This window comes from Streptomyces sp. NPDC002788, from assembly GCF_053592115.1.
In genome coordinates this window covers 478,429-591,362 of record NZ_JBSFVB010000002.1, presented here as the reverse complement: position 1 = coordinate 591,362, position 112,934 = coordinate 478,429, and the positions used below count along the sequence as shown (strand labels likewise).

At 71.0% G+C, this 112,934-nt stretch carries 102 protein-coding genes, 3 tRNA genes and 3 pseudogenes (2 of these 108 only partly in view); 58 read left to right on the top strand and 50 right to left on the bottom strand.

The genetic code is table 11. The features are described 5' to 3' along the window. From ACWD1U_RS05930 to ACWD1U_RS05905, 6 genes are all read right to left on the bottom strand, one after another. On the bottom strand, positions 1-670 hold the 5' portion of the coding sequence (locus ACWD1U_RS05930) for a TerD family protein (RefSeq protein ID WP_451104789.1). It extends 68 nt beyond the left edge of the window; 670 of the gene's 738 nt are visible here — the first part of the coding sequence; its start codon is at positions 668-670; the stop codon falls past the left edge of the window. 129 nt (positions 671-799) lie between these two features. After that, entirely contained in the window at positions 800-1,945 is a 1,146-nt protein-coding gene (locus tag ACWD1U_RS05925; RefSeq protein WP_451104787.1) for a DUF475 domain-containing protein, read from the bottom strand. 125 nt (positions 1,946-2,070) lie between these two features. Beyond that, on the bottom strand, positions 2,071-2,646 hold the full coding sequence (locus tag ACWD1U_RS05920) for a TerD family protein (RefSeq protein WP_451104786.1): 576 nt from the start codon (positions 2,644-2,646) through the stop codon (positions 2,071-2,073). Between the two features lie 136 nt (positions 2,647-2,782). After that, complete coding sequence (locus ACWD1U_RS05915) at positions 2,783-3,358, bottom strand: TerD family protein (protein WP_451104784.1); 576 nt, start codon at positions 3,356-3,358, stop codon at positions 2,783-2,785. 147 nt (positions 3,359-3,505) lie between these two features. Then, positions 3,506-3,964 (bottom strand): peroxiredoxin, encoded by a 459-nt coding sequence (locus ACWD1U_RS05910; RefSeq protein ID WP_451104782.1) that lies wholly within the window; start codon positions 3,962-3,964, stop codon positions 3,506-3,508. A 106-nt stretch (positions 3,965-4,070) separates the two neighbouring features. Next, complete coding sequence (locus tag ACWD1U_RS05905; protein ID WP_451104780.1) at positions 4,071-4,508, bottom strand: DUF3052 domain-containing protein; 438 nt, start codon at positions 4,506-4,508, stop codon at positions 4,071-4,073. Positions 4,509-4,925: 417 nt separating this feature from the next. Between ACWD1U_RS05905 and aceE the strand changes: the two genes are divergently transcribed. Further along, the gene (aceE, locus tag ACWD1U_RS05900; RefSeq protein WP_451104779.1) at positions 4,926-7,673 is read left to right on the top strand and encodes a pyruvate dehydrogenase (acetyl-transferring), homodimeric type; all 2,748 of its coding nucleotides are present in this window, start codon (positions 4,926-4,928) and stop codon (positions 7,671-7,673) included. A 140-nt stretch (positions 7,674-7,813) separates the two neighbouring features. Next, positions 7,814-8,548 (top strand): potassium channel family protein, encoded by a 735-nt coding sequence (locus tag ACWD1U_RS05895; protein WP_451104777.1) that lies wholly within the window; start codon positions 7,814-7,816, stop codon positions 8,546-8,548. A gap of 97 nt (positions 8,549-8,645) precedes the next feature. Here the strand turns inward: ACWD1U_RS05895 and ACWD1U_RS05890 are convergent, their stop codons facing one another. After that, positions 8,646-8,954 carry a small hydrophobic protein gene (locus ACWD1U_RS05890; RefSeq protein WP_451104775.1) on the bottom strand — a complete coding sequence of 103 codons (309 nt, stop codon included), beginning with the start codon at positions 8,952-8,954 and terminating at the stop codon, positions 8,646-8,648. Between the two features lie 253 nt (positions 8,955-9,207). Further along, positions 9,208-10,830, bottom strand: coding sequence for an MFS transporter (locus ACWD1U_RS05885; protein WP_451104773.1), 1,623 nt, complete (start codon positions 10,828-10,830; stop codon positions 9,208-9,210). Between the two features lie 114 nt (positions 10,831-10,944). Between ACWD1U_RS05885 and ACWD1U_RS05880 the strand changes: the two genes are divergently transcribed. The 3 genes from ACWD1U_RS05880 (at position 10,945) to ACWD1U_RS05870 (ending at position 13,837) form a co-directional block, all read left to right on the top strand. Beyond that, positions 10,945-11,631 (top strand): TetR family transcriptional regulator, encoded by a 687-nt coding sequence (locus ACWD1U_RS05880; protein WP_451104771.1) that lies wholly within the window; start codon positions 10,945-10,947, stop codon positions 11,629-11,631. Between the two features lie 73 nt (positions 11,632-11,704). Then, on the top strand, positions 11,705-12,913 hold the full coding sequence (locus ACWD1U_RS05875; protein ID WP_451104769.1) for an alpha/beta hydrolase: 1,209 nt from the start codon (positions 11,705-11,707) through the stop codon (positions 12,911-12,913). 66 nt (positions 12,914-12,979) lie between these two features. After that, positions 12,980-13,837, top strand: coding sequence for a DUF4429 domain-containing protein (locus tag ACWD1U_RS05870; RefSeq protein ID WP_451105033.1), 858 nt, complete (start codon positions 12,980-12,982; stop codon positions 13,835-13,837). A 106-nt stretch (positions 13,838-13,943) separates the two neighbouring features. Here the strand turns inward: ACWD1U_RS05870 and ACWD1U_RS05865 are convergent, their stop codons facing one another. Together ACWD1U_RS05865 and ACWD1U_RS05860 are read right to left on the bottom strand one after the other, a co-directional pair. After that, a complete protein-coding gene (locus tag ACWD1U_RS05865; RefSeq protein WP_451104767.1) occupies positions 13,944-14,960 on the bottom strand; it encodes an aldo/keto reductase in 1,017 nt (338 codons plus the stop codon). Further along, positions 14,957-15,421: a MerR family transcriptional regulator gene (locus tag ACWD1U_RS05860; protein ID WP_451104765.1), complete on the bottom strand. Its 465-nt coding sequence runs from the start codon at positions 15,419-15,421 to the stop codon at positions 14,957-14,959. The genes ACWD1U_RS05865 and ACWD1U_RS05860 overlap by 4 nt, the downstream gene beginning before the upstream one ends. 98 nt (positions 15,422-15,519) lie before the next feature. Here ACWD1U_RS05860 and ACWD1U_RS05855 point away from each other — a divergent pair, with 98 nt between their 5' ends. Beyond that, positions 15,520-15,990: a GNAT family N-acetyltransferase gene (locus ACWD1U_RS05855; protein WP_451104763.1), complete on the top strand. Its 471-nt coding sequence runs from the start codon at positions 15,520-15,522 to the stop codon at positions 15,988-15,990. Positions 15,991-16,008: 18 nt separating this feature from the next. Next, on the top strand, positions 16,009-16,824 hold the full coding sequence (locus ACWD1U_RS05850) for a serine hydrolase domain-containing protein (protein ID WP_451104761.1): 816 nt from the start codon (positions 16,009-16,011) through the stop codon (positions 16,822-16,824). Positions 16,825-16,857: 33 nt separating this feature from the next. On the opposite strand, the gene ACWD1U_RS05845 is transcribed toward ACWD1U_RS05850, so the two are convergent. Then, positions 16,858-17,508 (bottom strand): pirin family protein, encoded by a 651-nt coding sequence (locus ACWD1U_RS05845; RefSeq protein ID WP_451105031.1) that lies wholly within the window; start codon positions 17,506-17,508, stop codon positions 16,858-16,860. Positions 17,509-17,569: 61 nt separating this feature from the next. On the opposite strand from ACWD1U_RS05845, the gene fasR reads away from it, so the two are divergent. From fasR to fabF, 5 genes are all read left to right on the top strand, one after another. Next, positions 17,570-18,775, top strand: a complete 1,206-nt coding sequence (fasR, locus tag ACWD1U_RS05840; RefSeq protein ID WP_451104759.1) for a fatty acid biosynthesis transcriptional regulator FasR — start codon at positions 17,570-17,572, stop codon at positions 18,773-18,775. A gap of 89 nt (positions 18,776-18,864) precedes the next feature. Further along, positions 18,865-19,821 carry an ACP S-malonyltransferase gene (locus tag ACWD1U_RS05835; protein WP_451104757.1) on the top strand — a complete coding sequence of 319 codons (957 nt, stop codon included), beginning with the start codon at positions 18,865-18,867 and terminating at the stop codon, positions 19,819-19,821. A 16-nt stretch (positions 19,822-19,837) separates the two neighbouring features. After that, entirely contained in the window at positions 19,838-20,839 is a 1,002-nt protein-coding gene (locus tag ACWD1U_RS05830; protein ID WP_451104755.1) for a beta-ketoacyl-ACP synthase 3, read from the top strand. Between the two features lie 81 nt (positions 20,840-20,920). Continuing rightward, positions 20,921-21,169, top strand: coding sequence for an acyl carrier protein (locus ACWD1U_RS05825; RefSeq protein WP_003989952.1), 249 nt, complete (start codon positions 20,921-20,923; stop codon positions 21,167-21,169). 87 nt (positions 21,170-21,256) lie between these two features. Next, positions 21,257-22,528, top strand: a complete 1,272-nt coding sequence (gene fabF, locus ACWD1U_RS05820; protein ID WP_451104753.1) for a beta-ketoacyl-ACP synthase II — start codon at positions 21,257-21,259, stop codon at positions 22,526-22,528. A gap of 79 nt (positions 22,529-22,607) precedes the next feature. Here fabF and ACWD1U_RS05815 read toward each other — a convergent pair whose 3' ends face one another. Next, complete coding sequence (locus ACWD1U_RS05815; protein WP_451104752.1) at positions 22,608-23,102, bottom strand: DUF3145 domain-containing protein; 495 nt, start codon at positions 23,100-23,102, stop codon at positions 22,608-22,610. Between the two features lie 259 nt (positions 23,103-23,361). Here ACWD1U_RS05815 and ACWD1U_RS05810 point away from each other — a divergent pair, with 259 nt between their 5' ends. Next, the gene (locus ACWD1U_RS05810; RefSeq protein WP_451104750.1) at positions 23,362-24,249 is read left to right on the top strand and encodes an SGNH/GDSL hydrolase family protein; all 888 of its coding nucleotides are present in this window, start codon (positions 23,362-23,364) and stop codon (positions 24,247-24,249) included. A gap of 14 nt (positions 24,250-24,263) precedes the next feature. Next, positions 24,264-25,271 carry an aldose epimerase family protein gene (locus ACWD1U_RS05805; protein WP_451104748.1) on the top strand — a complete coding sequence of 336 codons (1,008 nt, stop codon included), beginning with the start codon at positions 24,264-24,266 and terminating at the stop codon, positions 25,269-25,271. Positions 25,272-25,366: 95 nt separating this feature from the next. On the opposite strand, the pseudogene ACWD1U_RS05800 reads toward ACWD1U_RS05805, so the two are convergent. Both ACWD1U_RS05800 and ACWD1U_RS05795 read right to left on the bottom strand, forming a co-directional pair. Then, a pseudogene (locus ACWD1U_RS05800) lies at positions 25,367-26,655 on the bottom strand (glycoside hydrolase family 3 C-terminal domain-containing protein). 61 nt (positions 26,656-26,716) lie between these two features. Continuing rightward, positions 26,717-27,541 carry an EI24 domain-containing protein gene (locus ACWD1U_RS05795; protein ID WP_451104746.1) on the bottom strand — a complete coding sequence of 275 codons (825 nt, stop codon included), beginning with the start codon at positions 27,539-27,541 and terminating at the stop codon, positions 26,717-26,719. 209 nt (positions 27,542-27,750) lie between these two features. Here ACWD1U_RS05795 and ACWD1U_RS05790 point away from each other — a divergent pair, with 209 nt between their 5' ends. Beyond that, the gene (locus ACWD1U_RS05790; RefSeq protein WP_451104744.1) at positions 27,751-30,318 is read left to right on the top strand and encodes a M14 family zinc carboxypeptidase; all 2,568 of its coding nucleotides are present in this window, start codon (positions 27,751-27,753) and stop codon (positions 30,316-30,318) included. After that, a complete protein-coding gene (locus tag ACWD1U_RS05785) occupies positions 30,315-31,460 on the top strand; it encodes a serine hydrolase domain-containing protein (RefSeq protein ID WP_451104742.1) in 1,146 nt (381 codons plus the stop codon). Before ACWD1U_RS05790 ends, ACWD1U_RS05785 begins: the two co-directional genes overlap by 4 nt. 67 nt (positions 31,461-31,527) lie before the next feature. Here ACWD1U_RS05785 and ACWD1U_RS05780 read toward each other — a convergent pair whose 3' ends face one another. Both ACWD1U_RS05780 and ACWD1U_RS05775 read right to left on the bottom strand, forming a co-directional pair. Then, the gene (locus tag ACWD1U_RS05780) at positions 31,528-31,947 is read right to left on the bottom strand and encodes an organic hydroperoxide resistance protein (protein ID WP_451104741.1); all 420 of its coding nucleotides are present in this window, start codon (positions 31,945-31,947) and stop codon (positions 31,528-31,530) included. 94 nt (positions 31,948-32,041) lie between these two features. Beyond that, entirely contained in the window at positions 32,042-33,064 is a 1,023-nt protein-coding gene (locus ACWD1U_RS05775; protein WP_451104739.1) for an NADP-dependent oxidoreductase, read from the bottom strand. A gap of 102 nt (positions 33,065-33,166) precedes the next feature. Between ACWD1U_RS05775 and ACWD1U_RS05770 the strand changes: the two genes are divergently transcribed. Continuing rightward, the gene (locus ACWD1U_RS05770; RefSeq protein ID WP_451104738.1) at positions 33,167-33,616 is read left to right on the top strand and encodes a MarR family winged helix-turn-helix transcriptional regulator; all 450 of its coding nucleotides are present in this window, start codon (positions 33,167-33,169) and stop codon (positions 33,614-33,616) included. A 70-nt stretch (positions 33,617-33,686) separates the two neighbouring features. Here the strand turns inward: ACWD1U_RS05770 and ACWD1U_RS05765 are convergent, their stop codons facing one another. The 4 genes from ACWD1U_RS05765 to ACWD1U_RS05750 all read right to left on the bottom strand — a co-directional run bounded on the left by ACWD1U_RS05765 (position 33,687) and on the right by ACWD1U_RS05750 (position 39,768). Next, positions 33,687-36,440 (bottom strand): bifunctional YncE family protein/alkaline phosphatase family protein, encoded by a 2,754-nt coding sequence (locus ACWD1U_RS05765; protein ID WP_451104736.1) that lies wholly within the window; start codon positions 36,438-36,440, stop codon positions 33,687-33,689. A gap of 4 nt (positions 36,441-36,444) precedes the next feature. Then, positions 36,445-37,803, bottom strand: a complete 1,359-nt coding sequence (locus tag ACWD1U_RS05760; protein WP_451104734.1) for an ABC transporter permease — start codon at positions 37,801-37,803, stop codon at positions 36,445-36,447. Continuing rightward, entirely contained in the window at positions 37,800-38,741 is a 942-nt protein-coding gene (locus tag ACWD1U_RS05755) for an ABC transporter ATP-binding protein (RefSeq protein WP_451104732.1), read from the bottom strand. The genes ACWD1U_RS05760 and ACWD1U_RS05755 overlap by 4 nt, the downstream gene beginning before the upstream one ends. A gap of 142 nt (positions 38,742-38,883) precedes the next feature. After that, positions 38,884-39,768, bottom strand: coding sequence for an SCO2400 family protein (locus ACWD1U_RS05750; protein WP_451104731.1), 885 nt, complete (start codon positions 39,766-39,768; stop codon positions 38,884-38,886). A gap of 251 nt (positions 39,769-40,019) precedes the next feature. Here ACWD1U_RS05750 and ACWD1U_RS05745 point away from each other — a divergent pair, with 251 nt between their 5' ends. From ACWD1U_RS05745 to ACWD1U_RS05710, 8 genes are all read left to right on the top strand, one after another. After that, positions 40,020-41,183: a mandelate racemase/muconate lactonizing enzyme family protein gene (locus ACWD1U_RS05745; protein ID WP_030836856.1), complete on the top strand. Its 1,164-nt coding sequence runs from the start codon at positions 40,020-40,022 to the stop codon at positions 41,181-41,183. Between the two features lie 61 nt (positions 41,184-41,244). After that, positions 41,245-42,249 carry a zinc-dependent alcohol dehydrogenase gene (locus tag ACWD1U_RS05740; RefSeq protein ID WP_451104729.1) on the top strand — a complete coding sequence of 335 codons (1,005 nt, stop codon included), beginning with the start codon at positions 41,245-41,247 and terminating at the stop codon, positions 42,247-42,249. Between the two features lie 110 nt (positions 42,250-42,359). After that, positions 42,360-43,328, top strand: a complete 969-nt coding sequence (locus ACWD1U_RS05735; protein ID WP_451104727.1) for a hypothetical protein — start codon at positions 42,360-42,362, stop codon at positions 43,326-43,328. 142 nt (positions 43,329-43,470) lie between these two features. After that, positions 43,471-44,583, top strand: a complete 1,113-nt coding sequence (chvE, locus tag ACWD1U_RS05730; protein ID WP_451104725.1) for a multiple monosaccharide ABC transporter substrate-binding protein — start codon at positions 43,471-43,473, stop codon at positions 44,581-44,583. Between the two features lie 46 nt (positions 44,584-44,629). After that, positions 44,630-46,180 carry a multiple monosaccharide ABC transporter ATP-binding protein gene (gene mmsA, locus ACWD1U_RS05725; protein WP_451104723.1) on the top strand — a complete coding sequence of 517 codons (1,551 nt, stop codon included), beginning with the start codon at positions 44,630-44,632 and terminating at the stop codon, positions 46,178-46,180. Further along, a complete protein-coding gene (gene mmsB, locus ACWD1U_RS05720; protein WP_451104722.1) occupies positions 46,177-47,421 on the top strand; it encodes a multiple monosaccharide ABC transporter permease in 1,245 nt (414 codons plus the stop codon). The genes mmsA and mmsB overlap by 4 nt, the downstream gene beginning before the upstream one ends. 55 nt (positions 47,422-47,476) lie before the next feature. Next, positions 47,477-48,625 (top strand): aldose epimerase family protein, encoded by a 1,149-nt coding sequence (locus tag ACWD1U_RS05715; protein ID WP_451104721.1) that lies wholly within the window; start codon positions 47,477-47,479, stop codon positions 48,623-48,625. 171 nt (positions 48,626-48,796) lie between these two features. After that, entirely contained in the window at positions 48,797-50,626 is a 1,830-nt protein-coding gene (locus ACWD1U_RS05710; protein WP_451104719.1) for a pyridoxal phosphate-dependent aminotransferase, read from the top strand. A 271-nt stretch (positions 50,627-50,897) separates the two neighbouring features. Here the strand turns inward: ACWD1U_RS05710 and ACWD1U_RS05705 are convergent, their stop codons facing one another. The 4 genes from ACWD1U_RS05705 to ACWD1U_RS05690 all read right to left on the bottom strand — a co-directional run bounded on the left by ACWD1U_RS05705 (position 50,898) and on the right by ACWD1U_RS05690 (position 54,682). Continuing rightward, complete coding sequence (locus ACWD1U_RS05705; protein ID WP_451104717.1) at positions 50,898-52,334, bottom strand: family 43 glycosylhydrolase; 1,437 nt, start codon at positions 52,332-52,334, stop codon at positions 50,898-50,900. After that, entirely contained in the window at positions 52,316-53,296 is a 981-nt protein-coding gene (locus ACWD1U_RS05700; protein WP_451104715.1) for an arabinan endo-1,5-alpha-L-arabinosidase, read from the bottom strand. The genes ACWD1U_RS05705 and ACWD1U_RS05700 overlap by 19 nt, the downstream gene beginning before the upstream one ends. 186 nt (positions 53,297-53,482) lie before the next feature. Continuing rightward, positions 53,483-54,124 (bottom strand): maleylpyruvate isomerase N-terminal domain-containing protein, encoded by a 642-nt coding sequence (locus ACWD1U_RS05695; RefSeq protein ID WP_451104713.1) that lies wholly within the window; start codon positions 54,122-54,124, stop codon positions 53,483-53,485. A 75-nt stretch (positions 54,125-54,199) separates the two neighbouring features. After that, complete coding sequence (locus ACWD1U_RS05690) at positions 54,200-54,682, bottom strand: ATP-binding protein (RefSeq protein WP_451104711.1); 483 nt, start codon at positions 54,680-54,682, stop codon at positions 54,200-54,202. Between the two features lie 131 nt (positions 54,683-54,813). On the opposite strand from ACWD1U_RS05690, the gene ACWD1U_RS05685 reads away from it, so the two are divergent. Together ACWD1U_RS05685 and ACWD1U_RS05680 are read left to right on the top strand one after the other, a co-directional pair. Next, positions 54,814-55,656: a helix-turn-helix domain-containing protein gene (locus ACWD1U_RS05685; RefSeq protein WP_451104709.1), complete on the top strand. Its 843-nt coding sequence runs from the start codon at positions 54,814-54,816 to the stop codon at positions 55,654-55,656. Further along, a complete protein-coding gene (locus ACWD1U_RS05680; RefSeq protein ID WP_451104708.1) occupies positions 55,653-55,835 on the top strand; it encodes a DUF397 domain-containing protein in 183 nt (60 codons plus the stop codon). The genes ACWD1U_RS05685 and ACWD1U_RS05680 overlap by 4 nt, the downstream gene beginning before the upstream one ends. 17 nt (positions 55,836-55,852) lie before the next feature. Here ACWD1U_RS05680 and ACWD1U_RS05675 read toward each other — a convergent pair whose 3' ends face one another. The 3 genes and pseudogenes from ACWD1U_RS05675 to ACWD1U_RS05665 form a co-directional block, all read right to left on the bottom strand. Next, complete coding sequence (locus tag ACWD1U_RS05675; RefSeq protein WP_451105030.1) at positions 55,853-56,401, bottom strand: YciI family protein; 549 nt, start codon at positions 56,399-56,401, stop codon at positions 55,853-55,855. A 246-nt stretch (positions 56,402-56,647) separates the two neighbouring features. Further along, a complete protein-coding gene (locus ACWD1U_RS05670) occupies positions 56,648-57,301 on the bottom strand; it encodes a DUF4360 domain-containing protein (protein WP_451104706.1) in 654 nt (217 codons plus the stop codon). 336 nt (positions 57,302-57,637) lie between these two features. Beyond that, positions 57,638-57,820, bottom strand: a pseudogene (locus ACWD1U_RS05665) (transcriptional regulator); the annotation flags it as partial. Between the two features lie 124 nt (positions 57,821-57,944). On the opposite strand from ACWD1U_RS05665, the gene ACWD1U_RS05660 reads away from it, so the two are divergent. Continuing rightward, positions 57,945-60,926: a glycoside hydrolase family 35 protein gene (locus ACWD1U_RS05660; RefSeq protein ID WP_451104705.1), complete on the top strand. Its 2,982-nt coding sequence runs from the start codon at positions 57,945-57,947 to the stop codon at positions 60,924-60,926. Positions 60,927-61,019: 93 nt separating this feature from the next. On the opposite strand, the gene arfA is transcribed toward ACWD1U_RS05660, so the two are convergent. The 4 genes from arfA to ACWD1U_RS05640 form a co-directional block, all read right to left on the bottom strand. Next, positions 61,020-62,534 carry an arabinosylfuranosidase ArfA gene (gene arfA, locus ACWD1U_RS05655; protein ID WP_451104703.1) on the bottom strand — a complete coding sequence of 505 codons (1,515 nt, stop codon included), beginning with the start codon at positions 62,532-62,534 and terminating at the stop codon, positions 61,020-61,022. A 92-nt stretch (positions 62,535-62,626) separates the two neighbouring features. Beyond that, on the bottom strand, positions 62,627-63,481 hold the full coding sequence (locus ACWD1U_RS05650; RefSeq protein ID WP_451104701.1) for a carbohydrate ABC transporter permease: 855 nt from the start codon (positions 63,479-63,481) through the stop codon (positions 62,627-62,629). Then, complete coding sequence (locus ACWD1U_RS05645; protein ID WP_451104699.1) at positions 63,478-64,419, bottom strand: carbohydrate ABC transporter permease; 942 nt, start codon at positions 64,417-64,419, stop codon at positions 63,478-63,480. Before ACWD1U_RS05645 ends, ACWD1U_RS05650 begins: the two co-directional genes overlap by 4 nt. After that, the gene (locus ACWD1U_RS05640; protein WP_451104697.1) at positions 64,416-65,774 is read right to left on the bottom strand and encodes an extracellular solute-binding protein; all 1,359 of its coding nucleotides are present in this window, start codon (positions 65,772-65,774) and stop codon (positions 64,416-64,418) included. Before ACWD1U_RS05640 ends, ACWD1U_RS05645 begins: the two co-directional genes overlap by 4 nt. Positions 65,775-66,026: 252 nt before the next feature. Here ACWD1U_RS05640 and ACWD1U_RS05635 point away from each other — a divergent pair, with 252 nt between their 5' ends. From ACWD1U_RS05635 to ACWD1U_RS05625, 3 genes are read left to right on the top strand one after another with little or no spacing between them, the layout of a single operon-like run. After that, on the top strand, positions 66,027-66,641 hold the full coding sequence (locus tag ACWD1U_RS05635; protein ID WP_451104696.1) for a toxin-antitoxin system, toxin component family protein: 615 nt from the start codon (positions 66,027-66,029) through the stop codon (positions 66,639-66,641). Continuing rightward, positions 66,638-67,858, top strand: coding sequence for an MAB_1171c family putative transporter (locus tag ACWD1U_RS05630; RefSeq protein WP_451104694.1), 1,221 nt, complete (start codon positions 66,638-66,640; stop codon positions 67,856-67,858). The genes ACWD1U_RS05635 and ACWD1U_RS05630 overlap by 4 nt, the downstream gene beginning before the upstream one ends. Continuing rightward, positions 67,855-69,258 (top strand): NAD(P)/FAD-dependent oxidoreductase, encoded by a 1,404-nt coding sequence (locus ACWD1U_RS05625; protein ID WP_451104692.1) that lies wholly within the window; start codon positions 67,855-67,857, stop codon positions 69,256-69,258. Before ACWD1U_RS05630 ends, ACWD1U_RS05625 begins: the two co-directional genes overlap by 4 nt. 161 nt (positions 69,259-69,419) lie before the next feature. Here the strand turns inward: ACWD1U_RS05625 and ACWD1U_RS05620 are convergent, their stop codons facing one another. The 4 genes from ACWD1U_RS05620 to ACWD1U_RS05605 all read right to left on the bottom strand — a co-directional run bounded on the left by ACWD1U_RS05620 (position 69,420) and on the right by ACWD1U_RS05605 (position 72,698). Further along, positions 69,420-70,268 carry an SMP-30/gluconolactonase/LRE family protein gene (locus ACWD1U_RS05620; protein WP_451104690.1) on the bottom strand — a complete coding sequence of 283 codons (849 nt, stop codon included), beginning with the start codon at positions 70,266-70,268 and terminating at the stop codon, positions 69,420-69,422. Further along, positions 70,265-71,038, bottom strand: coding sequence for an IclR family transcriptional regulator (locus ACWD1U_RS05615; protein ID WP_451104688.1), 774 nt, complete (start codon positions 71,036-71,038; stop codon positions 70,265-70,267). Before ACWD1U_RS05615 ends, ACWD1U_RS05620 begins: the two co-directional genes overlap by 4 nt. Before the next feature lie 260 nt (positions 71,039-71,298). Continuing rightward, on the bottom strand, positions 71,299-72,543 hold the full coding sequence (locus ACWD1U_RS05610; protein WP_451104686.1) for a PucR family transcriptional regulator: 1,245 nt from the start codon (positions 72,541-72,543) through the stop codon (positions 71,299-71,301). Positions 72,544-72,545: 2 nt separating this feature from the next. Beyond that, entirely contained in the window at positions 72,546-72,698 is a 153-nt protein-coding gene (locus ACWD1U_RS05605; RefSeq protein WP_451104684.1) for a hypothetical protein, read from the bottom strand. Positions 72,699-72,913: 215 nt separating this feature from the next. Here ACWD1U_RS05605 and ACWD1U_RS05600 point away from each other — a divergent pair, with 215 nt between their 5' ends. From ACWD1U_RS05600 to ACWD1U_RS05555, 10 genes are all read left to right on the top strand, one after another. Further along, positions 72,914-73,909, top strand: a complete 996-nt coding sequence (locus tag ACWD1U_RS05600) for a DUF3068 domain-containing protein (protein WP_451104682.1) — start codon at positions 72,914-72,916, stop codon at positions 73,907-73,909. 213 nt (positions 73,910-74,122) lie between these two features. After that, positions 74,123-75,274 carry a glycosyltransferase family 4 protein gene (locus ACWD1U_RS05595; protein WP_451104680.1) on the top strand — a complete coding sequence of 384 codons (1,152 nt, stop codon included), beginning with the start codon at positions 74,123-74,125 and terminating at the stop codon, positions 75,272-75,274. After that, positions 75,271-76,026: a class I SAM-dependent methyltransferase gene (locus ACWD1U_RS05590; protein WP_451104678.1), complete on the top strand. Its 756-nt coding sequence runs from the start codon at positions 75,271-75,273 to the stop codon at positions 76,024-76,026. The genes ACWD1U_RS05595 and ACWD1U_RS05590 overlap by 4 nt, the downstream gene beginning before the upstream one ends. Beyond that, the gene (locus tag ACWD1U_RS05585) at positions 76,023-80,195 is read left to right on the top strand and encodes an alpha-(1->3)-arabinofuranosyltransferase domain-containing protein (RefSeq protein WP_451105028.1); all 4,173 of its coding nucleotides are present in this window, start codon (positions 76,023-76,025) and stop codon (positions 80,193-80,195) included. The genes ACWD1U_RS05590 and ACWD1U_RS05585 overlap by 4 nt, the downstream gene beginning before the upstream one ends. Beyond that, entirely contained in the window at positions 80,192-81,439 is a 1,248-nt protein-coding gene (locus ACWD1U_RS05580) for a condensation protein (protein ID WP_451104676.1), read from the top strand. Before ACWD1U_RS05585 ends, ACWD1U_RS05580 begins: the two co-directional genes overlap by 4 nt. Next, the gene (locus ACWD1U_RS05575) at positions 81,436-82,179 is read left to right on the top strand and encodes a class I SAM-dependent methyltransferase (protein WP_451104675.1); all 744 of its coding nucleotides are present in this window, start codon (positions 81,436-81,438) and stop codon (positions 82,177-82,179) included. Before ACWD1U_RS05580 ends, ACWD1U_RS05575 begins: the two co-directional genes overlap by 4 nt. 15 nt (positions 82,180-82,194) lie before the next feature. Continuing rightward, positions 82,195-83,100 carry a hypothetical protein gene (locus tag ACWD1U_RS05570; protein WP_451105026.1) on the top strand — a complete coding sequence of 302 codons (906 nt, stop codon included), beginning with the start codon at positions 82,195-82,197 and terminating at the stop codon, positions 83,098-83,100. Then, on the top strand, positions 83,097-83,318 hold the full coding sequence (locus ACWD1U_RS05565) for a Trm112 family protein (protein ID WP_451104673.1): 222 nt from the start codon (positions 83,097-83,099) through the stop codon (positions 83,316-83,318). Before ACWD1U_RS05570 ends, ACWD1U_RS05565 begins: the two co-directional genes overlap by 4 nt. Continuing rightward, on the top strand, positions 83,315-84,142 hold the full coding sequence (locus ACWD1U_RS05560; RefSeq protein ID WP_451104671.1) for an FkbM family methyltransferase: 828 nt from the start codon (positions 83,315-83,317) through the stop codon (positions 84,140-84,142). Before ACWD1U_RS05565 ends, ACWD1U_RS05560 begins: the two co-directional genes overlap by 4 nt. Next, positions 84,108-84,716: a hypothetical protein gene (locus tag ACWD1U_RS05555; protein WP_451104669.1), complete on the top strand. Its 609-nt coding sequence runs from the start codon at positions 84,108-84,110 to the stop codon at positions 84,714-84,716. Before ACWD1U_RS05560 ends, ACWD1U_RS05555 begins: the two co-directional genes overlap by 35 nt. A 48-nt stretch (positions 84,717-84,764) precedes the next feature. On the opposite strand, the gene ACWD1U_RS05550 is transcribed toward ACWD1U_RS05555, so the two are convergent. The 3 genes from ACWD1U_RS05550 to ACWD1U_RS05540 all read right to left on the bottom strand — a co-directional run bounded on the left by ACWD1U_RS05550 (position 84,765) and on the right by ACWD1U_RS05540 (position 87,437). Next, positions 84,765-85,502: a hypothetical protein gene (locus ACWD1U_RS05550; protein WP_451104667.1), complete on the bottom strand. Its 738-nt coding sequence runs from the start codon at positions 85,500-85,502 to the stop codon at positions 84,765-84,767. 20 nt (positions 85,503-85,522) lie between these two features. Next, positions 85,523-86,359 (bottom strand): hypothetical protein, encoded by an 837-nt coding sequence (locus tag ACWD1U_RS05545; RefSeq protein ID WP_451104666.1) that lies wholly within the window; start codon positions 86,357-86,359, stop codon positions 85,523-85,525. 187 nt (positions 86,360-86,546) lie between these two features. Beyond that, positions 86,547-87,437 carry an ATP-grasp domain-containing protein gene (locus tag ACWD1U_RS05540; protein ID WP_451104664.1) on the bottom strand — a complete coding sequence of 297 codons (891 nt, stop codon included), beginning with the start codon at positions 87,435-87,437 and terminating at the stop codon, positions 86,547-86,549. A 149-nt stretch (positions 87,438-87,586) separates the two neighbouring features. Here ACWD1U_RS05540 and ACWD1U_RS05535 point away from each other — a divergent pair, with 149 nt between their 5' ends. The 4 genes from ACWD1U_RS05535 (at position 87,587) to ACWD1U_RS05520 (ending at position 93,006) form a co-directional block, all read left to right on the top strand. Beyond that, on the top strand, positions 87,587-88,681 hold the full coding sequence (locus tag ACWD1U_RS05535) for a MerR family transcriptional regulator (RefSeq protein ID WP_451104662.1): 1,095 nt from the start codon (positions 87,587-87,589) through the stop codon (positions 88,679-88,681). A 259-nt stretch (positions 88,682-88,940) separates the two neighbouring features. Continuing rightward, the gene (locus tag ACWD1U_RS05530) at positions 88,941-90,386 is read left to right on the top strand and encodes an acyl-CoA synthetase (protein WP_451104660.1); all 1,446 of its coding nucleotides are present in this window, start codon (positions 88,941-88,943) and stop codon (positions 90,384-90,386) included. Beyond that, positions 90,379-91,719, top strand: a complete 1,341-nt coding sequence (locus ACWD1U_RS05525) for a carboxyl transferase domain-containing protein (RefSeq protein WP_451104658.1) — start codon at positions 90,379-90,381, stop codon at positions 91,717-91,719. The genes ACWD1U_RS05530 and ACWD1U_RS05525 overlap by 8 nt, the downstream gene beginning before the upstream one ends. A 249-nt stretch (positions 91,720-91,968) precedes the next feature. Then, the gene (locus ACWD1U_RS05520; protein ID WP_451104656.1) at positions 91,969-93,006 is read left to right on the top strand and encodes a rod shape-determining protein; all 1,038 of its coding nucleotides are present in this window, start codon (positions 91,969-91,971) and stop codon (positions 93,004-93,006) included. Between the two features lie 33 nt (positions 93,007-93,039). On the opposite strand, the gene ACWD1U_RS05515 is transcribed toward ACWD1U_RS05520, so the two are convergent. Both ACWD1U_RS05515 and ACWD1U_RS05510 read right to left on the bottom strand, forming a co-directional pair. Beyond that, positions 93,040-93,975 (bottom strand): anti-sigma factor RsbA family regulatory protein, encoded by a 936-nt coding sequence (locus tag ACWD1U_RS05515; RefSeq protein WP_451104654.1) that lies wholly within the window; start codon positions 93,973-93,975, stop codon positions 93,040-93,042. Further along, entirely contained in the window at positions 93,972-94,325 is a 354-nt protein-coding gene (locus ACWD1U_RS05510) for an STAS domain-containing protein (protein WP_451104652.1), read from the bottom strand. Before ACWD1U_RS05510 ends, ACWD1U_RS05515 begins: the two co-directional genes overlap by 4 nt. Positions 94,326-94,511: 186 nt before the next feature. Between ACWD1U_RS05510 and ACWD1U_RS05505 the strand changes: the two genes are divergently transcribed. The 4 genes from ACWD1U_RS05505 (at position 94,512) to ACWD1U_RS05490 (ending at position 97,946) form a co-directional block, all read left to right on the top strand. Next, positions 94,512-95,201, top strand: coding sequence for an ANTAR domain-containing protein (locus ACWD1U_RS05505; protein WP_451104650.1), 690 nt, complete (start codon positions 94,512-94,514; stop codon positions 95,199-95,201). A 218-nt stretch (positions 95,202-95,419) separates the two neighbouring features. Further along, a complete protein-coding gene (locus ACWD1U_RS05500) occupies positions 95,420-95,554 on the top strand; it encodes a hypothetical protein (RefSeq protein WP_451104649.1) in 135 nt (44 codons plus the stop codon). A gap of 161 nt (positions 95,555-95,715) precedes the next feature. Beyond that, the gene (uppS, locus tag ACWD1U_RS05495) at positions 95,716-97,464 is read left to right on the top strand and encodes a polyprenyl diphosphate synthase (protein ID WP_451104647.1); all 1,749 of its coding nucleotides are present in this window, start codon (positions 95,716-95,718) and stop codon (positions 97,462-97,464) included. Positions 97,465-97,658: 194 nt separating this feature from the next. Further along, positions 97,659-97,946, top strand: coding sequence for a MarR family winged helix-turn-helix transcriptional regulator (locus tag ACWD1U_RS05490; RefSeq protein WP_451104646.1), 288 nt, complete (start codon positions 97,659-97,661; stop codon positions 97,944-97,946). A gap of 101 nt (positions 97,947-98,047) precedes the next feature. Here the strand turns inward: ACWD1U_RS05490 and ACWD1U_RS05485 are convergent, their stop codons facing one another. The 4 genes from ACWD1U_RS05485 to ACWD1U_RS05470 are packed head-to-tail and all read right to left on the bottom strand — an operon-like array spanning position 98,048 to position 102,946. Continuing rightward, positions 98,048-99,595: an ABC transporter ATP-binding protein gene (locus tag ACWD1U_RS05485; protein WP_451104644.1), complete on the bottom strand. Its 1,548-nt coding sequence runs from the start codon at positions 99,593-99,595 to the stop codon at positions 98,048-98,050. Then, positions 99,592-100,407: an ABC transporter permease gene (locus ACWD1U_RS05480; RefSeq protein WP_451104642.1), complete on the bottom strand. Its 816-nt coding sequence runs from the start codon at positions 100,405-100,407 to the stop codon at positions 99,592-99,594. The genes ACWD1U_RS05485 and ACWD1U_RS05480 overlap by 4 nt, the downstream gene beginning before the upstream one ends. Continuing rightward, positions 100,404-101,429 (bottom strand): ABC transporter permease, encoded by a 1,026-nt coding sequence (locus ACWD1U_RS05475; protein ID WP_451104640.1) that lies wholly within the window; start codon positions 101,427-101,429, stop codon positions 100,404-100,406. The genes ACWD1U_RS05480 and ACWD1U_RS05475 overlap by 4 nt, the downstream gene beginning before the upstream one ends. Continuing rightward, the gene (locus ACWD1U_RS05470; RefSeq protein ID WP_451105024.1) at positions 101,414-102,946 is read right to left on the bottom strand and encodes an ABC transporter substrate-binding protein; all 1,533 of its coding nucleotides are present in this window, start codon (positions 102,944-102,946) and stop codon (positions 101,414-101,416) included. Before ACWD1U_RS05470 ends, ACWD1U_RS05475 begins: the two co-directional genes overlap by 16 nt. Before the next feature lie 283 nt (positions 102,947-103,229). Here ACWD1U_RS05470 and ACWD1U_RS05465 point away from each other — a divergent pair, with 283 nt between their 5' ends. Genes ACWD1U_RS05465 through ACWD1U_RS05445 form a run of 5 tightly spaced genes read left to right on the top strand, consistent with a single transcriptional unit; the run spans position 103,230 to position 109,119 of the window. Continuing rightward, the gene (locus ACWD1U_RS05465; RefSeq protein WP_451104638.1) at positions 103,230-104,219 is read left to right on the top strand and encodes a TauD/TfdA family dioxygenase; all 990 of its coding nucleotides are present in this window, start codon (positions 103,230-103,232) and stop codon (positions 104,217-104,219) included. Further along, a complete protein-coding gene (locus tag ACWD1U_RS05460) occupies positions 104,216-105,238 on the top strand; it encodes an ornithine cyclodeaminase family protein (protein ID WP_451104636.1) in 1,023 nt (340 codons plus the stop codon). The genes ACWD1U_RS05465 and ACWD1U_RS05460 overlap by 4 nt, the downstream gene beginning before the upstream one ends. Next, complete coding sequence (locus ACWD1U_RS05455; protein ID WP_451105022.1) at positions 105,235-106,602, top strand: alanine racemase; 1,368 nt, start codon at positions 105,235-105,237, stop codon at positions 106,600-106,602. The genes ACWD1U_RS05460 and ACWD1U_RS05455 overlap by 4 nt, the downstream gene beginning before the upstream one ends. A gap of 13 nt (positions 106,603-106,615) precedes the next feature. Beyond that, entirely contained in the window at positions 106,616-107,674 is a 1,059-nt protein-coding gene (locus ACWD1U_RS05450; protein ID WP_451104634.1) for a cysteine synthase family protein, read from the top strand. Between the two features lie 44 nt (positions 107,675-107,718). Beyond that, positions 107,719-109,119, top strand: a complete 1,401-nt coding sequence (locus ACWD1U_RS05445; RefSeq protein WP_451104632.1) for an MATE family efflux transporter — start codon at positions 107,719-107,721, stop codon at positions 109,117-109,119. Between the two features lie 6 nt (positions 109,120-109,125). Here the strand turns inward: ACWD1U_RS05445 and ACWD1U_RS05440 are convergent, their stop codons facing one another. After that, positions 109,126-109,380 carry a DUF2397 family protein gene (locus ACWD1U_RS05440; protein ID WP_451104630.1) on the bottom strand — a complete coding sequence of 85 codons (255 nt, stop codon included), beginning with the start codon at positions 109,378-109,380 and terminating at the stop codon, positions 109,126-109,128. An 81-nt stretch (positions 109,381-109,461) separates the two neighbouring features. Here ACWD1U_RS05440 and ACWD1U_RS05435 point away from each other — a divergent pair. After that, a pseudogene (locus ACWD1U_RS05435) lies at positions 109,462-109,791 on the top strand (PIN domain-containing protein); the annotation flags it as partial. A gap of 194 nt (positions 109,792-109,985) precedes the next feature. Then, positions 109,986-110,222 carry a type II toxin-antitoxin system Phd/YefM family antitoxin gene (locus ACWD1U_RS05430; protein ID WP_451105020.1) on the top strand — a complete coding sequence of 79 codons (237 nt, stop codon included), beginning with the start codon at positions 109,986-109,988 and terminating at the stop codon, positions 110,220-110,222. On the opposite strand, the gene ACWD1U_RS05425 is transcribed toward ACWD1U_RS05430, so the two are convergent. From ACWD1U_RS05425 to ACWD1U_RS05405, 5 genes are all read right to left on the bottom strand, one after another. Continuing rightward, positions 110,161-110,559 (bottom strand): PIN domain-containing protein, encoded by a 399-nt coding sequence (locus ACWD1U_RS05425; protein WP_451104628.1) that lies wholly within the window; start codon positions 110,557-110,559, stop codon positions 110,161-110,163. The genes ACWD1U_RS05430 and ACWD1U_RS05425 overlap by 62 nt on opposite strands. Next, entirely contained in the window at positions 110,547-110,798 is a 252-nt protein-coding gene (locus ACWD1U_RS05420) for a type II toxin-antitoxin system Phd/YefM family antitoxin (protein ID WP_451104626.1), read from the bottom strand. Before ACWD1U_RS05420 ends, ACWD1U_RS05425 begins: the two co-directional genes overlap by 13 nt. 417 nt (positions 110,799-111,215) lie before the next feature. Beyond that, positions 111,216-111,292, bottom strand: a tRNA-Ile gene (locus ACWD1U_RS05415). Positions 111,293-111,483: 191 nt separating this feature from the next. Next, positions 111,484-111,556: transfer RNA gene (locus tag ACWD1U_RS05410), tRNA-Asn, on the bottom strand. Between the two features lie 5 nt (positions 111,557-111,561). Beyond that, positions 111,562-111,634: transfer RNA gene (locus tag ACWD1U_RS05405), tRNA-Asn, on the bottom strand. A 159-nt stretch (positions 111,635-111,793) separates the two neighbouring features. Here ACWD1U_RS05405 and ACWD1U_RS05400 point away from each other — a divergent pair. Continuing rightward, the gene (locus ACWD1U_RS05400; RefSeq protein WP_451104624.1) at positions 111,794-112,099 is read left to right on the top strand and encodes a YtxH domain-containing protein; all 306 of its coding nucleotides are present in this window, start codon (positions 111,794-111,796) and stop codon (positions 112,097-112,099) included. Between the two features lie 147 nt (positions 112,100-112,246). Next, positions 112,247-112,934, top strand: partial view of a xylulokinase gene (locus ACWD1U_RS05395; RefSeq protein ID WP_451104622.1) — the 5' end (the start) only. Its footprint extends 761 nt past the window's final position; 688 of the gene's 1,449 nt are visible here — the first part of the coding sequence; it begins with the start codon at positions 112,247-112,249; its stop codon lies off the right edge, out of view.

The following is a 112,934-nucleotide window of genomic DNA, read 5'->3' as shown; positions in this document are numbered from 1 at the left end:
CGGCCTGGAAGCCGTAGACGAACTTCGCCTCGCGGCGGACGACGATCTCGTCCTTGACCTTCTCGATCATGACGACGGCGCAGGACCGGGCCTGCGGCTGGCGTTCGTCGAGGTGGATCTCGATACGGGGGCCGTTGCTCGGATAGAGCGTGACGATGGCGTGGGCCCGGTCGAAGGCGGGGGTCTGGTCGTAGATGTACACGAAGACCAGGAGCCGCTTGATGTTGTCGCGGTGGTCCAGGTTGATGTACATCGTCTCGCCGGACCCGGAGCCGAACCGGTCGTCGCCGCTGAGCTTGACGTAGGGCGGGGCGTTGACGTCGCCGAAGTAGCCGCCGAGGGGCTGGACGACGCCCTTGGTGCCGTCCTGGAGTTCGTAGAGGCAGCCCAGGTCGAGGTCGACGTTGACCATGCTCTGGCTGTGGCCGATGATCTCCGGTGGTTTCAGGGCCCGGAAGGGGTGCCGCAGCAGGCTCTCGCGCTGAGAGCCGCCGATGTCGGAGGTGCGCATCCGCCAGCTCAGGTTGACGCGCAGATGGCCGGTGGCCGCGTCCTGTTTGGTGAGTGATATCTGCGCGCGCCGCTTGGTCAGCTCGATCGCGTTGGTAGTCGCGCTGCCCGAGTCGAACTGTGCCTCGCGCCCACGCCGAAGTCCGTCGAACAAGCCCATTCCGCCCCCACGTTCACTTGGAGACCGCAGGTCATCGCATTGCCCACGGCCTTGACGACCGAACGGGGCGGCCACCGAGGGTCACCTCGGTGGCCGCCCCGCACAGAGCGTTCCTCACCCGGAGGGGTGTCACACCCCGGACGAGACCTGAGTCTTCTCGTCCGAGCCGGACCCGCCCTCGGCCGCGGCGATGGCGCGGTTGCGGCGCACGGAGGACCAGAAGGAGGCGCCGATCAGGACGACGCCGATGAGGCCGGTGATGAACTCGTTGATCTCGTACTGGATGGTCACCAGGAGGACGACGGCGAGGGCGCCGATGGCGTAGTGAGCGCCGTGCTCCAGGTAGACGTAGTCGTCGAGGGTGCCCTCGCGGACCAGGTACACGGTCAGGGACCGGACGTACATGGCGCCGATGCCGAGGCCGAGGGCCATCAGCACGATGTCGTTGGTGATGGCGAAGGCGCCGATCACTCCGTCGAAGGAGAAGGACGCGTCCAGGACCTCCAGGTAGAGGAACATGAAGAACGCGGCCTTGCCGGCCAGTTGGATCGCCGACTTGGGCTTGCCTTCGCGCTCGGCCTTCTCCTCGGCCTCGTGCTCGCGCTCCTCCTCCTCTTCGAGCTTGTCCTCGAAGTAGCCGGAGAGGCCGCCGACGATCATGTAGGTGATCAGACCGGCGACGCCGGAGAGCAGGACGGTCTCCGCCTTGTCGGCGTGTGCGCCGCCGTGCTGGTGGGCGTGGGCGCCGAAGGTCATCGAGGAGATCAGCAGGACGATCAGGGCGATGCAGACCGACAGCATGTCGACCTTGCCGAGCTTGGCCAGCGGGCGCTCCAGCCAGCCGAGCCACTTGATGTCCCGGTCCTCGAAGACGAAGTCCAGGAAGATCATCAGCAGGAACATGCCACCGAAGGCGGCGATCGACGGGTGGGCGTCGGTGACGTACTGCTGGTACTGGTCCTTGTCGGTGAGCGCGAGGTCGACGGCCTCGATCGGCCCGAGCTGGGCGCTGATCGCGACGATCACGACGGGGAAGACCAGTCGCATACCGAAGACGGCGATCAGAATGCCGATGGTGAGGAAGATCTTCTGCCAGAAGGCATTCATCTTCTTCAGGATGCCGGCGTTGACCACCGCGTTGTCGAAGGACAACGAGATCTCGAGGACGGAAAGGATCGCAACGACGCCGAACGCGGTCCACCCTCCGTACAAGATCGCTGCGACCAGGCCGAGCGCGGTGACCGCGAACGACCACCCGAAGGTTTTCAGAACCACTGGCTACCCAATCGTGTGTGTACGGGGCTCCCCCGCGCCGTACCCGGCTTTACGAACTTTTGAAGCCGAAGTCTAGTCGGCCGCTCTCAGCCGCCCACGAGGCCCCGGATTTTGCTCATATAGCGTCAGGAGACGCTCACTCCGAAGTCCATCGCGATACCGCGCAGACCGGACGCGTACCCCTGCCCGACCGCCCTGAACTTCCACTCGCCCTGGTGGCGATAGACCTCACCGAAGATCATCGCGGTTTCCGCCGAGGCGTCCTCGCTGAGGTCGTAGCGGGCGAGTTCCTGGCCGTCGGCCTGGTTCACGACGCGGATGAAGGCGTTGCTGACCTGGCCGAAGGTCTGGCCGCGCTCGTCGGCCAGGTGGATGGAGACCGGGAACACGATCTTGTCGCACCGGGGCGGCACCTTGGACAGGTCGATCAGGAGCGACTCGTCGTCGCCGTCGCCCTCTCCGGTGAGGTTGTCACCCGTGTGCTCGACCGAACCGTCCGGGCTCTTGAGCTGGTTGTAGAAGACGAACCACTCGTCCCCGAGCACCCGGCCGCCGCTGCACATCAGGGCGCTGGCATCGAGGTCGAAGGGCGCTCCGGTGGTGGAGCGCGCGTCCCAGCCGAGCCCGATCATCACCTGGGTGAGGTTCGGTGCGGCCTTGGACAGGGAGACATTTCCCCCTTTGGCGAGCGTGACGCCCATGCTGCTGTCCCTCCCCTTAGGGCCTGTCTTGCCCAGTGGTGTACTGAGGTGGTCTTGCGCGTCCGGCGCCGCACGTAAACCGTGCGGCGCCGGACAGGAAGACCTTGGGCCCTGTGCGCGGGGCCCTTCTGGTGGCTCAGACGTTCACACCGAAGTCCTGCGCGATGCCGCGCAGGCCCGAGGCGTAGCCCTGGCCGATGGCGCGGAACTTCCACTCCGCGCCGTGCCGGTAGAGCTCACCGAAGACCATGGCGGTCTCGGTGGAGGCGTCCTCGCTCAGGTCGTACCGGGCGATCTCGGCGCCGCCGGCCTGGTTCACGACGCGGATGAACGCGTTGCGTACCTGGCCGAAGGACTGCTGGCGGGTCTCCGCGTCGTAGATCGAGACGGGGAAGACGATCTTCTCCACCTCGGCCGGGACGCCCGCGAGGTCGACCTTGATCTGCTCGTCGTCGCCCTCGCCCTCACCGGTGAGGTTGTCACCGGTGTGCTCGACGGAGCCGTCCGGGGTCTTGAGGTTGTTGAAGAAGATGAAGTGCTGGTCGTTGGCGACCTTGCCGGAGTTGTTCAGCAGCAGCGCGCTGGCGTCCAGGTCGAAGTCGGTGCCGGTCGTGGTGCGGACGTCCCACCCCAGACCGATGATGACCGCGGTCAGGCCCGGCGCCTCCTTGGTCAGCGATACGTTGCCGCCCTTGCTGAGGCTGACTCCCACGAGTCCTCCATTGGTGTCCAGGGGCGGGATGCCCCGTTGTGCTCGGATGTCGGATCAACGAGTCGATCCTAGTGACGGGTTCCCGCCCCACGCAGGCCATGAAGCCGACAAATCAGCGGGTGTCGAGCGCATGACGCCCGACCGGCGTCACAGGGAGTCGAGCGCCTTCACGTAGTCGTTCAGGTCGCGCGCGTCCGGCAGGCCGTTGACGACGGTCCACCGCACGACGCCCTCCTTGTCGATGACGAAGGTGCCGCGCACGGCGCAGCCCTTGTCCTCGTCGAAGACGCCGTAGGCCCGCGAGACGTTGCCGTGCGGCCAGAAGTCGGACAGCAGCGGGTACTCCAGGCCCTCCTGTTCGGCGAAGACGCGCAGCGTGTGGATGGAGTCGTTGGAGACGGCCAGCAGCTGGGTGTCGCGGTCGGAGAACTGCGGCAGGTTGTCGCGCAGCTCGCACAGCTCGCCGGTGCACACGCCGGTGAAGGCGAAGGGGTAGAAGAGCAGAACGACGTTCTTGGAACCACGGAAGTCGGACAGCTTCACCGGCGCGCCGTGGTTGTCCTTGAGCTCGAAGTCGGGGGCCTTCTCGCCGACCTGGATCGCCATCGTTACGGGTGTCCCTTCATGGGGCTTCTGGGGTGGGACCACCCTACGCAGGCGTCGGCGCATGCCGGTGGGCGGGCCGACGGTGTCGGCCCGCCCCGTCGTACGACTACCGCTTGGACTTGGCGGCCTTGGGCGTCGCCAGCCGGCTGCCACTCCAGTCCTTGCCGACACTGACGCTCTTGGACGCCGTCAGACCCGCCGTGGTGGCGGCTTCCGAGATGTCGCTCGGCTCCACGTACCCCGAACGGCCGGTCTTCGGCGTCAGGAGCAGGATGGCGCCGCCTTCTTCGATGTACGTGGTGGCATCCACCAGCGCATCCGTCAGGTCGCCGTCGTCGTCACGGAACCACAGCACAACGGCGTCGGCCACGTCGTCGTAGTCCTCGTCCACCAGGTCGCCCTCGATGACTTCCTCGATGGTCTTGCGGAGCTCCTGGTCCACGTCGTCGTCGTAGCCGATCTCCTGGACCACCTGCCCGGGCTGGAACCCCAGCCTGGCGGCAGGGTTCGTCCGCTCCTCCGCGTGGTCCGCGGTCGCGCTCACGGGTTGCCTCCTGATCATGTCTTGGGAATAACTCAGCCACGCGCGTGCGCGAAGCATTGGCCGTAGTCCACACGGGCGGGACGGATCGCGCAAGTACCCGGCCGTTCAGACCGCCGAAACGGTGACGATCCTGGCGGTGTCACCGCAACTCCAGGCACACCATCATGGCCCGAGGTGGCGCACACCACACCTTTCTGCCCTGTTTGGGCGTTTAGGAATCGTCCGTGGGTACGAGACTCGAAAGTATTCGCCCCGGACGTCACGGAGCCGATCTCCCGCTCGGGTTACCGATCGGTAGAGATGACGTTTCACGGCACCTGGGTGGACCATGGGGAGCGGCGCAGCCCCAGCGCCGACGCCCAGCGACGACAGCGAAACAGCGGCCCTCGCACGGCCCTCCGACAGGTAAGGAACAGCGTGGCTTCCGCATCCGATCGCAACCCGATCATCATTGGCGGCCTTCCGAGTCAGGTTCCTGACTTCGATCCCGAAGAGACCCAGGAGTGGCTCGACTCCCTCGACGCCGCCGTCGACGAGCGCGGCCGGGAGCGTGCCCGCTACCTGATGCTGCGGCTGATCGAGCGGGCCCGCGAGAAGCGCGTGGCCGTGCCGGAGATGCGCAGCACGGATTACGTCAACACCATCCCCACCAAGAGCGAGCCGTTCTTCCCGGGCAACGAGGAGATCGAGCGCAAGGTCCTCAACGCCACCCGCTGGAACGCGGCGGTGATGGTCTCCCGGGCCCAGCGTCCGGGCATCGGCGTCGGCGGCCACATCGCCACCTTCGCGTCCTCCGCCTCCCTCTACGACGTCGGCTTCAACCACTTCTTCCGCGGCAAGGACGAGGGCGACGGCGGCGACCAGGTCTTCTTCCAGGGCCACGCCTCCCCGGGCATCTACGCCCGCGCCTTCCTGCTGGACCGGCTGAGCGAGCGGCACCTGGACGGCTTCCGCCAGGAGAAGTCGAAGGCCCCTTACGCGCTGTCGTCGTACCCGCACCCGCGGTCGATGCCGGACTTCTGGGAGTTCCCGACGGTGTCGATGGGCCTCGGCCCGATCGGCGCGATCTACCAGGCGCGCATGAACCGCTACATGGAGGCGCGCGGGATCGCCGACACCTCCAAGTCGCACGTGTGGGCGTTCCTCGGCGACGGCGAGATGGACGAGCCGGAGTCGTTGGGCCAGCTGTCCATCGCCGCCCGCGAGGGCCTGGACAACCTCACGTTCGTGGTCAACTGCAACCTGCAGCGCCTCGACGGCCCGGTGCGCGGCAACGGCAAGATCATCCAGGAGCTGGAGTCGATCTTCCGCGGCGCCGGCTGGAACGTGATCAAGCTGGTCTGGGACCGCACCTGGGACCCGCTGCTCGCCCAGGACCGCGACGGCGTGCTGGTCAACAAGATGAACACCACGCCCGACGGGCAGTTCCAGACGTACGCCACGGAGACCGGCGCGTACATCCGCGACCACTTCTTCGGCGACGACCACCGGCTGCGGGCCATGGTCGAGGGCATGACCGACGACCAGATCCTGCACCTGGGGCGCGGCGGTCACGACCACAAGAAGATCTTCGCGGCGTACAAGGCGGCCGTGGAGCACAAGGGCCAGCCGACGGTGATCCTCGCCAAGACGATCAAGGGCTGGACGCTGGGGCCGAACTTCGAGGGCCGCAACGCCACGCACCAGATGAAGAAGCTCACGGTCGACGACCTCAAGCGCTTCCGCGACCGTCTCCACCTGCCGATCCCGGACAAGGAGCTGGAGTCCGGCGTCCCGCCGTACTACCACCCGGGCCGGGACTCGGAGGAGATCCAGTACATGCACGACCGCCGCAAGTCGCTCGGCGGTTACGTGCCCACGCGTGTCGTCCGCTCCGAGCCGCTGCCGCTGCCCGAGGACAAGACGTACGCGACCGTGAAGAAGGGCTCGGGCCAGCAGTCGATCGCCACGACGATGGCGTTCGTGCGCCTGCTCAAGGACCTCATGCGGGACAAGGAGATCGGCAAGCGGTTCGTGCTGATCGCGCCGGACGAGTACCGCACGTTCGGCATGGACTCGTTCTTCCCGAGCGCGAAGATCTACAATCCGCTCGGCCAGCAGTACGAGTCGGTCGACCGCGACCTGCTGCTCGCCTACAAGGAGTCGCCGAACGGCCAGATGCTGCACGACGGCATCTCGGAGGCGGGCTGCACGGCGTCGCTCATCGCGGCCGGCTCTGCCTACGCGACCCACGGCGAGCCGCTGATCCCGGTCTACGTCTTCTACTCGATGTTCGGTTTCCAGCGCACCGGCGACCAGTTCTGGCAGATGGCCGACCAGCTGGCCCGCGGCTTCGTCCTGGGCGCGACCGCCGGCCGCACGACCCTGACCGGTGAGGGCCTCCAGCACGCCGACGGGCACTCGCAGCTGCTGGCCTCCACGAACCCCGGCTGCGTGGCGTACGACCCGGCCTTCGGCTTCGAGATCGCGCACATCGTGAAGGACGGCCTGCGCCGGATGTACGGCGGCTCCGAGGAGCACCCGCACGGCGAGGACGTCTTCTACTACCTGACCGTCTACAACGAGCCGATCCAGCACCCCGCCGAGCCCGAGAACGTGGACGTCGAGGGCATCCTCAAGGGCGTCTACCGCTTCAGCGAGGGCACGGGCGGCTCGATCCCGGCCCAGATCATGGCGTCGGGTGTCGCCGTGCCGTGGGCGGTCGAGGCGCAGAAGATCCTGGCCGAGGAGTGGAACGTCAAGGCCGACGTCTGGTCGGCGACCTCCTGGAACGAGCTGCGGCGCGAGGCCGTGGACTGCGAGGAGCACAACCTGCTGCACCCCGAGGAGGAGCAGCGGGTGCCGTACGTGACGCGGAAGCTGGCCGACGCGCAGGGCCCGGTCGTGGCCGTGTCCGACTGGATGCGGTCGGTTCCGGACCAGATCGCGCGCTGGGTGCCGCAGACGTACCAGTCGCTCGGCGCGGACGGCTTCGGCTTCGCGGACACGCGGGGCGCCGCCCGCCGGTTCTTCCACATCGACGCGCAGTCGATCGTGGTGGCCGTGCTGACCGAGCTGGCCCGCGAGGGCAAGGTCGACCGCTCGGTGCTCAAGCAGGCCATCGACCGGTACCAGCTGCTCGACGTGTCGGCGGCGGACCCGGGGGCAGCGGGCGGCGACGCATAACGGGTCCTCGCACGATGGGCGTCCGACCCGGGCGGGCACTGTGCAAGGACCCCTGAGCCTCCCGGCCCTGTCAAGGGGTGGTGAGCCTCACGGGTAGGCCGTGGGTCCACCACCCCTTCACCTTTCCTACGATGCGGCCCATGCAGCAGCAGTCGGCCCAGCTCCGTTGGGAACAGCACACGCAGCGCCCGCTCTTCACTCTGGCGCTGGCCTTCGCCGTCGCCTACGCCGTGCCGATCGTCCGGCCGGACGCGGGCCCGGCCGTGGTGGAGGCGTGCACGGCGGTCGAGTGGCTGGTGTGGGCGGCCTTCGCCCTCGACTACGCCATACGTCTGGCGCTCGCTCCGCATCGGCCCGCCTTCGTCCGGACGCACTGGCTCGACCTGGCCGCGGTGGTGCTGCCGCTTATTCAGCCGCTGCGACTGTTGCGGCTGGTGTCGACGCTGCTGCTCGTCGGGCAGCGGGCGCGGATGGCCTCGCAGATCAGGCTGACGACGTATGTCGGCGGGGCCGTGGTCGGGTTGCTGATGTTCGGCTCACTGGCCGTGCTGTCCGTGGAGCGGGACTCCCCCGACGGGAACATCCGGACGCTGGGTGACGCGGTGTGGTGGTCGTTCACGACGATGACGACCGTCGGGTACGGGGATCATGCGCCGACGACCGGGCTGGGGCGGATGCTCGCGGTCGGCCTGATGCTCTCCGGGATCGCCCTGCTGGGTGTGGTGACGGCGAACATCGCGGCCTGGTTCATCGCGCGGTTCGAGAAGGACGACGTGGAGGAGCGGCGGCAGACGGAGGCGATACGGGAGCTCACGGAGGAGGTGCGCGCGCTGCGCGGGGAGCTGGCGGCGCTGAAAGGGACGGCGGCCGAGTAGTAGGGCGGAGCACGGGGGAGCGCCGGCCGAGTAGTGCGGAGCACGAAGGCGGGCCCCCGGCCGAACCGCCGGAGGCCCTGCCCTCATGTGACCCGGATCAGAACATGCCCATGCCCGGTGCGGCCGCTCCGGACAGCCGGAGGACGGCCAGGAGCGTGTCGATGGCGCCCAGGACCAGGGCGACCACGGCCGCGGTGGGGCGGGAGCCCGACCAGGTGCGGCCCATGGCGAGCCAGCCGCAGACGATCGCGGCCGGGCCGAGGATGATCCCCAGCACGAAGAAGCCTGCGACTGCGCAGATGACTCCGATGAGTCCGAGCGTCGCGCGATCCGTCCCGGTCCGTGACCACGTCCGGCCACGTGAGCGGGGGTGCCTGCGCGTACCGTGTCCGAAGCTCGCCATCATCAACTCCCGTAAACCCTCGGTCGGTTGGGGTTCTGTTCGGGTATGACTTGGCGAGTACCCCGTGAACGGCCTTCAATCCCCGCTGCCTGCGCGCTGCCCCCCTCCAGCAGCGCGCCGCAGCGTCCGCCTCCCACGCCCTGCGGAGGACTTGACCCACTGTGACCTGCGAGGCACGCGGGAGGGGAGGGTTCGGCGGTGCGGTTCACCCTGATAGGCGAACGCCCCCGGGAGCAGGGCGTCTTACGACAGGCCGTCAGATGTGCGCGGCACCCGCGCCCGCACCCGCGTTCTCACCGCGCTTCGTCAGGAACGCCACCAGCACCGCCACCACGGCGACACCCGCGGCGACGAGCGACGCCGCGCTCATGCCGGAGATGAACGTGTCGTGCGCGACGCCCGTGATCTTCGCGGCGATCGCGTCGGGTGTGCCCGGCGCCAGCGGCGGGACACCGACCTGGACCGCCTCGGACGCCTGGTGCTCCTGCTCTCCGGTCAGCGGCGGGAGCCCCGCCTTCTCCCAGTTGCCCGCCAGGTCGCTGTTGACCTTGGAGGCCATGACGGCACCCAGCACAGCCGTACCGAGGCTGCCGCCGATCTGCATGGCGGCCTGCTGCAGACCACCCGCGACACCCGAGAGCTCCATCGGGGCGTTGCCGACGATGACCTCGGTCGCGCCGACCATGACCGGCGCGAGACCGAGGCCGAGCAGGGCGAACCAGAGCGACATGATGCCGCTGCCGGTGTCCGTCTGCAGCGTCGACATCCCGTACATGGCGATCGCGGTGCACGCCATACCGCCCGCGAGCGGGACACGGGGACCGAACTTGGTGATCATCGCCCCGGCCAGCGGCGAGCCGACGATCATCATGCCGGTGAGCGGCAGCAGGTGCAGACCGGCGTCGATCGGGCTCATGCCGTGCACGTTCTGCAGGTAGAACGTCACGAAGAACAGGCCGCCCATGAAGGCGATGGCCATCAGGACCATCAGCACGACACCCGCGGACAGCGCCACGGACCGGAACAGCGCCAGCGGGATCAGCGGCTCCTTCACCTTCGTCTCCCAGAAGGCGAAGAGCGCGAAGCACAGCACGGAGGCACCGAGGAACGCCAGCGTCTTGGCGTCGCCCCAGCCCCACTCGGACGGCGGGGCCTTGATGAGCGCCCACACCAGGCAGAACACGGCGGTCGACAGCAGGGCGATGCCCAGGACGTCGAAGGAGCGCGGGGCGTTCTCGGCGCGGTGGTCCAGCAGGATCAGCACGCCGAGGACCACGGCGAGGACGCCGACCGGCACGTTGATGAAGAACACCGACTGCCAGTTGACGTGCTCGACGAGCACGCCGCCGAGGATCGGGCCGCCGGCGGTGGACGCGCCGATGACCATGCCCCAGATGCCGATCGCCATGTTCAGCTTCTCGGCCGGGAAGGTGGCCCGCAGCAGGCCGAGCGCGGCCGGCATCAGCAGCGCGCCGAACAGACCCTGCAGGACGCGGAAGGTGACGACGAACGCGATGCTGTCGGACAGGCCGATGGCCCCCGAGGCTGCGGCGAAGCCGACGACGCCGATGAGGAAGGTCTGCCGGTGCCCGAAGCGGTCGCCGAGCTTGCCCGCGGTGATCAGGGAGACGGCGAGGGCGAGGAAGTATCCGTTGGTGATCCACTGGACCTCGGCGAAGGTTGCGCCGAGGTCCTTCTGGATGGCCGGGTTGGCTATGGCCACGATGGTGCCGTCGAGGGCCACCATCATGACCCCCACAGCGACGGTGATGAGGGTGAGCCAAGGGTGCCCTCGCAGCCCCTTGCCCGGCGTCGCGTCCGACGGCACCGGTGCCTTGTCCCCCGACGCCGTCGTGTCGATGGTGGTCTGACTAGTCATACGTTCGAGGCTAATGACAGCCACTGACAGTTGACAAACCAATTCACTAGTCGGTGGCTGACGCGATATCCCCCGTATAGCCTGAACTGGGATAACAGTTCGGAGGAGAGGCCCTTGAAGACTGCGCACACGGCGGACACGGCGGCAGCCGCACCTCCGGCACCCCGTCCGGGCCTGCGCGAGCGCAAGAAGCGGCGCACCCGGGACGCGCTGCTGCGGGCCGCCCTGGAGCTGTTCGTCACGCGCGGGTACGAGGAGACGACCGTCGACGACATCGCCGCCGCCGTCGACGTCTCGCAGCGCACCTTCTTCCGCTACTTCGCCGGCAAGGAGGAGACGGCGTTCTTCGTGCCGCGTCTCGCGGAGGCCCTCGTCGTCGACGCCGTGCGGACCCGCCCGCCGGCCGAGGTGCCGCTGGAGGCGCTGCGCCGGGCCGTGCTGGAGAGCTGGGACGCGATCCACGAGGCGGTCGAGGAGATCGTGCCGATCGACCTCCACATGCGCGTCTACCGGGTGATCGAGTCCACGCCCGCGCTGCTCGCCGCCCATCTGCGGCGGGCGGCGGAACTGGAGGAGCAGCTCGCCGGCATCATCGCCGAGCGCGAGGGGCTCGACGTGGACGCGGATCCCCGGCCGAGGATCGTCGTCGCCCTCTTCGGCGGGGTGATTCGTGTCACCGAGCGGCTGTGGTCCACGGGGGACGACCTCACCCTCGAGGGACTGCGGGAACTCACCGCCGCCTACCTGGACCAAGTGGGGCCCGCGCTGGCCGGGAACTGGCGTGCGGAGCGGTCCCCTTAGCGCATATACCGAAACGTGATCCCGGTCACTTGGTTAACGCGAGACCCTCTCGTTCTCCTAGTGTGTCCTTTCAGTGACTTCCTTCGACACCTCCCCGCAAGTGAACGTCTGGCGCGCACTGCTCGCTCTGGCCGTCGTGTTCGTGATGCTGGCGACCACCGGCTGGACCGCCCTGCGCCACCAGCGGGGCGTCACGCCGCTGCAGGCCTCGGTCTCGGCCTGGGAGCACGGCAGCATCGCCGGTCACCGGCTGCCCGACCCGCAGTCCGAGCCGACGAAGCTGGCCCGCTTCTTCGCCTCGCTCGGCGAGGGGGAGCGCGCGAGCCTGGCCCGCAAGTACTCGCTGGCGGTCGGCAACATGAACGGCGCCCCCGTCGAGCTGCGCTACCGCGCCAACCGCATCGCGCTTGCCGAGGCGCGCGAGGTCGAGCGGGAACGCATGCACGACCAGCGCCTCACCCCGGGCGGCCGGCACGAGGCCGGGCGCCTGATGCACCGCCTCGACGACCTCATGGAGAAGGGCCGCCGCATCCTGGCCTTCGACCCCGAGGGCTCGGGCCGGGTGGCGGAGGTCTTCGGCGACCTGCGCACGGCGGACCGGGTCTCGGTCGTGGTGCCCGGCGTGGACACCGACCTGCTCACCTTCCAGCGCTCGCACCGCAAGTACTCGGCGCCGGTCGGCATGGCCCAGTCCCTGTACGAGGCCGAGCAGAAGGCGAGCCCCTCGACCCGTACGGCCGTCATCGCCTGGGCCGACTACACGGCGCCCAGCGGCCTCGGCATCGACTCGGCCACGGCGATGCGCGCCGATGAGGGTGCCGTACGGCTGAACGCGCTGGTGCGGGCGCTGCCGGGCAGTGCGCCGGTCTCGCTGTTCTGTCACAGCTACGGCTCCGTGGTGTGCGGGGTCGCCGCGCACTCCCTGCCGGGCCGGGTGTCCGACATCGCGGTCGCCGGCAGCCCCGGCATGCGCGTGGAGAAGGCCGCCCAACTGCACACCACCGCCCGGGTGTGGGCGATGCGGGACGCCGACGACTGGATCCAGGACGTGCCCTATCTGGAGCTGGGCGGACTGGGTCACGGTGCCGATCCGGTGTCCGTCTCCTTCGGGGCACGGGTGCTGTCCGCGGCGGGCGCGAGGGGTCACGCCGGCTACTTCGAGCCGGGAACGGCAAGTCTGTTCAATTTCGCAGAGATCGGCGTTGGCGCATACCGCTCGGTGCACTGCGCGCACGAAGACGGCGTCTGCCGTACCGGTTTGTCCGGCGCGGCGGCGGCCTGACGCGCGTAGCGGCGCAGGAATTGCGGTCTGCTCGGGAGGGGGACGGAGGAGCGCGTGCCGCATACGATGAGCCGCATGGGTGACGTACTGGCCGGATTTCATGCCGCCTGGGAGTTCGAGTCCGACTCCGTGCTCATCCGCTACGAACGGGGGATTCGAACACCTAAGCTCTTCCAGGCGCTCGGGGAACGTCGTGTGCCGCTGGAGGCGATCGCCGGGGTGACGCTGACGCGCGGGAAGCGCGGCACGGTCGTGCTGCGTGTCGAACCGCGGCCCGGGGCGGACCCGTTGATGGAGGCTGCCGCCGGGCAGCTGAAGGAGAGCAGCGACCCCTACCGGCTGGTGTTGCCGGCCGAGCGGGAGGTGCTCGCGGAGTACTACGCCGATGAACTCCGGGCGCTGCTGACGGAGTCCGGGCCGGCGGAGCGGTACCTGGTGGAGCCGCCGCAGGGGCCGCTGTCGTTCAAGGCGTACGACGGAAAGGCGTCCTTCGACGGGCGGACCGTGAACTTCCGGTGGTTCTGGACCGGGGCGTCGTCGGCGAAGTGGAAGGCCGGGGACCAGAGCTTCTCCGTCGGGGAGCTGAACGGGGTGGAGTGGCGGTCGCCGGAGGTGTTCGAGGGGCATCTGCGGTTGCTGCGGCGGGACGCGGGCGCGTCTGCCGAGCAGGCCGATCAGGATCCCGCCGCGGTGGTGTTCGGGCTGGGGTACGGGCCGGTGCACGAGTCACTGCCGTTCGCCGCGGCGGTGCTTGCGGCGGTGCGGACGTCCAGTCCGGTGGCGGCTGTGGCTGCGGCCGGGCCGCGGCGTGATCCCGCGGATATCGCCGAGCGGATTCGTCACCTGGGTGAACTGCATCAGGCCGGGTTGGTGACGGATGAGGAGTTCTCAGTCAAGAAGGCCGAGTTGTTGGCACAGCTCTAGCGTCCGAGGGATCCCGCACGTGGGCGGGCGCGGGGTGTGCGTGGCTGGTCGCGCTCACGCGGCGGAGCCGCACATCGACACAGCCCCGCGTCCCTGGCGTACTCCCCTACTCCCTGCCCGCGGAGGTGAAGGCCATGTCCGCATAGCGGGTACCCGCCACCTGGGCCGCGATTCCGTTCAGCAGGTCCAGTTGTTCGTCCGTCAGGACGATCCTCGTCGCCGCCGCGTTCTCCTCGACCCTCGTCGGCTTGCGGGTGCCCGGGATCGGGATGACCGGCAGGTCGTGGATCGTCGCCTGCTGCTGGGCCCACGCCAGGGCGATCTGGCCGAGGGAGGCGTCGTGGGCCTTGGCCACCGAGCGGATGAGTTCCAGGAGGGCCGCGTTGGCCGTCGCGTTGTCGCCCGTGAAGCGGGGCTGCTGGCGGCGGAAGTCGTCCGGGGTCAGGTCCTGGTCGGCGTTGGTGAACGAGCCGGTGAGGAAACCGCGGCCGAGGGGCGAGTACGCGACGAGCGCCACGCCCAGTTCGCGGGCCGCGGGGACGACATGCGTCTCGATGTCGCGGCTGAACAGGGACCACTCCGACTGCACGGCGGCGATGGGGTGGACGGCGTGGGCGGCCCGGAGTTCGGCGGCTGTGACCTCGCTCAGGCCGAGGTGCTTGACCTTGCCCTCGCGGACCAGGTCGGCCATGGTGCCGACGCTCTCCTCGATCGGCACGTTCACATCGCGCCGGTGCATGTAGTAGAGGTCGATGACGTCGACGTCCAGGCGCTTCAGGCTCGCCTCGACGGCCTGGCGGATGTAGGGCGGGTCGTTGCGGACGATACGCCGGGTCGGGTCGTCCGGGGGGATCGACAGGGCGAACTTGGTCGCGATGACGACCTCGTCGCGGTGTGCCTTGAAGAACGGCGCCAGGAACCGCTCGTTCTCGCCGGCGCCGTAGGCGTCGGCCGTGTCGTAGAGGGTGACACCCAGTTCGAGTGCGCGTTCCAGCGTCGCCCGGGACGCGTCCGCGTCCGCGGGGCCGTAGCCGAAGCTCATGCCCATGCAGCCGAGGCCCTGGACACCCACCTCCGGGCCGTTGCCGCCGAGCTTCGCCGTCGTGATCCTGCCGTCCGTCATCGGGACCTCTCCGACGCCGGGGCACGCCCGGCGTCCGCGTAGAAACTGATCTTCCGGTCGAGCACGGCGAGCGTGCCCCGGAGCTCGTCGATCCTTGCCAGGACGTCCTCGCGGGTCGTCTTCAGCAACTCGAAGCGCTCGCCGTAGGTGTGGTCGCCCTCGCGCACCAGTTCCGCGTACCGGACCATGTCGGCGACCGGCATGCCCGTCAGGCGGAGCTTGCCGACGAGGTCGAGCCAGTCGAGGTCGCGGTTGGTGTAGCGGCGCTGGCCGGTGTGGGACCGGTCGATGTGCGGCATCAGGCCGATGCGCTCGTACCAGCGCAGGGTGTGTGCCGTCAGGCCGGTCAGGGCGACGACCTCGCTGATCGTGTAGCGGTCCTCGCCGTCCGGACGCCGGTTCTGCTGCGGCGGGCCGGCGCAGGTGTCGGCCCTGGCCCCCGTGGTCTCCATCACCGTCATGACCCCCACGCTAGGACCTTGGAGTGCACTCCAAGCAAGCGCCGACGGTAAGAAATCGGCAGGACGCCTCTTGATCCGGCTGGTTAGCGTACGGAGCCATGAGTCTCGTACGCCGTGCCCTGCCCGAGGACGTCGAGGAAGTCCTGCGTCTGCGTCAGATCATGATCGACTCGATGTTCGCGTCCGATTCGTCCACCCACTGGCACGGGGAGTCCCTGCCCACCCTGAAGGCCGAACTGGGCGAGCCGGACGGCGACTTCGTGGCGTTCGTCGTGGACCACCCGGAGCGGCCGGGCGCACTCGCCTCGCTGGTCGCCGGGACGACCGACTACCGGATCGGCAAGTCGGGCGATCCGCAGGGCATGGTGGGGTTCGTGTTCAGCGTGGCCACCGACCCCGACGCCCGGCGCCGCGGGTACGCCCGCGCGTGCATGCGGACCCTGCTGGAATGGTTCCGCGAGCGCGGCGCCCGGCGCGTGCAGCTCACCGCCTCGCCGGAGGCCGAGCCGCTGTACGTCTCCCTCGGTTTCCGGCCCAAGCCCAACCCCTTGCTGGAACTCACGCTGTGAGCGCATAGGCTCGAACGCATGTCGCTGAAGAGCCTCGCGCTGATCGAGAACTGGCCGGTTTCCACCGCTGCGGCGGGTGTCGTACGGGCGGACGGCACCGTCCTCGGTACCCACGGCCCGGCCGGGCAGCGGTTCCCGCTCGCGTCGGTGACCAAGCCGCTGGCCGCCTACGCGGTGCTCGTGGCGTACGAGGAGGGCGCGATCGAGTTCGACGAGCCCGCGGGCCCCACCGGGTCGACGGTCCGGCACCTGCTCGCGCACACCTCGGGCCTCGCCTTCGACGAGCACAAGATCACGGCCGCGCCGGGTGAGCGGCGGTTGTACTCCAACGCCGGCTTCGAGCAGTTGGGCGATCATGTCGCGAAGGCGACCGACATCCCGTTCGCCGAGTACCTGCGGCAGGCCGTGCTGGAGCCGCTGGGCATGACCTCGACGACCCTGGAGGGCTCTCCGGCCAAGGACGGTGTGTCCACGGTGGAGGATCTGCTGCGGTTCGCCGCCGAGGTACATGCGCCGCGGCTGCTGGATCCGCGCACGGTCGCCGAGGCGATGACGGTGCACTACCCGGGCACGAAGGGCGTCCTGCCGGGCTACGGCCACCAGAACCCCAACGACTGGGGACTCGGCTTCGAGATCCGCGACTCCAAGTCGCCGCACTGGACGGGCGCTTCGTCCTCCCCGCGCACGGCCGGGCATTTCGGTCAGTCCGGTACGTTCCTGTGGGTCGATCCCGACGCACGGGCCGCGTGCGTGGCGCTGACGGACCGCGCGTTCGGGCCGTGGGCGATCGAGGCGTGGCCGGCGTTCACGGACGCGGTGCTGGCGGAACTCTAGGAGGCCCCCCGCCGCCGGCGGAGGGCCCGGCTCTCAGGTCATCTCCCAGACCAGCAGCTCCGCCTCGGTGACGCCCTCGGCCTCCAGTCCCTCGGCGTCGGTGATGCGGGCCGCGTCGCCGGCGTGCAGTTCCTCGCCGTCCAGGCGCACCTCACCGCGTACGACGTGCACGTAGACGTACGCCCCGTCCGGCACCGCCGTCCGCTCCCCCGCCGCCAGCCGCCGCACGTGCAGCATCGCGCCGGCCTCGGGGACGGCGTAGGGGGTGGAGTCGGCGATGCCGTGGACGACCTCGTAGAACGGGTCGCCGCCGGGTCGGCGCGGGGCCAGCCACATCTGGATGAAGGTCAGGGGCCCCGGGCCGTCGTTGCGCTCCACATGGCGCACCCCGCCCGCCGAGCTGAGCCGCTGGACGTCCCCGTGGCGTACGACGGACTCGTGCCCGGTGGAGTCCCGGTGCGTCAGCTCGCCCGCCACCACCCACGTCACGATCTCGGTGTGGCTGTGCGGGTGCTCGTCGAAGCCGGCACCGGGCGCCAGCCGCTCCTCGTTGCAGGCGAGCACCGCGCCGAAACGGAGGTTGTCCGGGTCGTAGTGGGACCCGAAGGAGAAGGCGTGCCGGCTGTCGATGCCTGCGGCCGGATCCCCTCCTGGGTAGCGCTCGTCCGCGCGCCTCACGTCCATCACGGAGTCCACCGTAGACCCGGCGGCGCACCTTCCCGTCCGGATAAGGCAGTCTTGTCCCGTGCCCGAACCCGAAACCAGCAAGAGCGCAGCCGCAGCGCACGACGTCCACCCCCATGCCGCCACGCTGAAGCGGCTGGAGAAGTCGTCCGGATCGCTCGCCGCGCAGGCCATCGCGCGGATGGACGAGACGCTGCCCTGGTACCGGGCCATGCCCCCGGAGAACCGTTCCTGGATCGGTCTGGTCGCGCAGGCGGGCATCGCCGCGTTCACCGAGTGGTTCCGGCGCCCGGACGCCCCGCAGGCCATCTCCACCGACGTGTTCGGTACCGCCCCGCGCGAGCTGACCCGGGCGATCACGCTGCGGCAGACGGTGGAGATGGTGCGCACCACCATCGAGGTCATGGAGTCCGCGATCGACGAGGTCGCGGCCCCGGGCGACGAGAGCGTGCTGCGCGAGGCGCTGCTCGTCTACGCCCGGGAGATCGCCTTCGCCACCGCCCAGGTGTACGCGCAGGCCGCCGAGGCACGCGGCGCCTGGGACGCCCGGCTGGAGTCCCTGGTCGTGAACGCCGTGCTCAGCGGCGAGGCCGACGAGGGCGCCGTGTCCCGGGCCGCCGCCCTCGGGTGGAACTCGCCCGAGCACGTGTGCGTGGTGCTCGGGACGGCGCCCGACGGGGACAGCGAGCTGACCGTCGAGGCGATACGGCGCGCCGCCCGGCACGCCAAGCTCCAGGTGCTGACCGGGGTCCTCGGGGACCGGCTGGTCGTCATCGCGGGCGGCAGCGACAACCCGCTGGCCGTGGCCAAGTCGCTCATCGGCCCGTTCGCCGCCGGACCGGTCGTCGCGGGCCCCGTCGTACCCGACCTGCTGACCGCGACCCGGTCCGCGCAGGCCGCCGCCGCGGGCCTCAAGGCGTGTTCCGCCTGGCAGGACGCTCCGCGCCCGGTCCTCGCCGACGATCTGCTCCCGGAGCGGGCGATGGCCGGCGACCCCACGGCCCGTGAGCAGCTGGTGGAGGAGATCTACAGACCGCTGGAGGAGGCCGGGGCGGCGCTCCTGGAAACCCTCAGCGTCTATCTGGAACAGGCCAGCAGCCTCGAGGGGGCCGCGCGGATGCTGTTCGTGCATCCCAACACCGTCCGCTACCGGCTTCGACGTGTGACTGACGTCACCGGCTGGTCACCCTCCGATGTACGCTCTGCGTTCACGCTGCGGATCGCGCTGATCCTGGGGCGTCTGGTCGATGGAGATCTCCAGCCCTAAGGTTTTGTCGAAGCTCGACAAAACCCCCTCGTGTTCTTCGTCCCTGTCCCCACGGGCGGCCGTGCCCGTACCCAAGAGAGAGTGTGAGAGTGCTCGTACTCGTCGCTCCCGGCCAGGGCGCCCAGACGCCCGGCTTCCTGACTGAATGGCTCGACCTCCCCGGTGTTCGCGGTGCCCTCGAGGCCTGGTCCGACGCCGCGGGACTCGACCTGATCCGTTACGGCACCGAGGCAGACGCGGAGGAGATCCGCGACACCGCGGTGGCGCAGCCGCTGCTGGTCGCGGCCGGACTGGCGTCCGCGTCCCTGCTGTTCGAGGACCCGGCGGACCTGCCCCACAAGGTCGGTGCCATCGCCGGGCACAGCGTCGGCGAGATCACCGCGGCCTCGCTCGCCGGGGTCCTCCCGCACGACGAGGCGCTCCGCCTGGTCCGCACGCGTGGCCTGGCCATGGCCGAGGCGGCCGCCGTCACCGAGACCGGCATGGCCGCGCTGCTCGGCGGGGACCCGGACGTGACGCTCCCGCACCTGGAGAAGCTGGGCCTGACCCCGGCGAACATCAACGGCGCGGGCCAGATCGTCGCGGCCGGCACCAAGGAGCAGCTCGCCGCGCTGGAGGCGGACAAGCCCGAGGGCGTGCGCAAGGTCGTGGCGCTGAAGGTCGCCGGCGCGTTCCACACCCACCACATGGCCCCCGCGGTCGACGCGCTGGCGAAGGCCGCCGAGGCCCTGACGCCGGCCGACCCCGCGCTCGCCTACGTCTCCAACAAGGACGGGCGGACCGTCGCCGCCGGCGCCGAGGTGCTGGAGCGTCTGGTCGGCCAGGTCGCCAACCCGGTCCGCTGGGACCTGTGCATGGAGACCTTCAAGGAACTCGGTGTCACGGCCCTGATCGAGGTGTGCCCGGGCGGCACCCTCACCGGGCTCGCCAAGCGGGCCCTGCCCGGGGTGAGGACGCTGGCGCTGAAGTCCCCCGCCGACCTCGACGCGGCTCGCGAGCTCATCGCCGAGACGCCAACACCTGCCGCTGACGCGGCGGGTGCCTGACAAGGAGCCGGAGAGCATGGCGAAGATCAAGCCCAGCAAGGGCGCCCCGTACGCGCGCATCCTCGGCGTCGGCGGCTACCGCCCGACCCGGGTCGTGCCGAACGAGGTGATCCTGGAGACGATCGAGTCGTCCGACGAGTGGATCCGCTCGCGCTCCGGCATCGAGACGCGGCACTGGGCCTCCGACGAGGAGACCGTCGCCGCGATGTCGATCGAGGCGTCCGGCAAGGCCGTCGCGGACGCGGGCATCTCCGTCGAGCAGATCGGCGGCGTGATCGTCTCGACCGTCTCGCACTTCAAGCAGACCCCGGCCGTCGCCACCGAGATCGCCGACAAGCTGGGCACCGACAAGGCCGCCGCCTTCGACATCTCGGCGGGCTGCGCGGGCTTCGGCTACGGCCTCACCCTCGCCAAGGGCATGGTCGTCGAGGGCTCGGCGGAGTACGTCCTGGTGATCGGTGTCGAGCGGCTGAGCGACCTGACCGACCTGGAGGACCGGGCGACGGCCTTCCTGTTCGGCGACGGCGCCGGCGCGGTCGTGGTCGGCCCGTCCGAGGAGCCCGCGATCGGCCCGACCGTGTGGGGCTCCGAGGGCGACAAGTCCGAGACCATCAAGCAGACCGTGCCGTGGACGGACTACCGCGACGGTACGGTCGAGAAGTTCCCCGCGATCACCCAGGAAGGCCAGGCGGTGTTCCGCTGGGCCGTGTTCGAGATGGCGAAGGTCGCCCAGCAGGCGCTGGACGCGGCCGGGATCACCGTGGACGATCTGGATGTCTTCATCCCGCACCAGGCCAACGTGCGGATCATCGACTCGATGGTGAAGACGCTGAAACTGCCGGAACACGTCACGGTCGCGCGTGACATCCGCACCACCGGCAACACCTCGGCCGCCTCGATTCCGCTCGCGATGGAGCGGCTCCTGGCGACCGGCGAGGCGAAGAGCGGCGACACCGCGCTCGTCATCGGCTTCGGGGCGGGTCTCGTCTACGCCGCGACTGTCGTTACCCTCCCCTAGGCACTCCGTGCCGGATCATGCGGTCCGGGACGGGAAGAACCACCTGCCACACCCTCTGGATATCTACGAAGGAGCGCCAACATGGCCGCCACTCAGGAAGAGATCGTCGCCGGTCTCGCCGAGATCGTGAACGAGATCGCCGGCATCCCGGTTGAGGACGTCCAGCTGGACAAGTCCTTCACCGACGACCTGGACGTCGACTCGCTGTCCATGGTCGAGGTCGTCGTCGCCGCCGAAGAGCGCTTCGACGTCAAGATCCCCGACGAGGACGTCAAGAACCTCAAGACCGTCGGTGACGCGACCGACTACATCCTCAAGCACCAGGGCTGATCGACCGATCAGGCCTACGGGCTGACTGCCCCGCCACCCGGCGGTGGCGCCGCTTAATCCCTCGGATCCGTTGGAGAAAGAATTCCCGTGAGCTCGACCAATCGCACCGTGGTCGTCACCGGTATCGGCGCAACCACACCGCTGGGTGGCGACGCAGCCTCTACCTGGGAGGGCCTGATCGCCGGACGTTCCGGCGTCAAGCCCCTGGAGCAGGAGTGGGCGGCCGACCAGGCCGTCAAGATCGCGGCCCCGGTCGCCGTGGAGCCGACCGAGGTCATCCCGCGACCGCAGGCCCGCCGACTGGACCGCTCGGCGCAGTTCGCGCTGGTCGCGGCCAAGGAGGCCTGGGCCGACGCCGGTTTCGAAGCCAAGGCCGGCGAGGACCAGAACATCGACCCCGACCGGCTGGGCGCGGTCATCGCCTCCGGTATCGGCGGGGTGACTACCCTGCTCGACCAGTACGACGTGCTGAAGGAGAAGGGCGTCCGCCGCGTCTCCCCGCACACCGTGCCCATGCTGATGCCCAACAGTCCTTCGGCCAACGTGGGACTGGCCGTGGGGGCCCGGGCGGGCGTGCACACGCCGGTCTCCGCCTGCGCCTCGGGCGCCGAGGCCATCGGCTACGCCATCGAGATGATCCGCACCGGCCGCGCCGACGTCGTCGTCGCGGGTGGCACGGAGGCGGCGATCCACCCGCTGCCCATCGCCGCGTTCGGCAACATGATGGCGATGTCCAAGAACAACGACGACCCGCAGGGCGCGTCGCGCCCCTACGACGTCGCCCGTGACGGCTTCGTCCTCGGTGAGGGCGCCGGCGTCGTCGTCCTGGAGTCCGCCGAGCACGCCGCCAGGCGTGGTGCCCGGGTGTACGCCGAGGCGGTCGGGCAGGGCATCTCCGCCGACAGCCACGACATCGTGCAGCCGGAGCCGGAGGGGCGGGGCATCTCGTACGCCCTGCAGAACCTGATGGAGCGGACCGACCTCGATCCGGCGGAGATCGTGCACGTCAACGCGCACGCGACGTCGACGCCGGCCGGTGACATCGCCGAGCTGAAGGCGCTGCGCAAGGTGTTCGGTGACGACACCGACCACATCGCGGTGTCCGCGACGAAGTCGATGACCGGGCATCTGCTGGGTGGTGCCGGTGGTGTGGAGACCGTGGCGACGGTGCTCGCGCTGTACCACCGGGTGGCTCCGCCGACGATCAACGTGGAGAACCTCGACCCGGAGGCCGAGGCGAACGCGGACGTGGTCCGCGGTGAGGCGCGGAAGCTGCCGGTCGAGGGCCGTATCGCCGCGCTGAACGACTCGTTCGGGTTCGGTGGGCACAACGTGGTGCTGGCGTTCCGGACCGTCTGAGAGGACTGGCTCCCCGCACGTACGACGTGAAGGGCCCCCACCTTTCGGTGGGGGCCCTTTCGTACGCGCGAAGCGAAGATCACACCACCTGGTGGAGCCAGCGGACCGGGGCGCCTTCGCCTGCGTGGCGGAACGGCTCCAGCTCGTCGTCCCAGGGCTTGCCCAGGAGTTTGTTCAGCTCGGCTTCCAGGTCGGTCTCGCCCCGCTGGGAACGCTTCAGCGCCGCGCGCAGGCGGTCCTCGGGGATGAGGATGTCGCCGTGGATGCCGGTGACGGCGTGGAAGATGCCCAGGTCGGGGGTGCAGCTGTAGCGTTCGCCCTCGGCGGTGGAGCAGGGTTCCGCGGTGACCTCGAAGCGGAGCAGGTGCCAGCCGCGCAGCGCGGAGGCGAGTTTGGAGGCCGTGCCCGCCTGCCCCTGCCAGGAGAACTCCGAGCGCCAGGTGCCCGGCGCGGCGGGCTGACGGATCCAGTCCAGGCTGACGCGTGTGCCGAGCACCCCGGCGACGGCCCACTCGACGTGCGGGCACAGCGCGCGCGGCGCGGAGTGCACGTACAGAACTCCACGTGTCGTCACCGGAACCTCCGGGCAGAGCGGGACATCTTGGAAACGGGCGGAACGGCTGTGACCGGGCGGGTCACGTTGATGGCGAGGCTACCGTGCGGTGACGCAAGGAGTGTGACGTACGGTCGGTCCCGGTGCCGGGAAACGCCCGCCATTCACCCAGGGGGACGCTTGTACGGGTGTGAGCCGTTGCACCTGATCGGCCGGGAACCCTCGTGCGTTGTCATGGGTTGGGGAGACAGGCACGGCGCGCAGAGGGGACGGACCAGGGATGCCGAAGCGAGGCCACCGCTCACGGGGCGTTGTCGCCGCGGTCGCGGCTGCCGTGGTGGGTGTGGCCGGGTGTGATGCCGTGGGGGGCGACTCCCCCGCCCCGTCCGATGCCGCCAGGCCGTCCCCGAAGCCGACGCCTCTCTGGGACCGCAGCCCCGCCTCCGTCGCGGCCGTGGGTGACTCCATCACGCGCGGGTTCGACGCCTGTGACGTGCTGTCGGACTGTCCGGAGGCGTCCTGGGCGACCGGTGCCAGCCCCGAGGTCGACTCGCTCGCCGTACGGCTGCTGGGGCGGACCGGGGCCGCCGAGCGGAGCTGGAACCACGCCGTGACCGGGGCGCGGATGGCCGATCTGCCCGGGCAGGTGGCCCAGGCGGTGCGGCGGAAACCGCAGCTGGTGACGGTGATGGTCGGGGCGAACGACGCCTGCAGGGCCACGCCCTCGGCGATGACCCCGGTCTCCGCCTTCCGTGCCGACTTCGAGGACGCCCTGCGCAGCCTGCGCAAGGCCCTGCCGAAGGCGCAGGTGTTCGTGGCCAGCGTGCCGAACCTGAAGCGGCTGTGGTCCGAGGGCCGTACCAGCCCGATGGGCCGGCAGGTGTGGAAGCTGGGCATCTGCCCGTCGATGCTGGCAGACGCGGACCGCCTGGACGCGACGGCGAACCTGCGGCGGAACACGGTGCAAAAGCGCGTGGAGGACTACAACAAGGTCCTGAGGGAGGTCTGCGCCGAGGACGAGCGGTGCCGGTACGACGGGGGCGCGGTGTACGACTACCGTTTCGGCACCGCCCAGTTGAGCCGCTGGGACTACTTCCATCCCAGTGTGAACGGACAGGCCCGGTTGGCGGAGATCGCCTACCGCACCGTCACCGCGAAAAACCCCTGACTAGAGTTCCGCACATGAACGAACTCTTCGGCACACTTCCCGACGGGACCCCGGTGCACCGCTGGACCCTGGAGCGGGCGGGCGTACGGGTGCGGGTCCTGACGTACGGCGGAATCGTGCAGTCCGTGGAAGTGCCGGACCGATGGGGCTCCGCCCGCTCGAGCGCAGCCGAGAGTGGGGGAGGGCCGGCCGGGAGCGTGGTGCTGGGGTTCCCGGACCTCGACGGGTATCTCGCGCACCCGGAGCCGTACCTCGGCGCCCTGGTCGGGCGGTACGCCAACCGGATCGCCGGTGGGCGCTTCGCGCTGGACGGGCGGATGTACACGCTGGAACCGAACAACGGGCCGAACTCGCTGCACGGCGGGGGATGCGGCTTCGACAAGCGGGTGTGGGACGCCGCGCCGGTCGAGCACGGGGTGCGGCTCTCGCGGCTCAGTCCGCACGGCGAGGAGGGTTTCCCGGGACGGCTGGAGGTCTCGGCGACGTACACGCTCCAGGAGAGCGGCGCCCTGCGGATCGCGTACGAGGCCGTGGCGGACGCGCCGACCGTGGTGAACCTGACGAACCACAGCTACTTCAACCTGGCCGGTTCCGGTGAGGCGGGCGGCCATGAGCTGCGGCTGGCCGCCTCCCGGTACACACCGGTCGACGCGGACCTGATCCCCACCGGGAGCCTGGACGAGGTGGCCGGCACCCGCTTCGACTTCCGCGAGGCCCGCAAGATCGGCTCCGGCTACGACCACAACTTCGTGTTCGACAAGGGCGTGACGGCGACCGCGGTGGAGGTCGCCGAACTGCGCGACCCGGCGTCCGGACGGGTGATGACGGTGGCGACGACCGAGCCGGGTCTCCAGCTGTACACCGCCGAACATCTGGGCGAGCCCTTCGCGCCCGGTGACGGCATCGCTCTGGAGACCCAGCACTTCCCCGACTCACCGAACCGGCCGGAGTTCCCGACGACCGTGCTGCGGCCGGGCGAGGTGTACCGCTCGGAGACGGTGTACGGGTTCGGCACGCGCTGAGCGCGCCCGGGCCACCCTGTGACCGGAGGACCGCGAGCCCCGGTCCGGAGGTCAGGTCCCGGGCCGGGGCTGCTGGGTGGGGAACTTGTCCCGGATCAGACGCTAATCGTCGCGGTGATCCTGCGGTCCGTGATCGAGCGCCCGGCCTGGATCTCGTACGAACCCTTCACAAACGACCACGACATGGTCGTCTCGTCCCAGATCTCGAAGGCACGGCGCGGCAGTTCGACGGTCGCCTCGGTGCTCTCGCCGGGTCGGGCCTCGACACCCGCGAAGCCGGCCAGCCAGCGGGCCGGGCGGGTGGGGTCGGGCTCGCCGGGGGCGAGGTAGAGCTGGACGACCTCGCGGCCGGGCCGGTCGCCGGTGTTGCGGAGGCGGACCGTGACGGTGGTCATTTCGGCGGTCCCGTCCACCTCGACCGCGTCGTAGGTCCAGTCGGTGTGGCCCAGGCCGTGGCCGAAGGGGTAGGCGGGGGTGCGGCCGTGCTTCTCCCAGGCGCGGTAGCCGATGAAGACGCCCTCGTCGTAGTGGAGTTCACCGTTCTCCGGGACGACCTGGGTGACCGGGGCGTCAGCCAGGGAGCCCCATGTGGTGGGCAGGCGGCCGCCGGGCTCGTGCGCGCCGGTGAGGACGTCCGCGAGGGCCGCGCCGCCCTCCTGGCCGGGGAACCAGGACAAGAGCACGGCGGCGACGTCGTCGCGCCACGGCAGTTCCACCGGGGAGCCGGAGTCGACGACCACGACCGTGTTCGGGTTGGCGGCGGCGACGGCGCACGACGATCGCCTCGAAGGGGGCCAGACAGCTCGCGCAGGGCGCGTTCGCCGACGAGGTTGTTGACGGTCGGGCGGTCGGTCTCGGCGTCGTTGGCGACGAAGTGCTTGACGGTGGTGCCGACGCCGCCGGACTGGACGCCGCGGACGTACTCGGTGCCGATCCTGCCGGTCAGGTACGGGTCCTCGCTGTAGGCCTCGAAGTGGCGGCCGCCCAGCGGGGAGCGGTGCAGGTTGACCGTGGGGGCGAGCAGGACGTGGACGCCCTTGCGGCGGCCCTCCTGGGCGAGCAGCACCCCGGCCCGGTGGGCGAGGGCGGGGTCCCAGGTGGCGGCGAGGGCGGTGGGCGACGGGAGGGCGACGGGAGGGTCGTCGGCGCTCCAGTGCACCCCGCGGACGCCGATCGGGCCGTCGGACATGACCAGCGACGTGAGGCCCGCCTCCGGCAGCGCGGGCAGGCTCCACGCGTCCTGGCCGGCCAGCAGCCGTGCCTTGGCGTCCAGGTCGAGCGTGCCGAGGGCCGCCTCGACGGCCGCCTCGCGCGCCGCGTCCTGCGTCGCCCGTGCTGTATCCGCCACGTCGGCCTCCTGGTTGAAGTCGATGTACGTCCTCATCCTGCCTCGGCGGCACGCGAAGAACTCGGGATCGCGGCCTTTCGGAACCGGCCGGAGACCATCACGCAGGTGAGGACGATCCTGAAGGTGGCTGCGGAAGGGTCGTGACGGGCTGGTCGCCCTCCTCGCCGCCTTCTCGGATCTCCTCGCCCAGCAGGTCACGCGCCATGAGCGTGGCGCCCGCGACCGCGCCCGGCATCAGGAACACCGCGACGAACGGCACCAGGAAGGCCACGGCGAGGGGCGTTCCGAAGCCCCAGACCAGGGTCTTGCGGGAGCGCAGCAGGCTGAGCCGGGTGCGCAGTTCGACACTGCGGCGCTGGAGGGCGACGGCGGTCAGTTCCTCGGTGAGGAAGAACCCGGTGACGAAGAACCCGATCACCGGGACGACCGTCTGGCCGACCACCGGGACGAAGCCGCACGCGAACAGCAGCACACCCCACAGGGCGGCCCGCAGCACGATGCGGAGGCTGTCGCGGGCGGAGATCCACAGCTCCCGCCAGAGCGGCAGGCCCGACTCGGGGGCATGGCCGTCCGGGGACACGTCCCGGTCGACCTTCTCGGAGAGGTTCTCGTAGAAGGGCTGCCCGATCAGCAGCGTCACCGCGGTGAACGTCACGACGGCGAGGAGCAGGGCGAGGGCGAACAGCACGGCGGTCAGGAAGCCGCGGAAGAGGCCGGGCCACGGGCTCGACCAGTCGTCGGCGAACGGTGTCGCCCAGGCGACGGTGTCCTCGCCCCACAGCGCCAGCGCGACGAGCGCCGCCGCGTACAGGACGAGGGTGATCAGGCCGGGGAGCAGCCCGAAGCCGTAACTCTTGCCGTGCCGGGCCACCCATCGCTGGCCCTTCATGAGGTACCGGAAACCAACCCCGAGATCGCGCATGGGAAGACCCTACCGGGGGCAGGGGTCGCGCTCTGACGCGCTCCGGTCACACCGGCGGCACAGCCGCGACCCCCGTCCGGACCGGTGGGTCGCGGCTGTGCCGGAGGGGCCGTCCGGGTCACCGGCGACACCAACGCGCCCTTGTTGCCGTTGAGTCGAACCGGTACACCTCGCCGTACCGATCTCAGGAAGCCCCTCAGGAGGTACGCGTGCGCACCACGAGAACCGTTCCTGCGAGACCTGCAGTGATCGTCACCCTCAGCCTCGCCACGGCGGGCTCACTCCTGCTCGCCCCCGGAACCGCCGGCGCGGATCCCAAGCCGGTCACCCGCGAGGGTGCCGCCGTCGACCACCACGCGGCCCGGACACCCGAGAGCACGGCCCAACGAGCCCTGACCGCAGAGATCTCCGCCGGCAGCGCGACCCGCGGCTACCCCCGCCGCCAGACCCTCTCCCCCGACCCGGAGAACCCCGGCGACAAGTCCCTGAAGCTGGGACTGACCCCCTACCACGCGATCGCGCCGAAGCTGAACGCCCTGCAACGCCTGGGCGACCGGGTGAGCGTGGAGGTGACGGGCCGCTCGGCCGGCGGCCACCGGCTCTACCTCGTCACCGTCACCGCCCCGGAGACCACCCGCCAGGCCCGCGCCCAGGAGAGGATGCGCGACCTGATCGAGAACGCGCCCGCGACCGCGGCCAAGTCCCGTGAGATCAAGCGCCATTACAAGACTCCGGTCTTCGTCAACAGCAACATCCACGGCAACGAGTGGGAGGGCACGGACGCCTCCCTGAAGATCGTCGAGCGGCTCGCGACCGCCGAGGACGCCAGGACCAGGGACCTCCTCGCGCACAGCCGCCTGTACTTCAACATCACGGCCAACCCGGACGGCCGTATCGCCGGCACCCGCGCCAACGCGAACGGCTTCGACCTGAACCGCGACTTCGTGACCGCCTCCCAGCCCGAGACCCGCGCGATGCGGCAGATCGAGCTCGACAAGCAGCCGGCCGTCCTGCTCGACCTGCACGGCTACGTCAACGGCACCCTCATCGAGCCCACCACTCCCCCGCACGGCGAGAACTACGAGTACGACCTCTTCCTGAAGAACAGCTACGCCAACGCCCTCGGCATGGAGTCCGCCGTCAACGCCCTCGGCCACACGCCCGCGAAGGACGGGGTGGAACCGGCCCAGATCCCCTTCCGCGACCAGGAGGAGGGCTGGGACGACTGGCCGCCGATCTTCACCCCGCAGTACGCGGCCTTCCACGGCACGGTGGCCGCCCACACGGTGGAGATCCCGCTGGCGGTGAACAACGAGGAGTACGACGAACTGCCCGTCCCGGAGCTGCGCCGCCGCTCGGCGATCAACACCGCCGTGGCGGGCGCGGCGATCCGCGCGACCCTGGACCACGTCCGGGAGCACCGCGGCACCCTCGTCGCCGACCAGATCGAGGTCTTCCGGCGGGGCGCGACGGGCGCCCCACAGGTGCCGGTGTCGCCGGCAACGGTCCCCGGTGTCCCCGGTATCGGTCCGGAGGACGTCTACACGACCACGTTCCCGCGCGCCTACGTCATCCCGACCGGCGACTCCCGCACCCAGCGCTCGGCGCCGGCCGCGGCGCGACTGGTCGACCACCTCCTCGCCAACGACGTCCGCGTCACCCGCGCCACCCGCTCCTTCCGCCTCGCCGGGCGGACCTACCCCGGGGGCTCCTACGTCGTCGACCTGCACCAGCCCAAGCGCGGCATGGCGAACGTGCTGCTGGCCGACGGCCGGGACATCAGCGACAAGGTCTCGGTGATGTACGACATCTCCGGCTGGAGCCTGGGCCGGTTGTGGGGCGCCACGGTCGAGCCGGTGCCGTCGGGCAGTCTGAAGGGCGCGCCGCTGCGCTCGGTCGGGGAGGCCGCCCCGGTCGCCCACGTGCCCGCCCGCGGCGACCTCCGCCTGCGGCTGACCGACCCGCGTGAGATCGCGGCCCTCAACTCCCTGCTGCGGAACGGCGTCCGGGTACGGCAGGCACCGGACGGCAGCGCGATCGTCCCGGCGTCGGCCCGCCGGCAGGCGCTCGCGGCCGCCCGCGCCCACGACGTCTCCTTCACGGCCACGCGGCTCACCGGCGGCGCGCCCCTGCACCGCCTCCGCGTCGCGGCGGCCGTCACACCGGGTGAGCTGTTCGCGCTGCGGGAGATGGACTTCGACGTCACACCGGTCTCGACGGCCGTGCTGAACGCGGGCTTCGACTGGTCCGGCACGGACGTGCTGTTCGTGTCCGCGGGCCTGGACCACGCCCGGCTGACCGCCCCCGCCCGCGCGGCCCTGGACAGCTTCCTCGACGACCACGGACTGGTCGGCCGGGGCGGGACCGGGGCCGCCCTGAACGCGGCTGCGGACCTGCTGGCCGTCAAGCCGGTGGCGGGCAACCCGGACGCGAACGGCGTCGTGAGGGTGACGAACTCGGGCGGCGTCACGCGCGGCGCACCGGACCACGGCTTCGTCTACGCCCCGCTCTGGTTCACCGACCTGGGCCCGGGCGTCCGCGCGGAACAGTCGTACGCGACCGGGAATTTGCTGCTCTCCGGACACTGGCGCCCGCTCCGGGACGGCACCGGCGGCCCGGCCGGAGCTTCGGGGCAGGCCTCGGTGGTCAGCGGAGGTCACACGGTCCTGTTCGGCACCGAGCCACTCTTCCGGGGCCACCCCAAGGGGGAATTCGCTCAGGTGGCGAGGGCATTGTTCACAGTGGCACACAGCAGTTCAGTTGAGGAGAGCGGATGACGCAGGAGATCCACGGCACGGTGGCCGACGGCTTCGAGGGGGTGCGCGAGGAGTTCGCCGCGTTCGTGGCCGGGGAACGGGCCGACTACGAGGGCCAGCTGTGCGCCTACGTCCACGGCCGGAAGGTCGTCGACCTGTGGGCGGGGACCGACGCGGACGCCCTCTACGGTGTGTTCTCGTCCACGAAGGGCGCCGCCTACCTGGTCGTGGCCCTCCTGGTCCAGGACGGCACCCTGGAACTGGACCGCAAGGTGACGTACTACTGGCCGGAGTTCGCGGCCGAGGGCAAGGGCGCGCTGACCCTGCGCGACCTGCTGGCGCACCGGGCGGGCGTGGTCGGCACGGACAGCGGCTTCACCCTCGGGGAACTGGCCGACGACCGCCAGCTCGCCGAACGCCTCGCCGACCAACGGCCGTTCTGGCGTCCGGGCACGGCGTTCGGCTATCACGCGCTGGTCAGCGGCGCCCTGGTCGGCGAGGTCGTCCGGCGCGCCACGGGCCGCACACTCCAGGAGGTCTACCAGGAGCGGATCCGGACCCCGTACGCCCTGGACTTCCACCTGGGCCTGCCCGCACCCCAGGAGCCCCGCTTCCGCACCACCCAGCCGATGGCGCCGACTGCGGACGAGCAGGCCCTCCTCGACGCCGCGCCCACGGGCCCGCACTCGCTCACCTCGATCGCCTTCAACCGCAACGCCACGGAACCGACCGACCTGGCCGCGCTCCCGAACATGCCGCTGATCCGCGCCAAGGGCCCGGCCTCGGTGGGCGGGGTGGCGTCCGCGCGGGGCCTGGCCGGGATGTACGCGGCGGCGATCAGTGAGGTGGGCGAGCAGGCGCCGCTGCTGAAGCCGGACACGGTGGCGGAGTTCGGCCAGTTCCACTCGGTCGGCTACGACGTGGTGGCACGTGCCCACAAGTCGTTCGGGCTCGGCTTCCAGACCACGGCTGACACGTGGCACCCGTTCCTCGGTGCCGGGACGATCGGGCACAGCGGCGCGAGCGGTTGCCAGGCCTTCGCTGACCCGTGGAGCGGCCTGGCGTACGGCTACACGCGCCGCCGGTTCGCCTTCCCCGGTGGAGCGGCCCCGGAGAACAACCGCCTGGCGCGGGCGATCCACACGGCGGCGCTCGCCGCCTGACCCCGGCACGGACGGAGGCCGCACCCCACGTCCAGGGGTGCGGCCTCCGCCTGTGCAACGGCTGTCGTCAGACCAGCGTCACGGTGATGTTCCCGCGGGTCGCCTTCGAGTAGGGGCACACCTCGTGGGCCTTCTCGATCAGCGACCGGGCGGTGGCCCGGTCGACCTCGGGGATGTCGGCCGAGATCTCGACGATGATCCCGAACCCGTCCCCGTTCTTGCCGAGGCCGACCTTCGCGGTCACGGTCGAACCGGTGAGGTCGGCCCCCTCCTGACGGGCGACGACACCGAGCGCGCCCTGGAAGCAGGCGCTGTACCCGGCGGCGAACAGCTGCTCCGGGTTGGTTCCGGCGCCACTGCCGCCCATCTCCTCCGGCGGGTTGACGACGACGTCGAGCCTGCCGTCATCGGTGGCCACGCGGCCGTCGCGCCCGTTCTCCGCGGTGGCGACGGCGGTGTACAGGACGTCGGACTGCTGGATCGGCATGCGGTTGTTCCTTCGCTCGTCCGCCGCGGCTCGCGCCCGGGCCGGGACGGATTCGGAAAGAAGCTACCGCATGCCGGAAATCCAGCACAGGGCGTCAGAGCTTGACGATCATCTTCCCGGTGTTGTCGCCGCGCAGAACGCCCAGGAACGCCTCCAGGTTGTTCTCGATGCCCTCGACGACGGTCTCCCGGTACTTCAGCTCGCCGGAGGCGACCCACGGGGCGACTTCCCGCACGAACTGCTGCTGCAGGTCGTAGTGGTCCCCGACCAGGAAGCCCTCGATGCGGCCGCGGGTCTGGATCAGCCGGGCGAGGTTCCTCGGGCCCGGGGCGGGCTCGGTGTTGTTGTAGACGGAGATCATGCCGCAGACGGCGATCCGGCCGCCCTCGTTGAGCGAGCCGATGGCGGCCTCCAGGTGGTCACCGCCGACGTTGTCGAAGTAGACGTCGATCCCGTCGGGAGCGGCGGCGCGCAGCTGCTCGCTCACGGGCCCGTCCTTGTAGTTGAAGGCGGCGTCGAAGCCGTACTCCTCGACGAGGAGCTTCACCTTCTCCGCCGACCCGGCGGACCCTATGACCCGCGAGGCGCCCTTCAGCTTGGCGATCTGCCCGACCTGGCCGCCCACGGCGCCGGCGGCACCGGACACGAAGACGGTGTCGCCCTCCTTGAACGCGGCGGTACGCAGCAGCCCCGCGTAGGCGGTGAGGCCGGTCATGCCCAGCACGCCGAGGTACGTCGACAGCGGCGCGGCGTCCGGGTCCACCTTCACGGCGTTCTTCCCGGCCACGACGGCGTACTCGCGCCACCCGAGGAAGTGCAGCACGTGGTCCCCGACGGACAGCCCCTCGGCGTTCGAGGCCACGACCTCGCCGACGGCACCGCCCTGCATGACCTTGCCCAGCTCGAACGGGGCCACGTAGGACTTCGCGGCACTCATCCGGCCGCGCATGTACGGGTCCACGGAGAGGTACTTGTTCCGGACGAGGACCTGCCCCTCACCGGGCTGCGGGACCTCCGCCTCGACCAGGGCGAAGTCCTCGGGCTTCGGCCAGCCGACCGGGCGGCTGAGCAGGTGCCACTCGCGGCTGGCGGCGGGGAGGGCGGGGGTGTCGGTCATGATGCGCCTTACCTCACTTGCTCGATGCAGATGTTTCAGTACCTGAAACAACCATGCTCCTAAAAATTTCATGCTGTCAAATAAACGGGTACCCTCGATCGCATGGCCCCCACCACACCGACTTCCCGGAGCATGACGAACCGCCCCGATCCGCTGACCCTCGAGGTCGTCGAGCTCATCGGGGAGGTCGTGGCGCGGTTCCACGAGGACTACGAGTCGGCGGCGGCGGAGCACGCCCTGACGGGCGCTCAGGCGCGGCTGCTCAGCCTGCTGTGCCTCGAACCGCTGCCCATGCGGCGGCTGGCGCAGCGGCTGAAGTGCGAGCCGTCCAATGTCACGGGGATCGTGGACCGGCTGGAGGCGCGGGGGCTGGTGGAGCGGCAGCCGGACCCCACGGACCGCCGTGTGAAGGTCGCGGCCGCGACGGCGGAGGGGCGACGGGTCGCCCGGAGTCTGCGGGAGTCCCTTCGGTTCGCCCGGGAGCCGCTGGCCGGGCTGTCGGAGGGGGAGCGGGTGGCGTTGCGGGACGCGCTGCGGCGGATGCTGGGGTGATCCCGGCCGGGGACAGGAGCCCCTGGCCGGCGCAGGCGCCGGCCAGGGGCTCCGTCGTGACGGGCCTGCGTCAGCCGTCGGACTCCGACGGCGGGAGGTAGGCGCCCGGCACGTTCTGCGGCGCGTAGATCGTGGACTCGCCGGGGTACGGCTTCGCCCAGTTGTGCGTCTGGTACCAGGTGTAGTGGTTCATCTGCGCGGGGTTCGCGTAGTCGGGCACGGCGTTCGGCCCGGTCAGCCGCTGCTTCGACTTCCAGGCGTTCCACTGTGCCGCGAGCGACCGCTTGGCCGCCGGCACCTTCGCCGCCGGCACCGGTGCGGCGGCGGGGTCCTGCGGAGCCGGGGTGTCCACGCCGCAGGAGGGCGGGGTGCTCAGACCGTCGGTCAGCGAGGTCCGGTTGGGCAGCGCCTTGAACGGCGTGTCGTCGGGGTGCGGGGTGAACGCCCCCCGCATCGGGGCGGCCGCGCTGTCCTTCTGGTTCATCGGGTGGATCCCGAGGATCTGCTCGATGGTCCGGATCACCGTGATCTGCGTGTAGTAGCGGCTGTCCACGGTGCCGTGCTGGGCCCAGGGGCTGATGATCTGGATCGGGGCGCGGTGGCCGTCGACGTGGTCGAGACCGGCCTGGGAGTCGTCCTCGACGACGAAGACCGCCGAGTCCTTCCAGTACTTGCTGTGCGAGATCTCGTCGACGATCTTGCCGGTGGCGAGGTCGTTGTCGGCGACCTGGGCGGCGGCGCTCGCCGGACCACCGGTGTGGTCGCTGGAGAGCCAGAACATGTTGAGGTTCGCCGGCCCGTTCTTCTCGAAGTCCTTCTTCCAGATCTCGTACCGGTACAGGTCCGGGACGCTGGTGTCGAACTTCGGAAAGCCGTGCACCGACACGTCGTTGAGCGACGGGATCGGCGAGGACGAGTCGAGAGTGTAGGCGGTGTCCTGCCCGGTCGCGTCCATGTTCCTGGCGTCGCAGTACAGGTTCTGCCAGCTCGCGCCCGAGGGCTTGGTCAGGAACTGCTGGAACTCGCCGAAGTCCCGCACGGACTTCCCGGCCGCCTGCGCACCGGTCCACAGGAAGCCGGTCCGCTGGTGGCCGAGGGCGTCGTCCTCGGTGTCGTAGCTGCGCGCGTACTCACCGGCCGAGGACTCGGTGTACTCCGGGTCGTCGGCCTGCATCAGCCAGTTGTGGCCCTCGGCGGAGTTCGTGCCGATGTCGTACGTGTTGTCGTACAGCCCGAACTGCTTGGCCAGGGCGTGCTGGTTCGGCGTCACGTTCTCGCCGAACTCCGTCAGCGCCGGATCGCCGTTGCCCTGCGGCATGTCACCGAGGACCTGGTCGTAGGTCCGGTTCTCCTTGACGATCAGGAAGACGTGCTTGATCGTCGAGGGGTCGCCGAGCCGCTGCGGGACCGGCACCGGCCTCGCGTGGCTCGTGCCCTGGCTCGAGGCGACCGAGCCGCTGGTCCAGCCGTTCTGCTTGAAGACCTTGGCCGTCTCGGACCTGATGACGCTGTCGTCCGGCAGGGTGAAGCGCTGGAGGCTCGACGTCGTGTCGTGGGTGCCGTGCCCGGCGCTGGTGGTGGGGCGGCGGGCGTCGATGCCACGGGTGTTGGAGACCACGACCTGGTTGCCGACGGTGGTGATCTCCGCGGGGAAGTAGTCCGTCGGCAGCAGGCCGACGTAGCTGACCGGCTCCTGCGGGGACGTGTACCGGTAGACGGCGACCGCGTCGGCGCGGCCCAGCGTCACCAGCAGGTGACCGTCGTCGGTGAGCGTCACCGCGTCGGGCTCGTAGCCCACCGACGCCTGAGGCCACGGCTGGGTGGCGATGGTCTGCACGACCTTGTCGTCGGCGGTGTCGATGACCGACACGTCGTTGGAGGCCGTGTTGGTGACGAACAGCGCGCCCTTCTTGGCGTACAGCGCCGTCGGGTGCAGGCCGACGTCGATGCTGCGGACGGCGGCGGACGGGTTCGCCAGGTCGATGACGCTGACCGTGCCGGTGGTGGTGGCGGCGGTCACCGGGCTGGCCGACACCTGGGTGCCGTACGAGTTGAGGGTGGTGTCGCCGGGCTTCGCCGGGCGCCCGCCCTCGTTGCTGACGTAGAGCTTGTCGCCGACCTCGGCCATGTCGCGCGGCGCGTTGCCCACGGCCCAGCTCCGCTCGACGGTCCCGGTCGCCGCGTCGATGGCGACCACCCGGTTCTGGCCGTTGACCGCCGAGTAGACGGTGGAGCCGTCGGGCGAGAACACCGCCCCGCCGACCAGCGCGTGCTGAGCCCCGTCCGCCGGGATCCTGATGAACGTCGGATCGGCGACGCTGCCGTCCGCCTGCACGGTGAACTTGGTGTAGCCGTCGGTCTGGCCCAGCCACAACTGCCTGCCGTCGGGCGAGTACGTGGGGCCTTCCTGACCCACGTCGTTGCCGCTGATGCGCGGGTTCGACGACGCGGTGGCGCCGACGAGTTGCTGCACCTTCCAGTTCGTCAGGTCCACGACGGCCAGGGCGCTCCCACCGTCGGTGACCGAGGCCGCGAGGTGGGTACCGTCCGGGCTGACCGAGGACGACATGATCTTGCCGTTGTTCACGACGAGGCGGTCGCCGTAGGGGGCGATGTACTGGTCGCTGGGGAGGACCTGGCCCTGATCGGTGACCTGGCCGACCTGGTCGGTGCCGAACCGGACGGTCTGGGCGAAAGCGGTGCCCGCGGCCGCCATGGCGACGGCGGCGATGCCGGCCGTGACCATGGTCCGGCGCCCTGTCAGTCTGCCGAGAAGGCCGGAACGCCCCTTCTCGGCACGCCGACGACGGCGTGTTACCTGCATTGCGTTATCCCTTCGAGGTGGCGAGCAGTTCGACGTTGCCGTCGAACTGCCACAGCGGGTTAGGTGCGTCCCCGGCCGGGGTGCGGACCAGGAAGTAGCCGTTCACTTCCTTCGGTCCGTCGCCATCGGCCACGAAACGACCGTCCGGGGTGACGTCGAGCTGGTACACGGCCGTCCCCGCGGCCTCGACGCCAGGGAGATGCCAGGAGACGACGCAACGCCAGTCGTTGCCCGGCCCTTCGGCGGCGACCTTGTCGCTGCCCTTGTCGCACGTCGCCGTGGCCTTCAACTGCGCTTCGGTGACCGCGGGACGGTTGAGCTGCTCGGTCTGCACGCGGTAGAGATGGGCGAACGCCGTGGCGAGTGAGCGCTGCACCTTGTCCTGCTCGATCCCCGAGCCCGTGGCCGAGGTCGTCGCGGTGACGACCGAGATCGTCGCGGCCACCAGCCCGACGAGCGGCAGGACTCCGGCGGTGACCGCGCGGCGCGCCGAGCCGTCGTCGGTCGCGTTCGTGAAGTCGCGCCGCAGGAAGAGCAGATACGCCAGCGCTGTCGCGGTCACCGCCCACACCAGGCTGACAACGATGCCGATCAGCAACGGGGCGAGCTGCGCCGGGCCGGTGAACAGACCGTTCCAGGAGATGAAGGCGTAGCCGGGCAGGGACAGACGCACAGCGACGGGCAGCGGCATCATCTGGGCGAGCTGCATCGCGAGCGCGACGAGCGCGGGCAGCAGCAGCCCCATCGGCGACCGCCCGAGCGCCACCGACCCGAGCAGTCCGACACCCCCGAGGGCCAGGGTCGGGGCGAGGACGCACACCCAGGCGAGCAGGACCTTCTCCGCGGCGTCCGCCGGTGTCAGCAGGTGGCCGTCGAGGCCGACCAGCGGCTGGTCGCCGACCGCCAACACCCCGCCGACCGTGCTGGAACAGGCCAGCCCGGCCACGAGCAGCAGCAGGACGGTGAGACCGGCCAGCGCCTTCGCCGCGAAGATCCGGCGCGGCGACCGGACCGCCACGAGCAGGTGGCGCCAGGTGCCGAGCCGGTCCTCGGAGGCGAACATGTCACCGGCGATCACCGAGGTCAGCAGCGGCAGCGCCCAGGTGCCCGCGAAACCGAGCGTCACCAGCGGCCCGGCCCACCCCGTGGCGTGCATCCAGCGGCCGAAGAGGGTGTCGGACGGGAGCGTCATCTGCCGGCTCACGGCGGCGACGAAGAGCGCCGGCGCGATCCAGCAGGCCAGGACCAGCAGGCGGATCCTCCAGTGCGAGACCAGCTTGACGACTTCGAAGCGGTAGCCGCGCGTCAGCGAGACGCGGGTCCCGGGGACCGGGGCATGCGCCCGGGTGACGGTCGCGGTCATCGGCCGGACTCCTGCTGTTCGGTGAGGGCGAGGAACGCGGCTTCGAGCGGCGACACCACGGGGGCGAGCTCGCGCACCGCGATGCCCGCGCGCACGAGCCGCGCCACCAGTTCGTCGAGGGTCACCACCAGCGCGCGCACGACGAGCACCTCGGCGGGGTGCCGGGCCCCGGCGTGGTCGGCGACCCGGATCCCGTCCGTGTCGAGGGCCAGTCGCCGGGCGGCCCGCGGGTCGGAGGTGAGCAGCCGGTAGTCCAGTTCATCGTTCTCGGCGGCCAGTTTGTCCAACGGGCCCGAGAAGACGACCCGTCCGGCGGCGATGATGGTGACGTCCGAGCACAGTGCCTCGAGGTCGTCCATGCGGTGGCTCGAGAGCACGACGCTGGTCCCGTCCGCCGCGAGCCGGTCGAGGACACCGTGCACGTGCTTCTTGCCGGCCGGGTCGAGCCCGTTGGAGGGTTCGTCGAGCACGAGCAACCGGGGCTTGGTGAGCAAGGCGGCGGCGAGCCCGAGCCGTTGACGCATGCCGAGGGAGAAACCGCGGGTCCGGTCGTCGGCGACGTCCGTGAGCCCCACCTGGTCGAGCACGTCGTCGATGCCCGCCGTCCACGCGTCACGGCCGCGCAGAGCGGCCAGCGCCGCGAGGTTCTGCCGCGCGGTGAGCGAGGGATAGAGACCGGGCCCGTCGACGAAACCGGCGACACCGTCGGGAGCGGCGAGCGCCCGTCCGACCGGTGTGCCGAGAATCTCGAGGGTGCCGCTGTCGGCGACGGCGAGGCCCAGCAGGAGGCCGAGCAATGTCGTCTTGCCGGCGCCGTTCGGTCCGGCCAGGCCGTGGATCCGGCCCGGCGCCACGTCCAGATCGATGCCGTCGAGTGCGACGACGTCGCCGAAGCACTTGGTGATCCCACGAGCCCGAACCGCGAGGAATGTGTCCATAGTCCCTGTCTCCCAAAACCCACGGGAAACCTAGGGATTGCACACAGATCAGACAGGGACAGCCGGCTGAACGCACAGGGAACGGATCGTCAAGTCATCGGCAAGTTCCTGTGAACGCAAGCCGGCGTACGCGCCGTACGTGCTAAGCACACCACCACAGGAAGCGGTCGCAGGTCTCCGACGGGGACGGTTTTGGGGACGGGGGCGGAGTCGTCGGGTCGCTGGTCCGGCTGGGGGCCGGGGCCGGAGGCGCTCCCGTGGGGGCGGATGCCGGGCGGCTCGGGGAGGTGACTTGCGTGGACGACCCGGGACCCTTCGTGGCCTCGGCGTCCTGCGCGTCCTTCGACTTCTCGTCCTCCGGGGACGCGGAAGCAGACGGCGAGTCGGAAGCCTCCGGGGAAGGAGACGCCGACCCGTCGTCACCACGGGCCTCCCCGCCCGGCCGGCGGCCCGTACCGCCCGCCTCCGTCGACGCGTCCCCGTCCGGTGACTCGCCGCCGGCAGCCGCCGGCTTCGGCGTCGGCTTCGGCGCGTCCATGCCCAGTTCGGCGAGGCTCAGTCCACCCGCCGCCAGCACGAATCCCGTGGCGATGAACAGGGTCCGGCGCCGCCGCCGACGGTGCGCCGCGGCCTTCCGGTCCCGCCGGCTCGACCCACTCGAACCACGCGACCCGCCCGGACCGTCCGCGGCCGGGCCGCGCCCGCGCCCACGACGCCGCGCCGCGCGCCCCAGCGGCTCACCGGCACCGTCGTCCTCGTCGTCCTGGTCATGATCACGGCCATGGTCATCGCCGTCGGCGTATGCGCCGTGGAAACCGTCCGACCCGTGAGACATATCCGACCCGTCCGGCCCGTCGGAACCGCCTGCCCCGTCCACCCCCGCGTGAACACCGTCGCGCCCCTCGAACGGGGTGTCATACCCGCCGTACCCCCGCTCGAGCGAGCGCAGCGTATCGGCTGAGGTGCCGCACCCCGGGCAGGCGAGGGCGCCGTTGAGGTGCCGTCGGCACGGGTCGCAGTAGTCCATGACGCGGGAAGATTAAGTTCCGCGCCGGTAACGTTCCTAGATCCAGCCGTGAAGGTTCTGTAGGGACACGCCCCGCCCCTGGTTTCGAAACTGTCGAAACCGTTATGCGCGCGACCCATTGACACTCCCACCACCCCGTCTTTACTGTCACGCCAGCATTTCGAACGCGTGCCGAAATCTCGAACACAGCTTGCGGCACACGGGCGGAACACTGACAGGATCGAGCCGACGAAGCAGCGAGGAAAACCGCCGTGCGCATCACCGGAATCAGCACACACGTGGTCGGGACGCCGTGGCGCAACCTGACGTACGTCCAGGTGCACACCGACGAGGGGATCACCGGAGTCGGCGAGACCCGGATGCTGGGACACACCGACGCCCTTCTCGGATACCTGAGGGAGGCCGAGACCAACCACATTCTTGGCTCCGACCCGTTCGCTGTCGAGGACCTCGTCAAGCGGATGAAGTACGGAGACTACGGCCGTGCCGGCGAGATCGTGATGTCCGGCATCGCCGTGATCGAGATGGCCTGCTGGGACATCAAGGGCAAGGCCCTCGGCGTCCCCGTCTGGCAGCTGCTGGGCGGCAAGGTCACCGACAAGGTCAAGGCGTACGCCAACGGCTGGTACACCACCGAGCGGACCCCGGAGGCCTACCACAAGGCCGCCCAGGGCGTGATGGAGCGCGGCTACCGGGCACTCAAGATCGACCCCTTCGGCACCGGCCACTTCGAGCTCGACCACCAGCAGACCCTGTACGCCGTCTCCCTGATCGAGGCGGTCCGGGACGCCATCGGCCCCGAGGCCGAGCTGATGCTGGAGATGCACGGCCGCTTCTCCCCCGCCACGGCCGTGCGCCTGGCCAAGGAGCTGGCGCCGTTCAAGCCCGCGTGGCTGGAGGAGCCGGTCCCGCCGGAGAATCTCAAGGCGCTGGAGAAGGTCGCCGCCAAGGTCGACATGCCGGTTGCCACCGGCGAGCGCATCCACGACCGGATCGAGTTCCGGGAGCTGTTCGAGAGCCAGGCCGTCGACATCATCCAGCCGGACGTCGGCCATATCGGTGGAATCTGGGAGACCCGGAAGCTCGCCGCGACCGCCGAGACCCACTACATGCTGGTCGCCCCCCACAACGTGGGTGGCTCGGTCCTGACCGCCGCGTCACTGCAGGTCGGCTTCACCTCCCCGAACTTCAAGATCCTTGAGCACTTCAACGACTTCGCCGACGCGGAGATCAAGAAGGTGGTCAAGGGCGCGCCGCAGGTGAACCCGGAGGACGGCTGCTTCCACCTCTCCGACGCCCCGGGCCTCGGTGTGGAGCTGGACGTCGACGCCGCCGCCGAGTTCCCGCAGCAGCAGGCGCGTTTCGACCTCTGGGCGGAGGGCTGGGAACAGCGCAAGCCGAAGGGCACCCAGTGACCGTCCGGCCGGCGGAAACCCAGAACCGGCAACCGAAACCTTCGAAACCCGGAGGCGCCACGTGAGCACGGCGGTAGTGATCGACGCCCCGGGCGAGCACCGTCTCGTCCCGCACGAGCCCCGCCGGCCCGAGGCCGGCGAGGCGCTGGTGCGGGTCCACGCCTCCGGGATCTGCGGCAGCGACCGCGAGGTCTACCAGGGCAACCGCCCCGAGGGTTATGTGCGCTACCCGCTCACCCCGGGCCACGAGTGGTCCGGGACGGTGGAAGCCGTGGGCGCCGGCGTCCCCGAGTCCCTCGTCGGACGCAAGGTCGTCGGTGAGGGCTTCCGCAACTGCCAGGTCTGCGACCGCTGCCACGCGGGCGACACGACGCTGTGCACGGCCGGGTACGAGGAGACCGGGTTCACGCAGCCCGGCGCGATGGCGGCCACGCTGACCCTCCCGGCGCGCCTGCTGCACGCCCTCCCGGACGACTGCGACCTCACGGCCGCGGCCCTCCTGGAGCCCGCGGCGTGCATCGCGGCCGCCGCGCTGAAGGGGAACGCGCAGCCAGGCGAGCGCGTCGCCGTGGTCGGCACCGGCACGCTCGGCATGTTCGCCGTGCAGTTCCTGAAGGCGAGCTCGCCCGGCGAGTTGCTGGTCGTCGGCACCCGCCGGGACCGGGAGGCGCTGTCGCGGCAGTACGGCGCGACGGACTTCCGGACGAAGGACCAGGAGCTCCCGGACGACTTCGACGTGGTGATCGAGACGGCCGGGTCCGCAGACGCCGCCCGGCTCTCCGCCGGCCTCCTCCGGCGCGGCGGCCGGCTGGTCCTGACCGGCATCCCGGCGCCGGGCGCCGACGGCCTCGACCCGACCGACCTCGTCGTGCGGCAGCTGGAGGTGCACACGGTCTTCGGTGCTCCGCCGGACGCCTGGGCGCACACGGTGCGGGTGTTCGCCGCCGGGCTGCTCGACCCGCTGCCGCTGGTGACGCACGAGCTGCCGCTCGCCGAGTTCTCGCAGGCCATCGAGCTGGTGGGAGCCGGCGACCCGAAGGTGGGCAAGGTGCTGCTCCACCCCTAGACGTACGCCGGTACGGGGGGAACCTGACGGCCCTCGTACCGGCGTACACCAGCCTTGCCCTACCCAGGACCGCGAACCTCGTCCGAAATATCGAACCGAAGGACATTCCTGTGACCGACGCTTCCGCCCCGGCCTCCCGCAGGCCCGGTGAGCAGGCGCTCACCGCGCTGGGCCTGAACGCGCCCGCCCTCGACCCCGCCGACGCCTCTGCGCACTCCTTCCCCGGCGGCGGCCGCTGGCGCACCGAGATCCCCTCGTGCGAGGGTCCCGAGGCGCTGGCGGTGGTGCTGAAGGAAGCCTCGCGGCTGGACGTGCCGATCCACCGGATCAGCCAGGGCAGCGGCGTGTGGATGCTGACCGACGCCGAGATCACCGAGATGGTCGAGGCGACGGCCGAACGCGACATCGAGCTCTGCCTGTTCACCGGCCCGCGCGGCACGTGGGACATCGGCGGCTCCACGCGCACCGACTCGCGAGGGGCCGGGCTGCGCGCCCGCGGTCATGACGCCGTCGCCGGCTGCGTCGAAGACGCCGTCAGGGCAACGGAGTTGGGCGTCAAGTGCCTGCTCGTCGCCGACGAGGGCGTGCTGTGGACCCTGCACCGGGCGAGAGCCGCCGGGATCATCCCGGCCGACACCACGCTGAAGGTCTCCGCGCTCATCGGCCCCGTCAACCCGGCCGCCTATGCGGTCTACGAGCGCCTCGGCGCCGACTCGGTCAACGTGCCCAGCGACCTGACGCTCGATCACCTCACCGAGATACGGCGGGTTTCCGGCGCGCCGATGGACATGTACATCGAGGCCCCCGACGACCTCGGCGGCTACGTCCGGATGTACGAGGTGGCCGAGCTGATCCGGCGCGGCGCACCGCTCTACCTGAAGTTCGGCCTGTCGAAGGCGCCCGGGATCTACCCCTACGGGCACCACATGCGGGAGCTGACCCTGGCCACCGCCAAGGAGCGCGTGCGACGCGGCCGGCTCGCCCTGGACCTCCTGGCCCGCCACGGAGCCGACGGCGACATGGCGCCGCTCGGGTCCCGGATGCCTGGCGATCTGCAACGGTTCGAGATCTCGGCATAACGTTCCGGAAACTCGGCTTCACAAAAGAAGACACAGCCGACCACAATCCCCCACATCTCTTCTCGGTCTTTCCGGCACGACCACCCGGAGCGACTTCGCGCCTCCCAGACCGAGCCCTGCACACAGATCAAGGATGATCATCATGCGTAACCGCAGAGCCGCTCTCGCCGCCATAGCCGGAGCCGCGTCCCTCGCCCTCACCCTGTCCGCCTGCGGCCAGAACAGCGAGGGCGGCAGCAAGGAGAGCGAAGGGGGCGCCAAGGGCGCCACCATCGGCATCGCGATGCCGACCAAGTCCTCCGAGCGCTGGATCGCCGACGGCAAGAACGTCGTCGCGGACCTCGAGTCCAAGGGGTACAAGACCAAGCTGGTCTACGGCGAGGACGACCCGGACCAGCAGGTCTCGCAGGTCGAGAACCTGATCACGCAGGGCGTCAAGGCGCTGATCATCGCGGCCATCGACAACAAGTCGATGAACAACGTGCTCCAGCAGGCCAAGGACGCGAACATCCCGGTCATCTCCTACGACCGCCTGATCCTCGGCACGAAGAACGTCGACTACTACGCGTCGTTCGACAACGAGAAGGTCGGCGAGCTCCAGGGCACCTACATCGTCGAGAAGCTCGGCCTGAAGGACGGCTCCAAGAAGGGCCCGTTCAACATCGAGCTGTTCGCCGGCTCCAACGACGACAACAACACCCGCTACTTCTTCCAGGGCGCGATGAACATCCTGCAGCCCTACATCGACAAGAAGCAGCTCGTCGTCCGCTCCGGCCAGACCAAGCTCAACCAGGTCACCACACTGCGCTGGGACGGCGGCACGGCCCAGAAGCGCATGGACGACATCCTGACCTCGGCCTACAAGAGCGAGCGCGTCGACGCCGTCCTCTCGCCCTACGACGGCATCTCCATCGGCATCCTGTCGGCCCTGAAGTCGGACGACTACGGCTCCAAGAGCAAGCCGCTGCCCGTCGTCACCGGCCAGGACGCCGAGGTCGCCTCGGTGAAGTCGATCATCGCGGACCAGCAGTCGATGACCGTCTACAAGGACACCCGCCAGCTCGCGAAGGTGTCCTCGAACATGGTCGACGCGCTGCTCAAGGACAAGAAGCCCGAGGTCAACGACACCAAGACCTACGACAACGGCGCGAAGGTCGTCCCGGCCTACCTGCTGGAGCCGGTGGCCGTGGACAAGAGCAACTACCAGAAGGAGGTCGTCGACTCCGGCTACATCAAGGAAAGCGACCTCAAGTAGTCCCCGCCACCGACCGACGATTCACCACTGATTGGAAGGCACGACCATGGCGGGACCCGTCCTGGAAATGCGCTCGATCGTCAAGACCTTTCCCGGCGTCAAGGCGCTTTCGGACGTCACACTGACCGTCCGGCAGGGCGAGGTCCACGCCATCTGCGGGGAGAACGGCGCCGGCAAGTCGACCTTGATGAAGGTCCTGTCCGGCGTCTACCCGCACGGCACCTACGAGGGCGACATCCTCTTCGAGGGAGAGGTCTGCCAGTTCAAGGACATCCGGGCCAGCGAAGAGCGCGGCATCGTGATCATCCACCAGGAGCTGGCCCTGGTGCCCTACCTCTCCCTCGCGGAGAACATCTTCCTGGGCAACGAGCACGCCACCCGGGGGATCATCAGCTGGACCGAGACCCTGCGGCACGCCACCGAACTGCTGCGCCGGGTCGGGCTCTCCGACCACCCGGACACCCGCGTCGCCGACATCGGGGTGGGCAAGCAGCAGCTCGTGGAGATCGCCAAGGCCCTGTCGAAGAAGGTGAAGCTGCTCATCCTGGATGAGCCGACCGCCGCGCTGAACGACGAGGACAGCGGCAAACTCCTGGATCTCATCCTGGAGCTGAAGAAGCAGGGCATCACCTCGATCATCATCTCCCACAAGCTCAACGAGATCCGCAAGGTCGCCGACTCGGTGACGATCCTCCGCGACGGCCAGACCATCGAGACGCTCGACGTGAAGGCGCCGGAGACCACCGAGGACCGGATCATCAGCGGCATGGTCGGCCGCGACCTGGAGAACCGCTTCCCGGAGCGGTCGCCGCACGAGCCCGAGGAGGGGGCGGCGCCCGCCCTGGAGATCCGCAACTGGACGGTGCACCACCCCATCGACCAGCAGCGCAAGGTGTGCGACGAGGTGTCGCTCCACGTACGGCGTGGCGAGATCGTCGGCATCGCGGGCCTGATGGGCGCCGGCCGCACCGAACTCGCGATGAGCGTCTTCGGACGCGCCTACGGCCGGTACGCGGGCGGCACGGTCCTGAAGGACGGCAAGGAGATCCGTACGAAGTCCGTCCCGGAGGCGGTCAAGCAGGGCATCGCGTACGTCACCGAGGACCGCAAGCACTACGGCCTGAACCTCATCGACACCATCAACCGGAACATTTCGCTGACCGCCCTGGGCAAGGTCGCCAAGCGCGGTGTGGTCGACGAGCACGAGGAGCGGCAGGTCGCCGAGGGCTTCCGCAAGTCCATGAACATCAAGGCGCCGACCGTCTTCGAGCCGGTGGGCAAGCTGTCCGGCGGCAACCAGCAGAAGGTCGTCCTCAGCAAGTGGATCTTCTCGGGTCCGGACGTGCTGATCCTGGACGAGCCGACGCGCGGCATCGACGTCGGCGCCAAGTACGAGATCTACACGGTCATCGACCAGCTGGCCGCACAGGGGAAGGCGGTCGTCTTCATCTCCTCCGAGCTGCCCGAGCTGCTCGGCATGTGCGACCGCATCTACACGATGGCCGCGGGGCGGCTGACAGGTGAGTTCTCGCGGGCCGAGGCCTCCCAGGAATCGCTGATGCGTCACATGACCAAGGACAAAGAGGTAACCCGATGAGCACGGACGTGACCGCCAAGAGCCCGGCCCCCGCGCCGCCCGGCAAGGGAGGGGCGGCCACCGGCGACGGACTTCTGCAACTGGTGCTGGAGGGCATGCGCCGCAACATGCGGCAGTACGGCATGCTCATCGCGCTCGGCCTGATCGTGGTGCTGTTCGCCGTGTGGACCGATGGCGACCTGCTGCTGCCGCGCAACGTCTCCAACCTGGTGCTGCAGAACAGCTACATCCTGATCCTCGCGATCGGCATGATGCTGGTCATCATCGCGGGCCACATCGACCTGTCGGTCGGCTCACTGACGGCGTTCGTCGGCTCGATGGCCGCCGTGTTCATGGTCAAACACGACATACCGTGGGTGCTCGCGGTGGTGCTGTGCCTGGCCGTGGGCGCGATCGCCGGTGCCGTCCAAGGGTTCTTCATCGCGTACGGCGGCATACCGTCGTTCATCGTGACCCTGGCGGGCATGCTGATCTTCCGCGGCCTGACGGAGATCTTCCTCGAGGGCCAGACCCTCGGCCCGTTCCCGGAGGGCCTGCAGAAGGTCGCCAACGGCTTCCTGCCCGAGGTCGGCCCGAAGACGAACTACCACAACCTCACGCTGCTGCTGGGCTTCGCGATGATCGCCTTCGTGATCTTCCAGGAGGTCCGTGACCGCAGGCGGCAGCAGGAGTTCTCGCTCGACGTCCCGCCCACCAAGCTGTTCCTGCTGAAGCTGGTCGCGATCGGCGCCGCCGTGCTGACGCTCACCATGCTGCTGGCCAGCTACAAGGGCGCCCCGATCGTGCTGCTCATCCTGGGCGTGCTGCTCGTCGGCTTCGGCTACGTGATGCGCAACGCGATCATCGGCCGCCACATCTACGCGATCGGCGGCAACCTCCCGGCGGCCAAGCTGTCGGGTGTGAAGGACAAGAAGGTCACCTTCCTGGTCTTCCTGAACATGGGCATGCTCGCGGCCCTGGCGGGTCTGGTCTTCGCCGCCCGCTTCAACGCGGCCTCTCCCAAGGCCGGCCTCAACTTCGAGCTGGAGGCGATCGCGGCCTCGTTCATCGGCGGTGCGTCGATGAGCGGCGGTGTCGGCACCGTCCTCGGCGCGATCATCGGTGGCCTGGTCCTGGGCGTGCTGAACAACGGTATGAACCTCGTCGGCATCGGCACCGACTGGCAGCAGGTCATCAAGGGCATGGTGCTGCTGGCGGCGGTCGGGTTCGACGTGTGGAACAAGCGCAAGGTCGGTTCGTAAGTCAGATCGGGGCCCCGCCGAAGGCGGGGCCCTCTCCTTATCGGGAGCCGCACACATGGAACTGAACAGACGCACGGTCATCGCGGGAGCCGCGGCGGCGGGCATAGCCGCCACGACGCTCGGCGGCACGGCGCACGCCACGGGAGGCAGGAAGCCGGTGAAGACGCTCTTCGGCAAGCTGGCCGACGGCACCAAGGTCTACAGCTGGTCGCTGGAGAACGGCGGCACGCGCCTGAAGGTCCTCTCCTGGGGCGGCGTCGTCCAGTCCCTGGAGATCCCCGACCGCCGCGGCCGGTACGCCAACGTCTCCGCGGGCTTCGACAACATCGAGGACTACGTCGCGAAGACCCCGTACTTCGGCGCCCTCATCGGCCGTTACGGCAACCGCATCGGCAAGGGCAAGTTCACGCTGGACGGCAAGGCCTACCAGCTGTCCGTCAACGACGGCGAGAACAGCCTGCACGGCGGCACCCAGGGCTTCGACAAGCGCGTGTGGGACGTCGAGCCGTTCACCAAGGGCTCCGACGTCGGACTGCACCTGTACTACACGAGCGTCGACGGGGAGATGGGCTACCCGGGCACGCTCAAGACGAAGGTGACGTACACCCTCACCAAGCACGGCGACTGGCGCGTCGACTACGAGGCCACCACCGACAAGGCCACCGTCGTCAACCTCACCAGCCACGTCTACTGGAACCTGGCCGGCGAGGGCAGCGGCACGATCGAGGACCACGAGCTCCAGATCGCGGCCTCCCGCTACACGCCCACCGACTCGGGCCTGATCCCCACGGGCGAGCTGGCCAAGGTCGCGGGCACCCCCTTCGACTTCCGCAAGGCCAAGCCGATCGGCCGGGACATCCGCGTCTCCCACCCGCAGCTGGTGACCGCCAAGGGCTTCGACCACAACTGGGTCCTCGACAAGGGCATCACCGCCCGGCCCGAGCACGTCGCCACCCTGCGCGACCCCGCCTCCGGCCGCACGATGAAGATCGCCACGAACGAACCGGGCCTGCAGTTCTACTCCGGCAACTTCCTCGACGGCACGCTCACCGGCCCGTCCGGCCGCACCTACCGGCAGGGCGACGCGCTGTGCCTGGAGACGCAGCACTTCCCGGACTCGCCGAACAAGCCGAAGTTCCCGTCGACCGTGCTGCGGCCCGGGCAGACGTACCGGACGACGACGGTCCACACGTTCGACTGCTGACGCCACCGACAGGCCTTCACAGGCACGACACAAGTTCCGACCGGTTTCCCGACGGTTGAACAGTGCCGCAGCGGCCTCCGTATCCAAGGGCGGCCCGCGCTCCCCCGCGCGGGCCGCCCTTGAACGTCGGGCCCGCCCGTCCCCAACGGGCCCGCCCCATACGGAGGTTCCATGGCCGACAACGTCACGTCGCTGTTCCGCAGCACGGCGGCACACAGCCCGTCGATGGCGGCCTTGACGCGCGAAGGCGGCGACGGGGCCGGGCCCGTGGACTTCTGCATCCCCTGCAACCCCTACTTCCCGACCCCGGCCATGTTCGACGACATGGCGGGCAAGCTGCGCGACATCATCACGTACTACCCGTCCAGCGCCGACACCATCACGGCCGAACTGTGCAGCCTGCTCCAGCTGCCCCCGCAATGCGTGGCCATGGGCAACGGCTCGACCGAGCTCATCACCTGGATCGACCATCTGCTGGTGCGCGAGTCCCTCGCCGTCCCCGTCCCCACGTTCGGCCGCTGGACCGACCAGCCCATGGAGACCGGCAAGCGGGTCGACATGTTCCCGCTCCAGGAGTCCAGCGGCTTCGCCCTCGACCTCGCGCAGTACGCCGAGTTCATCCGGGCCCGCGGCACCCGCGTCGCGGTCATCTGCAACCCGAACAACCCCGACGGCGGCTTCCTGCACAAGCACGCCCTCGTGCAGTTCATGGACGCCATGGCCGACCTCGACCTGGTCGTCGTCGACGAGTCTTTCCTGGAGTTCGCGGACGCCGAGGCGGAACCGTCCGTCGTCCAGGAGGCGATGCTGCGGCCCAACGTCGTCGTGCTGCGCAGCCTCGGCAAGAACTTCGGCCTGCACGGCATCCGCTTCGGCTACCTCGTCGCCAACCCGGCGCTCGCGGGCCGCATCCGCTCGATGCTGCCCAAGTGGAACCTCAACTCCTTCGCAGAGCACGTGGTGTTCATGCTGAAGGAGCACGGCGCCGAGTACGCGCAGAGCCTCCAGCAGGTGCGCCGGGACCGGCTCGACATGGCCTCCCAGCTCTCCGCGCTGCCCGGCCTGACGGTCTACCCGTCGCAGGGCAACTTCCTCTTCGTACGCCTCCCCGTGGGCGCCGAGGGCACCGTGGTCCGGGACCGGATGCTCACCGAGCACCGGATCCTGGTCCGCGAGTGCGGCAACAAGATCGGTTCGTCCAGCCGCTTCCTGCGTCTCGTGGTGCGCCCCCAGGTGGACGTGCGTCGCCTGGTGTCCGGCCTGGAACAGGTGCTCTACGGGACGTCCAGGAGGGGAGCCGCCGTACCCGAGCCGGGCAACGGGCCCAGCTACAGCTCGGGTACGGCGGCCGTGGACCGTCTGGTGAGCGAGACGAACGGGTCGGGCATGCGGGGGCTGGCCGCGCAGGCCATGAGTGCCGGTGCCGGGGGGCCGGGGCTCGCCGCCGCGCCGGCTGTGGCGAGTGCCGGTGGGACGGGCCTTACCGCCTCCGCGGGGGTCGGTGGGCCGGGGTTCGGCTCGCCGGGTGCCGTCGGCACCGGTATGCCGCTCCCCGCCGCCGCGTCCGCCGTGCCGGCGGGCAACGGCGGTGGGATGCCGGTGCCTGCGGCACCTCAGCCCGTCCCTGCGGCGCCCCAGCCCGTCCCTGCGGCACCTCAGCCCGTCCCGCAAGCCGTTCCTCAGCCGGCGCCCCAGCCGCAGCCCGTACCGGGACCGGGGCAGCCGATGGCGCCCGCGGCCGCCCAGGTCCCGAGGCAGCCGCTCGCTCCGGCCCAACCGCTCGCTCCGGCGCAGCCGTTGGCTCCGGCAGCGCACTTTCCGGCGCAGATGCCCCCGCCGATGCCCATGGCCACCGGGCCGACGCCGCCCGGGGTTCCCGCCCGTGGCGGCCTCACGGCCGCGCAGGTCAGGGGCACGAACGGGCTGACGCCCGCGCCGGCCACCGGGTGGCCCGCCGCGCAGAGCTGGCCCAACGCGGCGGGGATGGGGCAGGTCGGCTAGAGCGTGTCTCTTCGGAGCGCCACTGCCTTGGGTGAGGGGTGATCACTCTGTCGTGATGGCCAAGGGACTGAGTCGGAACTGGTGGTTGACCTGCGGGGTAGGCCGGTCGAGACGCTCGACGGCTTCTGGGACGCCGTGACCGAGCCCTGCGGACTGCCGGAGTGGTTCGGCAGATCAGGATGGTCGCGCGTTCCGCCCGAGGGCGGCGTTCACCGACAGCTGTCGGTGAACGCCGCCCCGTTTCCTGTGCGAGGAGGGCCGGCACCGTGCCTCAGGCCGGGTTCAGCCTCCACTGCTGGCAGGCGTTGTTCAGCCACGTCCACTGCCGCACGTCCGCGCGGTCCGTGGTGGCGCAGTCCGCCACGTCGGCCACCTTGCCGGTGGCCTTGTTGACGATGCGGACGTGGCCGCCGTCCGTGGCGACGAACTGGAACCGCTGGCAGGTGTTGTTCAGCCAGGACCACTGGCGCAGGTCGGCGCCGTCGGCGGAGGAGCATTCGGCGGTGTCGAGGACCTTGCCGGTGGCCACGTTCACCAGCCGGTGGGTGTCGTCGCCGAGGTCCTCCAGGCGCCATCGCTGGCTGGCGTTGCCGTTGCAGGTGTACTGCACGACGTTGGCCCCGTCCGCCGTCGAACCACCGGGCACGTCCAGGCACTTGCCGCTGTTGCGGTTGCTGACGGTGTAGGTCGTCGACGCGCTCGCCGGCTCACCCGACGGGCCGGCCATACTCGCCCCCAGCCGCACCGGCGTACCGAGGTTCGGGGTGCCGTCGGAGTTCCAGGTGAACTTCTGCGCCCGGGTCGTACGGCCGTTGTCGCAGCCCTCGGAGGCGGAGTCGTTGGCGTGGTAGACGATCCAGTTCTCACGGCCGTCCGGTGAGGTGAAGAACCCGTTGTGGCCGGGTCCGTACACCCCGTTGGCGTCGCTCCGCTGGAAGACGGGCGTGGACTTCTTCGTCCAGGAGGAGGCGGACAGCGGGTTGGAGCCGGTCAGCTCCAGCTGGCCCAGCTTGTAGTCGGGGGTCCAGCAGCCGCTCGCGGAGTAGATCAGGAAGGTCCGGCCGTTCCGTTGCAGCACCTCGGCGCCCTCGTTGACGGTGCCGCCCTGCCGTTCCCAGGCGTGCGTAGGCGTGGAGATCGTCGAGTACGCGCCGCTGACGGTGTACGGGTTGGACATCGGCGCGGCGACGAGGTTCTGTGTCCCGCCGGTGATGGCGCTGCCCAGCATGTACAACTTGCCGCCCACGTTCATCACGCTCGGGTCCAGCATCCAGGCGCTGTTGAGCTGCCCCTTGTAGGTGTACGGTCCCATCGGGTCCGATCCCGCGCTCTGCAGCACGTGGCTGCGCTGCGTCGGGTTGTAGTCGGACACGTTCTGCCCGGCGACGTAGTACAGATACCAGCGGCCGTCGATGAAGTGCAGCTCGGGCGCCCAGATGTTGCAGCACCGGGAGGCGGCGTCGCCCTTCCAGACCTGCACGCTCGGGGCGGTGGAGAGCCCGGCGAGGGTGGCGGACTTGCGGATGGTGATGACGTCGGTCCAGCTCGTCGTCACCAGGTAGTAGTTGCCGTCATGGTACGAGATCCAGGGGTCGGCGCCCTTGACGGACTTGACCGGGTTGGCGAACGAGGCGGCGCTCGCGGACGGCTGGCCGAGGCCGATCGCGAGCAGCAGGGCCGCCAGCAGGGTCAGTAGGCGACGGGCCATCCGCTGCTCCAGTTCAGAAGGTTGATGCCGAGCTTCGGGGTGCCGTTGGCGTTGCCGTCGTAGTAGTGGTAGACGATCAGGTCGCCGTCGGCGTCCTTCATGATCGACTGTCCGCCCGGGCCGATGACGCTGCCATGGGACTCCAGTACGGGCGTCCCGCCGTTGTTCATCAGGTCGACGCCGTTCTTGTCGCGGTACGGCCCGGTGATGCTGGAGGCGCGACCGACCTTCACCTTGTAGGTGGAGCTGGTCCCGTTGCAGCAGGTGTCGTACGAGGCGAAGAGGTAGTAGTACCCGTTCCGCTTGACGATGAAGGGCGCCTCGACGGCCTTGGTCCCGGTCGGGCGGGAGGCGAGCGAGTACCGGGTGGTGTTCGAGGTGAGCTGCTTCCCGGTGGACGGATTGATCTGGATCATCTTGATCCCGGTCCACCAACTGCCGAAGGACAGCCACCACTTGCCGTCGTCGTTCACGAAGAGGTTCGGGTCGATGGCGTTGAAGTCGCTGGAGGAGTTCGACGTGTGGACGATCCCCTGGTCGGTCCAGCTGCCCGCCTGGCCTGTGCTGGAGGTCGCGAGGCCGATGGCGGACGTGTTCGAGCCGAACTTCGAGACGGAGTAGTACATCAGGTACTTGCCGCCGTGGTACGAGATGTCCGGCGCCCAGGCCTCGGGGACGGAGGAGTAGTTCCGCCACCAGCTCGGCCGGGCGGCGAAGGCGTCGCCGCCGTTGCGGAAGGCCGTCCGGTCGCTGGACGTCTTGTTGGCGATGCCGCCGCCGGTGGCGTAGAGCAGGTACTGACCGGACGAGGTGCGGATCATCGACGGGTCATGGGTGACGATGTCCCCGGTGACCCGCCCGGGGTTGGGGTACGCGGACGCCGTGCCCGGAACGAGGGCGAGCAGGGCGGCGGCGGGGACGGCTATCAGGGCGGTGCGCTTGCGGAGGGTGGAGCGGCTCATGCGGAGTCCTCCTTGCGGTGGGGGTGACAGTGCTGGTCCAGGTCACCGAGATGACCGAAATACCGAACAGTGCACGCAAGTTCGAACGGAACTTAGAGTCGAACCACCCACGCGTCAATGGTCCGCGCAGCAACAACAGGAACGCCGTCCCGTCCGGCCCCCCACCGGACAGGACGGTTGCGGCGCCTACAGCACGCGCAACGCCTGGTCGATATCGCGTTCGCGCCTGGCCAGCGCATGCAGCACGGCCTGATCGCCATGCCGGTCGCGGGCTGCCGCGACCAGCACGTCGACCGCGACGGCGAGTGCGGCTTCAGGCGCCTGGCGACGAAGGCCCACGCTCAAGGCCAAGTCGTCCAGATGGACCGCCAGTTCGACACACCGGGTCTCGAGGTAGCCGTCGAGCAGCATTTCCTCTCCCGGCCGGTGGAGGACGGCCACCCGCCGATCGGCCGGCTCCTCGTCCAGCCGCCGCGCCAGCCGCCGCCACGCGGCCTGCGCCTGCTCGGCCACGACGGCGGAGCCGGCCGCGGCCGTCTCCTCGCCCCGCGCCCGTACGCCGACGTTGAGCGCGGAGTCGGGCACGGACGTCCCGACGAGCCTGGCGTAGTAGCGCACCGCGGACACCGGTTCGGCGCCGGCCACCTCACCATCGAGGAACCACTCGACCTGCAGAACACTGCGCGCGAGGTGACCGGCCAGTCCGCCCACCGACAACCCCGGCAGCACGGACTCTTCCTCCCAGCATCGGGCCACCTCATCCCTCGCCAGAAGCTGAACACCCCGTTCGGCGGCCTCTAGGTACGCCTGCCGTATCTCCCTGGTCATGCCGGGCATCCTGCCCGCACGAAGATCACAGCAACCTGGTGTCCACCTGATGAACGAGAGGCCCACCATACGGACTCAGGACTTCCGCTCGGGCGCGACGCCGACATCCTCGGTACCGATCTCGGCACGGACGGTCTTGCCGGGCGGCGGCTCCCTGCGGAGCACCTCCCAGCGGTCGGCGAGCGCGTCGACGAGGAGAAGGCCGCGGCCGTGCTCGTCGAGCGGGTGCGGGGTCCGCACACCCTCGGGACCCGGCAGGCCCGGCGGCCCTGTGCGGGTGTCGCTGACCTCGATACGGACACCGCCGCCCGTGAGGAGGGACAGCCGCAGCTCGAAGTCCCTGCCGGGCACGCGCCCGTGGGTCACCGCGTTGGCAGCCAGCTCGGCGACGATCGCGCCGGCCCTGTCGGAGACGTCCGCGCCGTGGGGGACGCCCCAGGTGTGCAGTTGGTGCAGGGCGAGGTGCCGGGCGAGTCGCGCCCCGCGCGGGGTCGCACTGAGGCGCTGACAGAACGTACGTGCGGTCACGGGCGTTCGGGGAGTGGCAGGTGCTTCCATGCGGCCAATTTCCCGCGCCGGGCGGGCACTTCGCGAGGTCCGGGCCGCGTACGCCGGGCCAGCGTACGCGGTCACGGACTGGACAGTACTAGTGACGCTCCGTGACCATGACCCGCGGGAGGTGATCGACCGTGGTCGATGGCGCGGTGGGGACGGGTACGGGCAGCGAGCCGGAGTCGTCGGACAGCTTGCGGACGTTCGGGGCGGTGGTGCAGGGCTTGCGGGAGCACGCCGGGTTGAGCCGGGAGGAGTTCGGCGAACTGGTGCGGTTCTCCAAACACACGGTGGCGTCCGTGGAGCTGGGGCGGCGGATGCCGGATCCGGTGTTCGTCGAGCGGGCGGAAGAAGCGCTGGGCAACACCGGAGCGTTGCGGAAAGCGGCCGTCCATCTCGAGCGTCAGTCAGGGCTGGCGGCTTGGTTCCGGCGATGGGCTGGGCTGGAGCGGCTTGCGATCACCCTGTACACCTACGAGTGCCGCATGATCCCCGGCCTGCTGCAGACGGAGGCGTACGCGCGGACTCTCTTCTCCGCACAGTGGCCCCCGCTCGACGACGCACAGATCGAGGAGCGGTGGGCCGCCAGGGCGGAGCGCCAACGGCTGCTGAGGGAACTGCCCAACACCGCGTTCAGCTTCATCCTGGAAGAGCACCTGTTCCTGCGGCGCACGGGCGGTACGGAGGTCATGCGAGAGCTCGTCGACCACCTGCTGGAGATCGCTGAGCTTCGAAACGTGGAGATCCAGGTCATGCCAGTCACGCAAGCGTCGCACGCCGGGTTGGCGGGGCCCATGCAGTTGTTGGAGACACCTGAGAACCGGTGGTTGGCCTACAACGAAGGTCAGCGTGGCGGACAGTTCGTCTCCGACCCGAAAGAGATCAGCGTGCTCCACCGGCGCTATGCCAGGATGCGCTCACAGGCTCTCACCCTGGCGGACTCCATGAGCCTGTTGCAGCGGATGCGAGGAGACCTATGAACACCAGCGAGCTGGCATGGATCAAGTCCAGCTACAGCAGCAGCGGCGACGGCGACTGCCTCGAAATAGCCACCCACCCCCACACCATCCACATCCGCGACTCCAAGAACAAGCAGGGCCCCCAGCTCGCCCTCTCCCCCACCGCCTGGGCGGCCTTCCTCACGCACGCCACCAAGTAGCCGCCGGGGGCCGCTCGTCACCGGCGCCCGCCGAACTCCCAGGCGTGGACCTCGATGCCGGCGTACCGGCCCCGGGTCAGCACGGCACGCGCCGTGTCCACGTCCGGGGCCCTGACCAGTGCCGCCGTGCCCACCCAGACCGCGCCGTCGTCGGACAGCAACGGCCCGTACGCGATCAGTTCGTCCCAGGTGGACGGCACATCGAGGCCGGCCCCCGGCTCCGGGCCGAGGCCGAGCACGAGATAGCGGTTGCCGCTCGTCCGGCCACCGGGGAAGTCCCACATGGTGCGCCCCAGCACGTTGCGCCACCGCCGCAGCAGCACGTCCCGGTACACCCCGGCCTGGTAGTTGGGCTCGTCGAGGGCGAACGCGCGGGCGGCGGCGGCATCCGGCAGGTCGACGATGTGCACGCTGCCGGTCGGCGTCTCCCCGTCACCGGCGAAGGTCGGCCCACGGGCGATCAGCTCCGCCTCGTACCGGTCCATGTAGGCCCAGTGCGCTTCCCCCGACTGCCTGCGCAGCGGCAGGGAGCCGGGCCGATCGCGGTGATAGCAGAAGAAATCCATGGCGTATCCGTCCTCGGTGGTCAGTCTCGTCTCTCCCGTCATCGTGACCGCAAGGAGAGCGAACCGCGCGCAGCGCCGCCGTAACGCCCAGCCTCGCCGCAGTAGCCGCGCTTCTGGTGGACGGGCCCGGCGGCTCCGTGGCGATCGCGCTGGCCGCCCGTCCTGCCCACCTGGCTACCGCTGCGGCACTCGCAGGGCGGTAGCCGAGCGCGGCCCACCGCACCGGTGGGCCGCCCCCGTTCGCTGTCAGGACTTCCCCGGGCACTCCTTCCACGCCATGTGGTACACCGTGCTGATGTCCCCGTCCGTCGAGTCCATCGTCATGAAGCTGACCTTGTCGGCCGACTGGGTACCGGCGTTGACCCGGATCTCGGTGTTGATGTTGAAGTTGCGCTGGACTCCGCAGGGTGCGTAGACCAGTTGGGCCCAGTCCGTCTCGTCGGTGGCCTGCCAGTTGTCGTTGTAGGGGCCGCTGAAGGGGTGGTTCTTGTACACGGTGCTCGGCGAGCCCTGGAAGTAGTACGAGGCTCGCTGGGAGCCGCTGGCGCCGCGCTGCAGTGAGGCGAAGCCGCGGTAGTCGGCGCTGGCGATGGCGTACGTGAAGCCCTGGGGCACGTGGACGATCAGGCTGAGCTGGCAGTTCTTGCGGAACGCGGTCGGGTCGGAGCCTCCGCCGGCCTGGGCGAGGTAGTCGCTGTAGGTCACGGTGAAGGCCGTGTTGTCCTCGGAGACGGCGACCGCGGCCGTGCCCTGGGGGCAGCCGGAGCCGTTCACGGTGGCGACCTTGATGACGATCTTGTCCGGGGGCGGGTCGACGAACCCGGAGGACGGGGATTGTGCGGGGAGTGCGCTGGTGAGGAGCGCGGCGATCGCGCCGCTCAGAAGCAGGCCACCGGCCATGGTTCTCCCATCCGTTCGTGGGGGGTGCAGCATGAAATAGGCATGGGCATGTCAAACCGACAGCGCATGCGCGCCCGGCCTGTGACCATTCCATGGAGGGGCCGTGAAGGCCGGGAGCGGTCGCATCGTACGCAGGGCGGGAGAGGCGGGCCAGGGCGGTCTCCGGCCATTCACAGTGGCGGGATCACACCCGGGGGAAGGGCGCCGGGTTTGTCCACGCGGGCCCCGTCGGCACCAGCAGTACCTGCGGGCGCATAAGGTGCGTACCAGTGCGTCAGACCAGGACACCCCGAGGACGCGATGAGGATCACCCACCGGCTCCCCCGCGGACACGGCGGGCAGCGCGCCGGCCGTGAGGTCGGCGACCGTCACGCCCTCCAGGATCCTGCGCACATCGGCCCGCAGGGCGATCCGCAGCGGCGGCAGCGGCTCGGCGGTGCCGGTGCAGGCGAGGCCGGTCGTCCGCTCGCCGCGCACCAAGACGATCGGGCCGTCCACGGCCCGGATCACGTCCGCGACCGGAGGACCACTGCCGCGGTCACCCTGTAGACATGGACGCACCACCAGCACCAGCACCAGCACCGGCCAGTCAGCAAGAGAACACCGGCACCACGCACGGCATGGCACAACAGGAGGCGCTCCCTTGGAGCTCAGCAGGCGTACCTTCCACGCTCTCGCCGGCACGGCGGCGCTCGGCTTCGCGCTGACCGGCAGCGGGTCGCCGACCTCCGCCAACCCGGCACGCTCCGTACCCACCGGCCCGCCGCCACCGGTGCCGAGCGCGGACGGCAGACCGCACAAGATCGGCTTCGACCGGTACTCGCTGCTGGTCGACGGCCGGCGTCTGGTGCTCTGGTCGGGCGAGCTGCACCCCTTCCGGCTGCCGAGCCCGTCCCTGTGGCGGGACATGCTGGAGAAGATGCGTGCTCACGGCTACAACGCCGTCAGCGTGTACGTCGCCTGGAACTACCACTCCCCCGCCCCCGGCCGGTACGACTTCACCGGTGTGCGCGACCTGGACCTGTTCCTGCGCATGGCCGCCGAGACCGGTCTGTACGTGATCCTGCGGCCCGGCCCCTACATCAACGCGGAGGTCGACGCCGGCGGCTTCCCCGGCTGGCTCACCGCCACCGAGGGCACGGCCCGGACCTCCGACCCGACGTATCTGCGGTACGTCGACGAGTGGCTGTCCGCCGTCAACGCCATCGTCGCGAAGCGCCTGTTCACCCGGGGCACGGGCACGGTGCTGCTGTACCAGATCGAGAACGAGTACGACGCCCACGTCGACGAGCCGACCGGGCGCGCCTACATGTCGTACCTGTACGAGAAGGTCCGCAAGGACGGCATCGACGTGCCGCTGTTCCACAACGACAAGGGACGGAACGGGGACTGGGTGCCCGGGTCGTTCGGCACCGGCGGTGAGAAGGGGCGCTGGCTGTACGGGTTCGACGGATACCCGGAGCCGGACGAGGTGCCGCCCGACTGGGGGCACTTCGGGACCGGCGGGCCGAAGGGCGGGGCCACGGCCAGTCCGCGCACGCCCGGGTTCGTGCCCGAGTTCGGCGGGGGCTGGTTCGACCCGTGGGGCGGGTCCTGGTTCGACGGCAAGGGGTACGCCGAAGCGCGCCGGACCCGGGACGCGGCGTACGAGCGGCGCTTCTACCTCACCAACCTCGCCAACGGCATCACGCTGCACAACGTCTACATGACGTACGGCGGCACCTCCTGGGGCTGGCTGCCCGCGCCGGTCGTCTACACGTCGTACGACTACGGCGCGGCCTTCGACGAGGCCCGCAACGCCACCCCGAAGCTCGCCCCGATGCACCAGATCGGGCAGTTGCTGCGACACGTGCCGGACCTCGCCAAGCTGAACCGGGCGAAGGCCGTCCGGGCCGCCGACGAGCGGATCAAGGTCTACCACCTGGCCAACCCCGACACCGGCGCCCACTTCTACGTGCTGCGCAACGACTCCGCCGAGACGGTGTCCTCGACGCTGCCGGACGCCGGGATCGACGTGCCGGTCACGGTCCCGGCGCGGGACGCCAAGCTGATCGCCGCCGGGCTGAGGCTGGGGAAGCGGACGCTGGTGCACGCCACCGTGCAGCCCATGCTGAGCCTGACCGCGGGGCGGCAGGACATCGCCGTGTTCGCGGGCCGGCGGGGCGATCTGGCGCAGGTCGTGCTGGACTGCGCGGACGAGCCGACGCCCATGCGGCTGGACGCGGAGCCCGCGTGGTCCTGGAACCTCGGCAAGCTGAACGTCACCGCACCGCTCGGCGCCGGCGGGCTGAGCCGGGTGCGGGTCGAGGGCGACGGCGTGGACACGCCGATGCTGCTGCTCTTCGCCGACGACGCGACCTCCCTGCGGCTGTGGCCGTACGAGACGCCCTCCGGCCCGCTGCTCGTCTACGGCCCGGCCCTGCTGCGGTCGGCCACCCTGCGCGGCTCCTCGGTCCACCTCACCGGCGACACCATCGGCGAGACCGGCCTGGAGGTGTGGGGGCCGCGCGGGATCACCCATGTGACGTGGAACGGGCGCCCGGTGCCCACCCGGATCAGCGCCTCCGGCAGCCTGCTGGCGCTGCGGCCGCTGCCCGGCGTGACCCGGCCGGCCCTGCCCGCCCTGGACGGCTGGCGGCGGCGGACCGAGAACCCTGAGGCCGAGCCCGGATTCGACGACTCGGGCTGGACGACGGCCGACAGGAAGACGTCCTTCAGCACCACCCCCGTGCCCGACGGGCACCCGGTCCTGTTCGCCGACGACTACGCCTTCCACTACGGCGACGTCTGGTACCGGGGCGAGTGGACCGACGCGGACGGCATCGAGTCCGTCTCCCTCGCCTGCAGCACGGGCACGCAGGGCCTGCTGATGGCCTGGCTGGACGGCGAGCCGCTGGGCACGCACCGGATGCCGGTGCCGGACAAGGACCGGGCGCGACAGGGGACTTGGACCGCCGAAGCCACCTTCGCCCTGCCGGAGGAACTGCGGAAGAGGTTCCGTGAGGACCGCCGCGCAGGTGGCGAACGGCACGTCCTGTCCGTGCTCGTCCGGCGGATGCAGCACGACATGGACGGCAAGGCCCTCGACACCCACAAGGCCGCACGCGGGCTGACCGCCGTCACCTTCAAGGGCGCCTTGCCGAAGGTGACCTGGCGGATCCAGGGCGCCGCCACGTCCGACCCCGTGCGGGGGCCGATGAACACCGGCGGGCTGTACGGGGAGCGCGAGGGCTGGCATCTGCCGGAGTACGACGACGGCAAGGGCTGGAGGGACGCCGAACTGCCGCGCGCCGACCGGCGGCAGGGCGTCACCTGGTACCGGACGGACTTCCGGCTGGACGTCGACCCGGGCGTCGACGCCTCGATCGGGCTCGTCCTCGACGACGACCCGGACCGGGCCTACCGCGTCCAGATCTTCCTCAACGGCTGGAACATGGGCCAGTACATCAACGACGTGGGGCCGCAGCACACCTTCGTGCTGCCGAACGGGATTCTGCGCACGCGTGGTGCCAACACACTGGCGCTGGCGGTGCTGTCCGACGGGACCACACCGTCGGGGCCGGGGGACGTGCGGCTGACGCTGCTGGGCGCCGCAGCCGGAGGAGTGCCCGTCAAACCGGTGTGACCCGACGGGTCGATGTGGCGCAGGCGGCGTTTCACCAGCGGATCAGCCGGTGCCGGGGCGGGTCCGGGACTCGCCCCGGCGGAGGCCGGGCCGTCACGCCAGCCGGATGACGTTCCAGGACAGCGGCTCCAGGACGGCGCTCAGCGTGCCGTCCTGGAGGGCCGTGCCGTCGACCGGGTGCGGGGCGACCCGCTCGGGGTCGTCGAGGGTGTTGCGGGCGTCGGGATCGGCGTCCGCGAGGGCGCTGTGCTCGACGACCGACGACAGGCCGAGGCCGCCCAGGGTGACCTCGAGCGGCAGTGGCTCGGTGCGGCTGCGGTTGACGGCGAAGACGGTGACCGTGCCGTCCTCGGCGCGTACCGCGGTCGCGTGCAGCAGATCGGTCTCGCCGTACTTCTTCGTCTCGTACGTCGGCGAGTCCACACGGACGTCGAGGACCTGGCCGCGGCCGTACCGGCTGGCCTGCGCGAAGGGGAAGAAGGTCGTCTGCCGCCAGGCCGGGCCGCCCGGCTCGGTCATGATCGGCGCGATGACGTTGACGAGCTGGGCGAGGCAGGCGACGGTGACGCGGTCGGCGTGCCGGAGCAGGGCGATGAGGAGCGAGCCGAAGACGACCGCGTCCATGACGCTGTAGTTGTCCTCCAGCAGGCGCGGCGCCTCGGGCCAGTCGTGCTGCTCGAAGGTCTTGGCGCGGGCCTCCCACTCGGGCAGGTACCAGACGTTCCACTCGTCGAAGGAGAGGTTGATCCGCTTCTTCGACTTGAGCCGGGCGCCCACGTGGTCGGCGGTCGCGACGACGTTGTCGATGAAGGACTCCATGTCGACGGCGGAGGCGAGGAAGGAGTCGAGGTCGCCGTTCTCGGGCCAGTAGTAGGCGTGCAGGGAGATGTAGTCGACGAGGTCGTACGTCTCCTTCAGGACCGTCGCCTCCCATTCGGCGAAGGTCGGCATGGACTGGCTGGAGGAGCCGCAGGCGACGAGTTCCACGCCGGGGTCCAGCTGGCGCATGGCCCGCGCCGTCTCCGCGGCGACCCGGCCGTACTCCTCCGCCGTCTTGTGGCCGGTCTGCCAGGGGCCGTCCATCTCGTTGCCGAGGCACCACAGTTTGATGCCGAAGGGGTCCTTGTCACCGTGGGTGACGCGGAGGTCGGACAGGGCGGTGCCCTCGGTGTGGTTGGCGTACTCCTGGAGTTCGAGGGCCTCGGCGACGCCGCGGGTGCCGAGGTTGACGGCCATCATCGGCTCGGCCTGGGGGCCGATCTTGCGCAGGAAGTCGATGTACTCGGAGAGGCCGAAGCGGTTGGACTCCGTCGAGTGCCAGGCCAGGTCGAGGCGGCGGGGACGGTCCTCGGCGGGGCCGACCGAGTCCTCCCACTTGTAGCCGGAGACGAAGTTTCCGCCGGGGTAGCGGACGGCGGTGACGCCGAGTTCGCGGACGAGGTCCAGTACGTCCTGGCGCAGGCCCTTGTCGTCGGCTGTGGGGTGGTCGGGTTCGAAGACGCCGGTGTAGACGCAGCGGCCGAGGTGTTCCACGAAGCTGCCGAAGAGGCGGGGGTTTACTTCGCCGACGGTGAAGGCGGGGTCGAGGGTGAAGCGGGCGGTGTGCATGGTCGCCTTTCGGGGTGGGTGGTTCTGTCTCAGTGGCGGCTGCGGGCTTGCAGGGGTTGATCGCGCAGTTCCCCGCGCCCCTTTGAGGTCCGTTACTGCCCGGCCAGGCCTGTGTGGGCCACGCCCGCCACTATCTGCCTCTGGAAGAAGACGAAGACGATGATCAACGGCAGGCCCGCCATGAGACCGCCGGCCATGAGCTGGGCCCACTGGATGCCGTAGGAGTTCATGACGGTCGCGATGCCGTTGGGCATGGTCATCAGGTCGGGGTTGTTGGTCACCATGTACGGCCAGAGGAAGTTGTTCCACGACGCGATGAAGGTGAAGATGCCGACCGCGGCGAGGGAGGGGCGGGAGAGCGGCAGGACGATCGTGAAGAAGACCCGCCAGCGGCCCGCGCCGTCGATGAACGCTGCCTCCTCCAGTTCGCGCGGGATGCCCTGGAAGAACTTGTAGAGGATGTAGACCATCGCGGCGGGTGCGCACTGCGGCAGGATCATGCCCCAGTAGGTGTCGACCATGCCCATCTGCTGGACGGTGGTGAACAGCGGCACGCCGAGGACGGCGGGCGAGATCATCAGGCCGGCCATGACCAGGCCCATCAGGGGCTTCTTGCCGCGGAACTCGGTGCGCGCGAAGCCGTATCCGGCGAGTGCGCTCACGAGCAGCACCACGGACGTCACACAGACGGAGACGACCACGGAGTTGACGAACCAGTTGGTGATGTTGCCGGTCTCGAAGAGGGCCTTCCAGGCCTGGCCCGTCCAGTCCTGGGGGAGCCAGTGCGGCGGGACCTCCACCGCCTCGGTCTCGGACTTGAGGGAGGTGAACAGGGCCCAGGCGAAGGGGGCCAGGAAGGCGGCCGAGACGGCGGTGCCGAGGAGGGTCAGGACGATCTGGCTGGGGGTCCACGGCTTACGGGGCTTCACCGGTACGGCGGTGGTCATCGGGCGCTCTCCTCACGGTTGCGCAGCAGCCACATCCGGGCGAGGGCGACGGCCGCGATGATCACGAAGAAGATGACGGAGATCGCGGAGGCGTAGCCCACGCGGTAGCTGGTGAAGCCCTCTTCGAGGGTGTACTGCACGAAGGTGCGGGTCGATCCCTCGGGCCCGGGGAGGAAGTCCATCATCACGACGGCCTGGTCGAAGACCTGGAGCGAGGCGAGGATCTGGAGGGCGACGACGAGGCCGGTGATGTTGCGCAGCATCGGCAGGGTGATGTGGACCATGCGGTGCCAGGCGTTCGCGCCGTCGAGCTTGGCGGCCTCGTAGAGGTGGCCGGGGATGCCCTGGAGCGCGGCGAGGTAGAGCAGGAAGCTGAAGCCGACCGTCCACCACAGGGTCTGGATGACGATGGCGAGCATCGCGTACGACTTGTCGGTCAGCCACGGCGTCTCGATGCCGAAGACGTGGTTGATCATTCCGGTGCCGGGGTTGAACAGCCACTGCCACAGGTTGGCCGCGACGGTGGACGGCAGCAGGAACGGGGCGAAGAAGCACAGCCGCCACAGCCACTTGCCGCGCTCGATGTGGTGGGCGAGCATCGCGAGGAGGAAGGCGAGGACCGCGATGCAGGGGACGACCAGGAGCGTGAAGTACGCGCTGTGGCCGAGGGAGTCCCACACCAGCGGGTCGTCGATGGCCTCGCGGTAGTTGTCGAGGCCGACGAAGCTCGCGCCCTCGCCGGAGATGTTGGCGTCCGTGAAGCTGAGGTAGACGCCGCGCAGCAGCGGCCAGATCACGAAGAGCGCGAACAGGACGAGGAACGGGGCCACGAACCAGCCGCCGTGCTGGAAGCCCTGCCCGCGGCGGAGCCCGGCGCTGTCGGCGGCGGTCCTGGCGCGGGCGGGTGCGGCGATGGTCTGGGCGCTGGTCGCCATCATGCGGCCGCACCTCCTTGTGCGGCCGTCCGGCCGTCCATGGGGTTCTTCATGGCGAGCAGTTGGGTGAGCGCGCCCTTCATCCGGCGGGCGGCGGTCTCCGGCTTGGCGGAGCCCATCGTCGAGGCGACGACGATCGGGCCGACGCGCTGGGCGAGGATGCCGGTGGAGCCCGCGAACCACACCTTCGGCTCGGTGGCCTGGTGGTCCATGGCCGACACGTACTCGCTCTGCGGGTTCAGTTCCTTGTACGCGGCGGTGGACAGGGTCGGCGTGTACGCGGGGATGTGGCCGCCGGCGGCCCACTGCTGGGCGTGCCGGACGACGTAGGCGGCGAGTCGGTGGGCCGCCTCGTTGGTGGGGCCGCCGCGGTCGGACTGGTGCGGCAGGACGAAGGCGTGCGACTCGGCGTGAGTGGCCGGCTTGCCGAAGACGGGCGGCAGCGGGGTCGCGCCGTAGTCGACCTTGGCCCCGGAGTAGACCGGCACCGACCAGTTGCCCTCCCAGACGAAGGGAGAGCCGTTGACGAACTGTTCGGCGCCGGCGAGGCCCGCGAAGCGCGGATCGGCGTACCCGTCGGTGACGTGCCGGCGCAGGAACTCCAGGACCTGGGTGGCCTTGCCGGTGTCGAAGGTGACCTCGGTGCTGGCCGCGTTGAACCAGGTGCCGCCGAGCTGGGTGTAGAAGGCGACGAAGAACCACCACTGGAAGTTCTGGTCGGTGGACCACATGCCGATGGTCTGGAGCCCCTTCTTGGTGGCCTTCTTGGCCTCCTTGAGAACGTCGAACCACTCGTCGGTGGAGGTGACGGGCACGATCCGGCCGTCGTCGCCGAGCAGGCCCGCCTTCTTCAGCACGTCCTTGCGGTAGAAGCAGAGCTGGACGTGGATGTCGAGCGGGAGGGCGTAGAGCTTGCCGTCGATGACGGCGCGCTTCCACAGGGCTGGGTTGAAGTCCGCTTCCCGTACGCCGTACTTGGCGAGCAGGTCCACGTCCCAGGGGTCCAGGAAGCGGCCGGGTGAGAAGCCGGTGACCCGGCCCAGGTGCATGACGCCGAGGTCGGGGGCGCGGTTGCCCGCGGCGGCCATGGCGAGTTTGGTGTAGAAGGGGCTGCCCCACTGGAGGGTGGAGTCCTTCACCGCGATGTCGGGGTTGGCCTTACGGAAGGCGTCCAGCATCGCGATCATGTTGTATCCGTCGCCGCCGCTGAAGAGGTTCCAGTAGCGCACGCGCGTGTTCGCGGTCGAGGCGAGTGCGTCGGCTCCGGTGCCGAGTGCGGCGAACCCGAAGCTGCCCGCGACGAAGAGTCCGCCGAGCCCGCCGAATAGCTGCCTGCGATTCAGGCCAGGTCGTCCCATGCCCTGCCCTTACGATCGATGACCAGTATGTGTTCGGTATGTCGAAAGGTGCCCGTTACTTCGAACGGGACCGTAGGTTCGAAGCGCTTGCGCGTCAATGGTCCGGCCCAACTTCGGGCCTGACTTTCCGGGCATGAACGGTCGTTCTCCGTCGAACATCGGACGCCGGATCGCATGACGCGCCCACTTTCGGGCGCGTAGTCTCGGACGCGCTGCCAAGCCGTCGGCCGGTGGTGAGAAGGGGGGGGAGCGATGGACATCGCGGGCGCGCGGACGATGGCCGCCCGAGCGACCGCCGCGCTCAGGCGCTCGCGCAGGGGCTCCGCCATGCGCTACCTGGCCGCCGAGCTCGCCACCGCGGTCCGGGCGAGGCCCCAGCGCCCCACCGGCGTCCGGTCGTTGTGCCGGGCGCTGTGCGAGGAGATGAGCGCGCGGCGCGGCGGGCGGCCCGTCGAGCTGCGGTTCGAGCGCTTTCCCGACGAGATCGAAGTGACCGGCCTGTGGGTGGAGTTCCAGGACTTCGACCTCGTGATCGTCGAGGAGCGGGCCGAGGCGGTGCAGCAGCTGGTCATCCTCGGGCATGAGCTGTGGCATCTGCACGCGGGGCACGGCCATCACCACGTCGCCGGTACGGCGGCGGCCCGGGCCCTGGACCGGGAGTCCGGCTGGACGTCCGTGGCGCTGACGGTGGCCGCCCGGGACGGATCGCGCGAGCGGGACGAGGCCGAGGCGGACGCGTTCGGACACCGGCTGGCGGCCGTGTTCCGCACCTTCGCGGACGGTACCGTCCCGGACGAGCCGGACGCCGCCCTCGACCCGGTGCGGCGGTCGATGGGCTACCGCGGACGGGGAGGCGGCGCGCGATGACGCACGCACGGGACGTCCTCGGCGCTTTCTCCGTCTCCTTCTGGCTGCCGATCGGGGCGCTGACCGTCGCCCTGGTCATCAAGCTGCCCAGTCTGGTGAAGATGTGGCGGGACCCGATGCTGCGGGCCGTCGGCGGGCTGCTGCTGTTCGCCTGCGCCGTGTTCGTCTTCGCGTCCCCGTCGGTCATCGGCTGGACCAACCGCGTCACCGGCGTGCCCAACATCGCGGCGCCGCTGGTGTATTCGCTGCTCACCGCTCTGTGCGCGTCCTGGCTGCTGCTGATCGTCGCCTGGCGCAACGGCCTGTCCGACCGCTCGGTCTCGACGCGCCGGGCCGCCCGCTGGGTGGTCTTCGCCTACGCGGGTGTGGTCGTCGCCCTGTGGGTGCTGTTCTGGCTCGCGGACGTCCCCGTGGAACGCCGGCGGGACCTGGACACGTACTACGCGACCACGCCCTTCATGCGCGAGGAGATCCTGCTCTACCTGCTCGCGCACACCGTGGCCTGCTCGGTCACCGCCCGGCTGATCTGGAACTGGGTCCGCACCGACGGCCTCGACGCCTGGCTGCGCTGGGGTTTGCGGTTCCTCGGCGTCGGCTACGCGACGAACCTGCTGTTCGACGCGGCCAAACTCACCGCCGTCATCGCCCGGTTGACCGGCCACGACCTCGACTGGCTGAGCACCTCTCTCGCCCCCTCGGCCGCCTGTGTGTCGGCCACGATGGTCGCGATCGGCTTCATCATCCCGCACGGCGGCCAGTACCTGCACGAGCGCTGGCGCATCAGGCTCGCCCACTGGCACCTGCGCCCCCTCTACCTGCTGCTGCGCTCGGTGAACGGCGGCGGCGCCCCCTTCACCCCGCACGCCACCGGCGAACTGCGCCTGATCCGCCGCGAGACCTACATCCGCGACGTGCTCCTCCAGCTCTCCCGCCACCTCGACGAGGACCTGCGGGAACGGTGCCAGGAGGCCGCCGTGGGCCTCGGGTTCGAACCCGGCCGGGCCAAGGCCCTGGCCGCCGCCGTGACGATCCTGGACGCCGTCGCCGCCCGGGAGCGGACCCCGCGCGACGACAGCGCCGCCTCCCCCTCCGGCCCCGACACCGCCTATCTGCTGCGGGAGATCCAGGCCGTGTCCCGAGCCCTGCGTCACCGCGATCACATCGAGGCGGTACGCTCGCGCGCGGCCGCCCCCGGGAGAGAGAACGCCCGCGCATGACTGAACGCCCCACCCCCGCCAGAACCGCCGTCGTCCTTGGGGGATCCCATTCCGGCATGCTCGCGGCCCGCGCCCTGGCCGACATCGCCGACCGCGTCGTCGTCGTGGAGCGCGACACCCTGCCCCCGGCCCCCGGCCCCCGCAAGGGACTGCCGCAGGCCCGGCACGCCCACATGCTGTGGTCGGGCGGCGTGCGGGCCATGGAGGAACTGCTGCCCGGCATCACCGGGGTGCTCCGGCAGGCCGGGGCGAACCGGCGGCCGGTCACGACCGACGTCGTCGCCCTGGGCACGCGGGGCTGGTTCCGGCGCTGGGACGAGTCCCATCACGTGATCCTCGCCGGCCGGGACCTGCTCGACGCGACGGTCCGGGCGCGAGTCCTGGCCGACGAGCGGATCGAACTCGTCCAACGCGCGGAGGCGGTGGGCCTCACCGGCACGAAGTCGGCGGTCACGGGCGTACGGATCCGTCCGGGGGACGGCCCCGAGCGGACCCTCGACGCGGACCTGGTCGTCGACGCCTCGGGACGCGGCTCCCAGGCCGCGCACTGGCTGACCGCCCTGGGCCTGCCCCGGGCCGAACGACGCGAGGTCGACGCCGGCCTCGCCTACGCCAGCCGCCTCTATCGCGCCCCCGCCGCGGCCCGCGACGACTTCCCGGTCGTCAACATCCAGCCCGACCGGCGCGAAGGCGGGCCCGGACGGGCGGGCTTCCTGCTGCCCATCGAGGACGGCCGCTGGATCGTCACCCTGTGCGGCACGCGCGGCGGCCGGCCGTCCCCGGCCGACGACGACTTCGTCCGCTTCGCCCGCGAGGACCTGCGGCACCCGCTCATCGGCGACCTGCTCGAACAGGCCGAACCGCTCTCCGACGTGGCCTTCACCCGCACGACCGTCAACCGCCGCCACTTCTACGAGAAGACGCAGGCGTGGCCCGCGGGCTTCATCGTCCTCGGCGACGCGCTCGCCGCGTTCAACCCCGTCTACGGGCACGGCCTGGCGGTCGCCGCGCAGAGCGCCCTGCTCCTGCGGGAGACGGTACGGCGGCACGGCTTGGGCACGCCCGGGCTGTCCCGGCGGATCCAGAGGGCGGTGGCCCGCCCGGTCGGCGCGGCCTGGGACCTGGCCATCGGCCAGGACGTCTTCTACCCGGGGGCGACGGAGCAGGGTCCGACCCTGCGGGACCGGCTGGTGACCGCGTACGTGGACCGGCTGATGTACACGGCGACGGGCAACGGCCGCATCGCGCGCCGGGTCACGGACGTGACGTCGCTGGAGCGGAGGGCGGAGGTGCTCCTGACGCCGTCGGTGGTGCTGGCGGCGGCGGTGGGGCCGCTGAAACCGTCGCTGGGCGGGCCGCCGTTGACTCCCGCGGAGCGGAAGGCGGCCGGGATCGCTTAAGGGGTCCTTGCACTGTGCCCGCCCGGGTCGCGCGGCCCGGCACCGCGCCTCGCTGCGTTGCCGAAACGCCCAGGCGGCTCCGCTACCAGGGCACTCCGGCGCCTTGCGATGCACGGCACCGGACCACGCGACCTGACCGGACGCTCACAGTGCAAGGACCCCTAACCGGCGAACGCCGGCTGAGCCACCCCCTTGCCCGCCCCCGGCACCGCGAACAGCGACCCCGCCAAGGCGGGCGGCTCGCTCAGCCCCGTCCGAGCCGTCGTGATGTACAGGTCACTCAGCCCGGCCCCACCGAAGGCACACGCCGTCACCAAAGGCACCGGCAGCTCGATCACCCGGTCCAGCTCACCGCCCGGCGTGTACCGCCGCACCGCCGACCCCTGCCACAGCGCGACCCACACACACCCGTCGGCGTCCACGGTCAGCCCGTCGGGAAAGCCGGCGCCCTCCTCGATCTCGACGAGGGTCCGCCGCCCGGACAGCCGCCCGTCCGCGTAGTCGAAGACATCGACCCGCCGGGTCGGCGAGTCGATGTAGTACATGAGCCGCCCGTCGGGACTCCACCCCGTCCCGTTGCTGACGGCGACGTCGTCCAGCACCACGTCGACCGAGCCGTCACCGGTGACGCGGGACAGCGTCCCGCCGCCCGGCGCCTCGTCGTACCGCATCGTGCCCGCCCACAGCGCGCCGTCGGGCGCGACCGCGGCGTCGTTGGCGCGACGGCCGGGGACGGGCTCGTGGTGGAGCCAGCGGAAGGTGTCGTCGGGGTCGAGGAGACCGATCCCGTCCCGCAGGTTCAGCACCAGCCCGCCGGCGGCCCGCGGCTTGACGGCACCGATGTGCTGCTCCGTGCGGCGGACCGTGCGCTTCCCGGTGACCGGATCGTACGTGTGCAGGCGGGAGCCGAGGATGTCGATCCACAGGAGGCGGCCGGCCGCCGCGTCCCAGGTCGGCCCCTCGCCGAGCTCGGCCTCGGCGCGTACGGCGACCTCGTACGGCGTCGTCATGCCAGGCTCCGGTGGCCGAGGTGCTCGGACAGCTCGGCGGCGCCCTTCGCGGCGAGCTGCTCCAGCTCGGCGCGGCGCTCCTCGCTCCAGCGGATCATGGGCACGGAGATCGACAGCGCGGCGACGACCTGACCGGTGCGGTCACGGACCGGCGCGGCCACGCAGCTGACGTCCGGGTTGGACTCGCGGCGCTCCACGGCGAGGCCCCGCTCACGGATCTCGGCCAGGGCCTCGCGCAGGGCGGCCGGGTCGGTGATGCTGTTGGGGGTCATCCCGACCAGCTCGGCGTCGTCGGGGATCCGCGCGGCGAGCTCCGGCTCGGGAAGGGAGGCCAGCAGCATCTTGCCGACGGACGTGCAGTGGGCGGGCAGCCGGCGGCCGGCCGCCGACACCATCCGCACGGCGTGCGTGGAGTCGACCTTGGCGATGTAGATGACGTCCGTGTCCTCGAGGATCGCCACGTGAACGGTCTCGTCGCAGGTCTCGGCGACGGACCGGGCGACCTGCTGCCCCTCGGCGGCGAGGTCGAGCTGCTCGGCGTAACGGGCGCCGAGCTGGTAGGGGCGCACGCCGAGCCGGTAGCGTCCCGGCTGGCCGGGCACGGGGACGATGTACTTCCGGGCGGCGAGCGTGGTCACCAGCTCGTGCACGGTGGTACGCGGCAGCTGCAGCTTGCGCACGATGTCGGGTGCGGAGAGCGTCCCGTCCCCGTCGAGGAAGAGCTCCAGAATGTCGAGAGCCCGGGTCACTGCTGGTACAAGGCGTCCCACGACCGGCCCCCTCCCTATGTGTCTCAGTGCCCGCGTTCGAGATTTCAACAGGCGATCGGCATGACGAACACAGGCTAGCCATAGAGGTATGCCCCGGCAATGGCCTGACCCACAGCGACCGGAAACCCACGAGGACCGCACGAGCACACTGCGTGCCACATCAAGGTGCCGGTGTGCGACACGTCACATGTGTCACGAAGGGTGCGCATCGCCCCGGTGCTGGTCCGGCCCGACCGGGGAGGGGCCCGGTACCGCCCGGCTCACCGCCGCCCCCGCACCGCCCCCAGCTCCCCCCGCAGGCGCTGCGCCCGCAGTACCAGTTCCAGTTCGAAGCGGCGGTCGGGGTCGTCGATCCCGTCGCCCCACAGTTCGCGGATCTGGCGCAGGCGGTAGCGGACCGTCTGGGGGTGGACGCCCAGGCGGGCGGCGACCTCGGGGGCGCCGCCCCGGGTTTCCAGCCAGGCCAGGAGGGTTTCGGCGAGGCGGCGGCCGTGGGTGGGTCCGCAGTGGGTCAGGGGGGCCAGGCAGCGCAGGGCCAGGTCGTCGATGAGTTCCTCCGGCTGGAGGAGGACCAGGGCCTCGGTGTGTTCGGTGCAGTGGAGGACCTCGCCCGAGGGCAGCAGGTCCCTTTCCATCAGGCGTACCGCCGCCTCGGCCCAGCGCAGCGACTTCGCCGCGTCGGCGAGTGGGACGGGCGGGCCGATCGCGCCGGACCAGCCGGCCAGGGCCCGGTGCAGGAGCTCGGGGCGGCCGGCGGCGTCCGGCTCGGGCACGACCATGCGCGGCTGCTCGTACTCCATGTCGAGCAGCACGCCCTGTCCGACCGCGGGGGCCATCGCCTCGCGGGCGGGGCGCAGCAGGACGCCGACCGCGACCTTCGCCGGCAGCGGCCAGCCGATGCGGGCGGCGCGTTCGGTGAGGGCCTCGGTGGAGTCGCCGCGGTGGTGCTCGGCGAGGAGCAGCTCCATCAGGCGGCGCTGCAGGCGCAGGCGTTCGCCGGCCTGCCGGGCCGCGGCCTCGGCGTAGCCGCGTACGGACTGGTCGACCAGGCCGTCGAGGTACTCGTAGCCCGCGTCGACGAGTTCGTACATCGCCGGGGGCGGGATCTCCACGCGCTGGCCTATGTCGGCGAAGCGGCGCCAGGCCAGGCGTACGCCCATGCGGTAGATGGCCTGGAGCGAGTCCAGCGAGCGGCCGTTGAGGCCCTCGCCGCGGCCGAAGTCCTGGAAGACGCCCGGCGGGACGGTCGGGCGTCCCTCCGAGTTCTCCAGGTGCTGCACGAAGACCTCGATGGCGCGGCGGATGCCCACCAGGGCCATCGGCTCGCCGGAGTCGTCGAGGACGACGGGCAGGTGCGGGTACTCGCGCTGGATCTCGCTGAGGATCTCCTCGGCGAGCTCGGGCGCCTCGGCCATGACGATCGCGGCGAACCGGCGTACCTGGAAGCGTGGTACGTCGTGCCAGGCCGAGCGCGTCGTGACGGTTCCGGTGCGGGCGGCCGTCACCCTCAACCCCCCTGGCCTGCTCGCTCGTACGTGATCAGTGGAGTGTTCGGCTGGTCGGGTGTGGCGTGGAGCAGCGCGACCACGCCCAGCGCGGCGCCCACGGCGAGGGCGGCGGCGAAGGCTACGGTCAGCGCGGCAGCGAGCAGTCTGGACATCGCAGGGTCAGCCTCTCTGTCCGGATTCGTCCGGAGATCGTCCGGAGGTTTTCCCCACCCCGGCACCCCGTCCCTGCCTGTCGCGCCCAGTCTCGACAAGCATTGACACCCCGTCAAGAGCCGCCTACGGTTCCCGGCCCAGCCGCACGCGCACATTCCGCCGCCGTGCCGGCCCCCTCGTACGTCGAGCCGTCCCAAGCCACTGGAGTGCCCGGATGCGCCGTACAACCTCTCCCTTTTCCCTGGTCCTGCTGGGTCTCGGCACGTTCCTGCTGGTGCTGGCGCCCCTGCTCGCCTGGTACGTGCAGCCGCGCGCCGCGGTGAACCCGATCGACATCGACACGACCGCCGTCTACACCGGCCGGGGCAGCGTCTTCGACACTGACCGGATCGAGACGGTGCCCGGCCGGAAGATCACGGTGACCCAGCGGGTACGGGGCGACGTCGAGGACAGCGAACGCAGCGGCAAGGCCGTCTGGGACGTGACGACCACGGTCGACACCGACAAGTCGCTGCCGGCCGCCGACCCGCACGACGCGCTGGACTTCACTCCGCACCGCTGGGTGATGGACCGGAGGACCACCCGGCCCGTGCACTGCTGCGGGGAGAAGCCCTACATCGAGGGCGAGGCGTACCTGAAGTTCCCCTTCGACGTGCAGAAACGCTCCTACCAGTGGTGGGACAACACCCTCGGCGGCACGGTCGTGCTGCGCTACCGCGGCACCGAGAAGGTCCAGGGCTACACGGGCCACAAGTTCACCGGCTCCGTGCCGCCGACGAGGACCGGCACGCGGATGGTGCCCGGCAGCCTCGTCGACCAGCCGGGCAGGCCGCAGGTGCTGGCCGAGGAGTGGTACTCCAACCACGGTTTCGAGCTGATCGTGGACCAGGCCACCGGCCGGGTGATCTACGCGCAGACCGGGCCGAAGCGGACCCTGCGGGCGCCGGGCGGGAAGAAGGACGCGGCCGTGCTGCTGGACAGCGAGAAGCTCTCCTTCACGACCGCGACGCAGCAGGAGGCGGTGCGGCAGGCGAAGCGGGACAGCGCTCAACTGCGGCTGGTGGGCACGACGTTGCCGATCGGGGCGGCGGTGGCCGGTTTCCTGCTCGCGGCGGTGGGTGGTGTTCTCGTGGCACGCGGGCGGAAGGAGCCGGAGCAGCCCGTTTCATCCGAAACAGCCGGTACGCCCCAGCCCACCCTCACGATGTGATGTGACGTCAGCTCCAACAAAGCCGGAAATTGTCACGTCGGTGAGTAGCCGTGGCGAACGTCCGGGCGAAAACTGTCCAACCCCACCCCGAGCACAGCCCGTCCACACTCCCCTCCCAAGAAGAGCTCAGACCCCCCACAGGCAGACTCCCGTCAGGGACGAGCCCACTTTTCCCACGCTGAGTTCCGCACCCCGAGACGAGTTGGAGCACCCATGCCCCAGCACGTACCGTCCACGCTGCGCACCGCGTCCCCCCACGCGCCGCAGCACCTCCCGGCGCTCCCCCCACAACCGCGCCGGATCGTCTTCCTCGCCCATCGCGATCTGGGCAACCCGTCCGCCGGCGGCTCCGAGCTGCTGGTCGACAAGCTCGCCGACGGCCTGACCCGCCTGGGCCACCAGGTGACCCTGCTGTGCGGGGGGCCCGCGGCCTACCGCGACTACCGGGTCGTATCGGCGGGCGGGCCCTACGGGCACTATCTGCGCGCCCGGTCCGCCTTCACCCGGCAGGTCGGCGACTGCGATCTGCTGGTCGAGGTGTGCAACGGGATGCCGTACCTGGCGCCCCTGTGGCACCAGGGCCCGACGCTGTGCCTGGTCAACCACGTCCATACGGATCTGTGGAAGATGCGCTTCGGCGGGCCGCTGGCCCCGGCGGCGCGGATCGGCCGAAGACTCGAACACTGGGCGCTGACCGGGGCGCAGCAGCGCAATCTGCTCGTCGCCGTCTCCTCCTCGACCGCCCACGCGCTGCGTGCGATCGGCGTCGAGCGGGACCGGATCCGGGTCGTGCACAACGGCGTCGAGGAGCCCGGTCCGAGAGCCGAGCGCTCGCCGGAGCCGCTGTTCGTCGCCGTCGGGCGGCTCGTCGAGTACAAGCGGATCGATCTGCTGCTGCGGTTGTGGGAGCGGGTGCGGCCGGTGACCGGCGGCCGGTTGGTGATCGTCGGCGACGGACCGGAGCGCGAGCGGCTGGAGCGGCTCGCCGGGCCCGGTGTGGAGTTCACCGGCTATGTGACGGAAGCCGAGAAACATCGCCTGCTGTGTGCGGCCTGGTTGCTGCTGCATCCCTCCGCGGTGGAGGGATGGGGGCTGGTCGTGACGGAGGCCGCGGCTCGGGAGACGCCGAGTGTCGCCTTCGACGTGCCCGGGCTCAAGGACTCCGTGGCCGACGGTGAGACCGGAATCCTCGCGCGGGGTGAGTCCTCGTTCGCCGCCGCGTGGTGTGCGCTGACCCTGGCCGGGCGGCGTCGGGAGCTGATGGGCAAGGCGGCCCGGGAGCGGGCGGCGCAGTTCCGGTGGGACCGTACCGTGCGGCAGTTCCGGGTGGTGGCCGCGGAGGCGGTGAGGGGCTGGGCTCCGTGACGCCGCCCGTGCAGCGTGGAGGCACGTCGAAGGATCCTTCGGTCCGGAGATCCCTCGCCCTGTTCCGTGCCTTCCTCCACGAACAGGACGATCCCGAAGCGTGCTACTCGCTGCTCGCCCGGGACGCCGTGGATCAGGTCGAGGCCTACGACGGGCCCGTCGCCGGGCGTACCGTCCTCGACGTCGGCGGCGGCAGCGGGTACTTCACCGAGGAGTTCCGGCGGCGGGGCGCGCACGCGTTCCTCTTCGAGCCGGACCCGGCCGAGCTCGGCGAGAAGCCGCCGGACGCGGCCGTCGTGGCCGACGGATACCTGCTGCCCCTGCGCGACGGCGTCGCGGACGTCACCTTCTCCTCCAACGTGCTGGAGCACGTGGCCGATCCGGAGACGTTCCTCAGTGAGCTGGCCCGGGTGACACGCCCGGGTGGGCTGATCTACGTGTCGTTCACCAACTGGCTGTCGCCGTGGGGCGGGCACGAATGGGCTCCGTGGCACTACTTCGGTGCCGAGCGGGCCCGGGCCCGCTACCTGCGGCGCACCGGCAGGCCCGCCAAGCACACGCTCGGCGAGAACCTGTTCGCGGTGCACATCGGCTCCACCCTGCGGCAGGTGCGTGCCCGCGACGACGTCACGGTCGTCTCGGCGCGCTCCCGCTACTGGCCGTTCCTCGCGGAGGCCGTCGTCAAGGCGCCCGGCATCCGTGAGTTCGCCACCTGGAACCTTCTCCTCATCCTGCGGCGGTGTCCTACATGACAACCACGGTCCAGGCTCCCCCACCGGCAGCCGTCCCCACCACCGCGAACGCGGCGGGTCCCCCCGAGGGCCCGCGGTCGCGGCGCTGGCTGCTGGGTTTCTGGGCCGTGGTGTTCGTGCTGTTCCTGGCGGTGCGGCCGGGACGGCAGACGTTCGACACCAAGCTCGGTGTGACGGTCGACCCGGGTCAGTTCCTCGCCGACCTGGGGCAGTTGTGGCACGACCGGGCCGGGTTCGGCGGGATCCAGGACCAGTACGTCGGCTATCTGTGGCCGATGCTCCCCTTCTACTGGCTGTGCGACCTCGTACGGCTGCCGGTGTGGCTGGCGGAGCGGCTGTGGATGTCGCTGATCGTGTCCGTCGCCTTCTGGGGTGCGCTGCGGCTGGCCGAGCGGCTGCGGGTGGGCAGTGGTGCCTCCCGGCTGCTGGGGGCCGTGGCGTACGCGTTGTGGCCGGTGTTCACCACCGTCATCGGGTCGACGTCGGCAGCCGCGCTGCCCGGCGCGTTCCTGCCGTGGGTGCTGCTGCCGCTGACGAACGAGCGGTACGCCGCCCGGGTCGCGGCCCTGCGCTCGGCGCTGCTCGTGCCCTTCATGGGCGGCGTGAACGCCTCGGCGACGCTGGCGTCCCTGCTGCCGGTCGGGCTGTACCTGCTGTCCCGGCCGTCCGGGCCGCGGCAGCGCAAACTGATCGCCTGGTGGGCTCCGGCCGTGATCGTCGTGACGGCCTGGTGGTGGGTGCCGCTGCTGCTGCTCGGGGTCTACGGCGAGAACTTCCTGCCCTATATAGAGACGGCGCGGACGACCACGGACACCATGTCCGCGACCGAGGCGCTGCGCGGTGCCGGCAACTGGGTCGCCTATCTGCACTTCGGTGAGGCGTGGCTGCCCGCGGGGTGGGCCGTGGCCTCCTCCGTCGTCGTGATCGTGTGCTCGGCGCTCGCGGCCGGGCTCGGTCTCGCCGGGCTCGCCCGGCGGGACATGCCCGAGCGACGGTGGCTCGTGCTGACCGTGCTGGTGGCGGTCCTGGTGCTGCTCGCCGGGTACGGCGGCGCGTTCGGGGCGCCGTTCCACGGGGTCGTGCAGGGCTGGCTGGACGGCTGGCTGTCGCCGTTCCGGAACATCTACAAGTTCCAGGCGGGCCTGGCGCTGGCGTTCGTGCTGGGCCTGGCCCACCTGGTGGGCGTGGCCGCCGAGCGGCGCGGGGCCCGTCCGGTGCGCGGCCGTCGCTTCGCCCCGCTGGTCGCCGCCGTGCTGATCCTGCCGGGGCTGCTGTGGCCGTACCTCAACGGCTCGATCCTGAACCCCGGTTCCTTCCAGAAGCTCCCCACCTACTGGCAGGCCACCGCGGACTGGCTGGAGAAGTACTCACCCGACTCGCGTGCCCTGGTCGTCCCGGCGACCGCGCACGGCGTCTACACGTGGGGCTCGCCCATCGACCAGCCGCTCGACGTGCTCGCCGAGTCGCGGTGGGCGCAGCGCGACTACGTCCCGTTCGGCACACCCGGCAACCGGCGGGCCATGGACGCCGTCGAGCAGGCCCTGATGTCCGGCGCCGAAGTTCCGGGCCTGGCCGACTACTTGAGCCGGGCGGGTCTGTACTACGTCGTCGTCCGCAACGACCTCGACCCCGACCAGGCCGGCTATGTGCCGACCGCGACCGTGAAGCGCACTCTCGAACAGTCGGGGTACGAGCGGGTGACGGGGCTCGGGCCGGTGATGACCGGCGGCCGGATCGCGCACGACGCGCCGCTCCAGGTCGAGGGGCTTTATCCGCGGCAGCGGGCCGTGGAGATCTACCGGCCGGCCGGGGACGACGTGATCCGGCCCGGGCAGGCCGGGCTCACCCCCGTCGCCGACACAGCCGTGGTGTCCGGCGGGCCGGAGGCGCTGCTGCCGCTGGCGTCCGAGCTGCGCGGCCGGGCGACCGTCCTGACCGGCGACGACCACCCCGGGCTCGGCACCCCGGCCGTGCAGGTGGTGGGCGACGGGCTGCGGCGGGCCGACACCCGGTTCGGGCTGGTCAACGCCGGTACGTCGTACACGTACACGCGCGACGAACGCAACGCGCCCGACGCCCAGCAGGACCCGGGCGAGAAGCCGCGCCAGATCCTGCCGGCCGAGGGCACCGACCACCAGACGGTCGCCGAACTGCGCGGCGCCCGCTCGGTGTCGGCGTCCTCGTACGGCAACTGGCTCTTCCACCTGCCGCAGTACGACCCGGTGAACGCCTTCGACGGCAACCCGGACACCGCCTGGGCGGAGGGCGCGCCGGACACGCCGGACGGGCAGTGGCTGCGCATCGCCTTCACCGGCTCCTACGACATGCCGTCCTCCTTCGAGGTCACGCCGTTGCCGCAGGAGAGCGTGCGGGCGGCGGCGACGAAGGTGCGGGTGGAGACGGAGAAGGGCTCGAGGACCAGCTTCCTGCAGCCGAACGGCGCGACCCAGCGGATCAAGGCGCCCGAGGGCGCGACGCGGTGGATGAGACTGACCATCGTGGACTCGGTGGAGCGCAGGTCCGGCCTGACCGGCGCGGGCTTCTCCGAGATCGGCCTGCCGGACGTGCAGGTGACGCGACTGCTGCGGCTGCCGACGGACGCGGACGAGGCCACGGCGGCCGCCACCGTCGTCTCCCTGCACCGCGCCTCGGACCCGACCGGCCTGTCCGCGACCGGCACGGAGGCCGGGCTGCACCGCCGCTTCACCACTCCCGCCGCCGGGACGTACGAGGTGAGGGCGAGCGCGGTGCCGGTGCCGGGCGAGGACCTCGACGAGCTGCTGTACGAGGTGGCGCCCGAGCAGCAGGCCCGTATCGTCGCCACCGCCGACTCCACGGCGCGCCTCGGCGCGGGCCTCGCGGCGCGCAACCTCACCGACGGCGACCTGACGACGGCGTGGGTCGCGGGCGACCGGCCGACGATCCACCTGCGCTGGCAGGGCAAGCAGCCGGTCGGCGAACTGGTCCTGGCGCCCGCGGGCGGCCTGTCCACCCGCGCGTCCGAGGTGCACATCAGCTCCCCGGACGGGGCGGCCATCGCCGGCGCGGACGAGAACGGCTGGGTCCGCTTCCCGCCCATCACCACCGACCGGCTCGACATCACGATCACCGAGACGGCCCCGCTGACCCTGCACAACCCGGTCGCCGACGAGGACCTGCGCCTCCCGGTGGGCCTCACCGAGGCGTACATCCCGTCCCTCGACCAGTACCGCACCCCGCAGCCGGACGGCACCCGTGAGTTCTCCCTGCCGTGCGGCAAGGGCCCCGACGTGGCGCTGGACGGCGAGCTGTACCGGACGAGCGCGAAGGGCACCGTACGGGATCTGGTCGAGCGGCGGGGCGTGGAGGTGACGCTCTGCCAGGAGGGGCGGGCCAACCCCGAGGTGCGGCTGTCCTCGGGTGAGCACCGGCTGGAGGGCGGCGACGCGGGCCCGCTCGCGCTCACGGACGTGACCCTGACCAGCGGGACGGTTCCCGAAGCAGCCGCGGCCGGTCGCGAGCTGCGGATCCGGGACTGGCTGGGCGACCGGCGCGAGGTGGCGGTCGGCTCGGGCGCGGCCCAGTACCTCACGACGTACGAGAACTTCAACGACGGCTGGCGGGCCACGCTGAACGGCAAGGAGCTGACCCCGGTACGGCTGGACGGCTGGCAGCAGGGCTGGCGGATCCCGGCCGGGGCGGGCGGCACGGTCAAGCTGTCGTACGAGCCGGCCACGACCTACGACATCGGGCTGATCGGCAGCGGTGTGGGCATCGCGGCACTGCTGGGCCTGGCCGTCTGGCGCCGCCGCGCCCCCAACCCCGACGCCCCCCAGCCGGCCCCGCCGCTGCCCGGCCTGTGGCTCGGCACGGTGGCGCTGACGCTGGTCGGGGCGGTGATCGCGGGGTGGCTCGCGCTGCTGGTCCCGGTGCTGGCGCTGCTCGCCGCGCGGCGGCACGCGCTGCTGGTGCCGATCGCGTTCGCGGCGCCGGCGGGCGCCGGTGTCGCCGCCGCGCTCGGGGCCGGGGAACCGGTGGGCGCGGGCGGGGGCGCGTTCGGGCACATGGCCCAACTGCTGGCGCTGATCGGCCTGTTCGCGGGGCTGGTGAGCCTGCGCGAAGGGCCGTCTTCCGAGGCGCCCACGCAGCGGCTGCCGAGGACGGACACCGGGGAGGGCAGGACCGCATGACAGCACCGGTACGCATCCCGTTCCCGGTGGTGGACGAGGTCTCCCGGCACTGCCTCCGGGCGGAGGAACCGGAGACGGTCCACATCGAGGTCCACCTCCCGGGCCCTCTCGACCGGTCACGTCTGCGCGAGGCGTTCCTCGAGGCGCTGCGCCGGCACCCGCGGATCCTCATGCGGGAGGCGCGGGGGCCGTGGTACCGGCGGCGGTACCAGTGGGAACTGACCGGCGAGCCGGACGTGGAGGTGGTGACCTTCGTCCCGTCGGGTCCGCGCGCGCTGCAGGACGCCCGGACACGGGCCCTGTCGGAGGCACCACCGCTGTCGCTGTCCCCGCCGATACGACTCGAAGTGGTGGACTCGGTCCTCTTCCTCACCATCAACCACACCGCCCTGGACGGCCCGGCCTGCCTCCGCGTCCTGGCCACGGCCGCGGAGCTCTACGGGGGCAGGGACAACGCCCCCGCCGCACCCCCGATCCGTCCCACGGAGCCCCGGCGGGAACCCCCGGACACCCCGACCAACTGGTCACCTCCCGCCCGGGTCGCACCCGGCACACCGGACCCCTCCCCCGGCAACGGCATGCTCGTCACCGAACTCCCCCTGCCCCGCCGCCCCCAGGGCTCCCCCTACACCGTCAACGACCAGCTGATGGTCACCACGGCCCTGACCATCACCCACTGGAACAGGGAACACGGCTCCCGCCCCCGCCCGCTGCGCATCACGATGCCCGTGGACGACCGCCCCCGCGACACCACGATGCCGATAGGCAACGGCACCCGCCTGGTCGAAGTGCCCTTCGTGCCACAGGAGTTGCACGTCGGCGACATGGCCGTGCTGCTGCGCCGCACCGCGGAGCGGACCCGCGCCCTGAAGTCCCTCCCCCGCCCGCAGCTGGGCCACGGCGCCACCCTCCTCACCGCCCCCTGGGCCCCGGTCGCCGCCCGGGCCGCTCTCACCCGCACCCTGCGCAGGGCCGCCGCCCCCTGGACATCGACGACCCTGCTCAGCAACATCGGCCGCATCCCCTACCCGCTGGACTTCGGCGAGGAGGCGGGCCGCGCCCACGCGGTCTGGTTCTCGGCGCCGGCCCGTATGCCGCGCGGCCTGACCGTGACCACCGCCTCGACGGCCGGCCGCCTCCACCTGGCGTTGCGCTGGTCGAAGGCCCTGCTCAGCGACGACGACGGCGCCCGCCTCCGCGACCTGTTCGAGCACTACCTGCACACCACGGAGGTGACCCCGTGACGACGGCCACCAGCACCGGCTCCCCGCCCCGCGACCTGCGCGACTTCTACGAGAACCCGGCCGTCCCCGTCGCCTCCGGCACCCCGCGCAGCCTCCGCCAGGCCCGCATGCTGGCCAAGGCCCTCGGCCCGGCCGGCCGGAACCCCCGGACCGTCCTCGACATCGGCTGCGGGGACGGCACCGCGGCCGCGACCGCCGCCCCGCTCCTGCCCGGCCATCGCGTCATCGGCGTGGACTGGTCCCAGGACGCCCTCAGACGCGCCCGCACCCGCATCCCCCACGCGGTCCGCGGTGAACTCACCGGCGGCGGGCTGCCGTTCGCGTCCGGGTCGGCCGACGCCGTGCTGTTCAGCGAGGTCATCGAGCACCTCGTCGACCCGGACGCGGCAATGGACGAGATCCGCCGGATCCTGCGCCCCGGGGGTCACCTGATGCTGTCCACCCCGAACCTGGCCGCCTGGTACAACCGGGCCCTGCTGCTGGCCGGCGTACAGCCCGTCTTCTCGGAGGTCAGCCTGCGCGGCATCCACGGCCGTCCGGGGAAGGAGGTCGTAGGACATCTGCGCCTCTACACCCCGCGTGCGCTGCGGGAGTTCGTCGCCGCGTCCGGCTTCACGGTCGTACGGCTCGAGGGCGCTCCCTTCCACGGCGTGCCGCGACCACTGCGGCCGCTGGACCGGCTGGCCTGCGCCCGGCCGCACCTCGCGTCGATCCTGCTGCTGCACGCCAGGAGGACGTAGCCCATGTGGTGGGGAGTGGCCGCGGCCCTGCTGGCGAACACCCTGTACAGCCTGGGCTTCGTGCTGGAGAAACGGGCACTCACCTCGCTTCCCGAGGTGAGCATCCGGCAGCCGGCCCGTCTGCTGCGCCTCGTCCTCGGCAGCCCCCTGTGGATCGGCGGCTCGCTCGCCCTCGCCGCCGGTTTCGCGGCGCAGCTCGTCGTCTACCGCACCCTGCCGATCGCCGCCGCCCAGGGCATCTTCGTCTCCGGCCTGGTGCTGCTGGTCCTGCTGTCGGCGCGGCTGCTGGGCGAGGAGACGTCCGGCCGGGAGCGGTACGCCCTGGGCGCGATCCTGCTCGCACTGCTGATGGTGGTGCTGTCGCTGCGCGAGGGCTCGGACACCGTCAGCCAGGACGCGCCCCACCGGCTGGTCCTGCTGGTGTGCGTGCCGTCACTGGCGGCCGGGGTGTGGCTGTACGGCTCCGCGGAGCGGCGCGCCCGCAACCGGCACCGGCGCCCGACGACCGGCGTCGAGTACGGCGTGGCCGTGGGCCTGCTCTACGGCGTCAGCTCGCTGGCCATCAAGGGCGTCTCCAGCCATCTGACGACCAGCGGGATCGGCGACGCGGTCCTGGATTTGCTGAGCTCCCCCTATCCGTATCTGCTGCTGTTCACCGGCGTGTTCGGCCTGGTGATGTCGCAGGCGGCACTGCAGCGCTGCCGGGCCTCGCTGATCGTGCCGGTGTGCACGACCGTGACCAGCCTGTTCACGGCGGTGCTCGGCACCCTGTCGTTCGGCGAGGCGCTGCCGCACGATCCGCTGCGGCTCGCGCTGCGGGTGGCGGGCACGGCCCTGGCCGTCGCCGTCCTGCTGACCATGCCGAAACACGACTCCGCTCCCCAGCCCCCCGCACCAGCCAAGGAGTTGACATCCCCGTGAAGCCCGACGACCCGCTGCTGAAGATCCTGGCCTGCCCGCTCGACAAGGGCCCGCTGCATCTGCTGGCCGAGGAGGCCGGGCAGGAGGAGGCGCTGTACAACCCGCGCCTGCACCGCCGTTACCCGATCGTGGACGGCATCCCGCAGCTGCTGCCGTCCTCGGGCGAGCAGGTGCCGGACGACGAGCACGAGGAACTCCTCAAGAGGATGGCACCGTGACCAGCCTGGCAGCCCGTCTCGCACCGTTCCTGCCGCCCCGCCTGGTGGCCGCGACGGCCCGGGCGCTCTACCCCCGGTTCGAACCGGAGCTGGCCCGCCTCGCCGAGCTGTGCCCGCCGGACTGCGGTACGGCGGTGGACGTCGGCGGCTGGTACGGGCCCTGGACGCACCGGCTGTCCGGCCGGGCCGAGCACGTCGTGGCGATCGAGCCGGTGCCCCGCCTGGCCCGGCTGCTGACCGCCGCGGCCCCGCCGAACGTACGCGTGATCCGTGCGGCGGCCTCGGACCGCCCGGGCATCGCCCGCCTGTGGCTGCCGTCGGACGACTCCGGCGACCGCGGTGTGTCCTCGCTGGTCCGGCGCGACATCCACGGCCGGGCGCTGGAGGTCCCCTGCGTCACGCTCGACGAGCTGGGCCTGCGGAACGTCGGCTTCATCAAGATCGACGTGGACGGCAACGAGCCGGCGGTGCTGCGCGGCGCGACGGGCCTGCTGGCCCGCGACCGGCCGGCGCTGTTCGTGGAGCTGGAGTCCCGCATCCAGCCGATCGCGCCGGTGGTGACGTACCTGTCCCTGCTGGGCTACGACGGCTGGGTCCTGCCCGGCGACACCTGGGTCCCGCTGGCGAAGTTCCCTCTGGAGGACCATCAGGCAGCTGCCTCGTACGTCGTCTCCCACGGCCTGCTCCGCCGCGTCCTGCCCTCCTCCGTCCTCAGGGGTCCGCGGTACGTCAACTCGGTGCTGTTCTTGCCCGACGGCCGCCGCCCCGGCACGGCACCGGTGGGCGACGATGGTTCCCATGCCCTCCGGAAAACGCCCCGCTAGCCCCTTCACACCGCTCGAATTCCAGCTGGTGCTGCTGCGCCGCATGGCCGACCACAACCCCGGCCTGGTGGAGGACGCCCGGCATGAGCTGGGGGTGTCGATCGCCGACATGCGCGAGGCCAACAAGCGCTGGCAGGCGATGGTCCGCTCCCCGCGCTCCCGTCCGCCCCTCTCCCGGTACCGTTCGATCCTCGGCGACCCGGAGTCCCGTACGCCCCGTCGGATCGGCGACCTCGACTGCGAGGCCCTGCACTGGCCCCTGCCCCTCTGGCCGGACCTGCGCTTCGAGGTGCTGACCGCCCCGAACCGCGCGGTGTGGAACGAGTGGCTGGTCCGCGCCCCCGGCACCGAGGGCCCCGGCCTGCGCACCCTGGACGATCTCACCCCCTGGTCCTGCACGGTCGACGAGGCGGCCCGCGCCTTCGCCCCGGCCCGTCCCCTGGAGGGCACGGCTCCGACCCGGTGGGGGCTGGCGTTCACCGCACCGGACGCGCAGGGCGTGCGGCGGGAGGCCGTCGCCGAGTTCACCTGGGGGCTGCTGCAGCGGGTGGCCGTCACCGGCACTCAGGACTGAGGGGTCCTTGCACTATGAGCGACCCGGGCGGGCACAGTGCAAGGGCCCCTAAGGGGCTCCGACCCGGTCGAGGGCCGGGAGGAACTGGTCGTAGAAGGCGTCCTTGAGGTGCAGGGCCCGCTCCTCGGTCTCCCGGAAGGCGTCGGCGGAGCCGTGCCGGGCGAGGAGTTCGCTGATGCGGGTGGCCAGGCGGTCGGAGTGGGTGGCCGACAGCAGGGAGACGGCGGTCAGGGGGTGGGCCTTGGCGTCGTGGACGTAGTGCGGGTAGTAGAAGCGGGAGCGGTTGCCGCCGTCTCCGGCCAGTACGGGTGCCATGCGCTGCCACAGGCACTCGTACTCGACGGACACCAGGACCTCGCCCCAGAACCGCAGGAACGTGAGCAGCCGCAGGTCGGCGTCGTCGTGGCCGCCCGCGTCGGCGATCAGCGCGAAGGCGTCCTCGATGGCCCGCCGGGTGGCCCCCGTCGGCCGGGAAGCGACCAGCTCGGCTCGGCTGACGCCCAGTTGGAGCAGGTCGTCCTTCATGTCCTCGCGGTGCGAGCGGGTGTGGCCGCGGCCGTCCGGGTACTCCTCGCGCAGGATGGCCCGGGCGATCCGCAGACCCGCCTCGTCGGACAGCAGGTCGATGGCCAGGTCGTAGGAGGGCGTGAAGGCCAGGGACACGAAGCGGCGCTGGAGCAGCAGCGCGGCGAAGTCGGTGTCCGCCAGTCGCCCGGCGTTCGCCAGCACGGGGTGCTGCCGGAACCGGTCGATCAGCGCGTCCTCGAACGCGTCGAGGTCTCTCATGTGCGTACCCCTTCCACGGGTCACTGGTTCGTGTCGACCGACCTGCGCCAGTCGTCCAGATCCACATCGCGGCCGATGCGCCACAGCGTGTCCAGTTCCTGCTGGATCTCCTGGCCCATCACGGTGCCGCTGCCCTCGATCTCCAGCTGGGTGGAGTCGATGGCGAGCCGGCCGTGCAGGAAGGAGCTGACCAGGTAGTGCTCGTCGGCCTTGTACACGGCGATCGACGGCAGCGCCTGGTACACGCGCACCTGCAGCCGCCCCCGGTCGTCGTCCCGCACGCTCTGGAAGAGGGAGGCGAAGGTCGACAGGCAGCGGGCGACGCCCGCCTGGACGTCTTCCTCCAGGGCCGGGTCGCGCAGACCGCGCAGGGCCTCGTTGCGCAGGTCCGCGACCGGCGAGGACGGGTGCAGCAGCAGGACCCGCACCCGGACCCGGCGGTCGACGATGGCTTGTTTCAGTGCCGACTCGAACCGGTGCACGTTCGGGATCCACGTCTGCAGGATGGTGACCTCGCGGCCGGCTCCGTTCAGGAAGCCCTCGAACGCCTCCTCGGGAAAGCGCCGGTGCACGCGCACCACACCGCCGTAGCGGTCGTGCTGGAGGTCGCGGGCGAGGGCGTCGATGTCCAGCTTGGACAGCTGGGTGTTGATGTTGTCGAGTGCCTTCAGCCGGTCGATCTCGAACAGCAGGAACAGCGTCACCGTGCTGAGGGTCAGCAGCGTGAGCTTCGGGACGGTGTCGGCGGCTAGACCGTCGAGCAGGTCCACCTGGTCGGCGAGTGTGACGGCGATGCCGACGGTGGCGGTCAGGCCCAGGACGACGCGCTCGGCCCAGTAGCGAAAGCTGCTCCCCATGCCCACTCCAGCGTGTGGCTCGACGGCGTGCGGCTCGACGGTGTCGGCGACGACCGTACCTCGCGACTTTGCGCCAAGTGGGGGATATTCGCCAGTAGTTCGCCCGGATACGTGAGTCGGCCCGGGCACTCCGGGTCTTCGCCGACCGGGCGTTCTTCGCCGGGACGGTGTGCCCCACCCCTCGTGATCAGCCGGCGGCTGCCAGCACCGCCCGCACGACCGCTGGCACGGAGTCCGGGTGCAGATCCAGGAAGAGGTTCGGCTCGATCAGCTCCAGTTCCATCACGCACGGCTCCCCGTCCGGCCCGGTGACCAGGTCCACGCGCGCGTAGAGCAGCTCCGGCTGTCCGGGTACGGCGGCCAGTGCCCGCTCGGCGACGGCCAGTTCGGCGGCCGTCGGCTCCCAGCGCCGCAGGTCGGGGTGGGCGACCTTGTCCGCGTCGTACGGCGTGCCCGGCGCGAGGACGGCGCCCTTGACACTGGCGTGCAGCAGCCGCCCGCCGAAGAACTGCAAGGCCCGCTCGCCCTGGGTGTCGATGCTGGTCAGATAGGGCTGCACCATCACGGTGAACCCCTCGGCGTGCATGCGCTCGACCTGCCGTACGGCGGCGTCCCGCTCCCCGGCCGGGTGGCGGCCGGCGTACCGGGCGCCGGCCCCCGAGGTGGGCTTCACGACGTACTCGTGGTCGGCGGGCAGCTCCAGGGGCTCACCGGGCGCGAAGTACCGGGTGGGAACTGCGGGGACTTCGGCCTCGGCGAGCTGCCCGAGGTACCTCTTGTCGGCGTTCCACCGCACGACACCGACCGGATTGGCGAGCCGGGTCGCCTTCGCGCACCGCTCGGCCCACGCCGTGAACTCCCCGGCCCGCCAACTGTAGTCCCAGGTGGAGCGCAGGAGGGCGAGATCGAACCCGGCCCAGTCCGCCGCCGGGTCGTCCCAGGGGACGGCACAGGCGTCGGCCCCGGCCTCCCGCAGCGCCTCCACCAGCACCGGCAGGTCCCGGTCCTTGTGCTCCCCGCCACCGGGGTCGTAGGTGACGAGCGCGATGCGCGGGGTGCCGGCCACGGGCGACTCCATCCTCGTACGGACGATCGATCGGATTCCCGCCGCAGGCTAACAATCCCTTCAGGAACCACGACACCCCGTTTGACCTTCACCTTCGGTGAAGCCCCAGTATCGGTGGCGGAACGGACGAGCGCGAGGAGCGCGGGACCGCAAGGGGACGTATGGGCATGCTCACGATCGGCGCGTTCGCGAAGACGTGCCGCCTCTCGCCGAAGGCACTGCGCCTGTACGACGAGCTGGACCTGCTGCGGCCCGCCCGGGTGGACCCGGACACCGGTTACCGGTACTACGCGCCCGCCCAGCTGGAGCAAGCCCGGCTGGTGGCCTGGCTGCGGCGGCTGGGCATGCCGCTGGCCGAGATCCGCCGGGTGCGCCTCCTGTACGACCGCGACTCGTCGGCCGCCGCCCGCGAGATCCGCGCCTACTGGGCACGGATCGAGGCGGAGACGGCGGTCCGGCGGGACCTCGCCGCGTTCCTGGTCGATCACCTGACGACGGACCCGCCAGGGCCCGGAGAGGACACCGCCATGCTGGAACTGCGCTACTCCGCACACTCGGACACCGGCCGCGTGCGCCCCGCCAACCAGGACACCGCCTACGCGGGCACGCGGCTGCTCGCCGTGGCCGACGGCTTCGGACCGGCGGGCGCGCCCGCGAGCAGCACCGCCGTGGGGGCCCTGCGCTTCCTGGACACGGACGAGATCCCGGCCGGCGGGGTCCTCAATCTCCTGGAGGACGCGGTACGGGGCGCCGAGCAGGCCGTCCGGGACGTGGCCGACGGCGCAGACGACATCGGCACGACCCTGACCGCCCTGCTGTGGACGGGTTCCCGGCTGGCCCTGGTGCACATCGGCGACTCCCGGGCGTATGTGCTGCGCGACGGCGAACTGCTCCGCATCACCCACGACCACACGATGGTCCAGTCGATGATCGACGAGGGCCGCCTGACCGCCGAGGAGGCCACGTCCCACCCCCAGCGCGCCCTGCTCCTGAAGGCGCTGACCGGAACCGGGTCCCCCGCGGCCCCCGACCTCCGCCTCCACGAGGCCCGCTCCGGCGACCGTTATCTCCTGTGCTCCGACGGCCTGTCGGGCGTGGTCCCCGAGGACCGCATCCGGGACCTCCTCACCGCTCCGGCATCCCCCGACGAGACGGTCCGGTCCCTGGTCGGTGCGGCGAACGCGGCCGGCGGTCCGGACAACGTCAGCTGTGTGGTGGCGTACGTGGTGGAGACCGCGGACCGCGTGGGCGTCTAGGCGCGGAGAACCGCAGGGGTGTCCACGCGTGTGAGGGGTGGGCTCGCCTCGGACCGCGGCGCGGCCGGCCGTTCGGTTCGGAACGGGGAGAGATCGGTGCGATCGGCGACCGAGAGCGTTTCTTCCGGCAGCCGATGGTGTACGGAGGGATCGTGGTGGCGGTCGTGCCGGCGGTGGCACGGCTGGTGATGCTCGTCCCCTGCGGGGGGCAGCCGGCCGTTGCCCCGTGGACAGGCGAACAGCTAAGGAGACGTGACGCGTGACCTCTCTCTTCCCGGCCCTGACCGGCGGCCCTTCCGACCGGCCCGCCCTGCGGTTCGGCGAGCGCTCGCTGACGTACGGAGAACTCGCCGCCGCGGCCGGAGCGCTCACGGGCCGCATCGGCGGGGCCGCGCGGGTCGCCGTCTGGGCGACGCCCACGATGGAGACAGCCGTCGCCGTCGTCGCCGCGCTGCTGGCCGGTGTGCCCGCCGTGCCGCTCAACCCGAAGTCCGGCGAGAAGGAGCTCGGGCACATCCTGTCCGACAGCGCACCCGACCTGGTGCTCACGGCCCCGGACGACCGACTCCCCGCGCCCTTGCGGAACCTCACCCGCGTGGACGTCGACGTCCACGCCACCGGCCCCGCCCCCGAGGACCACGCCGACGAAGCCGCCCCGGCCCTGATCGTCTACACCTCCGGCACCACCGGCCCGCCCAAGGGCGCGGTCATCCCGCGCCGGGCTGTCGCGTCCACCCTCGACGCGCTGGCCGACGCCTGGCAGTGGACCGGCGACGACGTTCTCGTGCACGGGCTGCCGCTGTTCCATGTGCACGGCCTGGTCCTGGGCATCCTCGGTCCCCTGCGGCGCGGCGGGCCGGTGCGGCACCTGGGCCGGTTCAGCACGCAGGGCGTCGCCCGCGAGCTGAACTCCGGCGCGACCATGCTGTTCGGCGTGCCGACGATGTACCACCGGATCGCCGAGGCCGTGACGAGCGACCCGGACCTGGTGAAAGCGCTGACCAGGGCGCGGCTGCTGGTCTCCGGTTCCGCCGCGCTGCCCGTGCACGACCACGGCCGGATCGCGACGGCGACCGGGCGACGGGTGATCGAGCGGTACGGCATGACGGAGACGCTGATGAACACCAGCGTCCGTGCCGACGGCGAGGCGCGCCCGGGCACGGTCGGTGTGCCGCTGCCGGGTGTGGAGCTGCGGCTGGTGGAGGAGGACGGCTCGGAGGTCACCGCCCACGACGGGGAGACCGTGGGCGAGATCCAGGTGCGCGGCCCGAACCTGTTCACCGAATACCTGAACCGCCCCGACGCCACCGCCGCCGCCTTCACCGCCGACGGCTGGTTCCGCACCGGCGACATGGCGGTGCGCGACCCCGACGGCTATGTCCGGATCGTCGGCCGCAAGGCCACGGACCTGATCAAGAGCGGCGGCTACAAGATCGGGGCCGGTGAGATCGAGAACGCGCTCCTGGAACACCCGGGGGTGCGGGAGGCGGCGGTCACCGGGGAGCCGGACCCGGACCTGGGCGAGCGGATCGTGGCGTGGATCGTGCCGGCCGATCCCCACGCACCCCCGCCTCTGGAAGAGTTGGCCGACCACGTGGCCCAGCGCCTCGCGCCGCACAAGCGCCCCCGGGTCGTCCACCACCTCGACGCCCTGCCCCGCAACGACATGGGGAAGATCATGAAGCGGGCGCTGACCCATGGCTGAGCGCCTCTCCGCCCGCGACGTCGTCACGGCCCTCACCGACGACTCCACCTTCGCCGAACTCCCCGGTTCCATAGGGAGCTCGAGGCCCGACGGCCCGCTCGCCTGGCCCGGCTACGACGCCTCCCGCGCCCGTGCCGCCGAACGCACCGGCGAGCAGGAGTCCGTGGTCTGCGGCACCGCCCGCGTCGGCGGCACCCGGACCGTGCTGATCGCGTTCGAGTTCGGCTTCCTCGGCGGCTCCCTGGGCGAGCGCACCGGCGACCGGCTGGAGGCGGCGTACGCGTACGCCCGGGAGCGGCGCCTCCCGATCGTGCCGCTGGTCGCCACGGGCGGCAGCCGGATGCAGGAGGGCATGCTTGCGCTGACCCAACTCCAGCGGGTGTCACGCCAGTCGGTGCTCACCCGGGAGGCCGGGCTCGCCCAGGTCGCCGTCCTGCGGGACCCGACCACCGGGGGCGGCTGGGCCACCCTGGGCGCGGGCGCCGACGTGGTCCTGGCGCTGCCCGGGGCACAGGTCGGCTTCGCCGGTTCGCGGGTGCGGCCCGCGGACGCGGACCCGGCGGCGTACACGGCGGAGGCGCAGGTCGCGGCGGGCGCGGCGGACGCGGTCGTCCGGCCGGAGGAGCTGCGCGAGGCGCTCGCGCGGTGGCTGCGGCTGCTGACGTGCCCGTCCGGCACGCCCGCCCCGCCGTTCGAAGCACTCGGCGACACCGCGGTGTTGCCCGCCACAGGCTGGGACGCCGTCCGGCGCGCCCGCTCACCCCTGCGCCCACGTGCCGTCGCCTACTTGGACGCCTACTTCACCCACCGGGTCGCGATCAGCGGCGACCGTTGCGGCGGCGCGGACCCGGACGGCATGCTGTGCGGCTTCGGCGAACACGCGGGCCGGACGATCGCGTACGCCGCGCAGACCGGGACCGCGACCCGCCCCGCCGGGTACCGCACGGCGGCCCGGCTGATCCGCCTGGCGGACCAGCTCGGCATCCCGGTCCTGACCCTGGTGGACACCCCGGGCGCCGCCAACGACGCCGAGGCGGAGCGGCAGGGAGCGGGCGCGGCGATCGCCGACCTGTTCGGCGCGGTGGCGGCCGCCCGCACCCCGGTCACCACGCTGGTCATCGGCGAGGGCGGCTCCGGGGGCGCACTGGCCCTGGCCGCGCCCGGCAACACGTGGGCCACGCCCGACAGCTACTTCTCGGTGATCGCCCCGGAGCTCGCGGCGGCGATCCTCAAACGGCCGCCGCGCGAGGTGGAGACGACGGCGGACCAGCTCCGCATCCGGCCGCAGGATCTGGTGGAGCTGGGGGTGATCCGGGGGACCGTCGGACCGTGAGTTCGGTGGATGACCCACACGACATCAAGTCCGTCCGTCACCACGGGGATGCCCGACGCGCGGGAAGGACGGTCCCTGTGACGGGGCATGAACCCCCCGTTCGGCGGCGCCCCGGCCGGCCCCCTCAGAAAGGCGGCCCGGGACCCTCCCCCGCACGATGCGAAGGAGGGGCGCCACCCGGCGGCCCGATGTCCGCGAGGCCCGCCGCCTGGCGGCCCCCCACGGTCTGCGCTCTCGGGAGGACCTGCCATGACCGCCAGTCTGGAGCAGTTGCGCCGCTGCCACTTCGCCGTCGACCTGGGCGCGGCCCGCACCCGCGTCTACGTCAAGGGCGCCGGCCTCGTCGTCGACCAGCCCTCCGCCGCCGCCGTGAACACCCGCACCGGAGCGCTGATCGCGGTCGGCGAGCTCGCGGAGAAGATGACGGGCCGCACCCCCCACTTCATCCGGGTGGTCCGGCCGGTCTCCGGCGGCACCGTCGTCGACATCGAGATGGCGCAGCGCATGCTGCGGCACCTGCTCGGCGACAAGATGCGCCGCGCTCTGCGCCGCAAGCCGATCCTGCGCGCCGCGGCCTGCACCCCGCACGACGCCGACCCGCTCGCCCAGCGCGCCGCGATCGAGACCCTCGTCGGCCTCGGCGCCCGCCGGGTGGAACTCGTCGACACGCTGATCGCCGCCGCCGTCGGCTGCGGACTGCCCGTGGAGCAGCCCGAGGCCACCATGATCATGGTGTGCGGGGCGGCGGCCACGCAGGTGGCCGTGCTGTCCCTCGGCTCGATCGTCACCGCCGAGCGCATCCCGGTGGGCGGCGAGGCCGTCGACCAGGCGATCGTGCAGCACCTGCGTCACGAGCACGAGCTGATGCTGCCGAGCCAGTCGGTACGGCCGCTGCAGCTCGCCCTGGCGGGCAACGGCCTCACCCCGCACGGTCCGGCCTCGACGGAGATCCACGGCCGGGACGTCGCCACGGGCCTGGCCCGCTCCGTCCAGGTCGACACCGCCGCCGTGCGGGACGCCATCCAGACGCCGCTCACCGCGGTCCTCGACGGTATCGGCAAGGTCCTGCGGGCCTGCCCGCCGGACCTGGTCGCCGACCTCGCCGACCGGGGGATCATGATGGTCGGCGGCAGCGCGCTGCTGCCGGGCCTCGACCAGATGCTGCGGCAGGCGACGGGCATGCCGGTGCACATCGCCGAACGTCCGGACGTGTGTGCCGTGCAGGGCCTCGGCGCGATGCTGGAGGGCCGGATCGAACCGCTGGCACTGGACCCGCTGGGGGCGTGAGGGGGAGCCGGGCGGTGATCCGGTGCCGGGGCCTCAGCGGGCGAACCAGCAGCGCACGGTCGTCCCGCCGTCACCCCGGTGCACCCGCACCAGGTCCGCGATCAGGTTGACCAGCAGCAGCCCGCGCCCGCCGCGCTGGTCGCGGGGCACGGGCCGGCGCCCGGCCAGGACGTCCGCGAGGTGCCCCTCGTCGCGCACCTCGCACACCACGTACCCGTCCTCGGGCCACACCCGCAGCACACCGGAACCGCCGCCGTGCACCACGCTGTTCGTGGTGAGCTCGGCCGTGGCCAGGGCCAGGTCGTCCAGCCTGACACCGGTGAGACCGAGCCGGGAGCCCTCCCCGACGGCCGCGTGCCGGGCCTGGGGAAGCGAGTCGGAGTCGAAGGCGAACGTCAGTGCGCCCTCCACGGGCGCCAGTGGCTCGTTGTAGCGGGTGACGACGTCCTCGGGCGCGTACGCCTCGCTGTCCCGCTCCGCCCGGGAGCCCGGGACGATGACGGTGGGGTGCGTCGCGTACGCGTCGGCGACCATGTGATCGGGCAGCCGCCCGACGTCGTAGGGGCACAGGATGGTCGCCGGGCGGCCCCGGAAGGCGGCGTTGATGAGCGCCTCGTGCTGGACGCAGGCGGGGTACTCGGTGTCGGAGCGCCCGGCCCAGATCGGCTCGCCGATGATCCGCACCCGGCGGCCGGCCGGCTGGGCGTCGGCGAAGGCGCGCAGCACGCCGGGGATGATCCGCCCCGGGTTGCGTCCGGCCTCACGCATGTCCAGGAGCCGCACGCTCCCGGCGGCGTCGCCCAGGGCGTCGCGGATCAGGGCGAGGTTCTTGCCGGGCACGGCGACCGCCACCGGCTCGCCGGCCTCCAGGCCGTCGAACACGAAGGGCACGGTGCTGTCGAGGTACTCCTGCTCGTCCCGGTAGAAGAGCGCGGGATGCACGAAGGGCTCGGTCACGGCGTCGGTCACGTGCACACCTCGATCCCTTCCTGGTCGGGCCACAGCAGGTCCAGCGTCCGCCGCAGGGCCGCCGGCGGCCGGCGCACCACGAACCGCCGGCCGCCCCGGAGCTGGCCGGCGGCGGCCGCGAGCGCACCGGCGCCCGCGACGTCGACGAACGTCACATCGGACAGCTCCAGGTAGTACACGTCCTCACCTTCACGAACGGCCTCTGCCAGTACGCCTTCCCAGATCGCACGTGTCGTGAGACCGACTTCGCCCGCCGCCCGGACCCCCTGCCGCCCGGCCAGCGGAAATACTGCCAGGCCCGTCACGGGACCCTGGGACCCGGCCCCCGACAGCCGCCGCTGTGTGTTCACGCCCCTCTCCCCACGCTCCTGGACCACTGCGCTCGTACCCGTACGCGACAAGCTCATTCCCTCGAACCGTGTGTAGTACGCCGTGCGGCGGGCAGGCGCACCTCACACCGACGTTCACGGGGGCGAGTGACGTCGTGCAGTCCCGGCGAGACGAACACGACCGACGAGGACCGACAAGGCGGTGACATGACCTCAGCGGCATCATCACATCTCACAGGAGGGCTGGACACCCTGGTCATCAGTGGCCGCGTGGACGCGGATCGCGCCGAGCTCACCCCGCGAGGTGAGCTCGTCCACGGCTGCGCGGAGACTCTGGCCAAAACCCTGGCCGACCTGCCGTCCACGGTCGCGCGGGTCGACCTGGACATGGGGGGCGTGCACTTCATGGACACGGCCGGGCTGCAGTTCCTGGAGGTCCTGGGGGATCACGGCAGGCAGCGGTCGCTGACGGTCACGACCACGAACTGGAACGGCCAGCCGCGGCGGATCCTGGAGCTGGCGGGCCTGGACACGACCGACCCGCTGGCCGGCCCGGTCACCACCGCCCCGGCACCGCCGCCGGCTTCCGCGACCTCGGCGGTCGCCCTGGAGCGCGCGGAGTGCCTGCACGTCCTCCAGGAGGAGGTCGAGCAGCTCCGCCACGCCATCGCCTCCCGCCCGGTCATCGACCAGGCCCGGGGCATCCTCATGGCGACCCACGGCTGCACGTCCGACGAGGCGTGGCACATCCTGCGGGAGACGTCCCAGCTGTCGAACACCAAGCTGCGGGACGTGGCGGCGGCGGTGACGGTGAGCGCGGAGGCGGACGGGCCGGCACCGCCGGCCGAGCTGCGCACGGCGTTGCAGCGGGCTGTAGCGAGGCGCCGTCAGGGTTGAGACCCCGTGGTCCGATCCTGTGGGCGACGGGCCCGCCAGGCACCGCCCACACCCCCGCCGACCCGCACCTCGCCTCTCGCTCGTGTACCACGGCGGTGACCCGGTGGAGACCGCCCCGGCCCGTGATGCCGGCGTCCCGGTGGTACCGCGCGCAGGGCCGGTCCTTCCGAGCCCACCGGGGTACCCGGCAGCCCGCGACGGCGTGAGGAGAGACACCCATGAGCGAACACACTCCGTCCCAGGCCGAAGGCGACCGCGAGGACGACCAGGACACGCCCCCCACTCCCACCCCCTCCCAGGCGGAAGGCGACCGGGACGAGACGGACACGGAAGACGACAACAGCACGTCGTAGGAGAGCAACCGTCGACACACGGAAGGGGACGTCATGAGGGATGCCCGCCCGCAGCGGTCGGCGCGTCGACGCGGGTCAGCCGGCAGGCGGGCCGATCGCGGCGGCGCGGCCCCGGCCCACCTGCATCGGCCGCCGCGCACCGGGGACGTAGTGTCCTGGTTGTGAGCGATGTGTCTGCCGACCCGGCCCTGCGGGCGGCCTACCGACTGTGCCGGCGCCGAACGAAGAACCAGGACCCGGCGGAGTACGCCCTGATCCAGCTGGCCCCCGCCCTCCTGCGCCCGGCCCTGCACGCCCTGTGGGCCGCCGCCAACGCCCTCGACGACCTGGGCGACGACCGCACCGCCCCGGCCGCGGAACGGGCCGCCCGGGTCGCCGCCTGGATCACCGCCCTGCACCGTGAACTGCCCACCGGCACCAGCCCGGACCCGATCCGCCGCGCCCTGGTGGACACCGCGACCCGCTGGCGCCTGGACCTGTCCGAACTGCAGGCCGCCATGGCCCAGGTCCAGGACGACACCCGCGGCCGACGCTTCACCGACTGGACCGAGTGGCGCACCTGGGGCCGGGACAACCTGCTGCCGTGGTTCGGCCAGGTCCGGACGATCTTCGACCGGGCAGGCGTTCCCGTGGCACTCCGCATGGACACCCGGGAGACGTACGAGGAGTTCCTCGACGGCGTCCGGCTCACCGACATCCTCACCGACCTGTCCGCCGACCTCGCCCAGGGCGACCTCCTCCTGCCCGACGAGGCCCTCGACCGGCACCCCGGGGCCGCCGAGGACCTGACGCACCGCCGCTGGAGCCCCGCCGTCGCCGCCCTGGTCACGCACCTGACGGCTCTGGCCCGCCAGTGGGTCGACCAGCCCGGCCTCACCCGCGGCATGCACCCCGGCCCCGCCACGGTCCTGCACACCATGTCGGCCCTCCTCCTCGCCCAGCTCGACGCCGTCGACGCGGCGGGCCCGGCCGTCCTGCGCAAGGCACCCCGCCCCCCGCTCCTCGCCCGGGCCCGCATCCTCGCCCCGGCCCGCACCCGCGCGACGCTGGCCTGGACCCTGACCCCCCTCACGGTCCCGTCCCCACAGGACCCCTCCGCCCACCCGCCCGCCGCGCCCGCCCAAGCACCGGCCGCGACGGCTTTCCGCCGCCCGCCCCCGCATCCCACCGGCGTGCAGCCACCGTCCGTCCCGGCCGCACACCTGCCGACCCACGTGGCTGTGATCATGGATGGCAACGGCCGCTGGGCCCAGCAGCGGGGCCTGCCCCGGCACGAGGGCCACCGCGCCGGAGCGGCGGCCGTCCGCGAGGTGGTCCACGGCGCCCTGGAGATCGGCCTGCGCCACCTGACGCTCTACACCTTCTCCACCGAGAACTGGAGCCGGGACACCGAAGAGGTCGAGGCGATCCTCGGCCTCCTGCGCGACGAAGTGGCCGACAACCCCTTCCAGGACCTCGACGTCCGCCTGCGCTGGCACGGCCGCGCCGGCCGACTGCCCCCCGACCTGGTGGATCTCCTCCACCTGCGGGAGCGCACCACGCGTTCCCGCACCGGCCTGACGGTGACGATGTGCATCGACTACGGCGGCCGCGACGAGATCACCCGTACCGCTGCCGCCCTGGCCCGCCGGGTCCGGGCCGGTCACCTGGATCCGGACCTGATCTCCGAGGACGACTTCGCCCGGCACCTGCCCCACCCGGACATGCCGGACGTGGACCTGCTCTGGCGCACCGGCAGCGAGCAGCGCACGTCCAACTTCCTGCCCTGGCACACGGCCTACGCCGAGCTCCACTTCACCCCGGAGCTCTGGCCCGACACGGACCGCCGCGACCTCTGGCAGGCCGTCACCGCGTACACCCACCGCCAGCGCCGACTCGGGGCCACTCCGGCCGCGGCGGGACCCACGTGACCGCGTCCACGCTTGCGGGGCACGCGTTCTGACGCCTCGTCGTCCGGTCGGCGTCGAGGTCGGCGAACTCGATGCCGTGGGTTCACCGTGGACGCCTCCCGGCTCCGGCCGGTACGGGCACCGGATTTCGCCGAGCCGCGGGACGAACGGCTGTCACCCGAACGTTCCGCGGAACGGCGTTCGGACTGAGAGCGGTGGCACAGGCAGCACCTGCCGGTGCCACGCTGCCGCAGGCCGGAGCGGTGCCGACGGAGGACACGATCACCCGCGAGCCGGCCGAGCACGACCGGCGGGTCGTGGTCGTCCACCTCACCGACGAGGGCCGTGCCCTGCGCGAGCCCCTGGCAGTCATGTGGCGGGCTCTGGAGGAGGCCTCCGCGCGGAACCTGTCGGCTCAGCAGGCGGAGTCCTTCGTCCGCACCGCCTGCGCCATCGCGGACGCGATCAACAGCCGCGCTCTGCCGCGGGAAGAGTCCGAGTAGCTCCACTCACCGACCGCCCCCACATCCGCGGCCACCCAACCGACAGCCGTCGCAGCCGTCATCGAAGGCTGGGACGTCCACCCGGAGAGAAGCCGAGTACGTCACGTCCTCCCCGCCGGTGTCCGCAGGAGCGCCCGGGTCGCCGCATGGCTCGGAGCGGTGAAGACGGTTGCTGTGGGGCCGGACTCGACGGTGCGGCCCGCGTCGAGGACGGTGATTGTTTCGGTGCGGTCGGCGATGAGCGGGAGGTCGTGGCTGATGAGGACGAGGGCGGTGCCGCGTTCCTGTCGCAGCCGGGCCAGCAAGTCCATGATCGACTCGGCGGTGGTGGAGTCCAGTGCCGAGGTCACCTCGTCGCAGATCAGCACGTCTGGATCGGCCGCCAGTGCGCGTGCGATGGCCACCCGCTGACGCTGCCCGCCGGACAGTTCGTGCGGGTAGCGGGAGGCGAATTCGGCCGGCAGCCCCACCTTCTCGAGCAGTTCCGCCACCCGGGCCGGCACCTCACCGGACGCGCACCGTCGGTGGAGCCGAAGCGGCCTGCCGATCGCGGCGCCGATCGTGCGGCTGGGGTTGAGCGCGCCGAGCGGGTTCTGCGTGACCAACTGGACGCGGCGGCGCTGTTCGCGGCTGCGGCCGCGCAGGCCGGTGCTCAGCGGCACCCCGTCGAGGCGGATCGTGCCGGCGGTGACGGGTTGCAGCCCGACCACGGCGCGCACGAGGGTGGTCTTTCCGGAGCCCGAGGCGCCGACGATGCCGGTCGCCGATCCGGGGGAGACATTCACAGTGACGCCGTCCAGCGCGGCGGCGTCCGAGTGCCGGCCGAAGGTGACTCGGAGATCGCGCACGTCGAGCGCGGGTACGTCCGCGCCCCCGATCCCGTGCGGCCCGGGCTCGAGCGGGGCGTCGTTCGAGCGGGGCATACGTGGCCGAGGGATCTGCGGCGGGCCGAGTTCCACCACCTCGTCCGCGATCCGCTCGACGAGTTCGGGGTCGTGGCAGGAGAGTGCGACGGCCATCTGGTGCTCACGGGCGAGGTGGCGCAAGAACTCGCCGATGTCGTCACGGAGTTCGGGGTGCAGACCGGCGGTCGGCTCGTCGAGGAGGAGGACTTGGGGGCGGCGGGCCAAGGCACGGGCGAGGGCCACGCGGCGCTGCTGTCCGCCGGACAGGGCCGCCGGCCGGCGCGCGGCGAGGCTGCCGTCGTCCGGGAGCCGCACCTCGGCGAGAAGTGCCCGTACCGCGGCCCGGTCGTCGGCGAGTTCGCGCAGGAGGGAGCGGACGCGCATACGGGGGTTCAGCCCCGAGCCGGGGTCCTGGCCGACGTAGGCGAGCCGCTCGCGGCGCAGGGCGCGCAGCTCCCGTTCGGACAGGGCGAACACGTCGTGGCCGAGGACTTCCACACGTCCGGACGTGCGCTCGGTGCCGGGCGGCAGGAGTCCGGTGAGGGCGCGCAGCAGCGTGGTCTTGCCCGAGCCGGAGGGGCCGGTCAGGGCCACCAACCGGCCCGGCCACAAGGTGAACCGAGCCTTCTGGAGCAGGATCCGCCCGTCGTGGGCGGCCACGGTGAGGTCGGTGACCTGAGCCGCCGGGGTGGCGGCGGGCGCGGGTGAGTCGTCCTTCCGGTACCGGTCGGGTGTGTGGATCACAGGACGGTCACCGCCTTCCGGCCGGTCTGGGGGGCGAGGGCCGCCGCCGCGAGGTTGACGCAGAGGGCGAGGAGGCCGATGGCAAGGCTGGGAGCGACGACGGACCAGGGGTTGAGGAGAATGCCGGCGGAGTTCTCGCGGATCATCAGCGCCCAGTCGGCGGCGGGGGGCTGGGGCCCGACCTGGAGGAAGCCTGCGGTGGCAACCAGGTACACGGCGGCGACGAAGCGCAGGCCGAAGAGGGCGAGGAGGGTGGCACGCAGGTTGGGCAGGATTTCGCGCAGCACGAGGTGCCACAGCCGTTCGCCGCCCGCCGCCGCGGCCTCGACATAGCCGGAGACGGCCACGGGGGCCGCCGCGCCGGCCGCGAGCCGCACCGCGTACGGCACGCCGAGGACGACGGCGGCGGCGATCACGGCGAACCGGCCGCCGTCCGGCCAGGACAGGGTGACGAGCAGGATGCCGAGCACGGCGGGCAGCAGCATCAGCACGTCGGCCACCCGTTCCACCAGGCGTCCGACCCCAGGACGCAGGGCGCCGATCGTACCGAGGACCGCGGCGCTGCCGGTGACCAGCACCGCGACGAGCAGCGAGGAGAGGACGAGTTCACGCCCACCGGCCAGCAGCCTGCTCAGCACGTCCCGGCCCAGTTGGTCACCGCCGAGCGGGGCGTCCCCTCCGGGTTCCGCGAACGGGGCGGTGACCGGGGCGTCGACGGGATGCGGGGCCAGCAAGGGCCCGGCAAGGGCGAGACAGACCAGCAGTAGAGCGGGCAGCACGCGCAGGGCGATCGCCCGTGTGCGGGGGCTCATCGGCGTGCTCCTGCCATCGCGTCCCGTACCAGATCGGCCAGCAGCAGTACGCCCGTGATGACCGCACCCGACAGGGCCGTCACGCCTGCGATGACGGGGCTGTCGCGGTCGGTCACGGCGGAGGCCAGGACCGAGCCGATGCCGGGGTAGTTGAAGATGGTTTCGACCACGACCGCGCCGCCGAGGAGCATGCCGGTGGAGGTGGCGAGGCCGGCGGCGATGGTGGGCAGGGCACCGGGCAGGACGTGGTGGGTGAGGACGCGGTGCGGCGGGAGGCCGTCGAGGACTGCGGTCTCCACGTGCGGGGCGCGGGCCTCGTCGGCGAGGGCGGCGCGCACGATGCGTACGTTCCAACCGGCTTGCGGGATGGTCAGGGCGAGCGCGGGCAGGATCAGCATGGTCCAGTCGGCGGGGGTTCCGTCGGCGTCGGTGAGGGTGACGGCGGGCAGCCAGCCGGTCCACAGCGAGAGCGCCAGTACCAGGGCGACGGCGACTACGAACTCGGGCAGGGCGAGGACCGCGGTGGCGGTGCCGGAGACCGCGCGGTCGAAGCGTCCGCCGGGCCGGAGCGCGGCCCAGCAGCCGAGGGCGAGGGAGACCACGGCGGTCAGCAGCAACGCGAGCCCGCCGAGGAGGAGGGTGTTGGGAAAGGCCGACGACAGCAGGTCGGTGACCTTCTCGCCGCGCGCCGACACTCCCAGGTCCCCGGTGGGCAGGCCGCTCATCCAGTCCCAGAAGCGTTCCAGGACCGGCCGGTCGAGGCCGAGCAGTTTCCGTCGCGCCTCGGTGTCGGCGGCGCTCTCACCGCGCTCGGAGGTGGCGTCGGCGGCGTCGCCGGGGAGCAGCTCCACCGTGACGAAGATCAGCGCCAGGAGCACCGCGAGCAGCATCGCCCGCTTCAGTACGACGAGACCGACCCGGGCGGCGAGCGGCAGGAGGGAAGCGCGGGCAGGCCGGGCCCTCTCCGCCACGGGAGAGGGCCCGGCCGGCGCGGCTGTCTCAGGGTTCAACGGGCCAGCCACGCCTGTTCGAGCTGGACCCTGCCGTAACCGGGCAGCGTGGGCAGCCCCCTGACCTTGGCCCCGGCGAGGTCGATGCCGTCGGCCATGCCCCACAGCAGATAGCCGGAGCTGTCGTACTCGATCTTCTGGAGTTCCTTCAGCAGCGCGGTGCGCTCGCGCGCGTCGGCGGTGCCGATGGCCTTCTCGTACGCCGTGTCGAAGGCCTCGTCCTTCCAGCCGGCCTCGTTCTGGCCGCTGTCGGAGACCATGGTCTTGCTGGCGAAGAAGACCACCGAGTCGTTGGTGCCCCAGTAGGTGGTGTAGAGGTCGCCCTTGAGCCAGGTCTTGTCCCAGAAGGTGGCCGACTCCTGCTTGACGACCTTCACCTTCACCCCGGCCTCGCGGACCTGGGTGGCGAAGAGGGTGGCCGACTCGGCGAGGCCGGAGATGTCCTCGGTGGTGTACAGCTCGTACGTCTTGGAGGTGTCGAACTTGGCCTCCTTCAGCAGTTCCTTGGCCTTGGTGAGGTCACGGGTGCGCTGCGGGATGCTCTTGTCGTAAGCCGGGTCGCCGGTGCCGAGGATGTCGTTGGCGACGGTGCCGTAGCCGGACAGTACCTGCTTGACCATGGCCTCGCGGTCGACGGCCAGGCGCAGTGCCTCGCGGACCTTCGCGTCGGCGAAGGGACCGTCGGCGGTCCGCATGACGATGGGCATCGCCATGTCGTTGGGGCGGCGGACGGTCTGGATGTCCTTGCGGCTCTCGGCCGTGCGGGCGGCGACGGCGCCGACGTTGGAGGCGAGGTCGATCTGGCCGGCGAGCAGGGCGCTCGCCATGGCCTGCGGGCTCTCGAAGATCTTGACCTCGATGGCGTCGAGGTACACCTCGCCGCCGTACCAGTCGTCGTTGCGGACGAGGCGGGCGTTGCCGCCGCGGAACCAGTCGAGTTTGAAGGGGCCCGTGCCGGGGGCCTTGGCTATGTCCTTGTCGGTGGTGCCCTTGGGGATGACGAAGGTGGTGAGCCGGAGCAGCAGTGGCAGTTCGGCGTTGGCGTAGTCGGAGACGATGACGACGGTGTCGGTGCCCTCGGCGGAGATGTTCTTCTCCTGGATGCCGGGCAGCCGGGAGGCGCCGGCCGGGGTGGCGCGCAGCCGCTTCAGCGAGAAGACGACATCCTCGGCGGTGACGGGTGAACCGTCATGGAACTTCGCACCCTCGGCGAGCGTGAACCGCCAGGTCTTGAGGTCGTCCGAGGCCTTCCAGCTCGCGGCGAGACGGGGCTCGGTGTTGGGCTTGGCGCCGGGAACGCTCAGGGTGTCGTAGATCAGGCTCAGAACCAGGTAGTCGCTCTCGTTGGCCTGCGTGCCGTGGGGGTCCCGGGTGATGGCGCCGGCCCGACCGAGCGCGCCGACCCGCAGGGTGCCGCCCTTGACCGGCTTGGCCGAACCGCCGGTGGTGGATCCCGTCGGCTCCTCGTCGCCGCCACCGCAAGCGGTGAGCAGTGCTCCCGCGCCGATGGCGCCGCCGAGCCAGAGCATATGACGTCGCGTCAGCTCCACGTGTCCCTCATTTTCCCGCAGTTGGCCGAATTTGCTTAGCCTTACCTACCTTGCGCGACTCCCGCGTGACAAGACCGCCCCCACGTGACATAGATCTTAATTAGGTAAGCCTTGCCTACTATCTGTGGGCTGGCTATGTTTCCGCAGGGCTTCCCGGCGCTGCACCCGATCACGCTGCCCGCTCCGGAAGGCCTTCTTCTCCATGCCGACCACTGCCATGCGCCCCCGCCCGCACTCCCGCACTGGAACGGACAGATCACCCATGCCCACGGGAACCGCACCAGTACGCCTGCTTGATCCCCACTCGGTGGCCGAACTGACCGCCGCCGCCCGGGCCCTTCTCGCCGAGTACGGCGGCTCGCCCACCCACCCCGGCCTGCTGGCCGAAGTCCCCTCCGCGGCCGCCTCGCTGAGCGACGGAATACGCCATGCCTGCCGCCCCGTCGACACCGCCGACGGCCTGTTCGTGCTGCGCGGCCTGCCCGTCGACGACACCGAGATCGGCCCCACCCCCGGCCACTGGTCGACCGCCGGCGACTCCGGCGCCGTATACGACGTGGTCCTGCTGCTGCTCTCCACGGTGATGGGCACCCCCATCGCCTGGCAGGGCCAGCAGGAAGGCCGTTTCGTGCACAACATCGTGCCGTCGCCCGGCCACGAGGAAGAGCAGACCGGCGCCAGCAGCAGCGTGCTGCTCAGTCCGCACACCGAGGACGCCTTCCACCCCGGCCGGGCCCACCTCCTGGTCCTCGGCTGCATGCGCAACCACGACTCGGTCGCCACCACCGCGGCCAGCGTCCGCCACGTCGAACTCGACGCCGCCGAAGTGGAACTGCTCAGCCGACCGGTCCTGCCGATCCTGCCCGACGACGCCTACGAGGAGGCCCAGGGCTACGCGGGCGAACCCCCGGCCGTCCCCACCCTGTGGGCATCGGAGGAGGGCCTGACCCTGCGCTTCGACCCCGCCTACACCCCGCTGGACCAGGCACCTGAGGACCACCGCGCGGCCTACGCCCGCCTGGCGGACGAACTCGCCCGCGTCAGCATCGCAGTGAGCCTGAACCCCGGCGAAGTCCTGGTGGTGGACAACGATCTGGTCGTCCACGGCCGGGTGCCCTTCAAGGCCCGCTACGACGGCACGGACCGCTGGCTGAAACGTTCCTCCGTGCGGGTGCGGGGCCGCCGTACCAGACCGCCCGCCGAGGAGTCGGAGCACGGCTACGGCCAGACCGCCGTGGAGGCGTACGCATGACCCGCATCGACAACCCTGGAGGGACGGCCATGGCGCCCGACGACAAGACCCTGCGTGTGCTCAGCACCAGCGACGTGGCCGGCATCGACATCACGCTGCCCGATGTGGTCTCCGTGGTGGAGCAGGCCTACCGCACCCTGGCGGACGGCCGCTCCGACAACCCGCGCAAGCTCACCGTGAAACCCGAGGACGGCCACTCCGTGGCGTACGCGATGCTCGGCCGGGACGGGGTGCGCGGGGTCGTCGCGATCAAGACCTCCTACAAGTACGGCCTCCACGAGGACCGCGACAAGCAGCACTACTACACGACGCTGACGTTGTACGACGACGAGACGGGCCTGCCGGTCGCGATGCTCGACTGCGGCCGGATCGGCGCCCTGCGCACCCCGGCGGTCTCCGCGCTGCTGGCCCGGGAACTCGCCGCGCCGGGCAGCCGCAGCGCTCTCGTCATAGGCACCGGCACCCAGGGCCGGCTCGCTCTGCCGTTTCTGCTGACCACCCTGCCGGACCTGGAGCGGCTGATGCTCTTCGGGACCCACCCGGACGGCATCCGGGCTGTGCGCGAGCAGCTGCGCACCTACTTCCCCGAGCGGGAGGTGGAGGTGGTGACAGACCTGCGAGCCGCCGCCGAGGACGCGGACGTCGTCCTGGCCACCGCCGGACCGGGCACCCCCGCGTCCGTCGAGGCCGAGTGGCTCAAGCCGTCCGCCCTGTCGGTGCTGATCGGGTACGGCATCGCGCCCTCCACCCTGCACACCGCCGACCGGGTCATCGCCACCAGCGAGGCCCAGATGCGGGTCACCGGTACGGACATGGCGGACAAGGACGGTCAACTCCGCGATGTGCACGCCGAGTTCCCGGAGGTGCTGGCGGGCCGCGCCGAGGGCCGAACGGACCCGGGGCAACGGATCTTCGCGTACAACAGCGGCCTCGTCGTCACCGACATCGCCCTCGGCCACCGGTTCGCACAGCTCGCGCTCGCGCAGGGGCTGGGCACGGCGGTGCCGCTGTGGACGTGACGACCGCCCTCACCTCGCACACCACCGAGGAGGTGCGGGCGCTCCTCACCCCGCCCGGCGGCGACCTGCTCCACGAACTGGGGCACGGTTTGGGTGGGCCGTACCACGTGCTGTTCCCACAGCGGTTCGACGCCAACGGCGTCGCTTTCCGGCAGGCGTTCGTCGAGGCGGGCGTGGACGGCCGGGTGTACTACGCCAAGAAGGCCAACAAGGCCGCCGCCTTCGTGGAGCGGGCGGCCGTAGCGGGCCTGGGTGTGGACGTGGCGAGCCACGGGGAGCTGCGCGAGGCGCTGGCGGCCGGGGTGCGCGGTGCGGACCTGGTCGTCACCGGCCCGGCCAAGGACGACCATCTGCTGCGGGTCGCCGTGTTGCACGGCGCGCTCGTCGCCGTGGACGCCCTCGACGAACTGGACCGCGTCCTCGCCCTGGCCGCCGAACTCGGCCGCACCGCCCAGGTGTTGCTGCGCCGCCTTCCCCCCGGCCAGCCGCACAGCCGCTTCGGCCTGGACGACGGCGAGATGGAGACGGCCCTGCGCCGCTGCCGTGGCGAGCACGAGCACGTGGACATGGCGGGCTTCAGCTTCCACCTCTCCGGCTACGACATCCGTGAACGGGCCGACCTCGCCGCCGAGTCGGTACGGCTGTGCGCTCACGCCCGTACGTTGGGGCTGCGGGCCGATCAGGTCAGCGTCGGCGGCGGCTTCGCGGTGGACTACGTGAGCGAGGAGGACTGGCGCCGCTTCCACGAGAGCACCCGCCCCGAGCACTTCCACAAGCACAAGACCTTCTCCGGCTACTACCCGTACCACTCCCCCGTCGCCGGAGCGGACGCCCTCGCCGCCCTGCTCGCGACGACCCCGGCGGGTGAGGAGTCGAGTCTGGCCGACCTCGTGCGGGCGGCCGGCGTGACGCTGCTCGTCGAGCCGGGCAGGGCGCTGCTGGACCAGGCGGGCTGCACCGTGTTCCGGGTCCAGGGCGTCAAGGAACGCGAGGGCTACGACGTCCTCACCGTGGACGGCAGCAGCCTCAGCCTCTCCGAGCAGTGGTTCGAGAGCGAGTTCCTGCCCGACCCGGTGCTCGTGCCGGCCGGCCGGCCGGACGTCGCCGACGCGGGCCCGTACCCGGCCTGTGTGGGCGCCGCGACGTGCCTGGAGTCGGACATGCTCACCTGGCGCAAGATCCCCTTCCCCGTTCGCCCGGCCACCGGCGACCTGCTCGTGTATCTGAACACAGCGGGCTACCAGATGGACTCCAACGAGTCCCCGTTCCACGAGCTGCCGCTGCCCCCCAAGGTCGTCATCGAGCCACCCGCGCACACCTTCCCGTCCGTCCGCCCCCGCTGGCGTCTAGACCGCCACCCGTAGGGAGTTTGCAGCCATGAACCGCCCGGACCCCGACCCCCTGCACCACCCGCCCGTCGTCCGCCAGGTCTCCGAACTCATCGGCGCCACCCCGCTGTTCGAGCTGTGCCGCACGGAGAGCGACGTCCGGCTGCTGCTGAAGCTGGAGCAGTTCAACCCGACCGGGACGGCGAAGATACGCATGGCCCGGCAGATGGTCATCGACGCCGAGGAACGCGGACTGCTGCGCCCCGGCGGCCGGATCATCGAGTCCACCTCAGGCAACACCGGACTCGGCCTCGCGGTGGTCGCCGCCGAGCGCGGCTACACGTTCACCGCGGTCGTCGACCACCACGCGTCCAAGGACAAGCTGCGCGCCATGAAGGCCATGGGCGCCGAGCTGGTCTACGTGGCCGACGAGGGCGACGAGGATCTCGCCACGGCGGCACGCGAGGAGCTGGCGGAGCGGATGGCCGCCGAGTCGGACAACGCCTACTTCACCGAGCAGCACAACAACCTCGCCAACGGGGTCGGTTACCACCCGGTGGCCCGGGAGCTGGACGCCGCGCTTGACGGCCGTATCGACATCCTGATCGGCGCGGTAGGAACGGGCGGCGGGTTGTTCGGCACCGGCGGCGAGCTGCGCCGCACCGTGCCCGGCGTCCGGATCGTCGGCGTCGAACCCAAGGGGTCCATCGCCTTCGGACCGCCCGCGCACGACTACCACCAGTCGGGCACCGGCACCCCGGAGGGCGCGACGATCGGCGCCATGGTCGACTACTCGCTGCTCGACGAGGGCGTGAAGGTCGGCGACGTCGAGGCCTTCGCCACCGCGCGTGCCGTAGCCCGCCGCACCGGGCTGATGCTCGGCGGTTCGGCGGGCGGGGTGGTGTACGAGGCGCTGACCCGGATGCCCTCGCTGGCGCCCGAGACGACTATGGTCGCCCTGATCAACGACGGTGGGGAGAAGTACCTGGACACCGTCTTCGACGACGACTGGATGAGCGCCCGGGACCTGCTCTCCCCCGACGCCGAACGCGAGGTGGACGAGCTGCTCGCCAAGCTGCGCCGCATCGCACCGGAACTCCAGGGGTAGCTCCTCCCCTCGTAAGACTCCTCCTCCGCTCAGGAACGGAACCGATGCCGCCCGTCCTCGCCCGCCTCCTCGGCGACACCCGCGCCCTCGCCTCGCTCGCCGTGCCACTGGCGCTCACCCAGCTCGCCCAGGTCGCCCTCACCACCACCGACACCGTCATGATGGGCCTCCTCGGTACCGAGGCCCTGGCGGCGGGCGGCCTCGCCATGGTGATCTTCAACCAGTTGCGCACCATGGGCGTCGGCATGGTCACCGCCGTCGGCAATCAGGTCGCGGCGGCCGACGCCCGGGCGGAGTCGGCCGACTCCTCGGGGGCCGCCGAGGACGAGGTCCGCGACCTCGTCCGGGCGAGTCTGCTGCTGTCAACCCTCGTAGGTGTCGTGGGCGCCGTGCTGATGGTGCTCATCGGGCACGCCGTGATCTGGCTCGGCCAGGACCCGGAGGTGGTCGACGCCGCGAAGCCCGTCCTCTACACGATGGCGCCCGGCCTGATCCCCTGCCTGTGGTTCCAGGCTATACGACAGTTCACCGTCGGCATGCGCCGCCCGCAGGCCCTGCTGCGCATCACCCTCGCCTCGATCGCCGTCAACGCCGGCCTCAACTGGGCGTTCATCCACGGCACCTGGATTTTCCCCAAGCTGGGCCTGCCGGGCATCGGCCTGTCCACCAGCCTGGTGTACGCCCTGTCCTGTCTTGCCCTGTACTTCTCGGCCCGGCGCGACCCCCGCCTCGCCCCGGTGTTGTCGCTGAGCATCTGGAAGACCCGTCCGGCCACCCTGCGCAGGCTCACCGGCCTCGGTACGCCGATCGCCGCCACGTACGGCTCCGAGGCGGGCTTCTTCTTCGTCGTCGCCCTGTTCGCGGGCAGCTTCGGCACCGCGGCGCTGGCCGCGCACACCGCCGTCAACCAGCTCGTCTACATCGTCTTCCAGATAGCCGTCGGCCTCTCCCACGCCGCGTCCATCGGTGTCAGCCGGGAGCTGGCCCTGAACAACCTGGCCGCGGCCCAGCGGCTGAAGACCACAGCCCTGGCCTGCGCTGCGGCGGTGATGGCCGTGGTGGGGCTGGTGTACGTGACCGTGCCCGGCCTGGTGCTCGCCCCGTTCTTCGACAGCGGTGACGACAGGGCGACCGACATCGCCACGCAGCTGCTCCTGGTAGCCGCGGTCCTCCAGTTCTTCGACTGCGCCCAGAACATCGGCGTGGGCCTCCTCCGCGGCCTCGACGACACCAAGGGCGGCTTCCGTGTCACCCTCGTCGGCTACTGGCTCGTGGGCCTGCCCGCCGCGGCCCTCCTCGGCCCCGCCCTCGGCCTGGACACCCTCGGCATCTGGCTCGGCCTCCTGACCGGCCTCGCCACTACCGCCGTACTCCTCCTACGCCGCTACAACCGGGGCTTCGACCGACTGCCGCGGGCCACGGAACCGGCGCCGTCCCAAGCGTGATCGCCGTCACTCCTGACGGCCGGGCTCAGGGCCGGCGGGGCGGTGCTCCGGCGGCAGCCCGGCGTGCACGTCCTCGGGCCGCAGATGCACCGCGAACCGGTCCTTGGCCGCCAGGAACACGCCCATCACCTGGCGGTAGAGAGCGGCGTTGGGCGCGCTGAGGTGGGCGAAGGGGGGCGTACGAGGTCTCCGTGGACTCCTCTGCGGAGGTGGCGGCCTCGGCGGGGCCGATTGGTCCGGTTCGGCAGAGCGTGACGTCATCGTCCTGGGCGTTCTTCCCGATGAGGCCCCGGCAGCGGCAATCCCGGCCACATCCCTGCGCTGGACTGCCGGGCGCAGGGGATCGGCGCAGGACTCGTCGCCCTCTGCGACATCACCGAACTGGAAGTCCTCTGTTCCGCACGCTCGGCGGCAGACCGGGAACACGTGAAGCGTGCGCTGGAAACCCACTACACCTGGTGCCCCATGCCCGACGGTATCTACCGACGCGCACGCGTCGTCCAGGAACTGCTCACCGCCAAGGGCGAGCATCGCAGTGCGGGCCCCGTCGACCTTCTCGTCACGGCTGCCGCGGAAGAGGCGGGGCTGACGCTGCTCCACTACGACCGCGACTTCGAAACGATCGCCCGCACGACCGGACAGCCAGTACGCATGATCGACCTCAGGGACTGATCATCACCGCCCGGCACGCTGTGAACGGGCAGCGGGCCCGCACCCCTCACAGCCCGTTCCGGTCGAGGATGCTCATCAGCTTGCGACGGTGTTTCAGTTCCGCCCGCAGGCTGGCGAGATGGTGGTGAACGCCTCCTGCGTCCCCAGCGCACGATGGCAGTCACGGGCGCCCAGCAGCAGCCGCGCCAAGTGCGATCGAACAGGTCAACGAGGACCACGCGCCCGTTCACCTCACCTCCCGCAAGAGGAACGCCGTCCTGATCTCCGAAGAGGACTTCAGCTCCTGGATGGAGACGGTGCACCTCCTACGCTCCCCCAAGAACGCCCGCCGCCTGCTCGACTCCATCAACAGCCAATCGCCCGGCCCCGTCACAACCGACGTACACGAAGACCGGGAAGGCCGTCGAAGCGCGCTCGCTTGTCGTAGGTGACGACTGTGCGTGCGGTGGTCAGGGCGGTTGCCGCGATGATCAGATCGTGGGCTCCTCTGGGCTGGCCGGCCCTGCGTACGTGGGCGAGCAGCCGCGCATGAGCCCGCGCGATGTCCACGGTGTACTCCTCGACCGGAATCGTGGCGAGGACGGCGTCGACGAATGACTGGCGGGCAAGCCGGTTGGTGTCGTCGGCCAGTTCGACGCCCTGGAGCAACTCCGCGGCCGTGATGGCGGCGATCACCGGGTCGTCATCGTCCGCGAGTACATGGTCGAGAACGACTCTCCGGCGCTCGACCGCGATCAATACGCCGGTGTCCAGGATCAGTCGTTCCACGGATCGTCCAGGGTCAGCAGATCACGGGTGGCCATCACATCGCCCTCGAAGGCGTCGTCGAGGGAGTCGACGTAGGGCAGGAGAGCATCCTTCACCGCACGGCCGGTGGCTTTGGGCGCCGGGCCGAGCACGGCCAGGCGTTTACCCCCGCGGGTGATCACGATGGTTTCGCCGCGTTCCGCACTATCCAGCACGGAGGCGAAGTTCCGTGATGCTTCGGTAGCGGTCATCGTCTTCATGACCTCATGCTCTCAGAGAATCTGATACCCGACAAGGCGGAGGCCGAGCCTCTGACGACCTCACCTGCTTGACGTTCCACATCTCAAGCCGAACAGCGGCCGGAGAGCTGTGCCCGGCAGGCTGGGGCGGGGTGGACAGTGACGGCGTCGACGGTCAGGCCGCCGGCTTCCTGCGGGTCCGCTCCATTCCCTCGCGTCCCCTGCGCGTCCCCTGGACCTCTCTTTCGGCTTCACTGCGTAACCCCCAGCAGCCGAGCTTGTTTCTATGTTGCCGCAGGTCAGAGCCTTGACAAGGGTGCCCAGACACCCGCCGTGACACCTCAGGCAGTACTTGTGAGCAGCGGATTCTCTCCGCTGGGGCCGAGTAGGTGACTCAGAGGCACTGAAGAGACGTTTCCACAGGTCAGGGCACGTTACTGGTGGGGCGGGTGGGACTCGAACCCACGGCCGACGGATTATGAGTCCGCTGCTCTAACCGGCTGAGCTACCGCCCCATAGCGGCGTGTCGCGTACATGTGTGCGCGCCGTCTGCCGCAGCATAGCCGCTCATACGATCTCCTGCTTCGGATGGTCGGCTTCGCGACGGCCTTCGTGACCATGAGGACCGCGCCGGGTACCGCGCGGTTCCCAGGACGACGGAACGGACATGAAAAAGGACCCCTGTGAGGGGTCCTCGTTCATCATGCTCCCCCGACTGGACTCGAACCAGTAACCTGCCGGTTAACAGCCGGCTGCTCTGCCAATTGAGCTACGGAGGACCGAGCTCCCCGGACTGGACTCGAACCAGTAACCTGCCGGTTAACAGCCGGCTGCTCTGCCAATTGAGCTACCGAGGAAGGTCTCGTTTGCATCGAACGCACCTACCTGGGTATCCGCCAGGGGGCGCGCGCTCGCTGCGACACATACATTAGCGCAAGCAGGGGGGTGCTCCGCCAATCGGCACTCCCCGGCGCCGACGCCGCACCGGAGACCTCTGCAAGAGAAGGGTGGCAGCCATGCGTTACCGGCTCACGTTCGTCGCCGGAGTCGTCCTGGGTTACGTGCTGGGCACGAAGGCCGGACGCGAGCGCTACGAACAGCTGAAGAAGTCAGCCCGGCAGTTCGCGCAGAACCCCGCTGTCCGCAACACCGCGGAGACGGCGGCTCTCCAGGGCCGCGAGTTCGCGGGCAAGGCGTATCACGTGGTCAGCGACAAGGTCGGCGACCGCATGCCCGACTCGGTGGCCGACCGAGTCCGCCACCTCCGCGACCGCGCCACCCACAACGGCGGTGAGGACGACTGGGGCACGAGCAACACGTGATCTCGTGATGCCGAGCACGGCAGCGTCCCGGAAGGGGCGCGGGGAACCGCGCGACCGGCCACGAAGCGCCCGCACCCGGAACCCGGCGGCGAACCCCGACGGCGCCCACGGCTCAACCTCAACTGAGCGTGCGGCAGAATTTTGGCCATGGGGATAGTCGCCGGGTTGGACAGTTCGCCCGATTTCACTCGTATCGTCGTCTGTGACACGGATACCGGAGCCGTGCTCAGGCAGGGATATGCGCCGCATCCGGTGGAGAGCCCCGAGGGCGGCGGCCGGTCGTCCGACGTCGACCCGCAAGCCTGGCTGCTGTCCCTGGGCGAGGCCGCGGGCGGCGGGCTGCTGGAGGGCGTGCAGGCGATCGGCGTCTCGGCACAGCAGAACGCCGTCGTGCCGCTGGACGCGCAGGGCAACACCGTGCGGCCGGCGATGGTCGGCAGTGACAAGCGGACGCAGGTCGCGGCGGCCGACCTGGTCGACGCGCTCGGCGGGCGCGAGGCGTGGGCGCAGGCGGTGGGCTGTGTGCCGCAGGCCGCTCAGCCGGTGACGAAACTGCGCTGGCTGGCCCGTACGGAGCCGGAGAACGCGCAGCGCACGGCGATCCTCCTGCAGGCGCACGACTGGCTGGTGTGGCAGCTCCTGGGCCGGCCGGTCAGGAGAACGACCGACCGGGGCGGGGCGTCCGGCACCGGGTACTGGTCGGCGGCGACCGGCGGCTACCGGCCCGACCTCGTGGAGCTGGCGCTCGGTCACCAGGCCATGCTGCCGGAGGTGATCGGCCCGGCGGACGCCGCCGGTACCACGCCGGAGGGGCTGCTGATCTCCGTGGGAACCG

Bases quoted from the DNA above. Each gene is read 5' to 3' on its own strand.
- ACWD1U_RS05545 (WP_451104666.1), bottom strand. From the start codon at position 86,359: ATGGGGAGCAGCTTTCGCTACTGGGCCGAGCGCGTCGTCCTGGGCCTG.
- ACWD1U_RS05810 (WP_451104750.1), top strand. From the start codon at position 23,362: ATGCCGAAGCGAGGCCACCGCTCACGGGGCGTTGTCGCCGCGGTCGCG.
- ACWD1U_RS05765 (WP_451104736.1), bottom strand. From the start codon at position 36,440: ATGCAGGTAACACGCCGTCGTCGGCGTGCCGAGAAGGGGCGTTCCGGC.
- ACWD1U_RS05585 (WP_451105028.1), top strand. From the start codon at position 76,023: ATGACAACCACGGTCCAGGCTCCCCCACCGGCAGCCGTCCCCACCACC.
- ACWD1U_RS05640 (WP_451104697.1), bottom strand. From the start codon at position 65,774: ATGGGACGACCTGGCCTGAATCGCAGGCAGCTATTCGGCGGGCTCGGC.
- ACWD1U_RS05805 (WP_451104748.1), top strand. From the start codon at position 24,264: ATGAACGAACTCTTCGGCACACTTCCCGACGGGACCCCGGTGCACCGC.
- ACWD1U_RS05630 (WP_451104694.1), top strand. From the start codon at position 66,638: ATGACGCACGCACGGGACGTCCTCGGCGCTTTCTCCGTCTCCTTCTGG.
- ACWD1U_RS05755 (WP_451104732.1), bottom strand. From the start codon at position 38,741: ATGGACACATTCCTCGCGGTTCGGGCTCGTGGGATCACCAAGTGCTTC.
- mmsB (WP_451104722.1), top strand. From the start codon at position 46,177: ATGAGCACGGACGTGACCGCCAAGAGCCCGGCCCCCGCGCCGCCCGGC.
- ACWD1U_RS05645 (WP_451104699.1), bottom strand. From the start codon at position 64,419: ATGATGGCGACCAGCGCCCAGACCATCGCCGCACCCGCCCGCGCCAGG.
- ACWD1U_RS05795 (WP_451104746.1), bottom strand. From the start codon at position 27,541: ATGCGCGATCTCGGGGTTGGTTTCCGGTACCTCATGAAGGGCCAGCGA.
- ACWD1U_RS05600 (WP_451104682.1), top strand. From the start codon at position 72,914: ATGCGCCGTACAACCTCTCCCTTTTCCCTGGTCCTGCTGGGTCTCGGC.
- ACWD1U_RS05525 (WP_451104658.1), top strand. From the start codon at position 90,379: ATGGCTGAGCGCCTCTCCGCCCGCGACGTCGTCACGGCCCTCACCGAC.
- ACWD1U_RS05450 (WP_451104634.1), top strand. From the start codon at position 106,616: ATGAACCGCCCGGACCCCGACCCCCTGCACCACCCGCCCGTCGTCCGC.
- ACWD1U_RS05865 (WP_451104767.1), bottom strand. From the start codon at position 14,960: ATGACGGACGGCAGGATCACGACGGCGAAGCTCGGCGGCAACGGCCCG.
- ACWD1U_RS05770 (WP_451104738.1), top strand. From the start codon at position 33,167: ATGGCCCCCACCACACCGACTTCCCGGAGCATGACGAACCGCCCCGAT.
- ACWD1U_RS05785 (WP_451104742.1), top strand. From the start codon at position 30,315: ATGACGCAGGAGATCCACGGCACGGTGGCCGACGGCTTCGAGGGGGTG.
- ACWD1U_RS05910 (WP_451104782.1), bottom strand. From the start codon at position 3,964: ATGGCGATCCAGGTCGGCGAGAAGGCCCCCGACTTCGAGCTCAAGGAC.
- ACWD1U_RS05920 (WP_451104786.1), bottom strand. From the start codon at position 2,646: ATGGGCGTCACGCTCGCCAAAGGGGGAAATGTCTCCCTGTCCAAGGCC.
- ACWD1U_RS05695 (WP_451104713.1), bottom strand. From the start codon at position 54,124: ATGACCAGGGAGATACGGCAGGCGTACCTAGAGGCCGCCGAACGGGGT.
- ACWD1U_RS05580 (WP_451104676.1), top strand. From the start codon at position 80,192: ATGACAGCACCGGTACGCATCCCGTTCCCGGTGGTGGACGAGGTCTCC.
- chvE (WP_451104725.1), top strand. From the start codon at position 43,471: ATGCGTAACCGCAGAGCCGCTCTCGCCGCCATAGCCGGAGCCGCGTCC.
- ACWD1U_RS05895 (WP_451104777.1), top strand. From the start codon at position 7,814: ATGCAGCAGCAGTCGGCCCAGCTCCGTTGGGAACAGCACACGCAGCGC.
- ACWD1U_RS05830 (WP_451104755.1), top strand. From the start codon at position 19,838: ATGGCGAAGATCAAGCCCAGCAAGGGCGCCCCGTACGCGCGCATCCTC.
- ACWD1U_RS05690 (WP_451104711.1), bottom strand. From the start codon at position 54,682: ATGGAAGCACCTGCCACTCCCCGAACGCCCGTGACCGCACGTACGTTC.
- ACWD1U_RS05855 (WP_451104763.1), top strand. From the start codon at position 15,520: ATGAGTCTCGTACGCCGTGCCCTGCCCGAGGACGTCGAGGAAGTCCTG.
- ACWD1U_RS05675 (WP_451105030.1), bottom strand. From the start codon at position 56,401: ATGGATTTCTTCTGCTATCACCGCGATCGGCCCGGCTCCCTGCCGCTG.
- ACWD1U_RS05650 (WP_451104701.1), bottom strand. From the start codon at position 63,481: ATGACCACCGCCGTACCGGTGAAGCCCCGTAAGCCGTGGACCCCCAGC.
- ACWD1U_RS05845 (WP_451105031.1), bottom strand. From the start codon at position 17,508: ATGGACGTGAGGCGCGCGGACGAGCGCTACCCAGGAGGGGATCCGGCC.
- ACWD1U_RS05760 (WP_451104734.1), bottom strand. From the start codon at position 37,803: ATGACCGCGACCGTCACCCGGGCGCATGCCCCGGTCCCCGGGACCCGC.
- ACWD1U_RS05710 (WP_451104719.1), top strand. From the start codon at position 48,797: ATGGCCGACAACGTCACGTCGCTGTTCCGCAGCACGGCGGCACACAGC.
- ACWD1U_RS05550 (WP_451104667.1), bottom strand. From the start codon at position 85,502: ATGAGAGACCTCGACGCGTTCGAGGACGCGCTGATCGACCGGTTCCGG.
- ACWD1U_RS05860 (WP_451104765.1), bottom strand. From the start codon at position 15,421: ATGACGGTGATGGAGACCACGGGGGCCAGGGCCGACACCTGCGCCGGC.
- ACWD1U_RS05750 (WP_451104731.1), bottom strand. From the start codon at position 39,768: ATGGACTACTGCGACCCGTGCCGACGGCACCTCAACGGCGCCCTCGCC.
- ACWD1U_RS05445 (WP_451104632.1), top strand. From the start codon at position 107,719: ATGCCGCCCGTCCTCGCCCGCCTCCTCGGCGACACCCGCGCCCTCGCC.
- ACWD1U_RS05480 (WP_451104642.1), bottom strand. From the start codon at position 100,407: ATGAGCCCCCGCACACGGGCGATCGCCCTGCGCGTGCTGCCCGCTCTA.
- ACWD1U_RS05870 (WP_451105033.1), top strand. From the start codon at position 12,980: ATGAGCCGCATGGGTGACGTACTGGCCGGATTTCATGCCGCCTGGGAG.
- ACWD1U_RS05470 (WP_451105024.1), bottom strand. From the start codon at position 102,946: ATGCTCTGGCTCGGCGGCGCCATCGGCGCGGGAGCACTGCTCACCGCT.
- ACWD1U_RS05420 (WP_451104626.1), bottom strand. From the start codon at position 110,798: ATGAAGACGATGACCGCTACCGAAGCATCACGGAACTTCGCCTCCGTG.
- ACWD1U_RS05705 (WP_451104717.1), bottom strand. From the start codon at position 52,334: ATGGCCCGTCGCCTACTGACCCTGCTGGCGGCCCTGCTGCTCGCGATC.
- ACWD1U_RS05535 (WP_451104662.1), top strand. From the start codon at position 87,587: ATGGGCATGCTCACGATCGGCGCGTTCGCGAAGACGTGCCGCCTCTCG.
- ACWD1U_RS05670 (WP_451104706.1), bottom strand. From the start codon at position 57,301: ATGGCCGGTGGCCTGCTTCTGAGCGGCGCGATCGCCGCGCTCCTCACC.
- ACWD1U_RS05825 (WP_003989952.1), top strand. From the start codon at position 20,921: ATGGCCGCCACTCAGGAAGAGATCGTCGCCGGTCTCGCCGAGATCGTG.
- ACWD1U_RS05620 (WP_451104690.1), bottom strand. From the start codon at position 70,268: ATGACGACGCCGTACGAGGTCGCCGTACGCGCCGAGGCCGAGCTCGGC.
- ACWD1U_RS05440 (WP_451104630.1), bottom strand. From the start codon at position 109,380: ATGACGTCACGCTCTGCCGAACCGGACCAATCGGCCCCGCCGAGGCCG.
- ACWD1U_RS05500 (WP_451104649.1), top strand. From the start codon at position 95,420: ATGAGCGAACACACTCCGTCCCAGGCCGAAGGCGACCGCGAGGACGAC.
- mmsA (WP_451104723.1), top strand. From the start codon at position 44,630: ATGGCGGGACCCGTCCTGGAAATGCGCTCGATCGTCAAGACCTTTCCC.
- ACWD1U_RS05505 (WP_451104650.1), top strand. From the start codon at position 94,512: ATGACCTCAGCGGCATCATCACATCTCACAGGAGGGCTGGACACCCTG.
- ACWD1U_RS05555 (WP_451104669.1), top strand. From the start codon at position 84,108: ATGGTTCCCATGCCCTCCGGAAAACGCCCCGCTAGCCCCTTCACACCG.
- ACWD1U_RS05700 (WP_451104715.1), bottom strand. From the start codon at position 53,296: ATGAGCCGCTCCACCCTCCGCAAGCGCACCGCCCTGATAGCCGTCCCC.
- ACWD1U_RS05605 (WP_451104684.1), bottom strand. From the start codon at position 72,698: ATGTCCAGACTGCTCGCTGCCGCGCTGACCGTAGCCTTCGCCGCCGCC.
- ACWD1U_RS05885 (WP_451104773.1), bottom strand. From the start codon at position 10,830: ATGACTAGTCAGACCACCATCGACACGACGGCGTCGGGGGACAAGGCA.
- ACWD1U_RS05460 (WP_451104636.1), top strand. From the start codon at position 104,216: ATGACCCGCATCGACAACCCTGGAGGGACGGCCATGGCGCCCGACGAC.
- ACWD1U_RS05775 (WP_451104739.1), bottom strand. From the start codon at position 33,064: ATGACCGACACCCCCGCCCTCCCCGCCGCCAGCCGCGAGTGGCACCTG.
- ACWD1U_RS05850 (WP_451104761.1), top strand. From the start codon at position 16,009: ATGTCGCTGAAGAGCCTCGCGCTGATCGAGAACTGGCCGGTTTCCACC.
- ACWD1U_RS05520 (WP_451104656.1), top strand. From the start codon at position 91,969: ATGACCGCCAGTCTGGAGCAGTTGCGCCGCTGCCACTTCGCCGTCGAC.
- ACWD1U_RS05465 (WP_451104638.1), top strand. From the start codon at position 103,230: ATGCCCACGGGAACCGCACCAGTACGCCTGCTTGATCCCCACTCGGTG.
- ACWD1U_RS05400 (WP_451104624.1), top strand. From the start codon at position 111,794: ATGCGTTACCGGCTCACGTTCGTCGCCGGAGTCGTCCTGGGTTACGTG.
- ACWD1U_RS05715 (WP_451104721.1), top strand. From the start codon at position 47,477: ATGGAACTGAACAGACGCACGGTCATCGCGGGAGCCGCGGCGGCGGGC.
- ACWD1U_RS05625 (WP_451104692.1), top strand. From the start codon at position 67,855: ATGACTGAACGCCCCACCCCCGCCAGAACCGCCGTCGTCCTTGGGGGA.
- ACWD1U_RS05780 (WP_451104741.1), bottom strand. From the start codon at position 31,947: ATGCCGATCCAGCAGTCCGACGTCCTGTACACCGCCGTCGCCACCGCG.
- ACWD1U_RS05595 (WP_451104680.1), top strand. From the start codon at position 74,123: ATGCCCCAGCACGTACCGTCCACGCTGCGCACCGCGTCCCCCCACGCG.
- ACWD1U_RS05635 (WP_451104696.1), top strand. From the start codon at position 66,027: ATGGACATCGCGGGCGCGCGGACGATGGCCGCCCGAGCGACCGCCGCG.
- ACWD1U_RS05540 (WP_451104664.1), bottom strand. From the start codon at position 87,437: ATGGAGTCGCCCGTGGCCGGCACCCCGCGCATCGCGCTCGTCACCTAC.
- ACWD1U_RS05680 (WP_451104708.1), top strand. From the start codon at position 55,653: ATGAACACCAGCGAGCTGGCATGGATCAAGTCCAGCTACAGCAGCAGC.
- ACWD1U_RS05890 (WP_451104775.1), bottom strand. From the start codon at position 8,954: ATGATGGCGAGCTTCGGACACGGTACGCGCAGGCACCCCCGCTCACGT.
- arfA (WP_451104703.1), bottom strand. From the start codon at position 62,534: ATGCACACCGCCCGCTTCACCCTCGACCCCGCCTTCACCGTCGGCGAA.